Origin of the sequence: Pseudorhodoferax sp. Leaf267, from assembly GCF_001422405.1 — a bacterium.
GTDB lineage: Bacteria > Pseudomonadota > Gammaproteobacteria > Burkholderiales > Burkholderiaceae_C > Pseudorhodoferax.
This window is the reverse complement of sequence record NZ_LMMV01000026.1, coordinates 1-109,304: the sequence shown is the minus strand read 5'-3', so window position 1 is coordinate 109,304 and position 109,304 is coordinate 1. Positions and strand designations below refer to the sequence as shown.

Genomic DNA, 109,304 nt, shown 5'->3' with positions numbered 1-109,304 from the left:
CCGGCCCGGCTGGTCCACCGGTGCGCCAGCCGGTTGCCGGGGTTTTCGATGCACCGGTACAGCGCATGCGAGGCCAGCAGCACGAGCGGCACCAGGCACAGCGCGGCAACCCCGAAGCGCAGCGCCGGTGTCAGGCCCATGAACCACGGCTGCAGCACCAGCGTGCCCAGCACGAGTTTGAGCAGAGGCATGTGGACCAGGTAGATGCTGAAGGAGATGCGCCCCATCCAGGCCATGGCGCGCGTGCTGAACCAGCGGCACAGCGCGCTGGCCGGGTGCGACAGCACGAACATGACCACGATGATGCCGAGCGCCGAGCGCACGCCGGCCACCGACAGGCACAGCAGCAGCGCCACGAGGTCCCTGTGCAGGTCCTGCGGCCGCGCCCCCGGCCGCGCATGCAGCGCGAAGATGCGGTAGGCGATGCAGCCCACCAGGAAGAAGTGCAGCCGGTAGGTCAGGAGGGCGGGCTGGTGGAAATGCGCCCAGCGGCCGGCCTGCTGGTAGTCGCCCAGCAGGCCCGGGCTGACATAGGCCAGGCCCGCGCTCACGCAGCAGACCCACAGCGGCCAGCGCCGGTACAGGACGGCCACCAGCGGGAACAGCAGGTAGAACTGAAACTCGAGCGACAGGCTCCAGTCCGGCAGCTCGGTGGTGGTGGCCTGGGCGGCGTTCAGGCCGAACAGCATGCTGTAGTGCCAGGCGGCACCGGCCCAGCCGTAGGCTGCGTCGGCCGCGCCATGCGCCATGGCGTCGCCCACGGCAGCACGGCCCTGCAAGGCCTGCGCGATCAGCGCCGTCCAGTCCGCCAGGCTGCCCCGGAACAGCCACACCAGGGTCAGCAGGAAGGCGTACAGCGGCCAGATGCGCATCACGCGGCGGATCCAGAACGACACCATGCCCTGGCGCGGCCCCTGTGTCTGCGTGAGCCGCTCGTAGGTGGACGCGATCAGGAAGCCCGAGAGCACCATGAACAGGTCGACCGCGACCGAGGGGTTGGCGACGGCCACGAGCCGCAGGCCGGTGGACATCGCCAGATGGGCGAGCACGACCCACCAGGCCAGCACGGCACGCAAACCGTCCACCGCATCGACACGCATGCCAGTCCTTTACAAAGCCGGCCCCAGTGGCGGCCGGGCGCTGCGGTGTCGCGGCACAGGTGCGCGAACCGCCTGGAGCGCGCGATTGTGGCTCAGCCGTCCGCGCGCACCATGTCGGCCGCCTTCTCCGCGATCATGACCACGGTCGCGTTCAGGCCGCCGGCCACGATGGTGGGCATCACCGAGGCATCGACCACGCGCAGGCCCTGCAGGCCGTGCACGCGCAGGCGGTGGTCCACCACGTCCAGCGGGCCCGGGCCCATGCGGCAGCTGCCCACGGGGTGGTAGGCGGTGTCGGCGTGGTCACGCAGGAAGGTCTCCAGCGGCAGGTCGCCGAAGGCGCGGGCCGAGCGGCCGTCCTCGCGCCCGCCCAGCACGGCCAGTGCGGGCTGGGCCACGATCTGGCGCGCGATGCGAAAGCCGCGCTGCAGCCGCTCCATGTCCTCGCGCTCGCCCAGGAAGTTGGGGTCGACCCGCGGCGGCGCCTGCGGATCCTTGCCGTCCAGCCGCACGCGGCCGCGGCTGTGCGGCCGCAGCACGCTGACATGCACCGAATAGCCATGGCCCAGCACGGTGCGCCGGCCGTGGTCCACGAGCTTGCCGATCACGAAGAACAGCTGCAGGTCGGGCCGCGGCTCGCCGGCCTGGCTGCGGATGAAGCCGCCGGCTTCGGCCAGGTTGCTGGTCAGCAGGCCGCGGCGCCGGCGCTGCCAGTCGAGCACGCCACGCGCTGCGCGCCACAGCCCTCCGGGCGAGACGCCCAGCGTGTCGCGCGCACGCGGCGCATGCTGCACCAGCACCGCATCCACATGGTCGTGCAAGTGCAGGCCCACGCCCGGCAGGTCGTGCCGCGGCGCCACGCCCTCGCCCACCAGATGCGCCTGCGGCCCGATGCCGGACAGCATCAGCAGCTGCGGCGACTGCAGCGCGCCCGCGCTGAGCAGCACCTCGCGGCGCGCCTTGAGCTGCTTGACCAGGCCGTCCTGGTAGTACTCGATGCCCACGGCGCGCCGGCCCGCGAGCAGGATGCGCACCACCGTCGCTCCCGTCACCACGAACAGGTTGGGCCGGCCCAGGTGCGGCGTGAGGTAAGCGCGCGCCGCGCTGCAGCGCTCGCCGCCTTGCTGCGTGACCTGGTACAGGCCCACGCCCTCCTGCTCGGGGCCGTTGAAGTCGGCGTTGGCCGGGTAGCCGGCCTGCATCGCGGCCTGCACGAAGGCCTGGCTGCAGGGGCTGGGCTCGGCCAGGTCCATGACGCGCAGCGGCCCGTCGCCCCCATGCAGCGCATCGGCGCCGCGTGCATTGCCCTCGGCGCGTCGGAAGTACGGCAGCACCTCGTCGAACGACCAACCCGGGTTGCCCTGGGCCGCCCAGTCGTCGTAGTCGCCGCGGTGGCCGCGCGCGTAGACCATGGCGTTGATCGCGCTGCTGCCGCCCAGCACCCGGCCGCGCGGCTGGTAGCCGCAGCGCCCGTTCAGCCCGGGCTGGGGCACGGTGGCGAACTTCCAGTTGGCCGCGCCCGTGCGGGCCAGCAGGGCCACGCCGGCCGGGCAAGCGATGAGCGCGCTGCGGGCCGGCGGCCCGGCCTCCAGCAGCGCCACCTGCACGGCCGGGTCCTCGCTGAGCCGCCCGGCCAGCACGCAGCCCGCCGAGCCGGCGCCGATGATGAGGTAGTCGAATGTGCTCACGACCGGACTTTATGATGCGCCGAGCGCCCGCTGCCACGCTGCAGCGCCCGGCACCGCGTTTCGATCGTCACAGGAGCTTTCCCAGCATGAGCAACAGCATCACCACCGTCGGCATCATCGGCGCCGGCACCATGGGCAACGGCATTGCGCAGGCCTGCGCCACCAGCGGCATCGATGTCGTCATGGTCGACATCTCGGAGGCGGCCGTCGCCAAGGGCGTGGCCACCGTGGCCGGCAGCCTGGACCGGCTGATCAAGAAGGACAAGATCACCGCGGCCGACAAGGACGCCGCGCTGGCGCGCATCAAGACCAGCACCGACTATGCCGACCTGGCCAGTGCGCAACTCGTGATCGAGGCGGCGACCGAGAACTACGAGCTCAAGCTCAAGATTCTCAAGCAGGCCGAGGCCGTGCTGCCGCCCGAGGTGCTGCTCGCATCCAACACCTCGTCGATCAGCATCACCAAGATGGCCGCCGCCACGAGCAGGCCCGACAAGTTCATCGGCATGCACTTCTTCAACCCCGTGCCCATGATGGCGCTGGTGGAGATCATCCGCGGCCTGCAGACCAGCGATGAGACCCACGCCACCGTGCACGCGCTGGCCACCGCGCTGGGCAAGTCGCCCATCACGGTGAAGAACGCGCCGGGCTTCGTGGTCAACCGCATCCTGGTGCCCATGATCAACGAGGCCCTGTTCGTGCTGGCCGAGGGCATCGCCACGGCCGAGGACATCGACGCCGGCATGAAGCTGGGCTGCAACCAGCCCATCGGCCCGCTGGCGCTGGCCGACATGATCGGCCTGGACGTGTGCCTGGCCGTCATGAACGTCTACCTGGAAGAGTACGGCGACAGCAAGTACCGCCCCTGCCCGCTGCTCAAGGAAATGGTGGCCGCCGGCCGCCTGGGCCGCAAGACCGGCCGCGGCGTCTACACCTACTGAGCCACGCACCCAGGACCACCGGAATGACGGAGACCACGACACCCCCCGAAGGCCGCATCGTCTGCGAGCAGCGCGGCCACGTCTTCCTGATCGGCATCGACCGCCCGGCCAAGCGCAACGGCTTCACGCCCACCATGCAGCGCCAGCTGGCCGAGGCCTACACCTGGCTGGACGACCGGCCCGAGCTGCGCGTGGGCGTGCTGCACGCCATCGGCGCGCACTTCACGGCGGGGCTGGACCTGCCGAGCTTCGCGCCGCTGATGCAGCGCGGCGAAAAAGCCATCCCGGTCGGCCTGGTCGACCCGGTCGACCTGGGCATGCCGCAATACCGCCGCCGCGCCAAGCCCATGGTGGTGGCGGTGCAGGGCATCACGTACACGCTGGGCATCGAGCTGATGCTGGCGGCCGACATCGTGGTGGCGGCCGACGACTGCCGCTTCTCGCAGCTCGAAGTGCAGCGCGGCATCATGGCCACGGGCGGCGCCACGCTGCGCATGGCCGAGCGCGCCGGCAGCGGCAACGCGCTGCTGCACCTGCTGACGGCCGACGTGTTCGATGCCGCCGAGGCGCTGCGGCTGAACTTCGTGCAGAAGGTGGTGCCGGCCGGCAGCCAGCTGGACGAGGCGCTGCGCATCGCCGGGGCCATCGCGGCGCAGGCCCCGCTGGCCGTGGTCGCCACGCGGCTGAACGTGCGCAAGACGGTGGAGGAAGGCGTGGCGGCAGCGGTGGGCGACTTCATCGACGTGCAGCGGCAACTGGCCAATAGCGAGGATGCGGCCGAGGGCGTGCGCTCGTTCGTGGAACGGCGCGCGGCGCGGTTCAGCGGGCGCTGACGCTTCAGGGCTGCAAGCGCCCCACGACATCCAGGCCGCCGTCGGCCCGCGGCCTGACCACCACGCCCTCGCCCGACGCCGGGTACACGCCCGTCAGCGCCGTGATGTTGACCTGGTGCGTGACCACCACCAGCACCCCGGGGCCACGCCAGGCCGCCAGCCGGGCACGCGCTGCAGCGGTTTGCGGCGCGTTGCTGGCCGGTTCGCCGAAGAAGGAATTGAAGGCCGGCTCGTCGCGCACCAGGCCGGGAAAGGCCAGCGCCGCCGTGTCGCGCGTGCGGCACCACTGGCTGGTCAGCACGGCGGCCACCGGCACGCCGCGCGCCCGGAACTGCTCGCCCATGCGGCGCGCCTGCGCACGGCCTTGCTCACTGAGATTGCGCTGCGTCGAGCAGTCGTCGAGCTTGAAGTTCGCGGGGTCGCCCACGCCCGGCGCCTCGGCATGCCGGAACAGCACGATGCCGGCAGTGCCCAGGCCCGACCATGCCGATTCCACCGTCTGCGCTGCCGCTGGCAGCTGCGCCGAGACCGCCAGCAATGCGGCAGCCAGAAGATTGCGTCTGTCCATGTGATCCTTTCGCGAGACAGCCACCTCGGGACTGCACCAACGACCATAACGCAGCGGCGTCGACCCTGCGCGCGTGCTGGCATGGCGCTGCTACGCTCGGCCGATCGCGCTGAGGACAGCAGCCCACAAAAGGAGACACCATGCCCAGCACCACCGCACAGAAACGCGCCGCCTTCCGCGCCCTGCACCAGCAAGGCTGCTTCGTGCTGCCCAACCCCTGGGACGCCGGCAGCGCGCGCTACCTGCAGAGCCTGGGCTTCCAGGCCCTGGCCAGCACGAGCTCGGGCCATGCCTGGTCGCACGCGCACCCCGACGGCGCCATGGACCGCGACGCCGTGCTGGCGCACCTGCGCGCCATCGTGGCCGCGACCGACCTGCCCGTGAACGCCGACTTCGAGGATGGCTACGGCAACCGGCCCGAGGACGTGGCGGCCAGCGTGCGCCTTGCCGTCGCCACCGGCGTGGCCGGCCTGTCCATCGAAGATGGCACGGGCGACCCCGCCGACCCGCAGTACCCGCTGGAGGTGGCCGTGGCACGCCTGGCCGCGGCGCGTGCCGCCATCGACGCCGAGGGTGGTGACACGCTGCTGGTCGGCCGCGCCGAGAACTTCATCGTCGGCCGGCCCGACCTGGACGACGCCATTGCGCGCCTGCAGGCCTACGCCCAGGCCGGCGCCGACTGCCTGTACGCCCCGGGCATCCGCACGCGCGAGCAGATCGCCGCCGTGGTCGCGGCCGTGGCGCCCAAGCCCGTGAACCTGCTGGTGGGCGGCGTCAGCGACCTGACGATGGCCGACATCGCGGCGCTGGGCGTGCGCCGCGTCAGCGTGGGCGGCGGCATGGCGCGCGCGGCCTGGGGCGGCTTCATGCGCGCGGCGCGCACGCTGGCGCAGGACGGGCGCTTCGATGGCTTCGAGGGCGCGGCGACGGGCGGTGAACTCAACGCGCTGTTCAAGGCCTGAGCGCTGCCGGGTTCGGCGCGCGCGGGTCAGGCGGCTCGGACGGGGTCTTCGAACAGCAGGCCCATCACGACCTCATCGACGTAGTGGTCCTCGTGGGCCCGCTTGTAGAACGCGCGCAGCGTGCCCTCGTGCACGAAGCCCAGGCGCTCGTAGAAGCGCAGCGCCAGCGTGTTGTCGCTTTCGGCGAACAGCTCGACACGGCGCACGCCCTCAGACTGCAGCCGCGCGAACGCGTCCAGCAGCATCGCGCGCCCCACGCCCTGCCCATGGCGCGCCTGGTCGACCGCCAGGGTGCCCAGCAGCACCACATGCCGCACGCGGCCCGGGTAGCGCGTCGCGCGGTAGAAGCCTGCGATGGCGCCATCGACCTGCCACACATGGAAATTTCCACTGGCCAGCAACTCCGCATAGACGTCGGCGAACGACGTGAGCGGCATGGGCTCATAGGTCAGGAACGGCACCACCTCCGCATGCGAATAGATGGCGTAGACGGCTTCGATGTCGCGAGGTTCGGCAAGGCGGCGCATGGTGGGCATTGTGGGGTCGGACGGCCGTGCGTCGCCCATGGTCCCACCCGTTAAGTTAATCCATCGAGATACCGGTCTTCGCCGCCACGGCCTTCCAGCGCGCCACCTCGGCCTCGGTGTGCTTGGCCAGCGCCGCGCCGGTGTACTGCTCGGGCGGCAGCATCTGGATCGCCTGCTCGGCCATCTTGTCGGTGAAGGCCTTGTCGGTCATCACCTTCAGGTAGGCGGCCTGCACCTTGTCCAGCACCGGCTGCGGCGTGCCCTTGGGCGCGTAGATGCCGTACCAGGTCGAGGCCTCGAAGCCGGGCAGCACGGTCTCGGCCAGCGTGGGCACGTCCTTCAACTGGGGCAGTCGCACCTTGGACGTGACGGCCAGCGGGCGCACCTTGGCGTCGCGGATCTGCGGCAGCGCGGTGTTGGTCTGGTCGAACATGGCGTCGACCTGGCCGCCGATCACGTCGATGAGCGCCGGGCCGGCGCCCTTGTACGGCACCTGCGATACCTTGATGCCGGCCGAGGCCGCGAACAGCGCGGCGATGAGGTGCGAGCTGGAGCCGATGCCGGCGTTGCTGATGAACATCTTGTCGGCGTTGGCCTTGCCGTATTCCACCAGGGCCTTGATGTCCTTGGCCGGGTGCTCCTTGCGCACCATGAGCACCAGCGGCGTGTCGGGGAAGCGGAACACGGGCGCGAAGTCCTTCACCGGGTCGTAGCCGAGCTTCTTGTACAGCGCGGGCGCCGCGCCCATGTAGCCCATGTGGCCGACCAGCATGGTGTAGCCGTCGGGCGTGGCGCGCGCCGCCTTGGCCGTGCCCACGGTGCCGCCGGCGCCGGGCGCGTTCTCGATGATGATGGGGCCGCCGATCTCGCGCGCCACGCGGTCGGCGATGTGGCGCGCCATGGCGTCCGTGGGGCCGCCGGCTGCGAACGGCACGATCCAGGTGACGGGCCGGGCCGGGTAGGTTTGCGCGAAGGCGCTGCCGGCGGCGAATGCGAGCGCCAGCGCGCCGAGTTTCCAGGTCTTGGTCATGGGAAATCCTTGAAGTGTGGACAGGGGCGGCGCGCGCTCAGCAAGCAGCGGACAGGGCGATGGCGCGGTCGACCATCTGTGGAGCCAGGCCCAGGTAGTTGGCCGGGTCCGTCAGGCGGTCGATCGTGGCGCGGTCGAAGTGCTTCGTGACCTCGGGCAGTGCGGCCAGGGCCTCGGCCAGCGTGCCGCCCTGCTCGTTGACGGTGCGGCAGGCGTCGTAGACCACGTCGTGCGCCTGCTGGCGGCCGATGTGTGGAGCCATGCCCATCATCACGGCCTCGGCCACGATCAGGCCCTTGGTGATGCCGAGGTTGTGCGCCATGCGCGCCTCGTCCACGATCAGCCCGCCCAGCGCAAACTTGGCCTGGTGCAGCGCGCCCGAGCTCAGGATGAAGCTCTCCGGAATCGCGATCCACTCCGCATGCCAGGGGCCGGTGGCGCGCTCGAAGTCCTGCACCATCGCGTCCACCATCAGCCCCGCGTGCTGGCGCACGGCCTTGCTGGCGGCCAGCATGAGCTCGCTGGAGATCGGGTTGCGCTTTTGCGGCATGGTGCTGCTGGCACCGCGGCCCTTGACGAAGGGCTCGTAGACCTCGGCGAACTCGGTGGACGCCATGATCATGATGTCGAGCGCGATCTTGCCCAGCGAGCCCGTCACCAGCGCCAGCAGGTTCACAGCCTCGGCGAAGCCGTCGCGCGCCACATGCCAGGTGGTGGCCGGCACGCCCAGGCCCAGCTCCTCGGCCATGGCCTGCTGCACCTCGAAGCCCTTGTCCCCCAGCGAGGCCAGCGTGCCGGCGGCACCCGCGAACTCGACCAGCGCCACGCGCGGCCGCAGCTCGGCGATGCGCTGCTGGTGCCGGTCGAACATGGCCAGCCAGATCGCGACCTTGTAGCCGAAGGTGACGGGCAGCGCCTGCTGCAGGTGCGTGCGGCCGGCCATGGGCGTGTCGCGGTGCTTCTTGGCCAGTGCGGCCAGGATGGCGCGCAGCTCGCGGATATCGGCGTCGATGCTGTCCAGCGCATCGCGCACCTGCAGCGCGACAGCCGTGTCCATGATGTCCTGTGTGGTCGCGCCCCAGTGCACGTAGCGGCCGGACTCGCCGCACATGGCGACGAGCTGGTGCACCAGCGGCAAGATGGGGTAGCCCACGATGTCGGTCTCCTCGCGCATGTGGTCGAAGTCGATGCGCTCGAGCTTCGATTCGCGCGCGATGACGTCGGCCGCCTCGCGCGGGATCACGCCGCAGCGCGCCTCGGCGCGGGCCAGCGCGACCTCGGCATCGATGTAGCGCTGGATCAAGGCCGTGTCGGCGAAAATCGCGCGCATCTTCTGCGTGCCGAAGGCGTCGCGAAACAGGATGGAATCGACAACTGTGCTGGCCATCGGAAGCGAGGGGATCGGCATGCGGACCTTTCGTGTGGAAGAGGACGAAAATTTATATGTTCGGACATATTGAATTTATATGTTCGAACATAACCACGCCATGGGGTTTACCCTGACATATGACGACGCCCACCGACACCGCTGCGCCCAAGGCCAACTTCACCAACATCGCCCGCCATCTGCAGGAGGCCATCGCCACCGGCCACTTCACCGTGGGCGCGCTGCTGCCCACCGAGCTGGAGCTGTGCAAGCACTACGGCACCAGCCGCCACACGGTGCGCGCCGCACTGGCCGAGCTGCAGGCGCTGGGCCTGGTGTCGCGGCGCAAGAACGTGGGCACGCGCGTGGTGTCGGCCAGGCCGCGCGCGGGCTTTCGCCCATCACTGGCCTCGGTGGACGATCTCGTGCAGTTCGGTGCCGAACACCTGCGCGTGGTGCAGACCATCGCGCAGGCGAAGGTCGAGGGGGCGCTGGCCAGGGAGCTGGGTTGCGCGGATGGCGCGGTGTGGCTGCGCATCTCCAGCCTGCGGCTGGTGGCCGATGGCGCCGGTGTGCCGATCGGATGGACGGACGTCTACATCGACCCGGCCTATGCCGACATCGGCGAGATGGCGCGCGCCAACCCCGATGCGCTGATCAGCAGCTTGATCGAGGAACGCTACCAGCGGCAGATCGCCGAGATCGCGCAGGACGTGCGCGCGTCCACCATCGATGACGCAGCCATGGCCCAGGCGCTCAAGCTGCCGGCCGGCGCGTCCGCGCTCAGGATCGTGCGACAGTATTTCGACGCGCAAGGCGAGATGTTCGAGGCGTCCGTCTCGGTGCACCCGGCGGACCGGTTCTCGGTGTCGATGCGGCTGCGCCGCTCGCCCGCCTGAGGGCCGCCCGGCCGCTCAGTCCAGCGGCTTGATGTCCAGCTCTTTCGCCAGCCGCACCCAGCGCGCCTCGTCGTCCTCGACCTGGCGCTGCATGGCCTGCGGCCCGGGCGGGGCGACCTCCATGGCCATGCCGACCAGGCGCTCGCGCACGTCGGGCATCTGCAGCACCTGGGCCATGGCGCCGGCCAGCTTGTCGACGATGGGCTGCGGCAGCTTCGCCGGGCCCATGACGCCGAACCACTGCTCGTAGTCCATGCCGGGCACGCCAAGCTCGGCGAAGGTGGGCACGTCCGGGAAGTCGGCGTTGCGCTGCGCGCCGGTGACGGCCAGCGCGCGCAGCTTGCCCGACTTCAGGTGCGGGCCGGCGCTGGCCAGCGTGGTGATCATGGTCTCGACCTGGCCGCTCATGAGGTCGACCAGCGCGGGCGACGAGCCGCGGTAGGGCACGCTCACGAACTGCAGGCCGGTGCGCGCGCGGAACAGGTCGACCACCACGCTGCCCGTGCCGGCGATCGCCATGGTCATCTTGCCGGGCTGCGCTCTGGCATGGGCCAGCGCCTCGCGCGCGGTCCTGGGCGCAAAGCCGGGGGTGGCCAGCCAGAAGGCCGGCGAGCGGCCGACCAGCGAGACGGGGGTGAAGTCCTTTACCGCGTCGTAGGGCATCTTCTTCGTGTAGATCGGAATGCTGGTGTGGAACACGTCGACCAGCACCAGGGTGTAGCCGTCGGGCGCGGCCTTGGCGACCGCGTCGGCGCCGATGACGCCGCCGGCCCCGCCCTTGTTCTCCACGACCACGCTCTGCCGCAGCAGCGGCCCCAGCTTGTCGGCGATCTGCCGGCCGATGCCGTCGGAGCTGCCGCCGGCCGGGAACGGGATCACGAGCCGGATCGGCTTGTTCGGGTAGTCGGTCTGGGCCTGGGCCGGTGCGGTGCCGGTGGCCAGGGCCAGCACGGCGAGCGCCGCGCCCATGCGCGACAGCGCGCGGCGGCGCAGCGGGGGGATGGGGGCGCGCAGCGCGGCCGATGGGGGCACGGGGGTCATGTGGTGGTTTCTCCTCGCCGGCGATCGTGCCAGACCGCGCCGGTGCCGCCCCTCGGGCAAAACGCTAAACCGCGGCCTGCTCGATGTCCTCGATGGCGGCGGCCATCCAGTCCTTGCGCAGGCTCTCGGGCGCGGGCAGCGGGCCGGGCGCGACGAGCCAGCGGCCGTCGTCCTGGCGCTGCAGGGCCGCGCCGGTGTCGGCCCACAGCAGCCAGGCCAGCCAGGCGGTGGTGGCCGGCGTGACGGCCTCGGCCGTGGGGGCCTCCAGCGGCCAGACCAGGGCCTGGCGGTCGCGCACGAGCAGCCGGCCTTCGTGGATCTCGGCCGCGCCGGCCAGGGCTTCGTCCAGCACCGCAAGCGGCGGGCGGCCCTTGCCCTGGTCGGCGAACCAGCGGCCCCAGGCGGCCAGCTCGGTGCCGATGGCGATGGTGCGCGCGGTCTCGGCCTGCATCAGGTCGGCGTGGTCCATGCTGCGCCAGTCGATCGGCGGCGGGCGGCAGCCGGCCACGCCCGCGGCGCGCAGGAAGCCGTCGTAGCGCACAGCGTAGTCGGGCCGCACGAAGCCGGCGCAGGCGATGCCGATCTGCGTCACGCGCCCGGCCAGCAGCTGGTCCTGCTGGACCATGAGCTTTTCGCGCAGCAGGATGTCGCGCTCGCCGCGCAGGCCGGCCAGCTCCAACGCGTTCTTGAGGTCGGCGCGCAGGCTTTCAAGGTCCCAGGGCTTGGTGATGTAGCGGTAGATCTCGCCGGAGTTGATGGCCTCGATGGCCTCGCCGAGTTCCGAATAGGCCGTGGTCAGCATGCGCACGATGCTGGGGTGGTGGTCGCGCGCATGGCGCAGCAGCTCGTTGCCGTGGGCGCCGGGCATGCGCTGGTCGGACACGAGCACGGCGATCTCGTCGCCATGGGCCTGCAGCACGGCCTTGCCGGCTTCGACGGAGGAAGCGGTGAGCACCGGCGCGAGTGGACTGACCAGGCGCTCGAAGTACTTCAGCGCCATGGCCTCGTCGTCCACGTACAGGATCTTCTCGGGTCGTTTGTTCATGCCTTGGCGTCCTCGATGCTTTGGAAGTTCAGCGAAACGCTGGTGCCCTGTCCGGGCTCGGAACTGATCTCGATGCTGCCGCCGATGGATTGCATGACGCGGCTGCAGAACAGCAGGCCCATGCCGTGCCCGCCGGCACTGGCCCGCGTGGTGACGGGCTCCACCGTCAGCCGCGAAAGGATGTCGGGCGGGATGCCCGGGCCGTTGTCGGTGAAGCGGATCCAGGGCTGCGTGGGCAGCCCCGGCAGCGCGCCGCGGCCGTACTCCAGGCGCAGCTGCGGCGCGCTCTGGCCGTGCAGGGCCTGCAAGGCGTTCTTGGTCAGCGAGCACAGGACGAGGTACAGCAGGTCGCGCCGGCCCGGCAGGCTGAAGTCCTCGTGCTGGCGCAGCACGACCCAGTCGTGCTCCTCGCCGTCGAAGGGGTACTCGGCCAGCAGCGACTTGAGCAGTGCACCCGCTTGCACCGTGCGGTCCTTGCCGCCGGGGTAGGCATTGCGCGCCGACTGCACGAACGTGCTGACCAGCGACTGGCAGTACAGCGCGCGGCGTTCGGCCGAATCGATGGCGGCCATGACCTCGCCCGGACGGTGTTCGCGGAAGACGGCCCGGCCGTTGCCCGACTCCAGCGCCTGGTAGCGGTCGCGCAGCGCGCCCATGTAGCCGCGCACGGTGCCCAGCGGGGTGTTGAGCTCGTGCGCGAGGAAGCCCAGCGTCTCGCGCATGGCCATGGCCCGGCTCTCGTGCAGCGCGCGCTCGCGCTCGCGAAAGCGGTACAGCGTCAGCGCGTCGCGCAGGGCCTGGCGCGCCGCCGGCTCGTCCAGCGGCTTCTCGAGGATGCGAAACACCTGGCCTTCGTTCACGGCGGCGACCGCCATGTCCTTGTCGGCGTAGGCGGTGGACAGCAGCGGCACGACATGGCGGTGCTCGCGCTGCACGGCGCGCAGCAGGTCCAGGCCGTTGCGCCGCGGCATGCGGTAGTCGGTCACGAGCACGGCGATCTCGTGGCCGCGCGCACGCAGCAGCGCCAGCGCCTCGTCGACACCGGCGACGGCCTCGATGCGGAACTCGCTCTCGAAGGTGCGGCAGAACCATTTGCGCGACAGCGCCTCGTCGTCCACCAGCAGCACGGTGCAAGCTTCGGAATCCAGGGTCGGGGTGAACATTTAGGCCAGGTCTCCTTGTGGTTGTGGCCGGGCTTGTGTGGTGGCCGTGGCCAGCGCCAGGTCGAAGCTGAACTCGGTCCAGGCCCCCTCCTCGCTCTCCACCGCCAGCAGGCCGCCATGGCGCTGCACGATGGCATAGCACACGGCCAGGCCCAGGCCCAGGCCCTGGCCGACTTCGCGCGTGGTGAAGAAGGGCTCGAACACGCGGCTCAGGTTGGCCGGCGGGATGCCGGTGCCGTTGTCGCGCACGCGCACCTGCAACCGGCCGTCCACATGGGCGACGTGGATGCGGATCTGCCGCGCGCGTCCGGGCTCGGCCTGCGCGGCCTTGTGCAGCGCCAGGCCCGCGTTGCCGAGCAGGTTCACGAGCACGCCGATGATGGCCGGCTCGTCGCCCAGCACATGCGTGTCCATCGGCAGCTCGGTCGTGATCTCCACGCCCTTGAGCTCGAAGCCGGTCAGCCGCAGCGCGGACTGCATAGCCTTCTCGAACAGGAAGATGCGGTTGCCGTCGCCACCGGGCTTCTGGTAGGCGAAGGTCTTCAGGTCCGTGACGATGCTCTGCACGCGCTGCATGCCTTCCTTGGCATCGGTGAGGCTTTCCTTGAGGTCCGCGCTGACGGCCACGGCCTTGTCCATCAGCGCCATGTTGAGCGCCATCATGCTGTAGTTCACCGGGTTGTTGACCTCGTGCAGCAGCCCGGCCGACAGCGTGCCCAGCGCCGCCATCTTTTCCTGCTGCATCATGTGGCCCTTGATCTGGGCCAGCGCCTGGTTGGTGCTCTGCAGCGAGGCGTTCTTCTCGGCCACCTCGCGCTGCAGCGCGAACAGCTTGAGCCGCGCGCGCTCGTTGAAGACCGTGCACACGGCGGACGCGATCGCCGAGAACAGCAGGAAGATGGTGTTGCCGATCAGCGCGCCATGCGGCACGGGGCTGTGGTCATGCAGCAGCCCGGCGACGAAATAGCCCAGGCAGGTGAAGGTGCCCAGCCCCAGGGACTGCACCAGCCCGATCGGCAGCACGATGCCGGCCGCGTACAGCGCCAGGCTCAGGCCGAACACGTAGGGCGAGCGCGCACCCTCGGTGAAATAGATCATGCCCACGATCATGATCTGCGGCAGCACCAGCCAGGTCAGCGTGAGGCCGCGCGCGTAGTCGCGCGCCGGCCGCGTGTACAGCAGCGCCAGCAGCACGCAGAGCAGCACCGTCGTGAGCCCGCGCGCGATGCCCAGCGGCAGCGCGTACTGCGGGTAGAAGGCCAGGTCCAGCCCCACGCCGCCGGGCACCAGCACGCACGCGACGATGCAGCCGGCGCGGCTGTAGGCCAGGCGGAAATTCGCCAGCTCGGCGTCGTAGTCGGCGCGCAGCGCGCTCATCGCCCACCCCGGCCCTGCGGGCTGTGGCGCAGCGCCCCGTCGGGCAGTCGGGTCGCGCGCATGGCTCAGCCTCCGGCCGGCGCGGTCAGCAGTTGCATGAACACGTTCACGCCGGTGGCGTCGGTCCACAGCCGCTGGATGCTGGCACCCAGTGGCGCGATGGCGCGCATGCCGGCCTCGTCGCGGTAGATCAGGTGCCACTCCAGCAGGTGCTCCATCACGTGCCGGTCCGGGTTGCGGCCGTGCACGTTGGTGACCAGCACGCCGCCGCCAGGACGCGTGCGCCCGACGAAGTATTCGAGCAGCCGGTTGCAGACCTTGTCGGACAGGTAGTCGAACAGCCCGGCGCAGTAGACGAAGTCGAACTGCGCGTCCAGCAGGCGGCGCGCGCCGGAGCCGCGCTTGAGCAGATTGTGCACCGACTCGTGGACCAGCTCCACCTGCACCTGCGTGCCGCGCCTGGCGCAGGCCTGGTCGATCATGCTGCGCGTGTAGGCCAGCGTCTCCTCGCTGAAGTCCATCAGCGTGAAGACGAAGCGCTCGGGCGTGGGGTGGCTGGCGATCAGGCGCTGGATTTCGATGGCCGGACCGCAGCCGACGTTGAGCACGCGCACCGGCCCGTCATGGCCGGGCGCATCGGTCAGCGCGGACAGCGTGTCCACCAGGATGTCGATGCGGTTGCGGTGCGCGCGCGCCACCGCGGCCTCCAGGAAGAAGGCGTTGATGATCTGGAAGTAGGTGCTCGCGCCTTCGCGCGGGTCGCCCAGCATCTGGTTGACCATCTCGTAGTCGCCGGCATAGCCCAAGGGCTTGGCGAAGGCGCGGTAGACGAAGGGCGCGCGCAGGATCAACGGATGGATGGCGGTCTGGGCAAAGGCGCGGTGGCCCGGCTGCAGTTCCTCGGGCACGCCGCGCGCCACGTCCTCGAGCCGGTCGATGCAGCCGCGCACGCGCTGGATCAGCGGCGAGGCGATTTCGAAGAAGACATCGTCGCGCAGCCGGCCCTCGGCGTTCTTGGGCAGGGCCGCGGCCATGTCGGCCTGGTCCACCCAGCGCGACACGTCGGACAGGAAGGTGCGCATCTGGCTCACCGCCACCTGGTAGTCCTGGCCGATGTTGAAGCGCGCGTCCCAGTCCTCCACGAAGGCCTGGGCCTGCAGCGCATACGAGGCCGGCCCGTGGCCCATGACGGAAAGCTCGTCCCACTCGTCGGTCAGCGTCACCGACACCACGGCCATCAGGCCCGTGTTCAGCAGGCTCACCACCACCGCCTTGCCGCGGTAGACGGCGCGCTCGCCCGAACGCACGGTGAGCTCGCTGAGCACCTCGCTGACCTGGACGATCGAATAGGGGTTGTAGACCTCCATGACGAGCGAGCGGCGCTGGTAGTTGGTCAGCACGCCGCGCACGATCTCGCCCTGGCTGTTGCGGAAGGTGACAACGGCGTCGATCGAGCGGGGGGACAGCACGGTGCGAACCTCGGAGCGCTCAGCGCGCACGGATGCGGCGTGCGTCCTCACCCCGCACCATGGCACTTCTTGAATTTCTTCCCGCTGCCGCAGGGGCACAGGTCATTGCGGCCCGGCGCGGCGGCGTCGCGGCGCACCTGCACCACGCGCGGGCCCAGGGTGCGGCCCATCTGGCGCAGGTCGTAGACGGCCCAGACGGCTTCGCCGAAGGCTTCGAGCCGGGCGGAGGACATGCTGGGCGGACCGTCTTGGCCGTCTTCGGTCTCGAAGGCCGACACCTCGGCCGGGCCCTCGTCGTCCTCGCACAGGTCGGCCAGCGCCGCCATGGCTTCCTCCAGCCAGCGGGCGGCTTCCTTGTCGCGCGCCGGGGCGGTCCATTCGTCGGGCCAGGTTTCGACGGCGAGCATGAAGCCCAGCGCCCAGACCTGGGCAAAGGCCGGCAGCTCGGGGTCGGCGTCCGCTTCGTCCACGCCGGCCTGGCCCAGGGCCTGGGCCCGCTCGTCGGCCGGCATGGCGGCGATGGCGCCGCGCACGTCCAGCACCTGCGGGCAATAGGCGCGCTCGTCGTCCAGGCTGTCGACCTCGGCGTCCAGGCCGGCCGCGATCTCCTGCCAGCGCTGCCCCCACAGCCGCTCGAAGCGCTGCTGCCGGGCCGCGTCGGCGAACAGCGTGCTCAGGCTGTCTTCGGAGTCCAGCAGCACGGGCCAGTATTCGGCTGGCAGGATGGGGCTGCGGCAGCACACCAGCGCGGCCATGAAGCCCTCGCAGAACTCCCACTGCGGCACCTGGGGGCTGCGCTCGCGCAAGCCGTCCAGCAGCGCGTCGAGCTCGTCGAAATCTGCAGGCTGCAGCGGCGACGCCACTGGCATCGGAGCGGCGGCTGCACGGGTGGTCGGGGGGGAGTTGGAAGACATCTGGAAACCAATGGAAAAGCGTGCATACAGAAAATTTCAAGTATGCAAAGTGCAAACACGCTCAAATTTGAATACCGCGCAACGAATTGCGACAGGTGAACGAATCAAGCATCAAGTTTGCCAGCGCTCAAGCGCCAATCACCGGCATTAAGTCCAGAGCCGCCGAAGCTTTGGTAACAAAAGGTTGCCAAATGTCAACGCCATGGGCCGCCATTCGCTTGCGCGTGGCCAGCACTGCCTTGTCCTTGGTCGCCAGCAGCGCGCCATGGGCCAGGGCCAGGTCGAGAAAGGGCTGGTCGTCCGGGTCGGTGCAGCGCACGGGCGCGGCCGGCACAGGCGCGGCCATCCGGCTCGCCGCGTCGAACGCGGCCAGCACCGCATCCGGCGCCAGCGCCCGCGCGCACAGGGACGAGGCGACCCGCGGATAGGCCAGCACGCGTGCCAGCTCCTCGCGCATGCCGGGCAGCACGCGCCAGCACAGCCGGCCGTCGGCCAGCGCCGCGCGCAGCGGCTGCACGGAGGGATCGTCGAAGACCAGCAGGTCCAGCACCACGTTGGTGTCGATCACCACGGCGCGTGGGCTGGCCGCGTGCATGGCGTCAGCGGGCCGGCGCTGCGGGCGGGTTGCGCGCCGAGCCGGCCACCATGTCGAAGCGGAACAGCCGGCACTCGATCGGGCCGTTCCACATCGGCACGCGGCGCGATTCCTTCAGCCGCATCTTGCCGGGCAGCTTGAGGTCGGGCGTGAGCATCCAGGCCGTCCAGCCGGCGTAGTGCTTCTTCCAGTGCGTGGCCAGGCGCGGGAAGAAATCGGCCGCGCCGTCGTCGGTCTGCGCGGCCTCGCGGCGGCCGGCGACACCGGCGACCTCGATGCGCTCGCCGTAAGGCGGGTTCAGCAGCATCACGCCGCTGGCCACAGGCGGCATGCGCTGCAGCGCGTCGCCACCGCGGAACTGGGTGACGGCCGCGACGCCGGCACGTTCGGCATTGCGCTCGGCGAAGTCGACCATGCGGTGGGCCACGTCGCTGCCGAAGACCTCGGTGGTCGGCGCGTGTTCGGCAGCCTGGGCCTGCTCCTTGAGGCCGGCCCAGACATGGGGCTGGAACGGCAGCATCTTCTCGAAAGCGAAGCGGCGCCGGCTGCCGGCCGCGATGCCGCAGGCGATCTGCGCGGCCTCGATGGCAATGGTGCCGCTGCCGCAGCAGGGGTCGTACAGGGGCGTGCTCGCGTCCCAGCCGCTGGCCGCGAGCATGGCGGCGGCCAGCGTCTCCTTGAGGGGGGCGTCGCCCTTGTCCTCGCGCCAGCCGCGCTTGAAGAGCGGCTCGCCCGAGGTGTCGATGTACAGCGTGGCGTGCTCGGTGGTCAGGTGCACGTAGATGCGCACGTCGGGCCAGCGCGTGTCCACGTCGGGCCGTTCGCCGCGCTTGGCGCGGAAGCGGTCGGCGATCGCGTCCTTGACCTTGAGCGCAGCGAAGTTCAGCGAGGTGAGCGGGCTGTGCTGCGCCGTGACCTCGACCTTGAAGCTTTGTTTCGGCGTGAACCAGATTTCCCAGGCCACGTTGCTGGCCGCGTCGTACAGGTTCTGCTCGTTGCGGTATTGGGTGTGCGACAGCTCGATCAGCACGCGCTGCGCCAGGCGGCTGTGCAGGTTGAGCAGCTGCGCGTCGCGCCAGGAGGCGCGCATCAGTACGCCGCCACGCAGCACGCGCAAGTCTTCGCCTTGCAGGCCGGTCAGCGCGTGGGCCTCTTCGGCCAGGAAATCCTCCACGCCGGCGGCGCAGGGCAAAAACAGTCGGAGCTGTTGCATGGGTGGTCTCCGGCCCCGGCGGGGCGGCTACAGGGCTTTGCGCAGATTCGTGGGAGCGATGCGCAGGGCTTCGCGGTACTTGGCGACGGTGCGCCGTGCGCATTCGATGCCCTGCTCCTTGAGCATCTCGGACAGCTGGCTGTCCGACAGCGGCTTCTTGGCATCCTCGGCGCTGACGAACTGCTTGATCAGCGCGCGCACGGCCGTGCTGGAGGCGTTGCCGCCGGTCTCGGTGCCCAGCGAGGAGCCGAAAAAATACTTGAGCTCGAAGGTGCCGAACGGCGTGGCCATGTACTTGGCCGTGGTCACGCGGCTGATGGTGGACTCGTGCAGGCCCAGTTCGTCGGCGATCTCGCGCAGCACCAGCGGGCGCATGGCCAGCGCGCCGTGCGTGAAGAAGTTCTTCTGCCGCTCCACGATGGCGTTGGACACGCGCAGGATGGTGTCGAAGCGCTGCTGGATGTTCTTGATGAACCAGCGCGCCTCCTGCAGGCGCTGCTGCAGCGCGGCGGTGTTGGACGCCTCGCGCCCGCCGCCCTTGTGCTGCTTGAGCGCGTTGGCATAGATGTCGTGCACGCGCAGCCGCGGCATCACGTCGGTGTTCAGCGTGACCTTGAACCGCGCCTGGTTGCCGCGGCCCACCTTGACCACGATGACGTCCGGGATGACGACATTGCGCTCCACGTCCACGAACTTGCGGCCCGGCTTGGGCTCCAGCCGCGTGATCAGCGCCAGCGCGGCCTTGACGCCGGCCTCGTTGTCGCCGCACAGGTGCATCAGGCGCTTGAGGTCGCGCCGGGCCAGCAGGTCCATGGGCTGGCGGCACATGCGCAGCGCCGTGCGGCGCAGCTGCGGCGTGACGGCCGCCTCGGGCAGGGCCTGGACCTGCAGCGCCAGGCATTCGCCCAGGTCGCGCGCGCCCACGCCGACCGGCTCCAGGCTTTGCAGCAGACGCAGCGCCACCGTGAAGCGGTGCACCAGCTCTTCGAGCAGTTCGGGGTCGTCGCCGGCGAAGCCCTGCGCCAGCTCCTGCAGCGGGTCTTCCAGGTAGCCGTCGTCGTTCAGCGATTCGATCAGGAAGCGCAGCGCGGCCGTGTCCTCCTCGGACAGGCGCAGCGCCAGGGCCTGGCGGTGCAGGAAGCTGGCCAGCGACTCCTGGCTGCGCGCGAGCTCGGTGGCGTCGGCATCGCCCTCGTCGCCCAGGTTGTTCTTGCGCGCGGGCGCGTCGCCGCCCCATTCGCCGTCGTCGGGCGCGACATCGTGCGTGCCGTCGCCTTCCCAGTCATGGGCGTCGTCCTGCCCGGTCAGCGGCGATTCGGTGTCGTTGCGGTTGTCGGCACCGGTCTCGGCGGCGTAGTCCTGCCCGGCCGGGCCCATGGATTCGGCGTCGCGGTCCTCGTCGCGCACTGGCGCGTCGGACTGGGCCAGGCCGAAATCCTCACGCGGCGCCTCTTCCATCGAGTTTTCGAGGAAGGGGTTCTCGTCCAGCATCTGCTCGACTTCCTGGGCCAGCTCCAGCGTGGACAGCTGCAGCAGACGGATCGACTGCTGCAGCTGGGGCGTCAGCGCCAGGTGCTGGGAGACGCGGAGGGACAGGCCTTGCTTCATTGTCCTTCTGGCTTACATGCGGAAGTGCTCGCCCAGGTAGACCCGGCGCACTTCGGCGTTGTTGACGATCTCGGACGGCGTGCCCTTGGCGAGCACGGTGCCGTCGGACAGGATGTAGGCGTGGTCGCAGATGCCCAGCGTCTCGCGCACGTTGTGGTCGGTGATCAGCACACCGATGCCACGCTCCTTCAGGAAGCTCACGATGCGCTGGATCTCGATCACGGCGATCGGGTCGATGCCGGCGAAGGGCTCGTCCAGCAGGATGAAGCGCGGCTGCGTGGCCAGCGCGCGCGCGATCTCCACGCGCCTGCGCTCGCCGCCGGACAGCGCCAGCGCCGACGAGGCGCGCAGGTGCTCCACGCGCAGGTCGGTCAAGAGGCCGGTGAGGCGCTCCTCGATCTCGGCGCCGCTGTAGGCCTTGCCTTCGGGCGAGCGCTGCAGCTCGAGCACCGCGCGCACGTTCTCCTCGACCGTGAGCTTGCGGAAGATGGACGCTTCCTGCGGCAGATAGGACAGGCCCAGCCGCGAACGGCGGTGGATCGGCATGTGCTCGACCGGCTGGCCGTCGATCGCAATGGCGCCGGCATCGGCCCGCACCAGGCCGACCATCATGTAGAACGAGGTGGTCTTGCCCGCGCCGTTGGGGCCGAGCAGGCCCACGACCTCGCCCTTGTTGACGGTCAGCGAGACGTCCTTGACGACCTTGCGGCTGCCATAGGACTTCTGCAGATGGCGGGCGACCAGGCTGCTGCCGCTCGCGTCCAGCGTGCTGTCGGGCGCCGCCACGCTACTTCTTCCCCCCGTCCAGCTGCGGGCTGGAACGCAGGGGCTGGGTCGGTGCCGACGGCGCAGCCGGCGCGCTGGCTGACGGCTGCGGCGTGAGCACGGCGCGCACGCGTCCGGAGCTGCCCGGGCTGGTGCCGGGCTTGGCGGCATCGACCGTGAACACCTCGGTCACGTTGTCGTAGACGATGACGCCGCCGGTGACTTCGTCGTTGAGCTTCGTGCCCAGGTAGCGGCGCAGCACGGCGCGGCGGATGAAGGTGACTTTGTCGGCCCGGCCGTCGTATTCGACGACTTCGCCCTCGCCTTCCATGAACTCGTCCACGCCTTCGCGCTTCTGGCGGAAGAAGGCCCGCTCGCCCGGCGCCGCCGTGGCGACGCCGAACTGGTAGCCCTGGGCGTCCTTGCGGATTTCCACGCGGGCGCCACGCATCACGATGGTGCCCTTGGTCATGACGACCTGGCCCGTGAAGACGTTGATCTGCTTCAGGTCGTCATAGCGCATGGCATCGGCTTCGATGTTCATGGGCTTGTCGCGGTCCGCCCGCTCGGCCTGGGCCAGGCTGGCGGCAAGGCTGAGGGCGGCACAGACGAGGAGTTTGGCGTAAGGGTTATTCATAAAAGGCACGAATCTTGCTCGGCCATTGTAGCGGCGCGATTGGGCCGCAAAAATGACAAGGCCCGCACACGCGGGCCTTTGTTTTGCGCAAGCGCCGATCAGGACTTGTTCTTGCCGCGCTGTTCGGCCACCAGTTGGTCGGTCACCACCAGGGCCCGGTCCATGGACTGGGCCAGCGTGCCGTCGGTGTAGTAGCGGCCGTTGATCCCCAGGGCCGGCACGCCGGCCAGCTTGTAGGCGTCCTGCAGCTGGGTCGCCTTGCGCACCTTGGTGCTGACGCCGAACGAGTTGTAGGTGTCCGTGAACTTGGCCTGGTCGACGCCGGGCTGCTTGGCGGCCCAGGCGAGCACGGTCTCGTCGCGGTTCAACTGCTGCTTCTCGACGTGGATCGCGTAGAAGGCCTTGCGGTGCAGGCTTTCCACCAGGTTCAGGGCCTCCAGCGTGTAGTAGAGCTTCTGCAGCGGCACGAAGTCGTTGCGGAAGGCGACCGGCGATCGGCGGAAGGCCACGTCCTTGGGCAGCTTCTTGACCCAGTCCTCCAGCCGCGGCTCGAAGGCATTGCAGTGCGGGCAGGCATACCAGAAGAACTCGACCACCTCGATCTTGCCGGGCGCCGATTCGACGGCGGCGGGCTTGTCCAGCACCAGGTAATCGGTCCCGGCCTTGGCCGACCCGCCACCGGCCTGCGCCAGCGCCAGGGGGGCCTGGGTCAGGCCCAGTGCCGATACCGCCAGACCGCTGGTCCAGGCTTTCGAGAACTCACGACGTTTCATTGGTTTCACTCCTTGGCGGGGTCAGACCTGCGCGGCCTGACAAAAGTTTCAGCGCTGGACGCGCACCAGGGCCGTGTCGGCGCCCGTGCTGCTCAGCCGGTCCTTGGTGCGCTCGGCCTCTTCGCGGTCCCGGTAGGGGCCCATGCGCACGCGGTAGACGGTGCGGCCGGCCTGTTCGCGCTCGGTCACGCGGGCTTCCATGCCCATCATGGCCAGGCGGGCACGCTGGGTTTCGGCGTCCTCGGGCGTGCGGAAGGCCCCGGCCTGCACGAAATAGTCGAAGGGATCGGCTGCCGCCGTAGCGGTCGCGGGTGCCGCGGCCACGGTGGGAGCCGCCACCGGGCCGGGCTTGCCGGCAGCGCGTGCCCGGGCCAGGTCGCCCAGCGGATCGGCCGATGGCGCGGGGCGGGCGGCCGGGGCCGGCACGGCGGCCGTGGCGGCAGGCGCCTGGGCCTCGGGCGGCGCCACGATGGACGGGCCGGCTGGCGCCGCGGGTGCCATGGGGCGTGCCGGGTTGCGGCCATGCAGCGGCGCGTTCGGGTCCCAGTTCTGGTTCTTCTTGTTCTCGGCCGCGTCATGGTCGGCCGTGCGGCCCTGCGTCTTGCCGCTCATGAACGGGATCGGCACCTTGGTCACGTAGACCGCCACGGCCAGAGCCGCGACCAGGCCCACGACCACGCCGACGATGAAGCCGATGATCGTGCCGCCCAGTTGGCTGCGCGGGCTGCCCGCCTTGCTCTTGCCGCCGGCCGAGGGCCGCTTGCGTTGTTCCGTTTGCTTCATCTGTCTACATTTTCTCGGGGGCACTCACCCCCAGCATGGCCAGTCCGTTGCAGAGCACCTGCGCGGTCGCAGCGACCAGGGCCAGGCGGGCGGCCTTGACGGCCTCGTCGTCGACCAGGATGCGCTCGGCATCGTAATAGCTGTGGTAGCTGGCCGCGAGTTCGCGCAGGTAAAAGGTGACATCGTGCGGTGCGAACTCGGTGGCGGCGCTGGCCAGCATGTCCGGGTAGCGCGCCAGCAGCAGCATCAGGGCCTGGGCCTGCGGGCTGTCCAGCGGCGACAGGTCCACGTCCTTCAAGCTGGCACGGTCGCCGCCCCAGGCCGTGAGCACCGAGCAGATGCGCGCATGGGCGTACTGCACGTAGTAGACCGGGTTGTCGTTGCTCTTCTCGATCGCCAGGTCGACATCGAAGGTGTATTCGGTGTCGGGTTTGCGCGAGAGCAGGAAGAAGCGCACGGCGTCCTTGCTGGTCCACTCGATCAGGTCGCGCAGCGTCACGTAGCTGCCGGCGCGCTTGGAGATCTTGACCTCCACACCGGCGCGCATCACGCGCACCATGGTGTGCAGCACGTAGTCGGGGTAGCCCGGCGGGATGCCGACATCGGCCGCCTGCAGTCCGGCGCGCACGCGCGCGATGGTGCCGTGGTGGTCCGTGCCCTGGATGTTCACGACCTTGGTGAAGCCGCGCTGCCACTTGGCGATGTGGTAGGCCACGTCGGGCACGAAGTAGGTGAAGCCGCCCTCGGACTTGCGCATCACGCGGTCCTTGTCGTCGCCGTAGTCGGTGGACTTGAGCCACAGCGCGCCGTCCTGCTCATAGGTCTTGCCGGAGGCCTGCATGCGGGCCACGGCATCGTCGACCTTGCCGCTGGTGTAGAGGCTGGACTCCAGGTAGAAGTTGTCGAAGTGCACCTGGAAGGCCTTCAGGTCCAGGTCCTGCTCGCGGCGCAGATAGGCCACGGCGAACTCGCGGATCGCGTCCAGGTCGTTCACATCGCCGTTGGCCGTGACTTCGCGGTCGTCGGCCTTGACAGATTTCTTGGCGAGGAAGTCGGCGGCGATGTCGGCGATGTACTCGCCGTTGTAGGCCGCGGCCTTCTCGCCGCTGGGCCATTCGGCATCACCCGGCTTGAAGCCGAGCGCGCGCAACTGCGTGGAGCTGGCCAGCGTGGCGATCTGCACGCCGGCATCGTTGTAATAGAACTCGCGGTACACGTCCCAGCCCTGGGACTGGAACAGGTTGCAGATGGCATCGCCCAGCGCCGCCTGGCGGCCGTGGCCCACGTGCAGCGGGCCGGTGGGGTTGGCCGAGACGAATTCGACCAGCAGCTTGCGGCCGTTGGCGCTCTGCACGCCGAACTGCGCGCCAAGCTGCAGCACTTCGCGCACGACCTGCTGCTTGGCAGCGGCTTTCAGCTTGAGGTTCAGGAAGCCCGGGCCGGCGATGTCGATGGACTCGACCCATTGCGCGGCGGCGGGCTGGGCCAGCAAGGCCGTGCGCAGCTGCTCACCGAGCTGGCGCGGGTTGAGCTTGAGGGGCTTGGCCAGTTGCATGGCCGCGGTGCAGGCGAAGTCGCCATGGGCGGCGACCTTGGGCGTCTCGAAGGCCGCGCGGGAACCGGCGCCGGGCGACACCTGTTCGAGCGCTGCGCCCAATGCAGAGAGCAATTCTTGTTTGACGGAGAACATCCAGGGATTTTAGGTGGGGCCCCGGGTGGGGGCTCAGCGTGGTCCGATGGGCAGGGCGGCGTAGAGCATGGCGCCTGGCTCGGGAGCGGTCGGGCGCTCTGATTGGGCGATGGCCAGCAGCCAGTGGCCACGCACGGCATGTTCCTGCCCGCCCTGCAGCCAGGGCAGCGGCGCGGCATCGTGCAGGCGCTCGGCCAGCAGCGCGTCGGGCAGCGCCACGGGACGCTCCTCGAACGTCTGCACACGCAGACCCTCGCCCACCGGCGCGCCCTCAGCCTCGCGCAGCGCGCAGACCCAGCGCGACAGATGGCAAAGATGCGGGCGCATGCGCGCGCTCATGGGCGTGGGCTCGCGCAGCAGGCGCTGGTAGGCGTCTTCTTCGAGTACCCAGGCGTCGCGCAGGCCGTACAGCGTGAGATAGCGCGGGCCCGTCTGCGGCCAATGCGCGCCATAGCGCCGTGCCCACAGCATGCCGGGCACGGTGAGCCGCTCGGGCACGTGCTCCTCGGCATGCCAGGCGTTGTACTCAGCGTCGAGCTCGGGCGTGACGCCGTTCCACAGCGCCAGCAGGGCTGTCGCTTCAGGCATCGCCCACCTCCGGGTACAGCAGCACCTTGCTGGCCTGCTTGCCATGCGCGAGCGCAAAGCCTTCTTTCGCCTGCGACAGCGGCAGCACATGGCTGACCATGGGGCGCAGCACTGCGTCCATCTCGGCCAGCAGCGCGAGCGCCAGCGGCCAGTCGGACTCGGGCGGGCGGAATGAGCCGCGCAGCTGCTGCTGGTTGCGCACCAGTGGCGTGAGGTCCAGCGCCAGCGGCCGGGCGTGGATGCCGGTCACGACCACGATGCCGTTGCGGCGCAGCAGGGCCAGCGCCTCGGTGATGGTCTCGGGCACGCCCGTGGCCTCGAACACGACGTCGAACGGCGCGCCATCGGTGTGCGGGCGCGTGCCCTCGGCCAGGGTCTGGCCTTGCACATCGACCAGCGCGTCGAAGCCCATGGCGCGCAGCGCATCGAAGCGCACCGCGTCGTCGAAGCCGCTGACGACCACCTGGGCAGCGCCCGCGCGCCGCGCCAGCGCCGCAATGCCCTGGCCGATGGTGCCTGGCCCCATGACCAGCACGCGCAGGCCGGTGACATCGCCCGCGATGCGCAGGGCCTGCATGGAGATCGTGAGCGGCTCGGTCAGCGCAGCCAATTCGTCGCTGAGGCCGTCCGGCACGGGCACGCAGTTGCGCCGCGGCACGCGCACCCATGCCGCGAAGGCGCCGTCGCGCGTCATGCCGATGCCACGGCGGCGCTCGCAGGCGTCGTGCCGGTTCTCGCTGCAGGCGGTGCAGACGCCGCAGGTGACCGAGGGCCGCACCACCACGCGCTGGCCGGCCTGCGTGACGCCGACGAATTCATGGCCGATGGTGACCGGGATGCTGGGCGCGATGAAGGCGTAGCTGGGCGTCCAGTCGTCCACGTGCAGGTCGCTGCCGCAGATGCCGGTGGCGCGCACTTGCACCAGTACCTCGCCGTCGGCCGGCACGGGGGTTGGCACGTCCACCAGTTCGAGTCCGGCGGCGGCGCGGGTTTTTTGCAGGGCTTGCATGGTCGTTTCAGTCGACGGTGATGCCGACCTTCTGGATGATCGCGCCCCACTTCTTGCCCTCGGCTCCGATGAAGGTCTTGAAGCTGTCGGCTGTACCGCCGCCGATGATGAGGCCCTGCTTGGCGAAGGCCTCGCGCACGCCGGCATCCTGCATCACGGCGTTCACATCAGCGTTGATGCGCGCCACGACCTCAGGCGGCGTGCCGCTGGCCGTGAACAAACCGTTCCACGCCAGCGCCTCGAAGCCCGGGTAGCCCTGCTCGGCGACGGTCGGCACATCGGCCATGCCCTCCATGCGCTTGAGGCTGGTGGCGGCCAGCAACCGGATGCGGCCACTCTGCATCAGCGGCAGCAGCGCGGGCGCCACGGTGAACAAGCCATGCGTCTCGCCCGAGGCCAGCGACAGCCCGGCCGGCGGCGAGCCGGCGAACGGCACGTGCACCGCGTCGAACCCCGCCGTGTTGCGGAACAGCTCCATCGTGAGGTGCGAGGAGCTGCCGGCACCCACCGACGCGTAGCTGACCTTGCCTGCCTGCTGCTTGGCCCAGGCCACGTACTCGGGCAGCGTCCTGGCCGGGTTGTCGGCCGGCACGGCCAGCACGTTGGGCTGCGAGGACGTGAGCACGATGGGCAGCAGCTCGCGCGCCGGGTCATAGCTCATCTTCTTGTACATGTACGGCCCGAACGCGATAGGGCCGTTGAAGCCGATGCCCAGCGTCAGGCCGTCGGCAGGCGCCTTGGCCACCACGCCCATGCCCAGCATGCCGCCGGCACCGGGCTTGTTGTCCACCACGATGGGCTGCTTCCAGCGCTCGCGCAGCTTGTCGCCCAGCGTGCGGGCGATGAAGTCCAGCGAGCTGCCGGCCGGCGCGGGCACGACGATCTTGACGGGCTTGGACGGCCAGCTTTGCGCGGAGGCGGCCAGCGCCAGGCCGCAGCCGAGCAAAAAGGTGACGAGTCGTTTCATGGGGGAATGTCTCCGGGTTGGGATGGCACGGATTCTGGCGGTGGCACCGCGATAGGCCAAACACCGATCGCGTATGGTCGCCATACTCACGAGGTATGGGGGAGACGCATCCATGGAACTGAGGCACCTGCGTTATTTCATCGCCGTGGCCGAGACCGGCAACCTGAGCCGCGCGGCCGAAAAGCTGTTCATCGCGCAGCCGCCGCTGTCGGTGCAGATCCGCCAGCTCGAAGACGAGATGGGCACACCACTGTTCGTGCGCCACCCCAAGGGCGTGCGGCTCACGGCGGCCGGCGAGGCGCTGATGCCCCAGGCCCGCGCGCTGCTGGACCGCGCCGGCCATTTGAAGGAGACGCTGCATGGCGACGGCACGGCCGGCCTGCTGTCGCTGGGCTACGTGCCCTCGGCCAGCAGCACAGTGCTGCCCGACCTGGTGCGGCTGCTGCGCGCCACGCACCCGGGCCTGCGCATCGAGCTGCGCGAGATGATCAGCAGCGAGCAGGCCGAGGCGCTGGTGATGGGCCACCTGGACGCGGGCATCGCGCGCACGCTGGCGCGCCATCCGCGGCTGGTGGCGCCGGCGCAGATGGCCGACCCGTTCTGCCTGGCCGCGCCCGCACAGCCCGATGCGGCGCGCACGCCCATCGACCTGCGCAAGCTGGCCGAGCAGGACTTCGTGGGCTTCACGCGCCACCGCGGGCCCGCCTACTTCGACCAGTCCATTCACCTGTGCGCGCAGGCCGGCTTCAGCCCGCGCATCCGCTACGAGGCGAGCACCGTGCACGGCGTGCTCGACCTCGTGGCCGCGGGCCTGGGCCATGCGCTGGTGCCGCAGTCCACCGTGCTGCTGGCGCGGCCCGGCGTGACGTTCCGTCGCATCCGCCGGCCGGCGCAGGACCAAGCGCTCGCGCTGCTGCGTCGCAAGGGCGATGCACGGCCGCTGCCGCTGCTGCTGGACCAGGCCATGGCCACGATCCTGGCGCGGCTCACGCAGCGCATCGCGAACGAACTGTGACCGACTCGTCATCCACACATGGGCTGCGGCGTTTAGAGTGCATCGGCTGTCGCCCGACATGCTCCCCGTTCAACACATTCCAAGGACACCTATGTTGAAAACCGCCTCCCTGATCCTCGCCGCCGCCTTCGCCCTGTCCATGGGCACCGCCCATGCGGCCGACGACGCCAAGCCCGGCTCCAAGCTGGGCGCCTGCAGCAAGGAAGCCGCCGCCAAGGGCCTCAAGGGCGATGAGCGCAAGCAGTACCTGTCGGACTGCAACAAGGGCATCACGCCCGCCGCCGCAGCAGCCGACGCACCGGCCAAGTCGGGCTCCAAGCTCGGCGCCTGCAGCAAGGAGGCCGCCGCCAAGGGCCTGAAGGGCGACGAGCGCAACAAGTACCTGTCGGACTGCAACAAGGGCATGGCCGCCGCGGCCGACAAACCGGGCTCCAAGCTGGGCGCCTGCAGCAAGGAAGCCGCAGCCAAGGGCCTGAAGGGCGAGGAGCGCAACAAGTACCTGTCGGACTGCAACAAGGCCTGAACCGCACGCCACCCACCCCGACACAACGGCCCCGCAAGGGGCCGTTTGCGTTGCTACTTGCCGAAGCCGCGCGCCAGGAACACGGCCAACAGCGCCACGATCGGGACAAGGTGCGCCTGCACCATCACGGTCTTGCGCGTGCGGCGCACCTCGTCCTCGGCCGGCAGCGCGCCGCTCGCCCGCAAGGCCTTGCGCCAGCGCAGGAAGGTCAGCGTGGGCTTGATCGACATCAGCCCGATCACCACGAACAGCGTGACCTTGCCGTGCAGCAGCGGGTTGGTCCAGTACCAGCCCAGGCCCTTGGCGCCCCAGTAGCTGCGCGCCAGCCCGGTGGCCAGCACGACGATGGAGGCGATGCCGTAGAGCATGTCCACGCGCGCCAGCCGCTCGACGATGCGCGCGTTCATCCATTCCACGCGGCACAGTGCGGCCTCGCTGGCCAGGAAGGTCACCATCGTGAAGATGGCCAGCCAGTGCACGTAGGCGAGCAGGGTTTCAAGCAGCATGTTTGTCCTTCGTGGTGGTGCCGGCCTGGCCGCTCCAGAACACGGGCCGGCCGTAGTGGTGTTTCAGATGGTCGATCCACAGGCGCACGCGCAAGGGCATGTGCTTGCGTTGCGGGAAGACGGCGTAGATGCCGCTGGGCGCGGCGGCGAAGTCCTCCAGCACGGCCACGAGCCGGCCGCTGGCCAGCTCGGCCTCAACCTCCCAGGTGCTGCGCCAGGCGATGCCGTAGCCGGCCAGGCACCAGTCGTGCAGCACCTGGCCGTCCGAACAGTCCAGCGGGCCGCCGGGCTTCAGGTGGATGAGCTCGCGGCCGCCACCGGCCGCCGGCACCTGGAACGCCCAGCCCCGCGTCTGCGAGGCGTCCGACGACAGCACCAGGCAGTCGAAGCGCGCCAGGTCGGCCGGCCGCTGCGGCGTGCCGTGGCGCTTGAGGAATTGCGGCGTGGCCACGCACAGCCGCCGGTTGTCGGCCAGTCGCACGCTGACGAGCGAGGAGTCCGGCAGGTCGCCCACGCGCACGGCGCAGTCGAAGCCCTCGGCTGCCAGGTCGACCACGCGGTCGGACAGGTTCAGCGAGATGCTCACGTCCTGGTGCAATTCGCGGAACCAGGGCACCAGTGGCGCGACATGGCGCCGGCCGAAGCCGGCCGGCGCCGTCACGCGCAGGTGGCCCGTCGCCTTGACGCCCCCGGCGCTGACGCTGGCCTCCGATTGGGCCAGGTCGGCGAGCAGGCGCTGGCAGTCCTCCAGGAAGGCGCTGCCCTCGTGCGTGAGCGTGATGCGCCGCGTCGTGCGCGCCAGCAGGCGCACGCCCAGCCGCGACTCCAGTGCGTCGAGCCGGCGCCCCATGACGGCCGGCGCCACGCCCTCGGCCTTGGCGGCGGCGGTGAGGCTGCCGCGCGCCGCCACCGCCACGAAGGATTCCAGCTGCGTGAGTCTGTCCATGCCGCGCGATTATGCGGAGCGCCGGCCTCGCTGCGGCCCGCCGCCGCGGCGCTGCCGAACGCAGCGGCGGCGCCGAGCGAGATCACTCCACCGTGGCGCCCGACGCTTTCACCGCCACGCCCCATTTGCGGATCTCGCTGGCGATGAAGCGATCGAACTCCGGCCCCGTGGTGGGCGCCGGTTCCGAGCCGCGGTCACGGATGAACTTCACCATGCTCTCGCTGCGCAGGATGTCCACGACCTCGTGGTTGAGCCGCGCGACGATCTCGGCAGGCGTGCCGGTCGGCGCCATCAGGCCCAGCCAGCCCACGGCCTCGAAGTCCTTCAGGGCCGCGATGCCGCTCTCGCGCACCGTGGGCACGTCGGGCAGCTGGCTGGAGCGCGTGGCCGAGGTCACGGCCAGCGGCAACGCGCGGCCCGCCTGGATGTTGCCGAGCGCGGCCGTGACCGAGTCCACCATCAGCGGCACCTGGTTGCCCACGAAGTCGGCCTGGGCCGGGCCGCTGCCGCGGTAGGGGATGTGCGTGATGAATACGCCGGCCTGGGCCTTGAACATTTCGCCCGACAGGTGCTGCGAGCCGCCGATGCCGGCGCTGGCGTAGTTGAGCCGGCCCGGCGCGGCCTTGGCCTGGGCCACGAGCTCGCCCATGGTCTTGATGCCGGAGGCCGGGTGGGCCAGGAACACCAGCGGCACCTTGGCCACCAGCGAGATGCCGACCAGGTCCTTGGCCGGGTCGTAGCCGAGCTTCTTGTACAGCGTCTGGTTCACGGCCATGGCGCTGCCGGCGATCAGCAGCGTGCTGCCGTCCGGCGCGGCGCGCGCCACCATCTCGGTGCCGATGTTGCTGCCGGCGCCGGCCTTGTTGTCCACGACCACGGGCTGGCCCAGGCGCTTGGCCAGCTGCTCGGCCAGCGCGCGCGCGAAGATGTCGCTGGCCTGGCCGGGCGGGAACGGCACGACCAGGCGGATCGGCTTGTCGGGCCAGGCGGCGTGGGCCAGCGGCGCGAGCGTGACGAGGCTGGCGAGCGCGATGCCGGCCAGCAGCCGGCGGCGGGCGAACGGGAAGCGCATGGCTTGTCTCCAGTCGTTGTTCTTGGCAAAAAAAGAAGGGCGCAGGAGCCTTGCAGCCCCTGCGCCTCGGTGACCCGGTCAGGCCAGGTGCTTGCCCAGGATGCCGGCCAGTTCGAACATGGTCGCGCTGGGCTTGCCGAACACGGCCTGCAGCTTGGCGTCGGCCTTGATGCTGCGCTTGTCCGCCGGGTCCTGCAGGCCCTGGGCCTTGATGTAGTCCCAGATCTTCTTGGTGGCCTCGGTGCGCAGCACGTTGTCGGTGCCGATCACGGCGGCCAGGGCGGCGCTGGGCTTGAGGCCGCCGCCGGCCGCTGCCTTGCGCGGGGCCGCCTTCTTCGCGACCGCTGGCTTGGCCGCGGCCTTGGTGGCAGCCTTCTTGGCCGGCGCCTTGGCGGCCGGCGCACTGGCCGCCGTCTTGCGCGGCGGGAACTTGCTGGTGCGCGGCTCGAACTCGAAGGTCACCTTGCCCTCGTCCTTGTTCCAGGCCAGGAAGGCCTTGAACGCGCGCCGCGTGCGCATGCTGACGAACTTGTCCAGGAGGTCGGTCTTGCCCGTGGCCAGCAGCTTCTCGACCTGGGCGCGCTCCACGGGCTGCTGCAGGATGATCTTGCCGGTCTTGAAGTCGCACGTGGGCACGGCCTGGGCCAGCGTGGGCACGGACTTCTCGCAGACGTAGTTGGCGCCGTGCTCGAACACCGGGGCACCGCACTTGGGGCACTTGCCCAGCGATGCCTGGCCCGAGAAGTCCACGATCTCACCGGTCTCGCCCGCATCCTTGTCGTCGCCGAAGTCGAACTCCAGCTTCCAGTTGTTCTCTTCCTCGTTGAACTTCAGGACGATCTCGGACGTGAACGGCCAGCCGGCCTTGGAGCGGAAGCCCTCGATCGGGCCGATGTGCTTGTCGCGCAGCAGCGCCTCGGCCTCGGCCACCTCGAAGGTGCGGCCGGCCGGCGACTTGCCGAACGAAAAGCCGCACGGCGCCGCGCCAGCCTTGCCGGTGCAGGTGTAGCGCCGGTAGTTCTCCTTGACCACGCCGCCGCAGTTGGGGCAGGGCGAGGCCAGGGTCGCGTAGTCGCCGGGCACGGTGTCGCGGTCGTATTCCTTGGCCTTCTTGACGATGTGCTCGGTCATCTGCGCGATCTCGCGCATGAAGGCGTCGCGGCTCAGCGCGCCCTTCTCCATCTGGGCCAGCTTGTATTCCCACTCACCCGTGAGCTCGGCCTTGGAGAGTTCTTCCACGCCCAGGCCGCGCAGCAGCGTCATGAGCTGGAACGCCTTGGCCGTGGGGATCAGCTCGCGGCCTTCGCGCAGCATGTATTTCTCGTTCAGCAGGCCTTCGATGATGGCCGCACGCGTCGCGGGCGTGCCCAGGCCCTTTTCCTGCATGGCCTCGCGCAGCTCGTCATCGTCGATGGTCTTGCCTGCCCCTTCCATGGCGCCCAGCAGCGTGGCTTCGCTGTAGCGCGCGGGGGGCCGGGTCTTCAGGGCCTTGACGTCGGCGGATTCCACGCGCACGAGCTCGCCAGGCTTCACGGGCACCAGGTTCTTGCCGTCCTTCTCGTCGTCCTCGGTCGTGGCTTCCTTGCCATAGATGGCCATCCAGCCCGGCTTGACCAGCACCTTGCCGTCGGAGCGGAAGCTGTATTTCTTGGCTTCATGCTCGACGGTGCTGATGCGCGTCGTGACCTGGAACTCGGCGCTCGGGAAGAACACCGACAGGAAGCGGCGCACCACGAAGTCATAGAGCTTCTGCTCGGCGTCCGACAGGCCGCTGGGCGCCTGCAGCGTGGGGATGATGGCGAAGTGGTCTGACACCTTGGCGTTGTCGAACACGCGCTTGCTGGGCTTGACGTAGTTGCCGTCGATGGCCTGCTGCGCGAACGGGGCCAGATGCTTCATGCCGCTTGCGGCCAGCATCTTCATCGTGTCCTTGACGACCGGCAGGTAGTCCTCGGGCAGCGCGCGCGAGTCGGTCCGCGGGTAGGTCAGGGCCTTGTGGCGCTCGTACAGGCTTTGCGCCAGTGCCAGCGTGGTCTTGGCCGAGAAGCCGAAGCGGCTGTTGGCCTCGCGCTGCAGCGAAGTCAGATCGAACAGCAGGCCGCTAGCCTGGGTGGTGGGCTTGCTCTCTTCGGTGACGGTGGCGCGCTTGCCGCGCGCCGCCTCGGCGATGGCCTGGGCGTCGCGTGCGTTCCAGACGCGGTCGGCGCGCTGCTCGGGGTCGGGCTCGCCGTTGGCCAGCAAGGGTGCGTTGGCCTTCTTCCAGCTGGTGTCGAAGTACTTGCCCGGGTAGGCGCCGGCCTCGGCCTGGAACACGCCATGGATTTCCCAGTAGTCGCGGCTCACGAACTTGCGGATCTGCTCTTCGCGCTCGACCACCACCGACAGCGTGGGCGTCTGCACGCGGCCCACTGTGGTCAAGAAGAAGCCGCCGTCGCGCGAGTTGAAGGCCGTCATGGCCCGCGTGCCGTTGATGCCGACCAGCCAGTCGGCCTCGGAGCGCGAACGCGCGGCGTCGGCCAGGCCCTGCATCTGCGCCTCGCTGCGCAGCTTGCCGAAGCCATCGCGGATGGCCTGCGGCGTCATGGACTGCAGCCACAGGCGCTTGACGGGCTTGTTCAGCGGCTTGGCACCGCCGGCGTACTGCTCGATCAGGCGGAAGATCAGCTCGCCTTCGCGCCCCGCGTCGCAGGCGTTCACGAGGGCGGTGACGTCCTTGCGCTTGGCCTGCTTGACGACGGCGTTGAGCCGCGACTTGGTCTTGTCCACGGGCTTGAGGTCGAAGTACGGCGGGATCACGGGAAGGTGCGCGAAGCTCCACTTGCCGCGCTTGACGTCGAACTCTTCGGGCGCCTGGATCTCCACCAGGTGGCCGACCGCGCTAGTCACCACGTACTGGTCGTTCTCGAAATGGTCTTCGTGCTTTTCGAACTTGCCGGCCCCCGGCGTCAGCGCGCGCACGATGTCCTGCGCAACCGACGGCTTCTCGGCAATCACCAAGGTCTTGGTCATAGAAACTTCGCTATTCCTTCAATGTCGTCCGGGAACATTTCCCCGGCCTCGGCCAGTACGACGCGGCCGTCGCGGCCGCGCACCACCGTCACCGGCAGGCCCTGGGGCTTGGGCATGGTCCGCGCCACGTCGGGCGTGAGCATGCCAGCGGGGAAGCTGTATTTTTTTTGCCGAATGTAATTCAACGCCGCCTGCGGCTCGCGGTCGATGGACAGGGCCAGCACGGACAGGCCGTGCGCGCGCTGCGCCTGCCACAGCGCCTCGATGTGCGGGCTCTGCACGGCGCAGAACGGGCACCAGCTGGCCCACCAGTACACCACCAGCAGCTTGCCGTCGGCGCTCGCGGGCAGGAAGCGGCTGCCGTCCAGCAGCGCGACCTCGGCCAGCGGCAGCCGCGCGCCGACCGCAGGCAGGGCTGCCGCTCGGGCCGTGGCCGCGAACGGCCATGCCGCGGCCACAGCGGCGCTGGAGATCAGGCTTCGGCGGGACACAGGCATGGGACGGCTCCTACAATTCGCGGCTTTCCCGCGTGCGTGTACGCGCGCAGGTGCTTTTTCTAAACTAACAGAGTTTCGTTGTGGCCTCAAAAACCGCCCGCGCGCCCAGCCGCCCCGAACGCCGCATCCAGACCCGCCGCTCCGGCGTGCATGGCAAGGGCGTGTTCGCCGTGCAGGACATCGCCGAGGGCGAGACCATCATCGAATACGTGGGCGAGATCGTGAGCTGGCAGGAGGCGCAGGACCGCCATCCGCACGACCCGGCCGACCCGAACCACACCTTCTACTTCCACATCGACGCCGACCGCGTGATCGATGCGAAGTACGGCGGCAATTCCTCGCGCTGGATCAACCACGCCTGCGAGCCCAACTGCGTCGCCGACGAGCAGGACGGCCGCGTGTTCATCAAGGCGCTGCGCGACATCGCGGCCGGCGAAGAGCTGAACTACGACTACGGCCTGATCATCGAAGAGCGCTACACGAAGAAGCTCAAGGCCGAGTACCCCTGCTGGTGCGGCGCCAAGAGCTGCCGCGGCACCTTGCTCGCGCCCAAGCGCGGCTGGAAGAAATGATCCGCTGGCCGGCCGAGGACATCTGGGAAGCGGTCGCCCCGCTGCTGCCCGGCTTCACAGTCGAAGTGCTACCCGAGATCGATTCGACCAACAGCGAGCTCATGCGCCGCATCCGTGCGCAGCGCGCCGAGCCGACGCTGCTGGTGGCCGAACGCCAGACGGCCGCGCGCGGCCGCATGGGCAAGCCCTGGCAGGGCGAGCGCGGCGCCTCGCTGAGCTTTTCGCTGGCCATGCCGCTGGCGCCCGCCGAGTGGGCCGGCCTGTCGCTGGCCGTGGGCGTGACGGTGGCGCGCAGCCTGCACCCCGACCTGCGGCTCAAGTGGCCCAACGACCTGTGGCTGGCCGACCGCAAGCTGGGCGGCATCCTGATCGAGACCGCAGCGCTGCAGGACCAGCGCCACGTGGTGATCGGCATCGGCTTGAACATCCTGCCGCGCAGCGGCGAGGGCCTGTCCACGCCGCCGGCCTCGCTGTCCGAGCTGCGGCCCGACTGCGACGCCCCGCAGGCGCTGCGCGACATCGCCGCGCCGCTGGTGCGCGCCGTGCAACGCTTCGAGCACGCGGGCTTCGCGCCGTTCCGCCTGGCCTTCGACGACCTGGACCTGCTGCGGCATCGCCCGCTGCGCCTGTCCGACGGCACGGCCGGCACCGGCGATGGCGTGGACGATGACGGCGCGCTGCGCGTGCAGACGGCTACCGGCCTGCAGCGCGTGACCAGTGCCGAGGTCAGCGTGCGACCCGTGGAGCCTTCCGGCGGCTGACATGCTGGTGCGCACCGCAGCCCTCGTCCTGCTGGCGGCCAACGCCGTGTACTTCGGGTGGTCACAGGGTTTGCTGGCGCCGCTGGGCCTGGGGCCCGACACCGGCAGCGAACCGCAGCGCCTGGCCCAGCAGATCCGGCCCGAGGCCTTGCGCGTGGCGCAGACGTCCTCGGCCGCCGCGCCTGCGGAGCCGGCGTCCACGGCCGCCGGCCCCACCACGGAACCAGCCTGCCTGCGCGCCGGCCCGTTCGATGCCGCCCAGGCCGACACCTTGCGCCAGGCCCTGGCCGGCGCCGACCTGCCCGAGGGCAGCTGGGCGCTGGACGCCACGGCCACGCCCACGCGCTGGATCGTCTACATGGGCAAGTACGCGGACGCCGATGCGCTGGAGAAGAAGCGCGCCGAGCTGCGCGCGCTGCGCGTGGAAACGGCCCCGGTCCGGCCGGCCGCGCTGGCACCCGGCCTGTCGCTGGGTGTGTTCACCACGGCCGCGGGCGCGCAGGAGCACCTGGCCCAGCTGACGCGGCGCGGCGTGCGCACCGCGCGCGTGGTGCCCGAGACGCCAGAACAGGCCGTCACCCAGCTGCGCCTGCCCCATGCCGACGAAGCCTTGCGCGCGCGCGTGCAGCCCCTGGCCGGCAAGCCGCTCACCCCTTGTTGAAAGGACTTCCCATGCCCCGTCTGCAGTTGTACTTCGCCCCTGGCGCCTGCTCCTTCGTGCCGCACTGTCTGCTGGAGGCCAGCGGCGCCGAGTTCGAGCCGCGCCTGGTCAAGCTGCACAAGCGCGAGAACGACGAGGCGCCGTTCCGCGCCGTGAACCCGCGCGGCCAGGTGCCGGTGCTGGTGCATGGGGAGCAGACGATCACGCAGATCCTGGCCATCGTCGGCTACCTGGACGCGTTGTTTCCCGAACACCGGTTCCTGCCCGGCGAGCCGCTGGCGCGCGCCCGCGCCATGGAGCTGCTGGCGTGGATGAACAACACCGTGCACCCGACCTTCACGCACGTGTTCATGCCGTTCAAGTACAGCGACGACGCCGACGTGCAGGCCCAGCTCAAGAGCTTCAACGCCGGCCAGTACCGCAAGCTGCTTCAGGAGCTGCAGGACACCGTCGCCCAGGCCGGCGCCGCCACGGGTGGCTGGCTGGGCGGCGCGGCCTTCGGCCCGCTGGACGCCTATGCGCTGACGCTGACGCGCTGGGGCACGATCGCCGGCATCGACCCGGAGGGCCTGCCCCTGCTGTGGGCCTATGTGCAGCGCGTGGCGCAGGAGCCGGCCGTGGCCCGCGCCATGCAGCGCGAGCGCCTGCAGCTCAACCTGTACACGCCGCCGCTGGCCTGATCAGCGCAGGGCCTGGCGGTTCGCCGCCAGCTCGCGCGCGATGTGCTGCGCGAAGTCCTGCGCGCTGCCGCTGCCGGGCAGGTTGCTGACGGCCAGCAGCCGCTCGCGCAGGGCCGGCTGTGCCAGCACGATGTGGACCTCGGCATTGAGCCGCCCGATGACGTCGGCCGGCGTGTGGGCCGGCGCGAACAGGCCGAACAGCGAGGTGAGATTCGCCGATGCGAAGCCGGCCTCGGCCAGTGTGGGCACCTCGGGCAGCACGTCCAGCCGCTGTGGCGCGCCGACGGCCAGCGCGTGCAGCAGGCCCTGGCGCACGTACTGCAGCTGCAGCGCTGCGACGTTGCTCGACAGCACCTCGAACTGCCCACCGAGCGCTTCGTTGAGCTGCTGGCCGCCGCCCTTGTAAGGCACGTGCGTGATGCGCATGCCGCTGGCGCTGCGCACGCGCTCGAGCACGAGGTGGCCGGTCGTGCCGTGGCCCGAGCTGGCCCAGCGCACATGCCGGCGCCCGGCCTCCTGCACCAGCTCGCCCATGCTGCGCGCCGCCAGCGCCGGCGTGCCGAGCACGAGCACGGGCGTGGCCATCACGGCGGCCACGGGCGCGATGTCCTGCAACGGGTCGTAGGGCACGGGGCCCAGCACGGGCTGCAACGTGAGCGGCGTGATGGCCGAGAAGCACAGCGTGTGGCCATCGGCCGGCGCGCGGGCCAGCACGTCCATGGCCAGGCTGCCGCCTGCGCCCGCGCGGTTCTCGACGAGGACGGGCTGGCCCAGCCGCTCGGCCAGCCGTTGCGCCAGCGCGCGCGAGATGTCGTCGCTGACGCCGCCCGTCGCGTAGGCCACGAGCAGGCGCACGGGGCGCACGGGCCAGGGCCTGGCATCTGCGGCGAAGGCCGGCGCGGCCATCAGCGCCAGCAGCGCGCGCCGGTCCATCATGCACACGCCGCCTGGCGCCGCCCCTGCGCGGCCGCCAGCTTGCGCACCAGCGCGACGAAGGTGGCGGTGGGCCCGGTGCTGTCGGCCTGGCGCCACGCCAGCGTCAGGGGCGCGTCCAGCACCACCTCGGGCGCCAGCGGCCGGTAGACGATGGCGTGCGGGTGCGCGCCGCGCATGGAGGCGGGCACGACCGAGATGCCGACGCCGGCCGCCACGAGGTTCAGGTTGGTCATCATGCGGTCGACCTCGGCCGCCACGCTGACCTGCACCTGCTGCTGCGCGCACAGCGCCAGCAGGTTGGCGTACAGGCCCGGCGCGCCCGGGCGGCGCACGAGGATCAGCGCCTGGCCCTGCAGGTCGGCCAATGCCACGCCGCCGCGCGTGCGGGCCAGCGCATGGTCGCGCGGCAGGGCGACGACGGCGGGCTCCTGCAGCAATGTTTCCAGCACCACGCCGTGCGGGCGCGACACCGGCACGCGCAGGAAGCCGCAGTGCAGCCGCGAGGCGGCCACGGCCTCGGTGATGTCGGCCGCGTTGTTCTCGCTCACGACGAGCTGGATGCCCGGGTAGCGGCTGCGGCAGGCGCGCAGGGTCTCGGGTGTGAAGGCGTGGGCTGCGGCCGAGCTCGTGAAGCCCACGGCCAGCAGGCCGCGCTTGCCCTCGGCCAGCGCCGCCATGCGCTCCTGCATGGCCGCGAAGTCTGCGAGCAGGCGCTGGGCCTCGGCCTGGAACATCGTGCCCGCGTCGGTCAGCCGCACGCCCTTGGGGTGGCGCTGGAACAGCACGCAGCCCAGCTCAGTCTCCAGCGCCTTGATCTGCTGGCTGAGCGGCGGCTGCTGCATCCCCAGCTGCTCGGCCGCGCGCGTGATGTGCCCGGCCTCGGCCACGGCGAGGAAGTAGCGAAGTTGGCGCAGGTCCATATCCAAATCATATCGACTGCAGATTCGCCGCGTGTTTGCTATCTGCTGGTGCAATCCCTAGCATCCGCGCTCCACCGAACGACCACGGAGACATCCATGCAGGCCCCGCGTTTCTTCCCCCTGGCCGCCGCTGCGGCCGCCTTCCTTTCGCTGGCCGCCTGCGGCGGTGGCGGCGACGACGACATCAAAGAGGCCGCCCCCACGGCCACGGCCTGCCCGGCCGCCGTGCCCAGCACGGCGCGCTGCCTGCAGGGACAGGACTCGGCCGGCGCGCACTACCTGATCGCGATGCCGCAGAGCTGGAACGGCACGCTGGTGCTGCATGCGCACGGCGGCCCCAGTCTGGAGGCGCCGACCCAGGAGCGCGCCGTCGAAGACCTCACGCGCTGGGCCATCGCGGTCAAGGCCGGCTATGCCTGGGCCGGTTCCACCTTCCGCCAGGGCGGCGTGGAGGTGCGCGCCGCGGCCGAAGACACGGAGCGGCTGCGCAGGATCTTCCGCAAGCATGTGGAAAAGCCGCGCCGCACCATCCTGCACGGGCAGTCCTGGGGCGCAGGCGTGGCGGCCAAGGCAGCCGAGATGTTCACGGCCGAGACCGTGGGCACGCAGCCCTACGACGCCGTGCTGCTGACCAGCGGCGTGCTGGCGGGCGGCACGCGCTCCTACGACTTCCGGCTCGATCTGCGCGCGGTCTACCAGTACCTGTGCAACAACCACCCACGGCCGACCGAGCCGCAGTACCCGCTGGCCATCGGGCTGCCGGCCGACTCCACGATGACGCAGGCCGACCTGAGCGCGCGCACGGCCGAGTGCCTGGGCCTGAACCGCACGGCCGCCCAGCGCACGCCCGAGCAGCAGGCCAAGGTGCAGACCATCGAGCGCGTGGTGCGCATCCCGGCCAGCTCGATCCAGGCGCACCTGAACTGGGGCACCTTCCACTTCCAGGACGTGGTGGCCAGGCGCACGGGCGGGGCCAGCCCCTTCGGCAACATCGGCGCGCAGTACACCGGCTCGGCCGACGACGCGGCGCTGAACGCCGGGGTGCAGCGCTTGCGCGCCGACCCGCAGGCCGTGCAGCGCTTCGGCGCCGACACCGACCCGACCGGCCGCATCCCGGTGCCCGTGCTGAGCACCAAGTGGATCAGCGACCCGACGGCCTTCGTCGAGCTGGACGCGTATTTCAAGGAGGTCATGGTGCGCGGCGGTGCCGGCGACCGCTTCGTGCAGACCTTCACCACGCAGGGCACACACAGCTACATCAGCGACCCGACCTACCCCACGCTGCTGGCCGCGCTGCTGCAGTGGGTGGATGCGGGCGTCAAGCCCACGCCGGCCGGCATCGCCCAGCAATGCCCCAGCTACGAGGCCGCGTTCGGCGCCGGCTGCAGCTTCGCGCCCGACTACGTGCCGGCGTCGCTGGACACGCGCGTCACGGTGCGCGAGCGCCCTTGACCAGCCCGCTGAAACGCACGTTGACGCGCGTGCCCGGTGGCAGCCGCCCCGGGTGCGTGTCCTCCAGCGTGACGGCGGCCTGGTGCTGGCCCGCGATCTCCAGCACGATGGGCAGGCCCAGGCCCGAGCCGTCGGCATCGGTGCCGAGCGCGCGGTAGAAGGGCTGGAACACCAGTTCGCGCTCGGTCGCTGCAATGCCCGGGCCCGAGTCCTCCACCTGCAGCAGCAGGACCTGACCATACGGGTCGGCCAGCACGCGCGCCGTGACCACGCCGGGCCTGCCGGGCTGCGACGGTGTGTAGTTGATGGCGTTGTCGACCAGGTTGCGCACCAGCTCCTTGAGCAAGGTGGGGTTGCCGTCCAGCAGCACGCCGGGCGCGCCGGGCATGGCGCCGTCGTAGCCCAGGTCCAGGTGGCGCTCCATGGCGCGCGGCAGGGCCTCCTGCACCACGTCCATCACCAGGCGTGGCAGGTCGCAGGGCTGTCGCGTGATCGGCACGCCGCCGTTCTCGGCGCGCGCCAGGGCCAGCAGCTGGTTCACGGTGTGCGTGGCGCGCATGCTGGAGCGGCGGATCTGCTGCAGCGACTGCTTGAGCTCGTCCGTGCCCGCGCCCTCGCGCTGCGCCAGGTCGGCCTGCATGCGCAGCCCGGCCAGTGGCGTCTTGAGCTGGTGCGCGGCGTCGGCCAGGAAGCGCTTTTGCGTGGCGATGGAGTCCTTCAGCCGCGTCAGCAGGTCGTTGACCGAGGACACCAGCGGCGCCACTTCCAGCGGCACGGCGCGCTCGTCCAGCGGCGACAGGTCGTCAGGCTTGCGCGCGCGGATGCGCTGCTCCAGTTGCGACAGCGGCTTGATGCCGCGCACCAGCGCCAGCCAGACCAGCAGCACGGCCAGCGGCAGGATCACGAACTGCGGCAGCATCACGCCCTTGATGATCTCGGCGGCCAGCACCGAGCGCTTCTCGCGTGTCTCGGCGACCTGCACCAGCGCCTGCTGCGTGCCGGCCGCGTCCAGCGCCACCCACACGTAGGCCACGCGCACGTCCAGCCCGCGCAGCTCGGCGTCGCGCAGGCGCACCTCGCCGGGCGGGGGCCGCGCGTCGTCCTGCGGCCGGGGCAGGTCGCGGTCGCCGCCGATCAGTTCGCCGCGGCCATCCAGCACCTGGTAGACGACCTGATCGGCGTCGTCGGCGCGCAGGATCTCGCGCGCCGGCTGGGGCAGGCTGAACTGCGCGAGCCCGGGCTGCGGCGCGGCCACCAGCTCGGCCAGCGCGCGCACGTTGTACTCGAGCGCGCGGTCGAACGGGTTGCCGGCGATGCCTTGCGCGACCAGCCAGGTCAGGGCCAGGCTCACCGGCCACAGCAGCAGCAGCGGCGTGAGCATCCAGTCCAGGATCTCGCCGAACAGCGACCGCTGCTCGCGCTGGAAAATCTTCACGCGTTGATCTTTTCCAGGCAGTAGCCCAGGCCACGCACGGTGGCGATGCGGATCGGGCCCTTTTCGATTTTCTTGCGCAGCCGGTGGATGTAGACCTCGATGGCGTTGGTGGACACCTCTTCGCCCCATTCGCACAGGCGTTCGACGAGCTGGTCCTTGCTGACCAGGCGGCCGGCGCGCTGCAGCAGCACCTCCAGCAGGCCCAGTTCGCGCGCCGACAGCTCGACCATGCGGCCGTCGATGGTGGCCACGCGGCCGGCCTGGTCGTATTCCAGTGGGCCGTGGCGGATGGCGCTGCTGGTGCCGCCCATGCCGCGCCGCGTCAGCGCGCGCACGCGGGCTTCGAGCTCCTGCAACGAGAACGGCTTGGCCATGTAATCGTCGGCGCCGTAGTCCAGGCCCTTGACGCGCTCCTCGATGCTGTCGGCCGCCGTGAGGATCAGCACCGGCAGGCTAGAGCCGCGGCCACGCAAGGCCTTGAGCACCTCCAGGCCGTGCAGCTTGGGCAGGCCCAGGTCCAGGATCAGCAGGTCGAACTGGCTGCTGGTGCGCAGCGCGGCGTCGGCCTCGGTGCCGTTGGCCACATGGTCCACCGCCGCGCCCGAGCTGCGCAGCGCGCGCAGCAGGCCGTCGGCCAGGACCTGATCGTCTTCGGCAATCAGAATGCGCATGTCAGGTCTCCAAGGGGGTTGGCGGGCGGGGGATTCTAGGAGCCAGCATAGGCTTCTAGGCCCAGGGCCACGACGGTCGCCACGTCCGCCCCGACAGACTCGCGGAACTCGGCCTCGGCCTGCACGATGGCGCCACGGAAAGCCTGCTGCCAGGCCAGGCCATCGGCCGTGAACAGCACGCGCCGCACGCGCGCGTCGTACGGGTCGGCCTCACGCGTGACCAGGCCCCAGGCCTCGCACTGCGCGATCAGGTCGCCCATGGCCTGCTTGCTCATGCCGGCGCGCGCCGCCAGCTCAGTCGGCCGTGTGCCGGTCGCGTCCAGGTGCCGCGTGATGTGCACGTGGGCGGCGCTGACCTGGGCCCGCGCCGCCAGGTTGGACAGGGCCAGCGGCACCTGCACGTCATGCGCCATGAGCTCCAGCACGCGCGCATCGAAGCGGCGCAAGGCATCGCCCATCAGCCGTCCCAGGTGGGTGGTGCGCCAGGCATCGGCAGATTGGGATTCCATGGCGGCAAATAGTAAGCCAAACTGACCAAAAATCGAGGGCTCGCGAATCAATACCTGGCTTAAACTACTGTTCAAGCATCCAGACATCGGCACTACGACATCTGGTGGCCACCACCCAAGTCATTGATTCCAAGGAGATTTTCATGGACGCACCCGTCAAGAACGCCGCAGCCCAAAGCGAGAAGACCAAGGCCCTGCAGGCCGCGCTGGCCCAGATCGAAAAGCAGTTCGGCAAGGGCACCATCATGCGCCTGGGCGAAGGCGAGGTGATCGAGGACATCCAGGTCGTCTCTACCGGCTCGCTGGGGCTGGACATCGCGCTCGGCGTCGGCGGCCTGCCGCGCGGCCGCGTGGTCGAGATCTATGGCCCGGAATCGTCGGGCAAGACCACGCTCACGCTGCAGGTCATCGCCGAAATGCAGCGGCTGGCCGGCACCTGTGCCTTCGTGGACGCCGAGCATGCGCTGGACATCCAGTACGCCCAGAAGCTGGGCGTGAACCTGCAGGAACTGCTGATCAGCCAGCCCGACACCGGCGAGCAGGCGCTGGAAATCGTCGACTCGCTGGTGCGCTCGGGCGCCGTGGACCTGATCGTGGTCGACTCGGTCGCCGCGCTGACGCCCAAGGCCGAGCTCGAAGGCGAAATGGGCGATTCGCTGCCCGGCCTGCAGGCCCGTTTGATGAGCCAGGCACTGCGCAAGCTCACGGCCACGATCAAGAAGACCAACTGCATGGTCATCTTCATCAACCAGATCCGCATGAAGATCGGCGTGATGTTCGGCAGCCCCGAGACCACCACCGGCGGCAACGCGCTGAAGTTCTACGCCTCGGTGCGCATCGACATCCGCCGCACCGGCACCATCAAGAAGGGCGACGTGGCCATCGGCAACGAGACCAAGGTCAAGGTGGTCAAGAACAAGGTGGCGCCGCCGTTCAAGACGGCCGAGTTCGACATCCTGTTCGGCGAGGGCATCAGCCGCGAGGGCGAGATCATCGACATGGGCGTGGAAGCGCGCATCGTCGACAAGTCCGGCGCCTGGTACGCCTACAACGGCGAGAAGATCGGCCAGGGCCGCGACAACGCGCGCGAATTCCTGCGCGAGAACCGAGACCTGGCGCACGAGATCGAGAACAAGGTGCGTGAAAGCCTGGGCATCGCCCTGCTGCCGCCCAAGCTGACCGCCGAAGCGGCGTGATCCCCGGCGCGCGCCCCACGCTGTCGCTCAAGGGCCGTGCGCTGCGCTACCTGAGCCAGCGCGAGCACTCGCGCCAGGAACTCGAACGCAAGCTGGCGCGCCACACCGACCAGCCCGAGGAACTGGCCCGTGCGCTCGACGAGCTGCAGACCAAGGGCTTCATCAGCGAAGCCCGGGTCGTCGAATCGGTGCTGCACCAGCGGGCCGCCCAGTTCGGCGCGCTGCGGCTGCGCCAGGAGCTGCAGCACAAGGGCGTGGCGCCCGCGGCCATTGCCGAAGCCGTCGCCAGCCTGAAGGACACCGAGCTCGAACGCGCCACGGCGCTGTGGCGCCGCCGCTTCGAGCCGCCGGCCGATGCCAGGGAGCGGGCGCGGCAGACCCGCTTCCTGCTCGCGCGCGGATTCAGCGGGGCCGTGGTGGCACGCGTGCTGAAGGGAACGGCCGACGATTGAACGGCCGGCCAGTGCGCGACAGGCGCGCTGGCCAAATTCGGGCACCATCACCACGCCCTCGCCGACCCTGTTGCCCCGCATGCCTTCTTCCCCCGCGCACGCCCTGCGCGCCCTCGTCTTCGCCTTCGGCCTGAGCCAGTTCTTCCGCGGCTGCCTGGCCGTGATCGCGCCCGAGCTGCAACGCGACCTCGGGTTGTCGGCCGCCGGCTTCGGCAGCCTGTCGTCCTGCTTCTTCCTGGCCTGCGCGCTGGCGCAGATCCCGGTCGGCATTGCGTTCGACCGCTACGGCGTGGGCCGGCCCACGCGTTGGCTGCTGGCGCTGGGCGTGGTCTCGGCGGTGCTGTTCGTGCTGGCGCCGAACGGCGTCACGGCCATGCTGGCGCAGGCCGGGCTGGGCGCCGCCTGCGCGCCGGTGTTCATGGGGCTCATGCACTACGCAGGCGCGCATCTGCCGGCCGAACGCTATGTGCCCTTCGTCGGCCGCGCGAATGCCATCGGCATGGTCGGCGCGCTGTGCGCCACCGCGCCGCTCGGCTGGCTGGCCCAGCGCGTAGGCTGGCGCCTGGCGCTCTCGGTGTCGGTGGTCTGCATGGCCATGGCCTGCTGGGGCGTGTGGCGCCATGTGCGTGACGCCGGGCCGGCGGCCGCCAGCCGCGAACCGCCCGCGGCCATGCTGCGGGTCAGCCTGCGACTGCTGGTGCGGCCGGTGCTGTGGACGCTGATCCCGCTGTGCATCGCCATGGCGGCCGGCACGGCCTTTCGCAACGCCTGGGGCGGCCCCTACCTGGCCGACATGTTCGGGCTGGACACGCAGACGCGCGGCCTGGTGCTGACCTTGCTGAGCGTGGCCGGCTTCGCCACGGCGCTGCTGCTGCCGGTGCTGGTGCGCCGCAGTTCGTTGCGCCGCGCCGTGCTGGGGTGGGGCCTCGTCTCCATGGCCGGCGCCGCCCTGCTGGCGCTGTGGCCGGGTGGCGGCGCACTGGCGCTGCACATGCTGCCGCTGGCCGTGCTGGCGACCTTCGGCATGGTGCACCCACTGGTCATGACGCATGGGCGCGAACTGCTGCCGGCGACGCTGCGGGGCCGCGGCCTGGGTGTGCTGAACACCTTCGTGTTCCTGGGCGCCGCCCTGGCGTCCTGGGCCTTCGGCCTGATCGCCGATGCCGGGCACCAGGCCGGCTGGACGCTGGAGCAGACATGGTCGGGCATCTTCGTGTGCGCAGGCGTGCTGATGCTGGGCGGCCTGCTGGCCTATGTGTTCAGCCCGGCGCCGGGCTCTGCGCAGCTGCGGCAGTGAGCGCCAACGGGGCTCAGAGCCCCAGCATCAGCTTGAGGTTCTGCACCGCGGCGCCGCTGGCGCCCTTGCCCAGGTTGTCCAGCCGCGCGATGACGACCGCATGGCGGTGGTCTTCGTTCGGGAACACGCGGATCTCGAGCTGGTTCGTGTCGTTCAGCGCAGTGGGCTCCAGCTTGCCGTCGTCGGTGGGCGGCAGCACTTTCACGAACTGATCGGGCGTGTTGCTCTTGGCATAGTGCGCAGCCAGGGCGTCGTGCAGGTCGCTAGCACGCGGCTTGCCCGACAGGTCGTCCAGATGCAGCGGCAACTGCACCAGCATGCCCTGGCGGAAATTGCCGACCGAGGGGATGAACACGGGGCGCTTGGCGAGGCCCGTGTAGCGCATGATCTCGGGGATGTGCTTGTGCTTGAGGCCTAGCGCGTAGGTCTCGAACAGCGGCGCCTCGTTCTTTTCGTAGGCTTCGATCATGGTGCGGCCGCCACCGGAGTAGCCGCTGACCGAGGGCAGCGCGATCGGGAAGTCGGCCGGCAGCAGGCCCGCGTCGACCAGCGGGCGGACCATGGCGATGGCGCCGGTGGCGTAGCAGCCCGGATTGGCGACCCGGTCGGCCTTGGCAACCGCCTCGGCATGGCCGGCCACCAGTTCAGGAAAGCCGAACACCCAGGCCGGGTTCACGCGGTGCGCCGTCGAGGCGTCGATGATCTTGGGCTTCTTGCCCGCCAACTGGTCGATCAACGCCACCGACTCGATCGCGGCGTCGTCATGCAGGCACAGCACGACCAGATCCACGCCGGCCATCAGCTCGCGTTTCGCACCGACATCCTTGCGCAACTCGGGCGCGATGCTCACAAGTTCGATCTGCGGCATGGTCTGCAGACGCTCGCGGATTTGCAGCCCGGTGGTGCCGGCTTCGCCATCGATGAAGACCTTGGCCATGGTGTTTCGCTCTCGTGGTGGTACGTAGTGCCCGCACATAATTGGTGCAGCGCACCATGATACAGTCCGCGACTGTCTGCCACCCGGTTGTCAAGCCGCCGTCGTCCGCAGACAACACCGCAGAGCCCAGATCTCACCCCTCCCCGTCTCCAACTTTCTTCCGAGAGATTCCCTCATGAAGATTCACGAATACCAAGGCAAGGAAATCCTTGCCAAGTTCGGCGTACCGGTGCCTCGCGGCATTCCGGCCTACACGGTGCAGGAGGCGGTCGAGGCCGCCCAGAAACTCGGTGGCCCGGTCTGGGTGGTCAAGGCCCAGATCCACGCGGGTGGCCGCGGCAAGGGCGGTGGTGTCAAGGTGGCCAAGAGCGTCGACGACGTCAAGCGCATCGCGGGCGAGATCCTGGGCATGCAGCTCAAGACGCACCAGACCGGCCCCGAGGGCCAGAAGGTCCGCCGCCTCTATATTGAAGACGGCGCCGACATCCACAAGGAGTACTACGTCTCAGCCGTGACCGACCGCGCGACGCAGAAGATCGCCTTCATCGCGTCCAGCGAAGGCGGCATGGACATTGAGGAAGTGGCCCACTCCTCGCCCGAGAAGATCATCACGGTCTACGCTGACCCCAAGGAAGGCCTGACCGACGCGCAAGCCAAGGAAATTGCCGACGGCATCGGCATGCCGGCCGATTCGACCGCGCAGACCGTCGACATCCTGAAGAAGCTCTACACCTGCTACATGGAAACGGACGCCTCGCTGGTCGAGATCAATCCGCTGAACCGTGACAGCAAGGGCAAGGTCATGGCGCTGGACGCCAAGTTCAACTTCGACAGCAACGCGCTGTTCCGCCACCCCGAGATCGTCGCCCTGCGCGACCTGGACGAGGAAGACGCGGCCGAAGTGGAAGCCTCCAAGTTCGATCTGGCCTACATCAGCCTGGACGGCAACATCGGCTGCCTGGTAAACGGCGCCGGCCTGGCCATGGCCACCATGGACACCATCAAGCTGTTCGGCGGCGAGCCGGCCAACTTCCTGGACGTGGGCGGCGGAGCCACCCCCGAGAAGGTGACCGAAGCCTTCAAGATCATGCTGAAGAACAAGAACGTCGAGGCCATCCTCGTCAACATCTTCGGCGGCATCATGAAGTGCGACACCATCGCCACCGGCGTGATCGCAGCCTGCAAGGCCGTGAACCTGCAGGTGCCGCTGGTCGTGCGCATGAAGGGCACGAACGAAGTCGAAGGCAAGAAGATGCTGGCCGATTCGGGTCTGCCGATCATCAGCGCCGACACCATGGCGGAAGCGGCCCAGAAGGTCGTGGCAGCTACCAAGAAAGCCTAAGGAACCGTCATGTCGATCTACATCAACAAAGACACCAAAGTCATCACCCAGGGCATCACCGGCAAGACCGGCCAGTTCCACACGGAAAAGTGCCAGGAATACGCGAACGGCAAGAACGCCTTCGTAGCCGGTGTGAACCCGAAGAAGGCCGGCGAGTCGATCTTCAACATCCCGATCTACGCCTCCGTCAAGGAAGCCGCTTCGCAGACCGGCGCCACCGTGTCGGTGATCTACGTGCCGCCTCCGGGCGCCGCCGCCGCGATCTGGGAAGCCGTCGAGGCCGACCTGGACATGGCGATCTGCATCACTGAGGGCATCCCGGTCCGGGACATGCTGGAAGTGCGCAACAAGATGAAGGCCAAGGAAGCCGCTGGCGGCAAGAAGACGCTGCTGCTGGGCCCGAACTGCCCCGGCTTGATCACGCCCGACGAGATCAAGATCGGCATCATGCCCGGCCACATCCACCGCAAGGGCCGCATCGGCGTGGTCTCGCGCTCCGGCACGCTGACCTATGAAGCCGTGGCCCAGCTGACCGAAATCGGCCTGGGCCAGTCCAGCGCCGTCGGCATCGGTGGCGACCCGATCAACGGCCTGAAGCACATCGACGTGATGCAGGCTTTCAACGACGATCCCGACACCGACGCCGTGATCATGATCGGCGAGATCGGTGGCCCGGACGAGGCGGACGCCGCCCGCTGGTGCAAGGCCAACATGAAGAAGCCGGTGGTCGGCTTCATCGCCGGCGTCACCGCGCCTCCCGGCAAGCGCATGGGCCATGCCGGCGCGCTGATCTCTGGTGGCGCCGACACGGCGGACGCCAAGCTGGCCATCATGGAAGAGTCCGGCTTCACCGTGACGCGCAACTTCTCCGAGCTGGCCAAGCTGCTCAAGACCAAGCTGTAAGAGCGGGTACGCAGTTCCACGCACTGCAGGCCGGCAGATCGCCGGCTAGACTGCACTGACAAACAAGAAAGCGCCCTGACCGGGCGCTTTCGCATTCATAACAGTCGGAGTCGTCATGCTTGCTGGTCTCGATCTTTCTTCTGCCACGTTCTGGAGCGCGCTCGGCTCCATCCTGCTGGCCAACGTCGTCCTGTCGGGCGACAACGCCGTGGTCATCGCCATGGCCGCGCGCACGCTCAAGCCCGAGCAGCGTGGCAAGGCGATCTTCTTCGGCAGCGCCGCAGCCATCGTCATGCGGATTTTGCTGACCCTGGTCGCGATCCGGTTGCTGGGCATGCCCTTCCTGAAGATCGTCGGCGGCTGCCTGCTGGGCTATATCGGCGTGGACTTGCTGATGGGTGAAGACGAGGGCGGCGGCGACGGGCAGGAAGTCACCGGCATGATGGCGGCGATCCGCACTATCCTCGTCGCCGATCTGGTCATGAGCCTGGACAACGTGCTGGCCGTCGCCGCCGCCGCCAAAGGCAATATGCCGCTGCTGGTGATCGGGCTGGTGGTCAGCATTCCGTTGATCGTGTTCGGCGCCAGCTTGCTGACCAAGGTCATGGAGCGATTCCCCATCATCATCACGATCGGAGCCGCACTGCTCGGCTTCCTGGCCGGCGAGATGCTGCTGACCGATCCGGCCGTGGCCAACTACGTGGGCGCCGTCAGCGAGACCACGGTGCAGGCGGCCGGCGTTGCGGGTGCCGTTTTGGTGGTCGCGATCGGCAACTGGCTACAGAAGCGGGCCAGCCGATCCTGAGGCGCGCCAGCACGCCTGTGGCAGGAATGGCGCACCTGGCGCTCGGCCCAGGCTTGAAACCGCAGATATTTTCAGGCTGGCCGCCTATTTGATCGCTGCGCGTAACAGAATGTCGGCTCCGCATCGCATTCCGGCTGTCCATTCGCGTGGGCCTGTGGACGCGGTGCTTGGCATGCGAGTTCCGACAATGAAAGGCGGCAGTGCGGAAACAGGGGCATCTTCAACGCGCGTCGGGCCGCACGGCCATGGCGCAGGCTGCGCGTAGCCGCAGCGGTTGATGCCGGCACCGCGCGCCCACGAGATGAATTACGAGTTCTGCGCGCAGACCCACGCCGGTTTGCTGCGAAAAAACAATGAGGACGCTGTCACTGTCGATGCGGCGGTCGGCCTGAGCGTGCTGGCCGACGGCATGGGCGGCTACAACGCCGGCGAAGTGGCCAGCAGCATGGCGGCCAGCATCATCCGCGCGGAACTCGGGCGCTGGCTGAGGGCCTCGGGCGCGGAAGCCCCGTCCAAAGAGGTGCGCAAGGCGATCGACGCCAGTGTCGGCCACGCCAATTTGGCCGTCTTCAACGCCGCGCGCCACAACCCCAGCTACGCGGGCATGGGCACAACGCTCGTGGTTGCCGTGTTCCGCGACGCCCGGCTGTTCCTGGGCCACATCGGCGACTCGCGCTGCTACCGCCTGCGGCAGGAGTTGGTGCAGATCACGAAGGACCATTCGCTGCTGCAGGAACAGCTGGACGCGGGGCTGATCACGCCGGCGCAGGCGGCGTTCTCGACGCAGCGCAACCTGGTCACGCGTGCCCTGGGCATCGAGGACAGCGTGCTGCTGGAGCTCAATGAATTTGCGGTGGAGTCCGAAGACATCTACCTGCTGTGCTCGGATGGCCTGTCCGACATGGTGGACGACGCCAGCATCGCCAGCATCGTGCGGGCCGCCGGCTCGCTGGACGACAAGGCGCGCCAACTGGTGGACGTGGCCAACGCCCGCGGTGGCCGCGATAACATCACCGTGCTACTCGTGCAAGCCCAATCCGACACCCGCAGGCCCAGCCTCATGGCCAGGCTGTTGCGCAACTAGGCACTGACAAAGAGATCCATGACCAGATTCAGGAGCGGACCATGCCGAAGCTGATCGTTTCGATCGATGGTGTCGTCATCAAGGAAGTGCAGCTGACCAAGGACCGTACGACATTGGGCCGGCGCCCGTACAACGACGTCGTGATCGACAACCTGGCCGTCAGCGGCGAACACGCAGCCGTGCTGCTGTCGGGCACGGAGGTGCAGCTGGAAGACCTCAACAGCACGAATGGCACCTATGTCAACAGCCGCGCCATCCGCAAGCAGTCGCTGCGCCACAACGACATGGTCGAGATCGGCAAGTACAAGATCAAGTTCCTGAACGAACTGCAGGACACGGCCCAGGACCGCGCCACGGCAGCGCGCGGGCCTGTCACGACACCGCGTGCCGCCGAGGCGCCGGTCCCCCAGAGGCGGGCCTTCGACCCGGTCGCGCCTGTGGCGCAGCCGGAGGCCACCGCCCCGGCATCGATCCGCGTCATCTCCGGCGCGGCAGCTGGCCGGGAGGTCACGCTCGTGAAAGTCGTGACGACCCTGGGCAAGCCGGGCGTGGCCGTGGCCGCCATCACGCGCAAGCCGCAAGGCTATGTGGTCGTGCATGTCGAGGGCGGGGAATTCCCGCTGCTCAACGGTGCGGCGGTCAGCACGACGCCGATGGGCCTAAAAAATGGCGACATTCTTCAGCTAGCCGGCACGCAGATGCAATTCATCTACACGGGCTGAGCCGCTTCGGGCAGGCGCTCCGGTCGCAAAGCGACACGCAAAACTCGCCCGCCTGCGCTCGAATCCGTCAAAATAGTTGCGACAGGCCTGCCCCGAACGTGTAGCCTGATGTAACGGCTGCCCTTCCCATCCACGTCCGGGCGGCACCGATTTCACAACCGACCAAGGAAACGGATGAAACTGCGTGTGCTGGGCTGTTCCGGGGCGATCGCCAAGGACTGTCGCACCACTTCGTTTCTGGTCGATTCCGCGGTGCTGATCGACGCGGGGACAGGTGTCGGTGACCTCACGCTGGAAGAAATGCGCGGCATCGACCACGTGTTCCTAACCCATTCGCATCTGGACCACATCGCGGCCCTGCCGCTGATGGTCGACGCCATCGCCTCCCAACGCCGCAGTCCGATCTGCATCCATGCCTTGTCAGGCACCATCGCAGCGCTCAAGGCCCATGTGTTCAACAACGTGATCTGGCCGGATTTCAGCCGCATCCCGTCGCAGGCCGCGCCTTTCATCAGCTTCCACGAAATCGCCATCGGCCAGGTCGTACAGGTCGGCGGGACGTCGGTCGAAGCCATGCCTGCCGTCCACACGGTGCCGGCCTGCGGCTACGCGGTGTCCGCGGGCGGGCCATGCTGGGTGTTCACGGGCGATACCGAGCGCAACCCGGCGTTCTGGAAGCGGCTGGAAACCATGGACGTCGCCATGCTGGTCATCGAGACCGCGTTCAGCAACCGGGAGCAGGACTTGGCGCGGCGCAGCCTGCACCTGTCACCGATGGCGCTGGCCGACGAGCTCGGCCACCTGGCACCGCAGCGCAAGCTGCCGATCTACATCACGCACACCAAGCCGTCCGAGACGGTGCTGATCATGGCCGAGATCGAAGAATTCGACCGCAACGCCAGCGCGGCCGGCCAGCCGGGCCACGACATCCGCTGGCTGGAAGCGGGCCAGGAATTCGAGATCTGATCAGGGCGCCGGTGGCGCTACCTTGAAGTCGATCGAAAACAGATACCAGAGGATCAGGGTCGGGATCACCACAGGCAGCGACATCGCCAGGAATAGCACCAGGGCGAGCACGAACGCCGACACATCCTGCCACCACTGCCGCAGCACGATGCGCAGGTCGACGTTCCAGAAGTACTCCTTGTCCTTCATCGCGCCCTCCGGTGTAGGTCGATACAGGGTGCCGGCCAGTTTAGCCCTGCCCCCCGCAAAAAACCTTGTGCGCGCTGGCGTATGCAAGTGACGCCTGACTTTTATCTGCTAACCTGCACTTTCCATTGCCACTATCGAACAAGGGGGATTCCATGTCCAAAACCACCGCATCCAGCGTCGAATCGCAAGAACAACTGGTCAGCGACATCAAATCCGTGATCTCCGACGCCGAGGAGATGCTCAGCGCGACGGCCGACCAGGCTGGCGAGAAGGTCACCAACCTGCGCGCCCGCATCAAGGCCCGTCTGCATGATGCCAAGCTGCGCCTGGTCGACGCGGAAGAAGCCCTGCTGGTCAAGACCAAGGCCGCCGCCCGCGCCACCGACGACTACGTGCACGAATCGCCTTGGACCGCCATCGGCGTCGCCGCGGCTGTCGGCGTGCTGCTGGGCCTGGCCCTCGGCGGCGGCGCACGGCGTTGATCCGGCATGCGCCCACAAGGGCGCTGACAAAGACCCCACATGGCTAGTGCCGGCCGCACGGGCCCGATCGCGGCCCTGAAACGCGTCGCCGAGACGCTGCTCACCATGGGCCAGACCAGGTTGCAGCTGCTGGGCAACGAGATCCAGATCGAAAAGCACCGCGCGCTGCAGCAGCTGCTGCGCACGCTGCTGGCTGTCGTGTTCGCGTCCCTGGCCCTGGTGGTCGGCATCGGCTTGCTGTTGGTGCTGATGTGGGACCAGCGCGTCGCGGTGCTGGCCGTGCTGTTCTTGGTGTTCGTGGCCTTTGCCGCCTGGCTGGCCTGGTCCGTCAAGCAGGGCGCCGACACCGAAGACCACCCATTCGCGGCCAGCCTGGCCGAATTGCAGGCCGACCTGCGCCAACTGAAAGCCGCTTCCAGCGATGGCCCGCCGCAAGAGCCTCGCTGAACTGCAGCGCGAGCGCGGCCGCCTGCTCGAACGCATCGCCGGACAGCGCGAAACGCTGGCAGTGCAGTGCGTGCCGGTGCTGCACCTGCTGCAGTTTGGCGAGCGCATCGCGCAGACCGTGCAATCGGCCAAGAGCTTCGTGCAGAAGCACCCCTGGGCCATGGGTTCGGTTGCCGCGGTGCTGGCCCTGCGCCGGCCCCGCAAGCTGGGGCGCTGGGCGCGCCGCGGCCTGTTCCTGTGGCGCAGCTGGCGCACGGCGCGCACCGTATTCGCGTCTGTCCAGCGTCAGCTGGACCAGATGGGCTAAGTCTCCAGATACCGCTGCAGATAGCGCCCGGTGTGGCTGCGCGCATCGGCCGCGATCTGCTCCGGCGTACCCGCGGCGACCACGGTGCCGCCGCCGGCCCCACCCTCCGGGCCCATGTCGATGAGCCAGTCGGCCGTCTTGATGACGTCCAGGTTGTGCTCGATCACGACGATGGTGTTGCCTGCATCGCGCAGCTGGTGCAACACCTGCAGCAGCAGATCGATGTCGGCGAAATGCAGCCCTGTCGTCGGCTCGTCCAGGATGTACAGCGTGCGCCCGGTATCGCGCTTGGACAGCTCCAGCGCCAGCTTCACGCGCTGCGCTTCGCCGCCGGACAGGGTCGTCGCCGCCTGGCCGAGCTTGACGTAGGAGAGCCCGACGTCCAGCAGCGTCTTGAGCTTGCGCGCGATGTTCGGCACGGCCTGCAGGAAGTCGTGCGCCGCCTCCACCGTCAGCTCCAAGATCTGCGCAATGTTGCGGCCCTTGTAGAGCACCTCCAGCGTCTCGCGGTTGTAGCGCTGGCCGTGGCAGACATCGCAGGGCACGTAGACATCGGGCAGGAAGTGCATCTCAACCTTGACCATGCCGTCGCCCTGACAGGCCTCGCAGCGCCCGCCCGCCACGTTGAAGCTGAAGCGGCCCGGCCCGTAGCCGCGCTCGCGCGCCATCGGCACCTCGGCCATCAGCTCACGGATCGGCGTGAACAATCCGGTGTAGGTGGCCGGGTTGCTGCGCGGCGTGCGGCCGATCGGCGACTGATCGACGTTGATGACCTTGTCGAAGTACTCCAGGCCCAGGATCTCGTCATGCGGCGCGGGCTCGTCGTGCGCGCGGTAGATGTGGCGCGCGGCCGCGGTGTACAGGGTGTCGTTGACCAGCGTCGACTTGCCCGACCCGGACACCCCGGTCACGCAGGTCAGCAGGCCCACGGGCACGTCCACGTCCACACCCTTGAGGTTGTGCCCGCGCGCGCCGCGCACGCTCAGCATCTGCAGCCGCGCCGGCGCCTTGGCGTCCGCATCCGTCACCGGCAGCCACGGCGTGCGGCGCGGTGGCACGGCGATCTGCAGCGTCTGCGACAGGTACTGGCCGGTCAACGAACGCGTGTTGGCCTTCACGGCTTCGTAGTCGCCCTGGGCCACGACCTGGCCGCCGTGCACGCCCGCGCCCGGCCCCATGTCGATGATGTGGTCGGCCGCGCGCATCATGTCTTCGTCGTGTTCGACGACCAGCACGCTGTTGCCGATGTCGCGCAAGTGCTTCAGGGTGTCGATGAGCCGGTCGTTGTCGCGCTGGTGCAGGCCGATGCTGGGCTCGTCCAGCACGTACATCACCCCCGTCAGGCCCGAGCCGATCTGCGAGGCCAGGCGGATGCGCTGCGACTCGCCGCCCGACAGGGTTTCCGCGCTGCGGTCCAGGCTCAGATAGTTCAGCCCCACATCATTCAGGAACTTGAGCCGCAGGCCGATCTCGCGCACCACCTTGGAGGCGATCTCGGCCTTGGCGCCATGCATCTGCAGCCCGTCGAAGTAGGCCAAGCTCTCGCGCAGCGTGGTGCTGCTGATCTGGTAGATCGCGCGCGCCTGCGCGCCTTCGCCGATCTTCACGTGCCGGGCCTCGCGACGCAGCCGCGAGCCATGACAGTCCGGGCAGGCCTGGGTGCTGCGGTAGCGCGCGAGATCCTCGCGCACCACGGCCGAATCGGTCTCGCGGTAGCGCCGCTGCATGTTGGGGATCACGCCTTCGAACGGATGTTTCTTGCTCAGCTTCTTGCCCTGGAAGTTGCCGGACTCCATGACGTAGCTGAACTTGATCTCTTCCTCGCCGGAGCCGTGCAGCACGGCCTGCTGCACCTCGGCCGGAAGAGCCTCGAACGGCGTCTCGACGTTGAACTTGTAGTGCTTGGCCAAGCTTTCGAGCAGCGCGAAGTAGTAGCCGTTGCGCCGGTCCCAGCCCTTGATCGCGCCACTGGCCAGGCTCAGCGTGGGGAAGCCCACGACGCGCATGGGATCGAAGAACTCCTGCGCGCCCAGGCCGTCGCAGCTCGGGCAGGCGCCCACGGGCGAATTGAACGAGAACAGCCGCGGCTCCAGCTCGCTGATCGAGTAGCTGCAGACCGGGCACGAGAACTTGGCGTTGAACAGGTGCTCGCGTGGCGTGCCCGGCGTACCGTCGGCGTTCGCGGCGGCGTCCATCTCCAGCGCGATGGCCCGGCCCTCGGCCAGACGCAGGGCCGCCTCGAAGCTCTCGGCCAACCGCTGGCGCAGGCCGCTGGCCTCGGCCTCGCGCCGCACCTTGAGCCGGTCGATCACCACGTCGATGTCGTGCTTTTCGGTCTTCTTGAGCTTGGGCAGGTTGTCGAATTCGTAGGACTGGCCATCCACGCGAAAACGCACATAGCCCTGGGCCTGCAGGTCGGCGAAAACCTCGGTGAACTCGCCCTTGCGCTCGCGCGCGATGGGCGCCAGCACCATGAGGCGCATGTCCTCGGGCAGCGCCAGCACCGTGTCGACCATCTGCGTGACGGTCTGCGCCGACAGCGGCAGGTCGTGGTCGGGGCAATACGGCGTGCCGGCGCGCGCGAACAGCAGGCGCAGGTAGTCGTGGATCTCGGTCACCGTGCCCACGGTCGAGCGCGGGTTGTGGCTGGTGGCCTTTTGCTCGATCGAGATGGCCGGCGACAGGCCCTCGATCATGTCCACATCGGGCTTGTCCATGAGCTGCAGGAACTGCCGCGCATAGGTGGACAGACTCTCCACATAGCGGCGCTGCCCCTCGGCGTACAGCGTGTCGAAGGCCAGCGAGGATTTGCCCGAGCCGGACAGCCCGGTGATCACCACGAGCTGGTTGCGCGGGATGTCCAGGTCGATGTTCTTGAGGTTGTGCGTGCGCGCCCCGCGGACGCTGATGCGCTGCTGCTGCAGCGCCGTCGCGAGGTAGGAGCCGTCCGTGGGATTGTTCAAGATGCGCGCTCGGGAAAACCCGACATGATACGGGGCACCGCATGAATCCGCAGCGCAGCCGCTCGCGGCGCAGCCAGAGCATGCGGCACAATTGGCGCCCTTTTCCTCTCTCCGATCGGCAGCACACCATGGCATCCGTCAACAAAGTCATCATCGTCGGCAACCTGGGCCGTGACCCCGAAGTGCGCAGCTTCCCCAGTGGGGACCGGGTGGCCAATGTCACGGTCGCCACCACCGAGACCTGGAAGGACAAACAGACCGGCGAGCGCCGCGAAGCCACTGAATGGCACCGCCTTGTGTTTCGCGGCCGGCTGGTCGACATCGTTGAGCAGTACCTGCGCAAGGGTTCTCAGGTCTACATCGAAGGCTCGATCCGCAGCCGCAAGTACAACGACGCGTCAGGCGCTGAGAAGTCGATCACCGAAATCAACGTCAACGAGATGACCATGCTGGGCAGCCGCCAGGGCATGGGTGGTCCCGGCCCATCCAGTGGTGGCGGCGATGATGACGGTGGCTACGAGGCGCCCCGCCGCCCGGCACCCGCCAGCCGCCCCGCAGCCGCCGCACCGCGCGCACCGGCTGCGGCGCCCAAGGCGTCGAGCGGTTTCGACGACATGGACGACGACATTCCGTTCTGATCGTCAGGTACGACCCACCTCACCACAAGGGGGTACTGGCCGCCAGGCTGGCACCCCCTTGTCACGTCTGGGTACAGGCTCAGGGCGTGGCTGCCGCGATGACGCCACCGCCCAGGCAGACCTCACCGTCGTACAGCACGGCCGACTGCCCCGGCGTCACGGCCCACTGCGCGCCGTCGAACGACAGCGCGAACGCGCCGTTCGCGCCTTCTGCCAGGCGGCATGGCGCGTCGGCCTGGCGGTAGCGGGTCTTGCTGGCGTAATCGGCCGGCTCCGGCGCTGCACCGGCGACCCAGCTCGCGTTGTCCGCATCCAGGGCATGCGACAGCAGCCAGGGATGCTCATGGCCCTGCACCACCCACAAGGTGTTGGCGGCGATGTCCTTGCGCGCGACGAACCAGGGCGCATGCTCGCCACCGCCGCGCGGCGCGCCTTTCTCCTTGATCCCGCCGATGCCCAGGCCCTGGCGCTGGCCCAGCGTGTAGAAGCTCAGGCCCTGGTGCTCGCCCAGCACGCGGCCACGCTCGTCCTTGATCGGGCCGGGCTCCTTGGCGATGTAGCGGTTCAGGAACTCGCGGAACGGGCGCTCGCCGATGAAGCAGATACCGGTCGAGTCCTTCTTCTTCGCGTTGGGCAGCGCGATCTCGGCGGCGACGCGGCGCACCTCGGTCTTGTGCAGCTCGCCCACGGGGAACAGCGTCCTGGACAGCTGCGCCTGCGTCAGCCGGTGCAGGAAGTAGCTCTGGTCCTTGGACGGGTCCAGGCCCTTGAGCAACTCGAAACGGCCGTCGCGCTCGCGCACGCGGGCGTAGTGCCCGGTAGCGATCTTCTCGGCGCCCAGCCGCATGGCGTGGTCCAGGAAGGCCTTGAACTTGATCTCGGCATTGCACAGCACGTCGGGGTTGGGCGTGCGGCCGGCCTGGTACTCGCGCAGGAATTCGGCGAACACGCGGTCCTTGTAGTCGGCCGCGAAGTTGACATGCTCGATCTCGATGCCTAGCACGTCGGCCACGGCCGCGGCATCCACGAAGTCGATGTTCGACGAGCAGTATTCGCTGTCGTCGTCGTCTTCCCAGTTCTTCATGAAGATGCCCACGACGTCGTAGCCCTGCTGCTTGAGCAGGTACGCGCTCACCGCGGAATCGACCCCGCCACTCAATCCGACCACGACACGCTGCTTGCCCATGCGGCGATTCTAGAAAGCGGCCGCCGGCGGCGGGCGCTGCCGCGCCAAAGGCCCTGGCAGGCGCCGGTCAGCCGGCCAGTACCGACGGGTCGGTGAACACCAGGTCCAACGGGTAGCGCCGGCCGGCCAGGTAGTCCTCCATGCAACGCAGCAGCAGCGGGCTGCGGTGGCGGTCGGCACTGGCGCGCACTTCGTCCGGCGTCAGCCACAGGGTGCGCACGATGCCCTGGTCCAGCGCGCGGTCGGCCTCGGGCGCGCCCACGGCGCCGCAGAACGCGAAGCGCAGGTAGGTCACGTCCTCTCCCGTCGCCTCGCGCACGAAGCGCGCCAGGTAGACACCGACCAGCGCCGTGGGCTGGAACGGATGCGCCGTCTCCTCCAGCGTCTCGCGCACGCAGCCTGCAAGCGGCGACTCGCCCGGGTCCAGGTGGCCGGCCGGGTTGTTCAGCCGCAGGCCCTCGGGCGTTTCCTCCTCGACCAGCAGGAAGCGGCCTTCGCGCTCGATGACGGCAGCGACGGTGACACTCGGTTTCCAGCGTGTTGGCATGGCACGGATGATAGGGTTCGGTGTGTTGCCGGCCGTCGGCGCCTAGGCCGAGGCCTCGCGCGAAGGCGCGGGAGCCGCATCGGCGTTGACCTGCGGCACCGACACGTACAGCAGCCAGCCGTTGTCGAAGGAGGTCTCGTCGACCTTGAACAGGCGGCCATCCCACATGTCGACCACGAAGCTGCGGTACGGGCGGCTGCGCCGCTTGGCATCGGCCATGCGCAGCCAGGCCTCGATGTCGTCGGCGTCGATGCGCGGCCCGCGGCGCCGGGCGTGGCAGTGGCGCATCACGTCGCCGAAGCTGTGTGCGACGGGCGGCGACGCATGCAGCGCAATGAAGGTCGCGTTGGCCAGCACCAGCCGGTCGGCCGGGTCGTACAGGGCCACGGCGGCCGCGCCGCTGTCCAGCTTGGCCAGCAGGCCCGCAAGCGCACGCGGGTCGCGCGTCAGCAGCCCCAGGGCGCCGGGCTCGTCCACGCGCGAGGGCGGCTGCGCCTCGCCAGCCGTGCTGACGCGGTCGCGCCCCTCGTGCTTGGCGCGGTACAGCATCTGGTCGGCCAGGCGCATCCAGGCCTCGTGGCTGGCCAGGTCGCGGCTCAGGCCGGCCACGCCGAAACTCACGGTAACCACTTCGCCATCCAGCAGGGGCTGCTGGTGCAGGCGCAGGCGCAGGCGCTCCATGGCCACAGCCGCGGCCTGCGGATCGGTCTGCGGCATCACGATGCCGAACTCCTCGCCGCCGTAACGGCCCGGCACGTCGATGTCACGCAAGCTTGCACGCACCAGGTCGGACAGGCGCCGGATGACCTGGTCGCCCGCCGCGTGGCCGTAGCTGTCGTTGATGCGCTTGAAATGGTCGATGTCGATCAGCACCAGCGTGGCCACCTGCCCGGTGCGCACGAAGCGCGCGAACTCGTCTTTCACGCGCTGCTCCCAATAACGGCGGTTGTACAGGCCCGACAGGCCGTCGTGCTGGCTCAGGTGGGCCAGCTCTTCGCGCTGCTGGTTGAGCTTGCGCAGCGTGCGGTGGGTCGTGTAGCTGACGCTGAGCGGGTGCAGCACCAGCAAGGGCAGGCAGGCCAGCACGGTTTGCATCGCGCTGGCCGGCTGCCAGTAGACGCCGAACAACAGCAGGCCGGCGAGCACGCCCACGGCCTGCGTGGCCAAGCCGCGCAACATCTGGCGCGAGCCGCCGACGATCATGCTGTCCATGGCCATCAAGGCCACGATCAGCACGCTGGGCAACACGTTGAAACCGATCGCGGCGACCCACAGGCCGCCGGCGAAATGGTCGATCAACAGGTTGGAGCGCTCGCGCTGCTGCGGGTCGGGCGCACGGCGCGCGAGCTGCCAGGCCAGATGGGGCCACAGAAACCCATGCACGACCGGGCCAACCCAGAACCACCACGGCGCACTGCGTTCGTGGAGCACGGAGGCCACGGCGAGAAAGCCCAGCGCCAGCCCGATGACCCGCGGCCAGAAGATCGCCCGCGCGAACGCCGTCGAGTGAACAGGCGTCGCATCGGGGGGCACCATCGGCGTCTTCGGCATGCAGATCCTCACACCATTTGCGGTCCATCTTATCTGTCCGCAATCTGCCCGTTTGCGTAGGGAAGTCAGGTAAGCTCGCGGCCCATCGGAGACAACGAGGGAAGGAAATCGCCATGTCGATGGCAGGACCGCCGAAGGCACCGTGCAGTGCCGGCCGGCGCACCAGCACGACAACCGATGGCGCACGCGACAGACCCATCTGAGAACGCAGACGCACAGCCCGGCACGGCGCGCGCCCCGCGGCACCTGCGCGCAGCCCCTGCGTTTGCCCCACGCAACACGGCCAGCTTCCGAGGAGACTTTTCATGACAACCAGTTCCACCCAGCCTGCGCAGCGCATCGGCGTGCCGCGGGAGATCTTTCCCGGCGAAAAGCGCGTGGCCACGGTGCCCGACGTCGTCGAGAAGCTGATCAAGCTCGGCTTTCAGGTGGCGGTGCAAGCCGGTGCCGGCGAAGCCGCCAACTTCAGCGACGACGCTTACCGGGCGGCCGGGGCCGAGATCATCGAGGGCGCGCCCGCGCTCTGGGCGGCCTCCGACATCGTGTTCAAGGTGCGCCCGCCCAGCCCCGACGAAGTGGCCCTGATGCGCGAGGGCGCCACGCTGATCGACTTCATCTGGCCCGCGCAGAACCCCGATCTGATGCAGCAGCTGGCGGCCCGCAAGGCCACGGCGCTGGCCATCGACTGCCTGCCGCGCACGCTCTCGCGCGCCCAGAAGATGGACGCATTGACCTCCATGGCTGGCGTATCCGGCTACCGCGCCGTGATCGAGGCGGCCAACGCCTTTGGCCGCTACTTCAACGGCCAGATCACGGCCGCGGGCAAGGTGCCACCTGCCAAGGTGTTCATCGCCGGCGCCGGCGTGGCGGGCCTGTCGGCCATCGGCACGGCGGCCAACCTGGGCGCCATCGTGCGCGCCAACGACACGCGCGCCGAGGTGGCCGACCAGGTCACCTCGCTCGGCGGTGAGTTCGTGAAGGTGGACTACGAGGAAGAAGGCTCGGGCGGCGGTGGCTATGCCAAGGTGATGAGCGAGGGCTTCCAGGCCGCGCAGCGTGCGATGTACGCCAAGCAGGCCCAGGATGCCGACATCATCATCACCACCGCGCTGATCCCCGGCAAGCCTGCGCCCAAGCTCATCACGGCCGAGATGGTGCAGAGCATGAAGCCCGGCAGCGTGATCGTGGACATGGCGGCCGAGCAGGGCGGCAACTGCGAGCTGACGGTGCCCGGCGAAGCCGTGGTGCGCCACGGCGTGACCATCGTGGGCTACACCGACCTGGCCTCGCGCCTGGCCAAGCAGGCCTCCACGCTGTACGCCACCAATTTGCTGCGCCTGACCGAGGAGCTGTGCAAGGCCAAGGATGGCGTGGCCGTGGTGAATATGGAAGACGACGCCATCCGCGGCCTCACCGTGGTCAAGGACGGTGCCATCACCTGGCCCGCGCCGCCGATCGCCCAGGCCCCCAAGCCGCCCGCCAAGCCCGCTGCCCCCGCCGTGGCCCAGAAGAAGGGCGGCCACGGCCATGGCAGCAGCGGCCCGCTGCCGGCCAGGACGCTGGCGATCATCTTCGCGGTGGCCGCCGTGGCCTTCTGGCTCATCGGCACCGCGGCGCCGGCCGCCTTCCTGAGCCATCTGACGGTGTTCGTGCTGGCCTGCTTCATCGGCTACATGGTGGTGTGGAACGTGACGCCCGCGCTGCACACGCCGCTGATGAGCGTGACGAATGCGATCTCCAGCATCATCGCCATCGGCGCGCTGGTCCAGATCGCACCACCGGACGGCGCGGCGGGAGGCCGGCCCGACGACCTGATCCGCTGGCTGGCCTTCGCCGCGCTGGTGCTCACGGCCGTCAACATGTTCGGCGGCTTTGCCGTCACGCGCCGCATGCTCGCCATGTTCCAGAAATAAGAAGAGCGAGAAGAGAACACCATGTCCCAAAGTCTCGCCACCGTCGCCTACCTGGGCGCCGCCATCCTGTTCATCCTGAGCCTGGGGGGCCTGTCCAACCCGGAGACCTCGCGCCGCGGCAACCTGTTCGGCATGGTCGGCATGGCGCTGGCTGTGCTGGCCACCATCTTCGGGCCGCGCGTGAGCGCCGGCGGTGTCGCCTGGATCGTCGTCGCGCTCGTGATCGGGGGCGGCATCGGCCTGTACGCCGCCAAGGTCGTCAAGATGACCCAGATGCCCGAACTGGTCGCGCTCATGCACAGCCTGGTGGGCCTGGCGGCCTGCCTCGTGGGGTTCGCCAGCTATGTCGACACCTCGATCCAGTTGCAAGGCGCCGAGAAGGTCATCCACGAGGTGGAGATCTATGTCGGCATCCTGATCGGTGCCGTCACCTTCGCCGGCTCGCTGATCGCCTTCGGCAAGCTCAACGGCAAGATCGGCGGCAAGCCGCTGCTGCTGCCTGCGCGCCACTGGCTCAACCTGGCCGCGCTGCTGCTGGTGGTCTGGCTGGGCCGTGTCTTCATCCATGCCGACACCGTGGGCGCCGGCATGCTGCCGCTGCTGGTCATGACGGTGATCGCGCTCGCCTTCGGCGTGCACATGGTGATGGCCATCGGCGGTGCCGACATGCCCGTGGTGGTCTCCATGCTCAACAGCTATTCGGGCTGGGCTGCCGCGGCCACCGGCTTCATGCTCTCCAACGACCTGCTGATCGTCACCGGCGCGCTGGTGGGCTCCTCGGGCGCCATCCTGTCCTACATCATGTGCCAGGCCATGAACCGCAACTTCATCAGCGTGATCGCAGGCGGCTTCGGCTCCGGCGCACCGGCCAAGAAGGGCGGCGACGCCGCGGCGGCCGAGCCGCAGGGCGAGGTCACGCCCATCAGCGCCACGGAGACCGCCGAGCTGCTGCGCGAGGCCAAGAGCGTGGTCATCGTGCCCGGCTACGGCATGGCCGTGGCCCAGGCGCAGCACACCGTGAACGAGATCACGCGCACGCTGCGCGACAAGGGCGTGAACGTGCGCTTCGCCATCCACCCCGTGGCCGGCCGCATGCCGGGCCACATGAACGTGCTGCTGGCCGAGGCACGCGTGCCCTACGACATCGTGATGGAGATGGACGAGGTCAACGAGGACTTCCCCGAGACGGATGTCGCCATGGTCATCGGCGCCAACGACATCGTGAATCCGGCCGCGCAGGACGACCCGGCCAGCCCCATCGCGGGCATGCCGGTGCTGGAGGTGTGGAAGGCCCGGCAGTCCATCGTGATGAAGCGCTCCATGGCCTCGGGCTATGCCGGCGTGGACAACCCACTCTTCTACAAGGAGAACAACCGCATGTTGTTCGGCGACGCGAAGAAGATGCTGGACGAGGTGCTGACAGCGCTGAAGGCCTGATCGCCGGCCGGCCCCACCCTGCAGGACGTGAGGGCCCCGGCCATGGAACGGCCACGGCGTTGCCCCCTGCCGACCTAGGGACAACGCTCTCGGTGCGCCCTGTGCGCACGGCCACAATGCCCGCGTTCGACGCAGACTTAGAAGGAGACCCCATGACCGAACGCATCTGGCTCAACAGCTATCCGCAGGGCGTACCGGCCGATGTCGATGCCTCGGTCTATCCCTCGCTGGTGGCCCTGCTCGAGGAGAGCTTCACCAAGTTCGCCGACCGTCCGGCCTTCCACTTCATGGGCCGCGACGTCAGCTACGCGCAGACCGACCTGCTCAGCCGCAAGCTGGCCGCGTATCTGCAAAGCCTGGGCCTGGCGCGCGGCGACCGCGTGGCGATCATGATGCCCAACGTGCCGCAGTACCCCGTGGCCGTTGCCGCGATCCTGCGCGCCGGCTATGTGGTCGTGAACGTGAACCCGCTGTACACGCCGCGCGAGCTGGAAGGCCAGCTGCGCGACTCGGGCTCCAAGGCCATCGTCATCATCGAGAACTTCGCGACCACGCTGGCGCAGTGCATCGCGGCGACACCGGTCAAGCATGTGGTGCTGTGCGCGATGGGCGACCAGCTGGGCCTGCTCAAGGGGCTGCTCGTGAACTACGTGGTGCGCAACGTGAAGAAGCTCGTGCCGCCGTACGAACTGCCCGGCGCAGTGCGCTTCAACGACGCCATCGCCAAGGGCGCGAACGCCAGCTTCACCAAGCCCGCGATCGGCCCGGACGACATCGCCGTGCTGCAGTACACGGGCGGCACGACCGGGGTGGCCAAGGGCGCCGTGCTGCTGCACCGGAACATCATCGCCAACGTGCTGCAATCCGAGGCCTGGAACCAGCCCGCGATCCGCGGCGTGCCCCAGGGCGAGACCTACACCAGCGTCGGCGCGTTGCCGCTCTACCACATCTTCGCGTTCACGGTCAGCATGATGCTGGGCATGCGCGGGGGCGGCAAGCTGGTCCTGATCCCCAACCCGCGCGACCTGCCGGCCACGCTCAAGCAGCTGTCCACGCAGCGCATCCACAACTTCCCGGCGGTCAACACCCTGTTCAACGGGCTGGCCAACCACCCGGACTTCGGCACCGTGGACTGGAGCCACCTGCGCCTGTCGGTGGGCGGCGGCATGGCCGTGCAGAGTGCGGTCGCCAAGCTTTGGCTGGACAAGACCGGCTGCTCGATCTGCGAGGGCTACGGCCTGTCGGAGACCTCACCCTCGGCCAGCTGCAACCCGACCGACAGCAAGGAATACACGGGCTCCATCGGCGTGCCGCTGCCCAACACCTGGTTCAAGCTGGTCGACGACGACGGCAACGAAGTGCCGCCCGGCCAGCCCGGCGAGATCGCGATCAAGGGCCCGCAGGTGATGGCCGGCTACTGGCAGCGCCCCGACGAGACGGCCAAGGTCATGACGGAGGATGGCTACTTCAAGACCGGCGACATCGGCACCATGGACGCGCGCGGCTTCTTCCGCATCATCGACCGCAAGAAGGACATGATCCTGGTGAGCGGCTTCAACGTCTACCCGAACGAGATCGAGGACGTGGTCTCGCAACTGGACGGTGTGCTCGAGTGCGCCTGCGTGGGCGTGGCCGACGACAAGACCGGCGAGGCGGTCAAGCTGGTGCTGGTGCGCAAGTCGCCCGACCTGACCGAGGCCGCCGTGCGCGCCTACTGCAAGACCCACCTCACGGGCTACAAGCAGCCCAAGCTCGTCGAATTCCGCAACGACCTACCCAAGACGCCCGTGGGCAAGATCCTGCGCCGCGAGCTGCGCGACAAGACCTGATGCGCACCGCCATCGTCGGTGCGATGCAGGAAGAGCTGGCCGCCGTGCTGGCCCTGATGGCCGACGAGCAGCGCACCATGGTTGGCGGGCGCGCGTTCTGGACCGGCCATCTGCATGGCCAGGACGTTGTGGCCGTGCTGGCCCGCATCGGCAAGGTAGCGGCCGCCACGACGGCGACGCTGCTGGTCGAGCGCTTCGCGGTGGACCGTATCGTGTTCACGGGCGTTGCCGGCGGGCTGGGGCCGCAGGTGCGCGTGGGCGATGTCGTGGTCGCCAGCGCGTTCCTGCAGCACGACATGGACGCATCGCCGCTGTTCCCGCTCCACGAGGTGCCGCTGTATGGCCAGAGCCGTTTTGCGGCCGATGCCGACCTGCGTGCGGCACTCGTGCGTGCGGCGCGCCAGGCCTTGCCGCAGGCCGCCGTGCATGAGGGCCTGGTGGTCAGCGGCGACCGCTTCGTCAGCAGCGCTGCCGAGTCGCGCGCGCTGCAGGTCGCCTTGCCCGATGCGATGGCCGTGGAGATGGAGGGCGCGGCCTTCGCGCAGGTCTGCCACGATTTCGGCGTGCCGTTCGCAGCCGTGCGCACCATCTCCGACCGCGCCGACGACGCCGCGCATGGCGACTTCCTGCAGTTCGTGCGCACCGTGGCCAGCCCGCACTCGGCGGCCATCGTCGAGGCGCTGCTGCGCGCTACTTGAGCCAGCCGCGCTTGCGGAAGTACCACATGGGCACGAGTGCGCTGGCCAGCATCAGGCCGATGGCATAGGGGTAGCCCAGCTGCCAGTCCAGCTCGGGCATGAACTTGAAGTTCATGCCGTAGATGCTGGCGATCAAGGTCGGCGGCAGCAGCGCGACGCTGGCCACCGAGAAGATCTTGATGATCTTGTTCTGGTTGATGTTGATGAAGCCGACCGTGGCGTCCATCAGGAAGTTGATTTTGTCGAACAGGAAGGCCGTGTGGTTGTCCAGCGATTCGATGTCGCGCAGGATCTGCCGCGCCTCCTCGAACTGCTCGGCGTTGAGCATGCGGCTGCGCATCATGAAGCTGACCGCGCGGCGCGTGTCCATCACGTTGCGGCGGATGCGGCCGTTCAAGTCCTCATGCCGCGCGATCGCGCCCAGCACTTCGCCGGCCAGGTTGTCGGTCACGTCGCCAGCCAGTACCTGGGTGCTGACCTTCTCCAGTTCGACGTAGATGCCTTCGAGCGTGTCGGCCGAGTACTCGGCGTCGGCGTCGAACAGCTTGAGCAGCACTTCCTTGGCGTCTTCGAGCAAGCCCGGCGCCCGGCGCGCGCGCATGCGCAGCAGGCGGAACACGGGTACGTCCTCGTCGTGGATGGAGAACAGCACGCCGCGGCTCTTGAGCTCGGTGTTGTGCTGGTTCAGGATGAAGGCCACGCGCACCGAACGCGGGTCGTCCTCGTCGGCGATCAAAAAGTCGCTGCGGATGTGCAGCTCGCCGTTGTCCTCTTCGTAAAAGCGCGCCGACTCCTCGATGTCCTCGTCCATCGCGTCTTCGGGAATGGACAGGCCGTAGTACTGCTTGATCCAGCGCTTCTCTTCGAGCGTGGGCGACTCCAGGTCGACCCAGATCGGCTGGAACTGCGACAGCTCCTCGAGCGACTCGATTTCTTCCTGGACCAAGCGTCCGTTGGCCAGGGAAAAGATATTCAACATGAGGACCCCTGTGTGGTGTTCTAGGTCTGGAGGCGAAGCGGGTGGGGCGCTTTCGACCCCGGCACAGGGCGTCGAAAGCTACCGACTAGGGTAGGGATCCATGGGGGGTTTCTCGGTGACGAAAAGCCGCAAATTATGGCACCGCGCCCCGCCCCGACGCCTGCCACGACCGTTGGTCGCCCTGGGCTGTGGGCTTGCGCCGCCAGCTTGCAATTCAGGGGCATCGCGCGCATAGTGAATCGGCCATCAACGTGAAACTGCAAGAAGGAGGCTCCATGAATTTGACGATCAGCGGTCACCACCTGGAAGTAACACCAGCACTGCGGAGTTATGTCATCAACAAGCTGGATCGCATCACGCGGCATTTCGATCAGGTGGTCGATGTCAAGGTCCTGCTGACAGTGGAAAAGCAGAAGGAAAAGCAGAACCGCCAACGCGCTGAGTGCAACATCCACGTCAAGGGCAACGACATGTTTGCGGAGAGTGCACACGCTGATCTGTACGCGGCCGTCGACGAGCTGGTCGACAAGCTGGACCGCCAGGTGGTCCGCCACAAGGACCGCATCCAGAACCATCACCACGAGGCGCCCAAGCGCCTGATGTAAGGTCTGTGCGCGAACGCGACGGCGTGTCGCGTGCGTCCGACAAAAAACCGGCCGCCTGCCTAGGCGGCTTTTTGTTTGCTGCGGTGCAATGTGCCGACGTGCATAATCCGCCTTCCCTATGAACCGCCTCGCGTCCATCCTGCCTGCTGCTCAGGTCCTCGTGAGCGTCGATGCCACGAGCAAGAAACGTGCTTTCGAGGAAGCCGGCTTGCTGTTCGAGAACCTGCACGGCCTGTCGCGCGCGCTGGTGACCGACAGCCTGTTCGCCCGCGAACGCCTGGGCTCGACGGGACTGGGTCATGGCGTTGCGATTCCGCATGGCCGCATCAAGGGTTTGAAGTCGCCCATGGCAGCCGTGGTGCAACTGCTGCAGCCCATCGGCTTCGATGCGCCGGACGAGCAACCCGTCAAGCTTTTGATCTTCCTCCTGGTACCCGAAGCGGCGACGCAGAAGCATCTGGAAATCCTGTCCGAGATTGCCGAACTGCTCAGCGATGCGCCCTTGCGCGAGAAGATGAAGAGCACGGCCGACGCTGCAGAGCTCCACCAACTGATTGCCACCTGGCAATCTGCGCAGCCCGCCTGAGCATGCACCGGCCGGTGGTCGCTTGCCGTAGCGTCGCCCCACCTGTGCTGCGTTCCCGATGAAGCACAACGTCGTCAGTGCCGACGTCCTGTTCGAAGAATTCCGCACGCTGCTGCGCTGGGAATGGGTGGCCGGGCTCGGCGCGTCCGAGCGCCGCTTCGACGAGATCGCCGTGCGCGCGGCGCGCTCGGGCGCCGACCTCGTCGGCTATCTGAACTACATCCACCCCTACCGCGTGCAGATCCTGGGTGAGCGCGAGATCGCCTACCTGACCAAGGAGACGCCGGAAGACTGCGCGCGCCGCATCGCGCGCATCGTCACGCTGGAGCCGCCGGTGCTGATCCTTGCCGACGGACAGACCGCGCCCGAGGCGCTGCTGTCCATGTGCGAGCGCGCGCAGATCCCGATGTTCGCGACGGCTGAGTCGTCGGCCTTCGTGATCGACGTGCTGCGCGCTTACCTGTCCAAGCATTTCGCCGAGCGCACGTCCATGCACGGGGTGTTCATGGACATCCTGGGCCTGGGCGTGATGATCACGGGCGAGTCGGGCCTGGGCAAGAGCGAGCTGGGACTGGAGCTGATCTCACGCGGCAACGGCCTGGTCGCGGACGACGCGGTCGACCTGTACCGCATCAACCAGACCACGATCGAAGGCCGCTGCCCCGAGCTGCTGCAGAACCTCCTGGAGGTGCGCGGCATCGGCCTGCTGGACATTCGCGGCATCTTTGGCGAGACCGCCGTGCGCCGCAAGATGCGGCTGCGCATGATCGTTCACCTGGTGCGGCGCGAGACACTGGAGCGCGAGTACGAGCGGCTGCCCTATGAGCCGCTGACGCAGGATGTGCTGGGCGTGGCCGTGCGCAAGGTCATCATCCAGGTGGTGGCCGGGCGCAACATTGCCGTGCTCGTGGAAGCGGCCGTGCGCAACGCCATCTTGCAATTGCGCGGTGTCGACACCTACCAGGAATTCGTCGAGCGCCACCGCAAGGCGATGGAACAGGACTGACGCGCGCGGGCGCTGCTCAGGCCTTGCCGGCCTGCTTGCTGCAATCGGCGCACAGGCCGTACAGCGACATGGCGTGGTCCTGCACTGTCCAGCCCTTGGCTTTGGCCACGATCTGTTGGCGCTTCTCGATCTCGGCGTCGAAGAATTCGTCCACCTTGCCGCAGGACGTGCACACGAAATGGTCGTGGTGGCGGCCTTCGTTGAGCTCGTAGACGGCCTTGCCGGACTCGAAATGGCTGCGCGACAGGATGCCGGCCTGCTCGAACTGCGTCAGCACGCGGTACACGGTGGCCAGGCCGATGTCCGAGCGCTCCAGCAGCAGCACGCGGAACACGTCTTCGGCCGTCATGTGGCGCAACTCACCCTTCTGGAAGATCTCCATGATCTTCAGCCGCGGCAGGGTCGCCTTCAGGCCGGTGCTCTTGAGTTCGTCGATATTGCCCATGCGCGCTCGCGTGTCGTGGTGGCGGCCATCCCGCCCGACAAGGAGGGCGCCGCTACAATCGCGCGATCATAGCGCCGCCCTGAACACATGCCCGTTTCCCGCTCCATTCCTCTGCCATTGGGCCTGCTCCTGGTCGTCAGCGCGGCTCTGACGGGGTGCAGCACGGTGACCGAGGCCACGCGCAAGGCGGCCAGCAGCATCGTTCCCTACAAGATCGAGATCGTGCAGGGCAACTTCGTGTCCAAGGAACAGGTCGAGGCCCTGAAGCCCGGCATGACGCGCCAGCAGGTGCGCGAAGTGCTGGGTACGCCCCTGCTGCAAAGCGTGTTCCACGCCGACCGCTGGGATTACGTGTTCACGATGAAGCGCCAGGGCCTGGACGTGCAGGCCCGCCAGCTGACCGTCTACTTCAAGGCGGACGTGATGGAGCGCGCCGAGGGCGACCCCATGCCCAGCGAGTCGGAGTTCGTGGCCCTGCTGGGCAGCGCCAAGCAATCCAAGTCCGTGCCCGTGCTCGAGGCCAGCGAAGACAGCCTGAAACCTTTCGCGCCGCCGCCAGCGGCCACGGCAGCGACACCGGCTTCGCCGGCCGCCACCGCGCCGCTGCCCACGAGCTACCCGCCGCTCGAAATCCCGCTCCGCTGAGCGTGCACTGCGGTGGCGGCCGCACCTGCATGATTCCTACTGCCATCGCCATGACCACTTCCTCTTCTCCCAGCCCGCGTTCGCATGCCGTGGCCATCGCCGGCGCGTCCGGCCGCATGGGCCGCACCCTGATCGAGGCTGTGCTGGCTTCGGGTGATTGCACGCTGGCCGGCGCGCTGGACCTGGCCGGCAGCCCGGGCGTGGGTAGCGACGCCGCCGCCTTTCTGGGTCGGCCCAGCCAGGTGGCCATCACCGCCGACGTGGACCAGGGTGTGCGCGACGCCAGCGTGCTGATCGACTTCACGCGGCCCGAAGGCACGATGGAACATCTGCGGGCCTGCCGTGCACGCGGCGTGGCGCTGGTCATCGGCACCACGGGCTTCAGCGACGCGCAGAGAGCCGAGATCGCCGCCGCCGCGGCCGAGATCGCGATCGTGATGGCGCCCAACATGAGCGTGGGCGTCAACGTCACGCTCAAGTTGCTGGAGCTGGCGGCCAAAGCCATGCCCACGGGCTACGACATCGAGATCGTCGAGACGCACCACCGCCACAAGATCGACGCGCCCTCGGGCACGGCGCTCAAGATGGGCGAAGTCATCGCCGAAGCCATGGGGCGTGACCTGAAGCAGTGCGCCGTCTATGCGCGCGAGGGCGTGACGGGCGAGCGCGATCCCTCGACCATCGGCTTCCAGTCCCTGCGCGGAGGCGACGTGGTCGGCGACCACACCGTGCTGTTCGCCGGCACCGGCGAACGCATCGAGATCACGCACAAGGCCACCAGCCGCATGAACTACGCGATCGGCAGCCTGCGCGCCGTGCGCTTCCTGGCCGGCCAGCGCAAGGGGCTGTTCAGCATGTTCGACGTGCTGGGCCTGAACGCCTGAGCCAGCCGGCATGAACGCCGTGGATCTGCTCACCGCGGGCGACGCGGTCAGCCGGCTGGTGGCCTGGCTGCTGTTGGCGATGTCGATCGCAAGCTGGGTCGTGATCCTGTACAAGACCTGGCTGCTGCGCCGCGCAGGGGCCGACGTGGCACGCGGCACGGCCGCGTTCTGGCAGTCGGCCTCGCTCGACACGGCCAGCCAGCGCGTGGCGGCCTTCGACCGCTCCGCCCTGCTGCTGCCGCTGATCCAGGCCACGCAGGATCAGCCGCCCGGCACCCTGGCCGGTGCTGGCGAGCGCCACCAGCAGCTGACGCGGCTGCTGCGCGACGCGCTGCACCACGGCACGCTGCGCCTGCAGTTCGGCCAGGTGCTGCTGGCCACCGTGGGCTCGACCGCCCCCTTCGTCGGCCTGCTGGGCACGGTCTGGGGCATCTACCACGCGTTGACCACCATCGCGGCGGCAGGCCAGATCACGATCACGCAGGTCGCAGGCCCCGTCGGCGAGGCGCTGATCATGACCGCCGCCGGCCTGGCCGTGGCCATCCCGGCCGTGCTGGCCTACAACTGGTTCGGCCGCAGCATCGCGCGCATCGAGGCCGAGCTCGATGGCTTCGCGCGCGATCTGCGTGAGCTGCTGGCGCCCCAGGCCACGGCAGACTGAAGCCCGCGCCATGGCATTCGGCCAACTCGAACGCGGCAAGGGCGCCAAGCCCATGAGCGACATCAACGTGACGCCGCTGGTGGACGTGATGCTGGTGCTGCTGGTGATCTTCATCATCACGGCGCCGCTGCTGGCCAGCTCCATCCGGCTCGACCTGCCGCGCAGCGACGCGGCCCAGGCCGGCACACCGCCGCGCTTCGTCAGCGTCGTCGTCACGCCGTCCGGCCAGATCCACCTGGACGACCGCGCGGTCACGCCGCAGGAGCTGAGCCAGGAACTGGCCCAACGCGCCGAACAGGACCCGGACACCGAAGTGCAGCTGCGCGCCGACGCCACCGTGCCCTATGGCCGCGTGGTCGAAGTCATGGGCCTGGCGCAGCAGGCCGGCCTGAACCGCATCGGCTTCGTGGCCGAGCCCGCCACACCGCGCTGAGCGCCTGGGTACGCGCGCGCCACGCCCGCGCGCCGCGGGGGTCCGCCTAAAATCCCGGCATCCGGCCCCGTCGCCGCATCCCTCGTTCCGCCGCTCGCCCAACGCCCCCATGCAAGACAAGTACAACCACCTCGAAGTCGAACCGGCCGCCCAGCAGCACTGGACGGCGCGCGACGCCTACCGCGTGAGCGAAGACCAGGACAAGAAGAAGTTCTACGCCTGCTCCATGCTGCCCTACCCCAGCGGCAAGCTGCACATGGGCCACGTGCGCAACTACACGATCAACGACATGCTCACGCGCTACCTGCGCATGAACGGCCACAACGTGCTGATGCCCATGGGATGGGATGCCTTCGGCCTGCCGGCCGAGAACGCCGCGCTGAAGAACGGCGTGCCGCCCGCGCAGTGGACCTACGACAACATCGCCTACATGAAGAAGCAGATGCAGGCGATGGGGCTGGCCATCGACTGGTCGCGCGAAGTCGCCACCTGCGACCCCAGCTACTACAAGTGGAACCAGTGGCTGTTCCTCAAGATGCTCGAGAAGGGCATCGCCTACCGCAAGACCCAGGTCGTGAACTGGGACCCGGTGGACCAGACCGTGCTCGCCAACGAGCAGGTGATCGACGGCAAGGGCTGGCGCACCGGCGCCGTGGTGGAGAAGCGCGAGATCCCGGGCTACTACCTGAAGATCACCGACTACGCCGAGGAGCTGCTGGACAGCGTGCAGAACAAGCTGCCCGGCTGGCCCGAGCGCGTGAAGCTGATGCAGGAGAACTGGATCGGCAAGAGCGAAGGCGTGCGCTTTGCGTTCACGCATGACATCCGCGATGCGCAGGGCGAGCTGATCGGCGACGGCCGCATGTACGTGTTCACCACGCGCGCCGACACCATCATGGGCGTGACCTTCTGCGCCGTGGCGCCCGAGCATCCGCTGGCCACGCACGCGGCCGCCTCCAACCCGGCGCTGGCCGCCTTCATCGAGCAATGCAAGAAAGGCGGCACGACCGAGGCCGAACTGGCGCTGCGCGAGAAGGAAGGCATGCCGACCGGCCTGACGGTCACGCACCCCATCAACGGCATGGACATCCCGCTGTGGGTGGGCAACTACGTGCTGATGGGCTATGGCGACGGCGCCGTGATGGGCGTGCCCGCGCACGACGAGCGCGACTTCGCGTTCGCGCTCAAGTACGACCTGGAGATCACCCAGGTCGTGCACGTGGACGGCGAGCACTACGACTACCACCACTGGCACGACTGGTACGGCGACAAGCATCGCGGCGTGACCATCAACTCCGACATCTTCAGCGGCCTGGAGTACCGCGACGCCGTGGACGCCGTGGCGCGCACGCTGGCCGAAAAGGGCCTGGGCGAGAAGAAGGTGACCTGGCGCCTGCGCGACTGGGGCGTGAGCCGTCAGCGCTACTGGGGCACGCCCATCCCCATCATCCACTGCGACGAACACGGCGCCGTTCCGGTGCCCGAGAAGGACCTTCCCGTGGTGCTGCCGCAGGACTGCGTGCCGGACGGCAGCGGCAACCCGCTGGTCAAGCACGCTGGCTTCCATGCCGGCGTGGTCTGCCCGGTCTGTGGCAAGGCCGCGCGGCGCGAGACCGACACCATGGACACCTTCGTGGACTCGTCCTGGTACTTCATGCGCTACTGCGACCCCCAGCTCGACCAGGCCATGGTCGGCGAGGGCACGGCCTACTGGATGCGGGACCAGGCGCTGCCCACCGGCGGCAGCGGCATGGACCAGTACATCGGCGGCATCGAGCACGCCATCCTGCATCTGCTGTACGCACGCTTCTGGACCAAGGTCATGCGCGACCTGGGCCTGGTCAGCATCGATGAGCCCTTCACCAGGCTGCTGACGCAGGGCATGGTGCTCAACCACATCTACACCCGCAAGACGGACAAGGGCGGCATCGAATATTTCTGGCCGGCCGACGTCGAGAACCAGTACGACGAAGGCGGCAAGATCGTCGGCGCCATGCTCAGGAAGGACGGCCTGCCCGTGACCTACGAAGGCGTGGGCACCATGAGCAAGAGCAAGAACAACGGCGTCGATCCGCAGGTGCTCATCGAGAAATACGGCGCGGACACGGCCCGGCTCTACACCATGTTCACGGCCCCGCCCGAGGCCACGCTGGAGTGGAACGACGCCGCCGTCGAAGGCAGCTACCGCTTCCTCAAGCGCGTCTGGAACTTCGGCGTGAAGCTGGCCGGCAGCGACTTCACGGCCGCCCTGGCCAGCGTGGCCGGCGCGCGCAGCCTGGCCGACGTGACGTTTGCCAAGGAAGTGAAGGCGCTGCGGCTCGAAGTGCACAGCGTGCTCAAGCAGGTCGACTACGACTACCAGCGCATGCAGTACAACACCGTGGTCTCAGGCGCCATGAAGCTGCTGAACGCGCTGGAGAACTTCAAGGCGCAACAGGCCGATGGCGCCCAGATCGCGCTGGCTGAGGGCTTCGGCATCCTGCTGCGCTGCCTGTACCCGGCCACGCCGCACATCGCGCATGCGCTGTGGGCCGCGCTGGGCTTCGATGCGCGCTTCGGCGAGCTGACCGATGCGCCCTGGCCGCAGGTCGATGCCAGCGCGCTGGAGCAGGACGAGGTCGAGCTCATGCTGCAGATCAACGGCAAGCTGCGCGGCTCCATCCGCGTGCCGGCCGGTGCCGACAAGGCCACCATCGAGGCCGCGGCCCTGGCCCATGAGATGTTCACCAAGTTTGCCGAGGGCGCCAAGCCCAAGAAGGTGATCGTGGTGCCGGGTCGCCTGGTCAACCTGGTGCTGTGATGGCCCACCGCCGTACCCTGCTCACCGGCGCCCTGGCCTTGCCGCTGGCCGCCTGCGGCTTCAAGCTGCGTGCGCCACCGGATTTCGCGTTCACCTCGATCTACATCGCCATGCCCGAGGCTTCGCCGCTGGGCAACGAGCTGCGCCGCAACCTGAACGGCACGGGCCGCGTGGAGGTCATCACCGACCCGGCGCGCGCGCTGCAGGCCCAGGTGCGGCTGGAGCCTACGCTGGACCAGCGCGAGCGCGTGGTGGCTGGCCTGAACTCGTCAGGCCAGGTGCGTGAGCTGCAACTGCGGCTGCGCTTCCGGTTCCGCCTGCGCACGCCGCAGGGCACGGAGCCCATCCCCGAGGTGGAGATCCTGCAGCAGCGCGACATGAGCTTCAACGAATCCGTTGTGCTGTCCAAGGACGCCGAAGAAGCCTTGCTCTACCGCAACATGCAATCGGACATCGTGCAGCAGATCATGCGGCGCCTGGCGGCGGTCAAGACGCTCTAGCGCAGGATGCGGGCCATGGAGCTCGACCGCACCGACCTGCGCCTGCTGGAGCTGCTGCAGCACGACGGCCGTGCCACGGTGCAGGCCTTGTCGGAAGCCGTGCACCTGTCGGCCCGCGCCACGCTGAACCGCGTGCGCAAGCTCGAATCCCAAGGGCTGATCAGTGGCTACCGCGCCGTGCTGAACCGCGGCGCCGTGGGCCCGGCCATCGCCTTCTTCGCCGAGATCGCGCTCAAAGACCAGCGCCAGGCCGCGTCACGCCGCTTCGAGACCCGCATGCTGAACACGCCCGAAGTCGTGGCCTGCTATCTCCTGAGCGGGCGCTACGACTACCTGGTGCGCATCGCCTGCCAGGACCTGGCGCAGTACCAGCGCCTGATCGAAGGGTGGCTGGAAGACGCGGGCCTGGGCATCGAGAAGATCGTGACCAACACCGAGCTGCAGACGGTCAAGGAATTCGGCGGCTTTCCACTGGCCTGAGCGCACTTCCGATTCGGAAGTGCCAGGCCCGCACCACGGCCGCCCGCGGCAGCCGCCACCTGCGTTTTTCACCACGCGCGCCGCCCTCCTTTCCTAGACTGGAACCACAAAGGAGCCTGCCATGGACCGCCATCCCAACACCCTGTCGCACGCGTTGATCGAGGCCGAGGGCCGCGTCTGCGCACCCAATTACCAGCCGCTGCCGGTCGTCGTCGAGCGCGCGCTCAACTGCCATGTCTGGGACGTGGACGGCAAGCGCTACCTGGACATGATGGGCGCTTACTCGGCCGTCAGCCACGGCCACCTGCACCCGCGCATCGTCGCTGCCGCCACGCGCCAGTTGCAGCGCGTGGCCGTCACCTCGCGCGCCTACCACGGCGACACGCTGGCGCCGTTCCTGGCCAAGCTGTGCGCACTGGCCGGCTTCGAGCAGGCACTGCCGATGAACACGGGCGCCGAGGCGGTCGAGACCGCCATCAAGGCGGCGCGCCGCTGGGGCCACCAGATCAAGGGCATCGCCGACGGGCAGGCCGAGATCCTGGTGGCACGGCAGAACTTCCATGGCCGCACGACCACCGTGATCAGCGCGTCCAGCGAACCGTCCTACCGCGCCGGCTTCGGCCCGTTCACGCCGGGCTTTCGCTGGTTCGACTTCGGCGACATCGCCAGCGTGCGCGCCGCCACGACCGCCAACACCTGTGCCGTCCTGGTCGAACCCGTCCAGGGCGAGGCCGGCGTCGTGCTGCCGCCACCTGGGTTCTTCGCCGCGCTGCGCGCCTGGTGCGATGCACACCAGGTGCTGCTGATCGCCGACGAGGTGCAGTCCGGCCTGGGCCGCACCGGGCGCTGGTTCGCGTTCGAACACGAAGGCATCCGGCCCGACGGCCTGGTGCTGGGCAAGGCGCTCGGCGGTGGCCTGCTGCCGGTCAGCGCCTTCCTGGCCGACCGCGCCGTGATGCAGGTGTTCAACCCGGGCAGCCATGGCTCCACCTTCGGCGGCAATGCGCTGGCGGCGGCCGTCGGCCTGGAGGCGCTGCAGGTCATGGAGGACGAGCAGCTGGTCGCGCGCTCGGCCACCCTGGGCGCGCATCTGCTGGCCCGGCTGCGGGGCGTGCAAGCGCAGTCGCAGGGCCTGGTCCGCGCCGTGCGCGGCCGCGGCCTGTGGGTGGGCGTCGACCTGGACCCGGCACGCGCCAGCGCGCGCGACGTGGTCGAGCGCATGGCGCACGCGGGCGTGCTGTCCAAGGAGACCCACGAGACCGTGATCCGCTTCGCGCCGCCGCTGACCATCACGCGCGAACTCATCGACGAAGGTGTGGACCTGTTCGCGCAGGTCCTGGCGGCATTGCCCGCCCCCCGGGCCGGCTGACGCGCACCCGTACACTCGCCGCCATGCAACTGGCGCCGGCCTCCCTGACGCAACACCTGCAGCGCGGCCTGCGCCCGCTCTACACCCTGCACGGCGACGAGCCGTTGCTGCTGCAGGAGGCCGCCGACGCGATCCGCGCCGCCGCGCGGGCCCAGGGCTACACCGAGCGCAGCGTGTTCACGGTCGCCGGTGCGCACTTCGACTGGAGCGGCGTGGTGGCTGCCGGCGGCGCGCTGAGCCTGTTCGCCGACAAGCAGATCCTGGACATCCGCATCCCGTCCGGCAAACCCGGCAAGGACGGCAGCGCCGCGCTGCAGCGCCTGGCCGAAGAGGCCCAGGGCAACGACAGCACGCTGGTGCTCGTCAGCCTGCCGCGGCTGGACCGCGCGACCAGGACCGGCGCCTGGTTCGCCGCGCTGGAGAACGCTGGTGCGTCGGTCCAGATCGACCCTGTTGAACGTGCCGCACTGCCGGCCTGGATCGCGCAGCGCCTGAAGGCCCAGGGCCAGCAGGTCGCGCCTGGCGAAGACGGGCAGCGCGCGCTTCAGATGTTCACCGACCGCGTCGAGGGCAACCTGCTGGCCGCGCACCAGGAGATCAGCAAGCTGGCGCTGCTGCACCCGCCTGGCGAGCTGTCAGCCGATCAGATCGACAGCGCCGTGCTCAACGTGGCGCGTTACGACGTCTTCAAGCTGTCCGAAGCCGTGCTCGGCGGCCAGGCCCTGCGCACCCAGCGCATGCTGGCCGGCCTGCAGGCCGAGGGCGAGGCCGCCGTGCTGGTGCACTACACGCTGGCCGAAGACATCCGCGCGCTCAAGCGCGTGCGCGACGCGATGGACGCCGGCCGGCCGCTGCCGATGGCGCTGCGCGAGCAGCGCGTCTGGGGCCCGCGCGAAAAGCTGTTCGAGCGCGTGCTGCCGCGGCTCACGGCGCCGCGCCTGGCGCGGCTGCTGTACGCCGCGCACCAGGTGGACGGCATCGTCAAGGGCTTGAAACAACCCGACTGGCCGGCCGACGGCTGGCAGGCGCTGCAGCAGCTGGCGGCCATGCTGGGCCGGGCCTGCAACGCGGCGCCGCCCGCACGCGCGGCGCGGGGCTGAAGCTCAGAGCAGGCGCTTGCGCACCTGCAGCACCACCAGCTCCGCCAGCACCACCACCGCGAAGGTGACCAGCAGCACCAGGGCCACGCGGTTCCAGTGGAACAGGTCGATGGCGGTGTTCAGCACCACGCCGATGCCGCCTGCGCCCACCAGGCCCAGCACGCCGGATTCGCGCACGTTGATGTCCCAGCGCAGCAGCGCCACCGACCAGAACGCCGGCTTGATCTGCGGCCAGTAGCCGTACAGCAGCTGCGCCAGCCGCGACGCGCCCGCCGCCTGCAGCGCCTCGATGGGGCCGCGCGGCATCTGCTCCAGCGCCTCGCCCACGAGCTTGCCGACGAAGCCGACCGAGCGCAGCGCAATCGCCAGCATGCCGGCCAGCGGCCCCGGCCCGAAGATGGCCACGAACAGCAGCGCCCAGACCAGCGAATTGACCGAGCGGCTGGCCACCAGCAGCACCCGCGCGATGAGGTTCAGCGTGCGGCTGCGCACCACGTTGGGCGCCACCATCACGCCCAGCGGCAGCGCCAGCACCAGCGACAGCAGCGTGCCCAGCGTGGCCATGTGCAACGTCTCCATGAGCGCGCTGTGCACATCGGTGCGGTAGTGGCCCCAGTCCACCGGCCACATGCGGCCCAGCATGTCGGCCATCTGCTCGGGCGCGTCGTAGAGGAACTCGGGGATCACCTCGATGTGGCGGGCCGACTGCACGATGGCCAGCACCATGCAGAACCACAGCGCGTAGCGCAGCAGGCGCTGGCCGGGGCTGAAGCGTTGCCACTCAGGGCCTGCGGCGAGCTCAGACATCCATGGCCTTTCGCGCCGCGTTCACGACCACCTCGCCGACCACGATGATCGCGATCACGGTGGCCAGGATGGTCGCGACGAAGCTGTATTCGTAACGCAGGAAGGCCGCGAACAGCGCGCCGCCGATGCCGCCCGCGCCCACGATGCCGACCATGGTGGAGTTGCGCAAATTCGAATCGAGCTGGTAGGTGGCAAAGCCCACGAAGCGCGGCGCCACCTGGGGCAGCACGCCGAACAGCACCACGCCCATGAAGGACGCGCCGGTGGCGCGCATGGCCTCGATGGGCTTGGGCGAGATCTCCTCGATGGCGTCGGCGAACAGCTTGCCGACGAAGCCCACGGTGGCCACCACCAGCGCCAGGATGCCAGCCAGCGGGCCGAAGCCCACGGCCTTCACGAACAGGATGGCGCTGATCACCGGGTGCAGCGCGCGGCAGGCCGCGATCAGCGTGCGGCCGGCCAGCCGCAACGGCTTGGGCGAGAGGTTGGACGCGGCCAGCAGGCCCACGGGAAGGCTCAGCAGCAGGCCGACCACAGTCGCCAGCACGGCGATCTGCAGGGTCTCCTTGATGCCCTGCCACAGCTCGTCCATCTTGTTGAGTTCGGGCGGGAACATGCGGCCGATGAAGCGCGCGCCCTGCTCCCAGCCGGCGGCCAGGCGCTCGGCCGACACGTCCAGGCTGGCCAGCGACCAGGCCACGTAGGCCAGCGTGGCGGCCAGCACCGCTTTCTCCAGGCCGCTCCAGCGGAAGGCCGCGTTCATTCCAGCCAGTCCTTGCCGCCGTAGATGGCATGCAGGTGCCCGTCGTTCAGCCCCTCGGGCGGGCCGTCGTAGACCACCTTGCCGCCCGTCATGCCGACGATGCGGTCGGAGTAGCGGCGCGCCAGCTCCACGTCGTGGATGTTGACCATGACCGGGATGTTGCGCTGGCGGCCCTGCTCGCGCAGCAGCTGGATGATTTCGACCGAGGTCTTGGGGTCCAGCGACGAGGTGGGCTCGTCGGCCAGCAGCACCGAGGGCCGCTGCATCAGCGCGCGTGCAATGCCCACGCGCTGGCGCTGGCCGCCGCTCAGCGCGTCCACGCGCCGGTTGGCGAAATCCGCCAGGCCCACGGTGGCCAGCAGCTCCATGCCGTAGGCCAGGTCTTCGGCGTCGAAGCGGCGGCGCCAGGCGCGCCAGGCCGACAGGTAGCCGAGCCGGCCGGTCAGCAGGTTTTCCATCACCGTCAGGCGCTCCACCAGGTTGTATTCCTGGAAAACCATGCCGATGTGGCGGCGCGCGCGGCGCAGCTCGGCCCCGCGCAGCTGCGCCATGTCCACCTGCGCGCCGTCGAACTCCAGCAGTATGCGGCCGGCCGTGGGGTCCACCAGCCGGTTGATGCAGCGGATCAGCGTGGACTTGCCGGTGCCCGACGGGCCGATGATGCTGGTCAGCCCCGTGCCCGCGATCACCAGGTCAATGGACTTGAGCACCGGCTGGCCCGCCCGGTATTCCTTGACCAGGCCCTGGATCTGCATGGCGCCGGGTGTCGCGAGAGCGTGCATGGGTGGCTTACTTCTTGGCGGCGGCCTTGTCGAAGGCCTCGCGCGTGAACGACTCGCCGGCCGAGGCGGCCACGGTGCGCACCAGCTCCCAGTCTTTCTTGTAGGTGATGGGCAGGAAGCGGTCGCCGCCCAGGCCCTTGGCCATCTCGGCCGGGATCTTGTAGTCGTAGAAGCACTGCTTGATCTTGGCCTGCAGCGCCGGCTCCAGGTTGTGGGCGTAGGCGTAGGCGTCGGTCGGGAACTTGCCGCTGGTGTAGAGCACGCGGAAGTCGTCGGCTTTCACCACGCCACGGTCGGTCATGTGCTGCAGCACGTCGCTGGCCACGGGCGCGGCGTCGTAGTCACCGGTCTTCACACCCAGGATGGACTGGTCGTGCTTGCCCGAATAGACCACCTTGTAGTCCTTGTCGGGCGTGAGGCCCAGCTCGGGGAACAGCGCGCGCGGCGCCAGGTTGCCGGAGTTGGACGACGGCGAGGTGTGGGCGATGCGCTTGCCCTTGAGGTCGTCCAGCTTCTGGTAGCCGCTTTCCTTGCGCACGATCATCTGGAGGTTCATGCCGACCGAGCCCTGGTCGTTGCCACGGATCGCGAACGGCACGGCGCCCGACAGGTTCACCGCAAAGTTCACCGGCCCGGGCGAGAACGCCGCGATGTGCAGCCGGCCCGAGCGCATGGCCTCGATCTGCGCCGCGTTGGACTGCACAGGGAAGAACACCACCTTGCGGTCCACGCAGCTGCCCAGGTGCGCCATGAAGGGGCGGAACAGCTTCTCGTAGATGGCGGGGTCTTCCACCGGTGTGAAGGCGAACACCAGCGTGCTGGGGTTGCGCAGGCGCTTGGGGTCGGTGGGCGTGTCGGCCACGAGGTCGCGGTCGGCGTCGCAGAACTGGGCGTCCAGGTCGCCGCGGTGCGCGCAGGCCTCCTGAGCGAAGGCGCCGCTGGCGGCGAGCAGGGCGGCACCGGCGAAGGCGCTGCGCAGAAGGGTGGATGGGCGCATGGGGTGTCTCCTGAAGGCGTTCCCGAAAGAGGGTGCGGCGACTATAGAAAGCCGCCCACGGCGCCTGGCCTGTATCCTTTCGGGCTGCCTTCAGGAAGCTTTCAGATGCCTTTCAGACCGCCCCGGACTTACCCTGGCCCCCGCGCGGCGCGCTGCCGATGAGGGTGCTGCTCGTCGAGGACGAGGCCGAACTCGGCACCAGCCTGGCCCGCGTGCTGGAGCGCCGTGGCCTGCAGGTGCAGCACCGCATGGCGGGCGCAGAAGCACTGCAAGCGTTGGAGCACGAACGCTTCGACGTCGCGGTGCTGGACATCGGCCTGCCCGGCATGGACGGCCTGCAGCTGCTGCAGCGCCTGCGCGACCGCGGCCACACGCTGCCGGTGCTGCTGCTCACCGCGCGCGGCGGCGTGGGCGACCGCGTGGCCGGCCTGAACGCCGGTGCCGACGACTACCTGGCCAAGCCCTTCGATCCGGACGAGCTGGAAGCCCGCCTGCGCGCGCTGGCCCGCCGCGCCGGCGTGGCGGACGAGCCGCGCTGCGGCGAGCTGCGGCTGGACCGCGCCACCGGCGCCTTCTACTGGCGCAGCGCGGCGCTGGAGCTCACGCCGCGCGAGAGCGCGCTGCTGGCCGCGCTGATGGAGCGCCCCGGCCGGGCCGTGACGCGTGCCCGCCTGACGGGCCTGGCCTTCGGCGCCGACCCGCCCAGCCAGCCCGATGCCGTGGAAGTGGTCGTGCACCGGCTGCGCAAGAAGCTGGTCGAAACCGGCGTGCAGATCACCACCTTGCGCGGCCTGGGCTACCTGGTGCAGGAAGTCCGTGCGCCCTGAGGCCGGCTCGCTGCGGCGGCGCCTGCTGCTGTGGCTGTCGCTGCCGGTGGTGGCCTTCATCGCCATCGACGCGTATGCCTCCTACCGCGCAGCGCTGGCGACGGCGCAGCTGGCCTTCGACCGGCTGCTCGTCACCTCCGCCCATGCGCTGGGCGACCTGATCCGGCTGGAAGGCGGCGAGCTGCAGATCACGCTGCCGCATGCGGCGCTGGAGCTGTACGACGGCGAGGCCGACATCACCGGCCGCGGCGAGGGCACGCGCAGCCGCATGGTCTACCGCGTGGGCTTTCTGAATGGCGAGTACCTGGCCGGCGAGCCCAGCGTCACGCCTTACGCCGGCATCGCGCCCGTGCACCCGCGCTACGGCGTGCGGCTGGCGCTGTACGACACGCAGCTCTCGCAGCAGGCACTGCGCATGGCCGCGCTGTGGCAACCCGTGGAGTCGCACGAGGGCCTGCGCTACGTGGTGATCCAGGTCGGCGAGCCCTCGGCCTACCGCGCGCAGCTGGCGCAAAGCATCCTGTGGCAGACGCTGGGCCGCCAGGCGCTGCTGCTGGTGCTGCTGCTGGGCCTGGTGTGGACCGTGTCCACCGTGGCGCTGCGGCCGCTGCGCGAACTGGCGCGCCGCCTGGAACGGCGCATTGCTGCCGACCTGGCGCCGCTGGCCCTGCCGCAGGCGCCGCAGGAGCTGCGGCCCGTCGTGGGCGCCTTCAACGGCCTGCTGCAGCGTGTGGGCGAGGCGCAGGCGCTGCAGCAGCGCTTCGTGGCCGACGCCTCGCACCAGCTGCGCACGCCGCTGTCGGTGCTGCAGCTGCATGCGCATGCCGGCCTGCGCGGCGACATGCCCGCGCGCGAGGCGCTGGAGCAGATCGCCAGCACCACGCAGCGCACCGGCCGCGTGGTGCAGCAGCTGCTGACCTGGAACCGGGCGCGCGCCAGCCTGCCACGGGACCAGCTGGCCGACGTGGATCTGCGCGACGTGCTGGAGGAGGTGGCGGTGGAGCTGTCACCGCTGATCGCCGCGCGCCACCAGTCGTTCCAGCTCGACGCCGCGCCCTGCCCCTGGCACGGCCCGGTCTGGATGGTGCAGGAGATCGTGGCCAACCTGCTGCACAACGCCATGCGCTACACGTCCGATGGTGGCGCCCTGAGCCTGGCGCTGGTGCAGGGCGAAGGCCGGGTCGAGATCCGCGTGCAGGACGACGGCCCCGGGCTGTCGGCCCAGATGGAGCGCGACCTGTTCGTGCCCTTCGTCACCAGCGACACCGCCGGGCGCGGCGCCGGTCTGGGACTGGCCATCTGCCGCGACCTGGCGGCCGCCTGCCAGGGCCACCTGCGGGTGCGCAACCAGGTCGTGGACGGCCAGGTGCGCGGGCTGCAGGCCACCCTGTTACTGCCGGCGGACACGGGCCATTCAACTGCGTCAGAATCGCCCCCATGAACGCGCTGAATGTTGCCGAATACACGCAAACGCTGGGCCTGCAAGCCCGGCAGGCGTCCGCCGCCATGGCCCGGGCCGATGCCGCCACCAAGAACCGCGCGCTGCGCACGCTGGCGCGGCTGCTGCGCGAGAACACCGCGGCGCTGCAGGTGGACAACGCCCAGGACATCGAGCGCGCCACGGCTGCCGGCCTCGCCGCCCCGATGGTCGACCGGCTCAAGCTCAGCCCCAAGGTGCTGCAGACGGTGGCCGAAGGCTGCGAGCAGCTGGCCGCCATGCCCGACCTGATCGGCGAGATCAGCGGCATGCAGCAGCAGCCCAGCGGCATCCGCGTGGGCCAGATGCGCGTGCCGCTCGGCGTGTTCGCGATGATCTTCGAGAGCCGGCCCAACGTGACCATCGAGGCCGCCAGCCTGTCGATCAAGAGCGGCAACGCCTGCATCCTGCGCGGCGGCTCCGAGGCCATCGAGTCGAACAAGGCGCTGGCCAAGCTCGTGCAGCAGGCGCTCGAAGAGGCCGGCCTGCCGGCCGAGGCGGTGCAGCTCGTGCAGACCACCGACCGCGAGGCCGTGGGCCAGCTCATCGCCATGCCCGAGCATGTGGACGTGGTGATCCCGCGCGGCGGCAAGGGCCTGATCGAGCGCATCAGCCGCGAGGCCAAGGTGCCCGTCATCAAGCACCTGGACGGCAACTGCCATGTCTATGTGGACGACCCCTGCGACATCGCCATGGCCGTGACCGTGGCCGACAACGCCAAGACCAACAAGTACAGCCCCTGCAACGCGGCCGAGGGCCTGCTGGTGGCACGCGGCGTGGCAGCCGACTTCCTGCCGAAGATCGGCGCCGTCTACGCGGCCAAGGGCGTGGAGATGCGCTGCGATGCCGAGGCCGCGGCCATCCTCTCGGCCGTCACGGGCGCCAAGGTCGTGGCGGCCACCGAGCAGGACTGGTTCGAGGAATACCTTGCGCCCATCGTCAGCGTCAAGGTGGTCGACGGGCTGGACGCGGCCATCGCCCACATCAACCACTACAGCAGCCACCACACCGACGCCATCCTCACGCGCGACCACGTGCACGCCCAGCGCTTCCTGCGCGAGGTGGACTCGGCCAGCGTGATGGTCAACGCCAGCACGCGCTTCGCCGACGGCTTCGAATACGGCCTGGGCGCCGAGATCGGCATCAGCACCGACAAGTTCCATGCGCGCGGCCCGGTCGGGCTGCTGGGGCTGACCTCGCTCAAGTACGTGGTGCTCGGCAACGGGGAAGTGCGGAACTGACCGGCTCGGTCGGCACACCATGAGAGTCATCATCCTGGGCGCCGGCCGTGTCGGCGAGAGCGTGGTCGACAGCCTGGTGTCCGAGAAGAACGACATCACCGTCATCGACACCGATGCGGTGCGCCTGCGCGCGCTGGGCGAGCGCTACGACCTGCGCGGCGTGGTCGGCAGCGGCGTGGAGCCGGCCGTGCTGGAAGAGGCCGGCGCGCGCGATGCCGACATGCTGATCGCCTGCTCGGCGCTGGACGAGACCAACCTGGTCTGCTGCAAGGTGGCGCACCGGCTGTTCAACGTGCCCACGCGCATCGCCCGCGTGCGCTCGCAGGCCTTTCGCCATGGCAGCGAGCTCATGGACAAGGACGGCTTCGCCGTCGACCGCGTGATCTGCCCAGAGGAATCGCTCACGCGCTACATCTTCAAGCTCATCGAGTATCCCGAGGCGCTGCAGGTGCGCGAGTTCGCCGGCGGCCTGGCCTGCCTGGTCTCGGTGCGGGCCGTGGCCGGCGCGCCGCTGGTGGCGCACAGCATCGGCGAGCTGCGCGAGTGCGTGCCCGACGTGGCCATGCGCGTGGTGGCGATCTACCGCCGTTTCGAGGACGAGCCCGACCGCTTCATCGCCTGCGACGGCCCCACGCGCGTGGAGCCCGGCGACGAGGTCTTCGTGCTGGCCGCACGCGAGGACATCCCCAAGGTGCTCACCGCGCTGCACCGCGACGAGCACAAGGGCCAGGGCCGGCCCACGCGCAAGGTCGAGCGCATCATGATCGCCGGCGGCGGCCGCGTGGGCGCGCGGCTGGCGCAGGAGCTGGCCGAGGCGCAGGCCGGCTTTCACGTCAAGATCATCGAGCACGGCGCCGAGCGCTGCGTGCAGCTGGCCGGCAAGCTGCCGCACGCGGTGCTGGTGCTGCATGGCGACGCCACCGACGAGAACCTGCTTGAAGAGGAAGGCATCGAGACGATCGACCTGTTCCTGGCGCTGACCAACGACGACGAGAACAACATCATGTCCAGCCTGCTGGCCAAGCGGCTGGGCGCCAAGCGCGTGCTGGCGCTGATCAACCGGCGCAGCTATGCCGAGCTGATGCACGGCACGCAGATCGACATCGCGCTGTCGCCGGCGCAGGCCATGATCGGCGAGCTGCTGGCCCATGTGCGCCAGGGCGACGTGCAGGCCGTGCACAGCCTGCGCCGCGGCGTGGCCGAGGGGCTCGAGATCGTGGCGCGCGGCGACCGCAAGACCTCGCGCGTGGTCGGCCGCGCGGTGCGCGATCTCAAGCTGCCGGCGCAGGCGCACTTCGGCTTGATCGTGCGCGGCTTGCCGGACGCGCTGGCGATCGCAGAAGCCGGCGATGGCGAGGCGCCGCTGCCCGAGGTGCCGCACGTCATCATCCCGCGCGGCGACACGGTGATCGAGAGCAACGACCACGTCATCATCTTCGTGCCGCACAAGCGGCTGATCCGCGACGTGGAAAAGGCGTTCCGCGTCAGCGCCGCCTTCTTCTAGCCGGCGCGATGCGAGACATCTTTCCCGTCCTGCGCGTGCTGGGCGCCATGCTGATGTTCCTGGCACTGTCCATGGCGCTGCCGCTGCTGGTCTCCTGGCATTGGCAGGACGGCATCACCGACGCCTACATCCGGTCCATGGCCCTGACCGCTGCGGTCGGGGGCCTGCTGTGGGCCAGCATGCAGCGTTGGCGACGTGAGCTGCAGCCACGCCACGGCGTGATGCTGGTCTCGCTGACCTGGGTGGTGCTGCCGCTGTTCGCGGCCATTCCACTGAAGTTCGGCTTCATGCTGATGGACCAGCCGCTCAGCTTCACGCATGCCTACTTCGAGGCGGTCTCGGGCCTCACCACCACGGGCGGCACGGTGCTGACCAAGCTGGACACGCTGCCACTGTCCATCAACCTGTGGCGCACCTTCCTGCAGTGGGTGGGCGGAATGGGCATCCTGGTGCTGGCCGTGGCGGTGCTGCCGCTGCTGGGCGTGGGCGGCAGCCAGCTGTTCAAGGCCGAGGCCGCCGGCCCGCTCAAGGACAACAAGCTCACGCCGCGCATGGCGCAGACGGCCAAGGGGTTGTGGGGCGTCTACGCCACGCTGTCCACCGCCTGCGGCCTGGCCTTCTGGGCGCTGGGCATGCCGCCGATGGAGGCGTTGATGCACATGTTCGCCACCGTGAGCCTGGGCGGGCTGTCCTCGCACGACGCGAGCTTCGGCTACTTCCAGTCGCCCCTGCTGGAGATGACGGCCGTGCTGTTCATGCTGTTCGCCAGCTGCAACTTCGCGCTGTATTTCTCGGCCGTGCGCAAGGGCCATTGGGGCGTGGCCTGGCGCGATCCGGAACTGCGCGCCACGCTCGGCGTGCTGATCGGCGGCGGGCTGTTCGCGGCCTGGTTCCTGTGGTTCAAGGACGTCTACGCGCCGCTGGACGCGCTGCGCCACGGCATCTTCCACGTGGTCTCGGTGGCCACGACCACGGGCTTCATCACGCAGGACTACCTGCTGTGGCCGGTGTTCCTGCCGATCTTCATGCTGCTGCTGTCGGGCATTGCGACGAGCGCCGGCTCCACGGGCGGCGGCATCAAGATGGTGCGCGTGCTGATCCTGCTGCAGCAGGCCCGGCGCGAGATGCGGCGGCTGGCCCACCCGCGCGCCATCCAGCCCGTGAAGCTGGGCCATGCCGTGGTCGACACGCCCGTGATCTTCGCGGTGCTGGCCTTCATGCTGGTCTATGGCGCAACCATCATCACGCTCTCGATGGTGCTGATGCTGACCGACCTGGACCCGGTGACCGCGTTCAGCGCCATCATCGCCAGCGTGAACTGCATGGGGCCGGGCCTGGGCGCCGTGGGGCCGGCGTCCTCGTTCGCGGTGCTGACGGATTTTCAGATCTGGGTCTGCACCGTGGCCATGCTGATGGGCCGGCTGGAGATGCTGAGCTTCATGGCCTTGCTGACGCCGTCGTTCTGGAGGCGTTGATCGGCTCGGCCTGCCAGCGCCCGAACCAGATCGCACCCGCGATGATGGCCGCGTAGAGCGCCAGGCTCAGCGCCACCACCGCATAGAAGCCACTGGCCGGCGCCTGCAGCAATGCCACGCAGACCCAGCCGCCGATGGCCACCACGACCAGCCGCGCCATGCTGCCCAACAGCGGCCACAGCATGCGGCCCGCGCCCTGCGAGGCGAAGAACAGCGCCAGCCCCAGGCCGAACAGGCCGTAGCAGCCGCCCACGATGCGCAGGTAGGTGGCGCCCAGCGCGCGGATCTCGGCATCGCTGGTGAACAGGTTCATCCACAGGGCGGGCGCGATGGCCACCGCGAGGCCGATGGCGCCCGTGATGGCGGCCACCAGCGCGCCGCCCATCCAGGTCACGCGCAGGGCGCGCGCGGCCTGGCCCGCGCCCATGTTGGTGGCGACCAGCGTGGTCAAGGCCGTGCCGAAGCCGAACGCGATCGGCACCAGGATGTATTCGAGCCGCGCCGCCACGCCGTAGCCAGCCAGCGCCGCCGTGCCGTAGGTGCCGACGACCGCCGTGGCCACCGCGATCGAGGTGTTGCTGATGACCGGGCTCAGCGAGGCCGGCAGGCCCACGCGCAGGATGCCCTGCAGCAGGCTTTGCCTGAAGCGCCAGGGCACGGCCTGCAGGCGCACCGCGCCATGGCGGCGCAGCAGGTAGGCCACCAGCACCGCCGCGGTACCCGCGTTGACGGTCAGCGTGCTCCAGGCGGCGCCGGCGATGCCGAGCGCGGGCACCGGCCCCCAGCCGAACACCAGCAGCGGGCACAGCGCGAGGTGCACCAGCGTGGCCGCCAGCAGGCCCAGCGAAGGCAGCAGCATGTTGCCGCTGCCACGCACGATGCCGGCCAGCACGTTGATGGCCCAGATGGCGATGGCGCCGCCGAAGATCACGTTGGAATAGGCCAGCGCCGCGTCCAGCGCCGCACCGCGCCCGCCCATGGCGCCGTAAACCGTGGGGCCGAAACCCAGCAGCACGAGCGTGAACAGCGCCGCCGCCACGGCCGCGACCAGCAGCGCATGCTGGGCGAGCCGGCTCGCATCGTCACCGCGGCCCGCGCCCAGCGCCCGCGCCACGGCAGCCGTCGTGGCGCCGCCGATGCCGCCACCCGACATCTGCATCATGAGCATGGACAGCGGCAGCACCAGCGCCACCCCGGCCAGCGCGTCCGGCCCCAGCAGGCCCAGGATGTAGCCGTCGTAGCCGATCATGATGGTCATCGCGAACAGGCCGATGACGTTGGGCGTGGCCAGGCGCAGCAGCGTTGGCAGCAGCGGCGCGTGCAGCATCTGCAGCGTGCGCGCGTTCGGCGCGGCCTGGGGCGCGGGGCCTGCAGGCATGGGGGCGACGGCGGCGTTCATGGCGCTCGCGCTCAGCGCTTCACTTCGGCCAGGTACACGCCGGGCTGGGCAGACAGGCCCTGCTTGACCTGGCGCGTGATCTCGTCGCCCAGCACCTCCTCGGCGCCGCTTTCCAGGGCGTCGTAGGCCTGGCGCACGATGGACTCGGGCGTGGATTTCGGGAAGTCGATGCCGCGCGTGAGGTCGGTGTCGACGAAGCCCATGTGCAGGCCCAGCACCTGCGTGCCCTGGCCGCGCAGTTCGTGGCGCAGGCCATTGGTCAGCGACCAGACGGCCGACTTGCTGCTGGCGTACATGGCCAGCCCCGGCGTGCTGATCCAGCTGGCGACCGAGAGCACGTTCAGCACGGCGCCACCGCCGTTGGCCTTGAGCACGGGCGCGAAGGCGCGGCTCAGGAGCATCGGGCCGATCACGTTGGTCTCGAACTGCGCGCGCACGTCGTCCAGGCTGCTGTCCAGCACACCGCCGAAGAGGGCCACGCCCGCGTTGTTGACCAGCAGCGTCACATCGCCACAGCGCTGCGCGGCCGCGGCCACGTCGCCGGCGCTGGTCACGTCGAGCTTGATCGCTTCCACGCCCGGCAGCGTGATGCTGGCCGGATCGCGCGCGCCGGCGTAGACCTTGCGCGCGCCACGGGCCAGCGCCTCGCGTGCGAAGGCCAGGCCGATGCCGCGGTTGGCGCCGGTGATGAGGACGGTGGCGTTGTCGAGTTGCATGGTGTGCTCCTGGTTGGAATGATGCTCGTCATATTTCGGTACGCGCGAAGGGGCAGGCGTGTTCGAGACGGCGGGATTCAGTGCAGCGCGGCGCTGTCGTACCGCGCGAGCAGCAGGCGGCGCGCGTCGGCCAGCAACGCGCGGCCCTCGGCGTTGTCGCCCAGCGCACGCGCCAGTTGCAGCGTGCCGACCAGCTGGCCGGCCACGGCGCCCGCGTCGGCCGCAGCCGAAGCCGGCAGCGCCTGGCGCACGGCGTTGATCAGCGAACGCACGCGATGGGCGGCAGCATCGGCCACCTCGGGCGCCTGGCGCGGCATCTCGGAAGCGAGGGCGGCCACCGGGCAGCCCCGCTCCGGCGCGGCCAGGTGCGCGTCCGACAGGTACTGCTCCACCAGCGCGCGGATCGGGCTGGCGCCGCGTGCCTGGCGCAACGCCAGGCCCTGGGCCACGCGCGCCGCGCTGTCCTGCCCGGCGCGCTCGAGGGCCTCGCACAGCAGCGCGTCACGCGATGCGAAATGCGCGTAGAAGCCGCCGTGCGTGAGGCCCGACTGCTTCATGATGTCCGCCACGCCCACGCCCCAGAAACCGGCCTCGCGAATCACGCGCGCGGCGTTCTCCACGATGCGCTCGTGCGTGATCTGCTTGCGACTCGGTGGGGACTCCATGGCCGAACGGTAGCACACAATATGAAGGTCGTCATATGCGATGCAAATCGCGGCGTTGGCTGGCTTGCTTTTCCGGGCGGAACACCCAATATCCCTAAAATTCACTCAATTAATCGTCAAGGGCCTCCTGCATGGTTCCGCATCTCGTCACGGCCCTGAATGGCCCCATCAACGAACTCGAACAGCGCATCCTGGACTCCACGCCGGCGATCGAACGCTGGTTCCGCCTCGAGTGGATGGAGCACACGCCGCCGTTCTATTGCTCGGTGGACATCCGCAACGCCGGTTTCAAGCTCGCGCCGGTAGACACCAACCTGTACCCCGGCGGCTGGAACAACCTGACCCCCGCCATGCTGCCGCTGGCCGTGCAGTCGGCCATGGCCGCGATCGAGAAGATCTGCCCTGAGGCCAAGAACCTGCTGCTGATCCCCGAGAACCACACGCGCAACACCTTCTACCTGGCCAATGTCGCGCAGCTGCAGCGCATCTTCCACATGGCCGGGCTGAACGTGCGCATCGGCTCGGTCGACCCGGACATCAAGGAGCCCAAGACCATCGACCTGCCCGGCGGCGAGCAGATCACGCTGGAGCCGGTGGTGCGCAACAAGCGGCGCCTGGGGCTCAAGAACTTCGACCCCTGCACCATCCTCATGAACAACGACCTGTCCGCAGGCGCGCCCGGCATCCTGGAGGAGCTGCACGAGCAGTACCTGCTGCCGCCGCTGCACGCGGGCTGGTCGGTGCGGCGCAAGAGCCGGCATTTCCAGAGCTACGAGGAGGTGTCCAAGCGCTTCGGCAAGCTGCTGGGCATCGACCCCTGGCTGATCAACCCGATGTTCAGCAAGTGCGGCGAGGTCAACTTCGCCGAGGGCCAGGGCCTGGACTGCCTGCAGACCAATGCCGACGCACTGCTCTCCAAGATCCGGCGCAAGTACAAGGAATACGGCATCAACGAGAAGCCCTTCGTCGTCGTGAAGGCCGACAACGGCACCTACGGCATGGGCATCATGACCGTGCGCGATGCGTCTGACCTGGACGAACTCAACCGCAAGACGCGCAACAAGATGGCGGTGGCCAAGGACGGCCAGCCCGTGCACGACGTGATCATCCAGGAGGGCGTGCTGACCGCCGAGCGCATGCATGACGCGGTGGCCGAGCCGGTGGTCTACATGATGGACCGTTACGTGGTCGGCGGTTTCTACCGCGTGCATGCCGACCGTGGGGTGGACGAGAACCTGAACGCGCCGGGCTCACGCTTCGTGCCGCTGGCGTTCGCCGAGAGTACGCACTTACCGCAGCCCGGCGTCAAGCCGGGCGCCAGCGCGCCCAACCGCTTCTACATGTATGGCGTGATCGGCCGGCTGGCCATGGTGGCCGCCAGCTACGAGCTCGAAGCGACCGACCCGGACGCCGAAGTCTATTGAGCCAGCGGAGCAGCCAGTTGCTGCGTCGCAACATCCCCCCCGGCCGCTGCAACTTTCCGGCTTGCGCCGCCAGGGGCCGCGCGCACAATGGCCGTCCCACCAAAAGCTGCCCCAGCCGCCCCCGTGGGCGTATCGGGGCCTGGCAGTGCAAAGTTCCAAAACCCCTCTCGCCGCCCTCACCCTGGGCGCCATCGGCGTCGTCTACGGCGACATCGGCACCAGCGTCCTGTACGCGGTCAAAGAAGTCTTCCACACCGGGCATGTGCCGTTCACGTTCGACAACGTGTACGGCGTGCTGTCCATCCTGTTCTGGACGCTGACGGTCATCGTCTCGCTCAAGTACGTGGTGCTGGTGCTGCGCGCCGACAACGCGGGCGAAGGCGGCCTGGTGGCCATGCTGGCGCTGGCCTCGCAGTCGGTGAAGGACAAGCCGCAGCTGCGCCAGGTGTTGCTGCTGGTCGGCATTTTCGGCACCTGCCTGTTCTATGGCGACGGCGTGATCACGCCGGCGATCTCCGTGCTGTCGGCCGTCGAAGGGCTGGAAGTGGTCTCGCCGGCCTTCCGCAAGGCCGTGATCCCGCTGACGCTGGTCGTGCTGTTCGCGCTGTTTGCAGTGCAGAAACGCGGCACCAGCGGCATCGGCAAGTTCTTCGGGCCCATCACGCTGGTCTGGTTCATCGCCATCGCGCTGCTGGGCGTGGCCCAGATCGTGGAGCATCCCGAGATCCTGTGGGCCCTGAGCCCGCACCACGCGCTGCGCTTCATCTGGCTGAACCCGGGCACGACCTTCATCATCCTGGGCGCGGTCGTGCTGTCCGTGACCGGCGCCGAGGCGCTCTACGCCGACCTGGGCCACTTCGGCAAGCGCCCGATCCGGCTGGCCTGGTTCGCGATCGCGATGCCGTGCCTGACGCTGAACTACTTCGGCCAGGGCGCGCTGCTGCTCAAGGACCCGGAGGCCGTGAAGAACCCGTTCTTCATGATGGCGCCCGAATGGGCGCTGCTGCCCATGGTGGTGCTGGCCACGCTGGCCGCCGTGATCGCCTCGCAGGCGCTGATCACGGGCGCGTTCTCGGTCACCAAGCAGGTGATCCAGCTGGGCTACCTGCCGCGGCTGCAGGTGCAGCACACGAGCGTGAAGGCGGCCGGGCAGATCTACATGCCGTTCGTGAACTGGGGCCTGTTCATCGCCATCGCCATGGCCGTGGTCATGTTCAAGTCGTCCAGCAACCTGGCGGCAGCCTACGGCATTGCGGTGTGCACGGACATGCTGATCACCACCATCCTGACCTTCTTCGTGATCCGCCACGGCTGGAAATACCCGCTGTGGCTGTGCGTGCTGGCCACCGGGTTCTTCTTCGTCGTCGACTTCGCCTTCTGGGCCTCCAACCTCATGAAGCTGTTCGAGGGCGGCTGGTTCCCGCTCTTGATCGGCGGCGCCATGTTCACGCTGATGGTGACCTGGCACGAAGGCCGCCGCCTGCTGAACCAGGCGCTGCGCGCCGACGCGATCGACCTGCCGAGCTTCCTGGATTCGGTGTTCGTGAGCCCGCCGGCGCGCGTGGACGGCACGGCCATCTTCATGACCGCCACGCCCGGCAGCGTCCCCAATGCGCTGCTGCACAACCTCAAGCACAACAAGGTGCTGCACGAGCAGAACCTGTTCGTCACCGTGCGCAGCCACGAGGTCCCGTGGATCGGCATGGACAAGCGCCTGCAGATCGAGTCGCTCGGCCACGACTGCTGGCAGGTGGTCATCCACTACGGCTTCAAGAACGACCCCGACGTGCCGCGCGCACTGCAGGCCATGCGCGCACGCGGCTGCGAGATGGAGAGCATGACGACCAGCTACTTCCTGTCGCGCGACACCGTGATCCCCACCATCGGCAGCGGCATGGCGCCCTGGCGCGAAAAGCTGTTCGCACAGATGCACCTGAACGCCAGCGCCGCGGCCGACTTCCTCAAGCTGCCGAGCAATGCGGTGGTGGAGCTGGGCTCGAAGATCGAGATCTGAGCGCGCACCCTGCAACGACAAAGCCCGCGTCGTTCGACGCGGGCTTTGTGCGTTCAGGGCCGACTGCGCGGCCCACGAGGATCAGACGCCGCCGCTGCGGCCCGGGCGCTGTGCGCGCAGGGCCTCGGCGTGCACGGCCTCGCGTGTCAGCACGCCCGGCGTAGCCACATAGCCGATGTCGGCGCCTTCGCCGCGCGGCGCCAGTTGCTGGTTGCGCGCGGCCTGCACCACTTCGTTGTGCACGTCCTGCCGGCTGCGCGTGCTGGCCACGGCTGCATAGCCGATGTCTGCGCCCTCGCCGCGCTGCGCCAGCTGGCCGCTGCGCTGCGCCTGCACGTACGCGTTGTGCACGTCGGCGCGCGTCACGCCGCTCTTCGATGCGACCGGTGCGGGCGGCACGTAGCCGACTTCACCGCTGATGTTGTCGGCAAAGCTGGGCGCGGCGGCAAAGCCGGCAGCAGCCACCAGGGCCGAGAGGAGAAGCTTCGTGTTCATGTCGCGCTCCTTCAGACTTCGCCGCCGAGGAAGCGGCTGTTCTTCACGGCGTAGCGCGCTTCAGCACGCACCTGCTCACGCGTCAGCGTGCTCTTGCTCGGCGTCACGGCACCCACGTCGTAACCCTCACCCGTGGCCGGCAGCGTGAAGCTGCGCACGGCCTGACGTGCCTCGTCCTGCACGGTGGCGCGGCTCAGGCCGCTGGCCGATGCGACGGGGGCGGGCGGCACATAGCCGACCTCACCGCTGATGTTGTCGGCGGCAAAGCCGGGGGCTGCGGCGAAGGCGGCGGCAGCGACCAGGGCGGTGGCGAAAAACTTCGTGTTCATGGTGTTCATCCTTGCAATGGGCCAATCGATCCGAGCACCGGGACATCCCGGCGGTCGCTTCGATGAACCGCGTTGCGTGTGGCTCATCGATGGGATGAACTGTAGGCGCCGGGTCGCACAATAAAAACCGTGAAGGGGGCAATGCTGCGTTTCCGATCGGACAACAGTGCGGGGCCGTGTTTCCCTCAGTCTGAGGATGACATGCACGGCGCACGGGCGCTGTTCATGGCTGTGCTGGCGCGTCGGCGCGCAGGGGCAGTGCATCGACCTCGAAGACCACCGGCAGGCCCAGCGCGCGTGCACGCGCAACGTCCATGTCCGCGCCGCGCGAAGCACCTGCGATGCGCAGCACGGCATCGCAGCGCGCGAGCAGGCGGTGCGCGACCGGGTACTGGTAGGCATCGAACACCGCATCGCCATGCTCGCGCCCGCCGGCCGCATGGATGATGGGCAGCGCGACCCACTCGCCCACCATCGGCACGTGGCCGCGCGCGTAGATCGGCAGCGCAAAACTCTCCAGCCGCGCGCGGTTGGCAGCGATCTTGTCGGGGTCGCCACCGGTGCCGGACATGTAGGGGCCTGCGATCAGCACGAGCAGGGATTTCGAGGCGCTTTCCAAGGTGGGATGGGTCATGGCGTTTGTGTGTAGTTTCGTGCAACTTCGTGCAATCATAGAAGCCATGCCGTGCCGATGCAAGCCCGGGCCGGTGCACGCGAGAATCCCGCACTCCACATTGCCGTCAAGCCCTGACACACCATGCTGACCGTCCAGCGCAAGAAGCTCATCCTCACGCGCCTCGCCGCGCAAGGCCAGATCGTCGCCAAGAATCTCGCGCAGGAACTGGGCACCTCGGAGGACACGATCCGCCGCGACCTGCGCGAGCTGGCCCAGGCCGGCCAGTTGCAGCGCGTGCACGGCGGCGCGCTGCCTGCGTCCGCGGCCATGGGCGACCTGCGCGTGCGCGAGCAGGTGTCGCCGCAGGACAAGGCCGTGCTGGGCCGCCATGGCGCGGGCCTGGTGCAGCCGGGGCAGGTGGTGATCCTGGACGGCGGCACGACCGCCATCCAGGTCGCGCGGCATCTCGACCCGGCGCTGCGCGCCACCTTCGTCACGCACAGCCCCAACGTGGCCGTCGAGTTGGCCGCGCATCCGCGGCTGGAGATCATCATGCTGGGCGGCCGGCTGTTCCGCCATTCCATGGTCAACGTGGGTGCAGCCGTGATCGACGGCGCCGCACGCCTGCGCGCCGACCTGTACTTCATGGGCGTGACGGGCGTGCACCCCGAGGCCGGGCTCAGCACCGGCGATGCCGAGGAGGCCGCGGTCAAGCGCGCGCTGCACGAGCGAGCGGCCGACACCGTGGTGCTGGCTTCGGCCGAGAAGCTGATGGCCGCGTCGCCCTTTGTGGTGGCGCCGCTGCAGGCGCTCGGCACGCTGGTCGTGCCGCGCGACACGGCGGCCCGCACGCTGCGTGCCTTGCGCGCGGCTGGCGTGGTGGTGCAAAAGGCCGGCTGACGGCTCAGCGCTGGCGCATGGGCATGCGATCGACCTCGGCGAAGACGGCCTTGAGGTCCACCGCTGCGCCTTCGGTCATCTTCACGCCGCCGTCCTTGCCCACGAGGATGAACGTGGGCGGCCCGGCGGGGTCGAGCTTCAGACCGTCGAGCAGCGCGCGCGTCTGCGCCGGGCTCAGGGCCTCGTCGTTGCGGCTGCCGGCGCCCGCCACGACGGTGTAGAGCACCATCTCGCGGTCCAGGAAGGCCTCACGGGTGACGGTCTCGTTCAACGCGGCGCGCAGGCGGCGCAACAGGGCGTCGTCGGCCTGGGGCACGACGACGACCACCGGCCGGGACTTCCAGCGTTCGGCGGCCAGCGGGTTGTCGGCGGCGGCAGCCGCCAGCGGCACGATGGCCAAGCACAGACAGGCGGTGCCGTGCAACAGCACATGGCGCAAGGCGGCGAAAGGGTTCATGGCGCTCTCCAGTGCGGCGCGGCGCAATGCGCCACGCACCGGGGCATCCTGCGCCTCGCCCTGGCCGCGCCATGCAGGACGACACCGCCAAGCGGCGCCAGCGTGTTCGCGCGCCGCCGGCACCTGCCGCGATGGCCGGGCGGCGGGCGATCAGGCCGGTGCGTCGTCGCGGTAGAAGGCCTCGACCGTGCCCTTGAGCTTGATCAACAGCGGCTTGCCCTTGCGGTCCAGCGTCTTGCCGGCGGCGACCTTGATCCAGCGCTCGCTCAGGCAGTACTCCTCCACGTCATGGCGTTCGGTGCCGTTGAAGCGGATGCCGATGTCGTGCTGGAACACCGCCGCCACATGGTGCGGGCTGCGCGGGTCGACGGACAGATGGTCGGGGAGCGGGGGGCGGGGTTGGGTTTCTTGGCTCATGGGGCGTGATTAAACCGCGTTCGTTTCACACCAAGACGCGCCGCAAGGCCCGGATGCGCTGCCACACCTGTGCCGGCGTGCCTGCCACGCCCATCATGCGCATGCAGCGCTCCAGCCATCCCGTGCGCGCCTGCATGCGGTCGATGGCGCGCTGCAGGTCGCGTCGGATGGTCTCGCCGTATGCGCCCTCGGCCTTGGCGATGGCCTGGCGCAGCAGCGGCAGCGTGGGCTTCATCATGGCCAGGTCGATCAGGTCGCGACTGAACACACCGTCGTCGGGCCAGCGGTCGGAATTGGCCAGCAGCTTGCCCGTCGCCATGTCCAGCGGCGTGAGCGTGGGCACGCCGCACTGCGCGTCGTTCCTGCCCGGAGCGTCGAGCACGATGCGCGCCTCGAACACGATCTCGAACTTGATGGGCTGATCGTCCGCGACGATGCGCGTGCGGATGCCGTACTGGTCGGCGCGCAGTTCGCCCGCCTGCACGAGGGCTGGCGCACCGGCGCGCGTCACGGCGGCCATGCCGTCCGCACCCGTGAGCGCATGGCGCAGTTGGCGGTACGCCGCAAGGTCCGACACCAGGAAATCGATGTCGACCGACTCGCGATACTCGCCGTAGCGCAGCGCCATCGCGGTGCCGCCACCGAACAGGCAATGGCGTTCGCGCAGCAAGTCGCCGTCAAGCGCCTGCAGCACCTGCGCGACGCGGCGATGGTGCGGGCGCTCAAACAACGGCAGCGCCTCCGGGCGCATCGCCCAATGCAAGCCGCAGGGCATCGATCAGATCCTGCTCAGCCGTCGTCAGCGCCTGCGCGTCGACATGCCGCCAGTTGCGCTCGTAGATGCCAAGTGCCTCGCGCGGTGTGAGCTCCTGAGCACCCTGCACTTGCCAGGCCAGTTGCCGCAGCCAGGGATAGTCCGCGATGCGCACACGGGCTGGCAACCAACCGGGGCGCGGCGCAGTGGCCGCGGTGCCGGGCTCGTCCTCCGGCTCGACCACCAGAGCGAGCCCCAGCACCACCAGCACCTGCATGGTGGCGCCCATGGTGACGGCGGGCTCACCCTTTTCGATGCGGTGCAGCGTGGGGCGGGAGATGCCGGCGGCCTCGGCCGCGGCCACGGCGCTGATGCCCAGCGCCTTGCGCCGCTGGCGCACCGCACCGCCAAGGGCGGACAGCGCCTCGGCGGACTGCGGTGTGATCTGCGGGGCAGCAGCAGGCATTTAAGTTTCTCATTTTTGACATTTTTGGAGATTTGTCAACAATGAGAAACGTTTTTGCTCACAGCCGCAACAACACCTTCTCGCCCGTCGCCTGCTTGCCGTACACGCCGATGGCCTCCAGCGTCAGCGCCTCGGCCAGCGTGACCTCGCGCGTGTAGCGGCTGGCGAAGGTGGTCTTGAGCTCGCTGGCCACGCGGGCCTTGAGCTCCTGCACGCGGTGCGGGCCGACCTTCTGCATGAACGGGAACAGCAGCCAACCGCCCACGCCCCAGGCCATGCCGAAGCCGCGTGCCAGCTCGATGGGGCCACGGTCCAGGCTGCCGTAGACGTAGACCTGCTTGTGCGTGGTCGATCCGTACCGGCTGTATTCCTTGGCCTTGCGCGAAGATGCCGTCTCGATGGCAACCAGGATCTGGCCGGCCAGCGGGCCGCCGCCCACGGCGTCGAAGCCCAGCGTGGCACCGGTGGCCGCCACCGCCTCGGTCAGTTCCGCCATGAAGTCGGGCGACTGGCTGTCGACCACGTACTGCGCGCCCTGGCTGCGCAGCAGCGCCACCTGCTCGGGCTTGCGCACGATGTTGACGAGCGGCACGCCGTCCTTCAGGCAGATGCGGTTCAGCATCTGGCCCAGGTTGGACGCAGCGGCCGTGTGCACGAGCGCCGTATGACCCTCGCGTTGCATGGTCTCGACCATGCCCAGCGCGGTGAGCGGGTTGACGAAGCACGACGCGCCATCTGCCGCCGTGGCGCCCTCGGGCAGCGGCAGGCACTGGGCGGCGGGCAGCGCGCGGTATTCGGCATACATGGCGCCGCCCAGGATGGCGACCTTCTTGCCCAGCAGCGCCTGGGCTGCGGCAGCGGGGCCAGCGGCCACCACGGTGCCGGCGCCCTCGTTGCCCACGGGCAGCGACTGGCCCATGCGCGGCGCCAGCGCGGCCATGGCCGCGGCCGGCACGCTGGCCGTGACGACGGGACGCTCGGCCGTGCCCGACACCTTGGCCGTGCGCATGTCGGCGCCGCCGAACAGCAGGCCCAGGTCGGACGGGTTCAGCGGCGCGGCCTCCATGCGCACGACGACGTCATCGTCGTGCGTGGGCTCGGGCATCGGCACTTCGGCCAGGGACAACTCGAGCGTGGCATCGGGGCGGATCAGGGAACGCAGCTGCAAAGGCATGGGCAAGGTCTCCGGTTGTCGTGATGGGATCGTCGGCGCGGGCGAGTATAGGAACGGCCTCTCCATCGCGCTGAGCGCCTCGTCACAACCCCATGGCAACGACGCCCATCGGCGGCCTCAGGCGAACTGCGCCTTGTCCAGGCCGAAGGCCATGTCGCCAGAGCCGGGCGTGGTGCTAAAGGCCACGTTGAGCCGGTTCCAGGCGTTGATGCCCATGATGTTGTGCGTGAGCGCGACGAGCTCCTCCTCGGAGAACTGCGCACGTGCCGCCTCGTACGCCGCGTCGGGCACGCCGTGCGCCGGCAGCTGCGTGAGCACCTCGGTCCAGGCCAGGGCGGCGCGCTCGCGTTCGTTGAACAGCGCCGACTCGCGCCAGATCGCGACATGGTGCAGGCGCAGCTCGCCCTCGCCGTGGATCTTGGCCTGCTTGATGTGCATGTCCAGGCAGAACGCGCAGCCGTTGAGCTGCGAGGCGCGGATCTCCAGCAGGTGCAGCAGCGGGCCTTCGAGGCCGCCCTTGGCGGCGAGCATGCTGTACTCGACGAGCTTCTTGAAGAGCTCGGGGGATTGCTGCATGGCGTTCAGACGTTGGGTCACGGTGGTTCCTTTCGGGTGGATGAAGCGGGCTCTCCTCATCAAGACGTGCCGGGTGCCGGGTTTGTGACAGCTGGTGGTTCGAAAGTCGTTGCGATCGAGGGTGGGACCTTACCGATCCGTGGCCGAGGCACCCGTTCTGGCCACAACGCCCAGCGGCACAATCCCCGGCCATGCGTTTCCTCAAAGACCTGAGCCTGCCCGCCTTCACGGCCGGCTTCGTCGCCGTGCTGGTCGGCTTCACGAGCTCGGTGGCCATCGTGTTCCAGGCTGCGCTGGCCTTCGGCGCCACGCCCGAGCTCATCAGTTCGTGGATGTGGGCGCTGGGCCTGGGCATGGGGCTGTGCACCGCCGTCCCGTCGCTGATCCTGCGCATGCCGGTGATGATTGCCTGGAGCACGCCAGGCGCGGCCGTGCTGGCGACGGCCGGCGCGGGCTACGGCATGGGCGAGGCCGTGGGCGCCTTCATGCTCAGCGCCGCCGCCATCGCGCTGGCCGGCATGACGGGCTGGTTCGAGCGCGTGATGAACCGCATCCCCATGGCCATCGCCTCGGCGCTGCTGGCCGGCGTGCTGGCGCGCTTCGGGCTGGAGGCATTTTTGGCCGCCAAGACCGCGCTGGGCCTGGTGCTGCTGATGTTGGGCGTGTACCTGCTGGGCCGCCGGCTGCTGCCGCGCTATGCCGTGCCGCTGACGCTGCTGGCGGCCATCGTCTACTGCGCCCTGCGCGGCGAGCTGGCCTGGTCCGGCGTGCACTTCGCCATCGCCATGCCGGTGTTCACGATGCCCAGCTTCAGCTGGCAGGCCGCCGTGAGCCTGGCCGTGCCGCTGTTCGTGGTGACCATGGCCTCGCAGAACCTGCCGGGCGTGGCGGCGATCCGTGCGTCGGGCTACACGCGCATGCCGATCTCGCCGCTGATCACCATGAGCGGGCTGGCCACGCTGGTGCTGGCCCCCTTCGGTGCGTTCGCGCTGAACCTGTCGGCCATCACGGCGGCGATCTGCATGGGCCGCGAGGCGCATGAAGACCCGGACAAGCGCTACACGGCTGCCGTGAGCTGCGGCCTGCTGTACGTGCTGATCGGCAGCTTCGGCGCCACGGTGACGGGGCTGCTGACGGCCTTCCCGCGCGAGCTGGTGGCGGCCATCGCCGGGCTGGCGCTGCTGGGTACGATCGGCAACGGCCTGGCCATGGCGATGCAGGACGTGCAGCACCGCGAGGCGGCGCTGATCACCTTTCTCGTCACGCTGAGCGGCGTGGCAATAGCCGGCATCGGCTCGGCGTTTTGGGGCGTGGTGGCCGGTGCCGCGGCGCTGGTTGTGCAACAGTACGGGGCTTCCCGAAAGCCAAACGCATGAACATCCTCTTCGTCGTCGATCCGCTGGACAGCTTCAAGATCTACAAGGACACCACCTTCTCGATGATGCGCGAGGCGCAGCGCCGCGGCCACCGCATCTGGTCCTGCGAGCCGCGCCACATCAGCTGGCGCACGGGCGGCCAGGTGCAGGCCCAGGTCCTGGCCATCACGCTGACCGGCGACGCCGACGCCTGGTACCGCATCGACGAGACGCCGCTGCGCGCTCTGGCCGAGTTCGACGCCGTGCTGATGCGCAAGGACCCGCCGTTCGACAGCGAATTCTTCTACGCCACGCATCTGCTGGAGCAGGCCGAGCGCGAAGGCGCCAAGGTCTTTAACAAGCCGGCCGCGCTGCGCGACCACCCCGAAAAGCTGGCCATCATGGAGTTCGCGCAGTACACCAGCCCCACGCTGGTCACGCGCAGCGCCGCCGAGGTGCGTGCCTTTCACGCCGAGCACCAGGACATCATCCTGAAGCCGCTGGACGGCATGGGCGGCATGGGCATCTTCCGCGTCAAGGCCGACGGGCTGAACCTGGGCTCCATCGTCGAGACGCTGAACAAGGACGGTGCCGAGACCATCATGGTGCAACGCTTCGTGCCCGAGATCGTGCAGGGCGACAAGCGCATCCTGGTGATCGGCGGCAAGCCGGTGCCGTTCTCGCTGGCGCGCATCCCGCAGGGCAGCGAGGTCCGCGGCAACCTGGCGGCCGGCGGCAAGGGCGTGGCCCAGCCGCTCACCGCACGCGACCGCGAGATCGCCGAGGCGCTGGGCCCGGTGCTGGCGGCGCGCGGCCTGCTCCTGGTGGGGCTGGACGCGATCGGCGACTGCCTGACCGAGGTCAACGTGACGAGCCCGACCTGCTTTCAGGAGATCACCGAGCAGGCCGGGTTCGACGTGCCGGCGATGTTCGTGGATGCGCTGGAGGCGGCGCTGGCGGGCTGAAGCAGAGCGACGCTACCGCGCGCCCGCCGCCGGCCCGGACTTCGCGCGCAGCGATTCATAGAGCTGCGCCGGGCCGAGCAAGACCTCCTTCAGGCCGGCACGCACACGCTCGGACCCCAGGGCCTGCGTGCTCATGCTCTGGTGCGCGTCGAACGCATCCATGATCGCGTGCATCAATGCGTTGCTCAGGTCGGGCGAGTTCGCGAACTGCTCCTTGCTGTTGCTGGCGGCCTGCTGCACCAGGGTCTCGTTCTCCAGGAGCTTGCCCTTGAGCACGCCGTTCACGTAGACCAACTGGTCGTCGTCCGTCAGCTCGCCTTCGAACAGGCCATTCACCTTCTCGATGATCTCGACCAGGTACGCCGCCTGCTTCTCCTGCACGCTGCCGCTGCCCACGGCGTCCATGGGCGGCAATTTGTAGCTTCCGTCGGCGCTCAGCCCCATNGATCTCGACCAGGTACGCCGCCTGCTTCTCCTGCACGCTGCCGCTGCCCACGGCGTCCATGGGCGGCAATTTGTAGCTTCCGTCGGCGCTCAGCCCCATCGGTTGCTTGCCGCGGCTCTTCAAGGTGTGGTGGGTCAGCACCACCTTGGACAGGTCCACCGTGTCGCGCTCACGGCCGAAATCCAGTAGCGGGATCAGGCGCTTGTAGAACAGAAAACGCTTCTCGATGGCGGTGTTCCCGTAGTCGAAGATCTGGCTCAGGAAGGCATACAGGCGCACGTAAGCGCCTATGTCGTTCTTGAACAGCAGCAGAGCCTCCAACTTGACCTTGGCGGCGTGGGCCGCCTTGGCGTCCTGCTTCTCTTCGGCATCTGACTTGTCCTGCTGCGCGGCCCTGTAGCGCCGCAGCAATCGGTCGGCCACAGGTGCAATCGCKGCATCGAGCTGCTGCTGCGTGCCGTTCGGGTCCAGGTCCACCTGGGCCACGCGGTCGACCTCGAACGCGTCGTAGCAGCCAGCGGCATCGAGCTTRGCSCGCAGGTCGTAGACCTGGTGCGGGTCGGTCACGGCCTGCAGCTCGGCCGTCTCGTAGTAGGTCTTGAAGGCCTTGAGGATGTCGGCCGGCTCGTTGACGAAGTCCAGCANCGCAGGTCGTAGACCTGGTGCGGGTCGGTCACGGCCTGCAGCTCGGCCGTCTCGTAGTAGGTCTTGAAGGCCTTGAGGATGTCGGCCGGCTCGTTGACGAAGTCCAGCACGTARGTCGTGTCCTTGCCGGGGTGGGCRCGGTTCAGGCGCGACAGCGTCTGCACCGCCTGGATGCCGYCCAGCATCTTGTCCACGTACATGCCGCACAGCAGCGGCTGGTCGAAGCCGGTCTGGAACTTGTTGGCCACCAGCAGCAGGTGGTGGTCCGGCCCCTTGAACACCTCGCGGATGTCGCGCCCGCGCAGGCCCGGGTTCAGGGCCTCGCTGGTCTCGGACACGGCATCGGGAAAGCTCTCGGCGTCGATCACTTCGCCCGAGAACGCCACCAGCACCCAGCGGGTAGTGCTGGCTGGCGATGTAGGCGCGGATGGCCTTGTGCCAGCGCACGGCCTCTTTGCGGCTGGCCACGACCACCATGGCCTTGGCCCGGCCTGGTCTCGGACACGGCATCGGGAAAGCTCTCGGCGTCGATCACTTCGCCCGAGAACGCCACCAGCACACCCAGCGGGTAGTGCTGGCTGGCGATGTAGGCGCGGATGGCCTTGTGCCAGCGCACGGCCTCTTTGCGGCTGGCCACGACCACCATGGCCTTGGCCCGGCCTTCCAGCAGCGGCTGCACGTTCTCGCGGTAGTGCTCCACCACGGCCTGCACCTTGCTCGCGATGTTGTAGGGATGCAGCCGCACCCACTGCATCAGCCCCTTCATCGCCGTGCTGCGCTCGACCTGCTTGTCGTCCCCCTCCTGGCCGTCGTGGGCCAGCTTGAACGCGAGCTTGAAGCTGGTGTAGTTCTTCAGCACGTCGAGGATGAATCCTTCCTCGATGGCCTGCCGCATCGAATAAACGTGGAAGGGCTGCGGCAGCCCGTCCGCGTCCTTGCGGCCGAACAGCTCCAGCGTCTTGGCCTTGGGCGTGGCGGTGAAGGCCACATAGGTCAGGCCGTTCACACTGGCGCGCGCCTCCATCTGCGCGGCCAGCAGCGCCTCGGTGTCCACCTCGCCGCCGTCCTGCNTGGCGGTGAAGGCCACATAGGTCAGGCCGTTCACACTGGCGCGCGCCTCCATCTGCGCGGCCAGCAGCGCCTCGGTGTCCACCTCGCCGCCGTCCTGCAGCTCGGCCCATTCCTGCGCGCTCAGCAAAGCCTTGAGCTTGGCCGCGGCCTCGCCGGTCTGCGAGCTGTGGGCCTCGTCGGCGATCACCGCGAAGCGCTTGCCCTCGGTGGCGGCCAGCTCCTGCACCGCCTGCAACGCGAACGGAAAGGTCTGGATGACGCAGACGATGATCTTCTTGCCGGCCTTCAATGCCTTGCCGAGCTGGGCGCTCTTGCTGCCATGCTCGTGGGTGATGGTGGCCACCACGCCCGTGGTGCGCTCGAAGTCGAAGATGGCCTCCTGCAGCTGCGCATCCAGCACCGTGCGGTCGCTGACCACCAGCACGCTGTCGAACAGCTTTTCGTGCCGCGCGTCGTGCAGGTCGGCCAGGAAGTGCGCCGTCCAGGCGATGGAGTTGGTCTTGCCCGAGCCGGCGGAGTGCTGGACGAGATAACGCTCGCCCGGCCCCTTGTCGAGCACGTCGGCCACCAGCGCGCGCGTGGCATCGAGCTGGTGGTAGCGCGGGAAGATCACCGCCTGCGGCTGCTTCTTGTCGTTGCGCTTGCAGATCAGGTAGCGGTGCAGGATGTCCAGCCAGCTCTCGCGCGCCCACACCTCTTACCACAGGTAGGCGGTGGCAAAGCCGGCCGGGTTCGGCGCGTTGCCGGCACCACCCGCATTGCCGCGGTTGAAGGGCAGAAACTGCGTCGCCGCGCCGGCCAGCCGCGTGGTCATCATCACCTCGCTCTGGCTCCCGGCGAGGTGCACCAGCGCGCCGCCCGGAAAGCCGAGCAAGGGCTCCGGCACGCCGCCCTTGGCCGTCTTGGGCGCAGGGTGGCGGTCGAATCGGTACTGGTCCACCGCGTCCTGCACGCTTTGCGTGNAAGCCGAGCAAGGGCTCCGGCACGCCGCCCTTGGCCGTCTTGGGCGCAGGGTGGCGGTCGAATCGGTACTGGTCCACCGCGTCCTGCACGCTTTGCGTGAAGTTGCTCTTGAGCTCTGCCGTCGCCACGGCCACGCCGTTGAGGAACAGCACCAGGTCCAGCTCGTCGCCTGGRTTGTTGGGCGAGTGCGCCACCTGCCGCACCACGCGCAGCCGGTTGGCGGCGTAGCGCGCCTGCGTGGCCGGGTTGAGGGCCAGCGCCGGCTTGAACTGGGCCAGGGYCAAAGGCTCGCGCAGSCCCAGCATCTCCACGCCSCGGCGCAGCACATCCAGCGTGCCGCGTTCGTTGAGGTTCTTGCGCACGCGCTCGGCCAGCACCTGGGGCAGCGCAGCGCCATGGGTCTTAGTCAGGCGCTGCCAGTGGTCGGGCTGCGTCCTCTCCACCCAGGCCAGCAGGTCGGGCAGGAAGAGGCCTTTGGCCCGGTCGAACAACGCGGCATCGCCGTCCGCATGCAGCCAGCCATGGGCCGCGAGGTGGGCGCAGATCTTGCGTTCGAAATGGTGTTCCTGGTGCAGGTTCATGGGCTCAACTTCCTCAGCCGGTCCCGCACGAGGCCGGCGCGTTCCGGCTCGGCGATCAGGCCCGGCAGCACGTTCGCAAAATCAGGGTGGGCCAGCAGGCGCGCGAACGCGGTGGCGACGGCCTGTTGCAGCTCGGCCGGGGCGCCGGCCATCTCCTCGCCGAGTTCCTCGCGCCCATCGACGATGTTGAGCRCATCCTCCAGGTCGTGGCTGCTCAGGAAATCGCCACCGCCGCGGCTGGCGAATGCTTCCAGCTTGGTTGCCACGAAGGCCACCGCGCTCACCAACCGGATCGTGATGCCGTCGCCTAGATCGACGGGCTCTGCACTCTGCACGGCATAGGGATACCAGCGGTTGGAAAAGCCCAGCACCTCTGGCTGCACGGGCATCAGGTCGAACAGCACGCCCGACGCCTTGTGCACCCAGCGGCAGATCACATCGCTGCCGGCGTCCTGCACGAAGCCGCGCTGCGCGACCTGTTGCTCGATGCGACGGAACAGGGCCCGGTCGGCATTCACCACGGCATCCACGTCGCGGGTGGCGCGTACGCTGTCTGCCAGTAGGTCGGTCACCACAGGCCCGCCACGGCCCCGTCCACGAACACCACCTGCTYGCGCAGATCGCCCAGTGCCTCGGCCACGCGGCGCAGATCCGGCAGGTTGGGGTCATCGGCCCGCATCGGCATCGCCCGGGGCGAACTGCATGAGCTCGGCTTGCATCAGCTCCGCCGCCAGCGTGCGCTCGCGCGCGCGCCCGGTGCGCAACGCATCGAGCAGCGCCAGCAGGCGGTGCAGCGCCGGGTCGGCCAATGCCGCCTGCGGCGCGGTGCGGTACAGCGGGGAAAGCGTGGGCCCCTTGGCGCTGCCGGCGGGGTGCGCCCATACCGGCGCTTCACCAGCGGCGG

Annotated in this window: 109 protein-coding genes and 3 pseudogenes (1 of these 112 running past the window's edge); 50 read left to right on the top strand and 62 right to left on the bottom strand. The window is 69.1% G+C overall.

What is annotated here, in order from left to right:
* Together ASF43_RS27780 and ASF43_RS27775 are read right to left on the bottom strand one after the other, a co-directional pair.
* Positions 1-1,100: the 5' portion of an acyltransferase gene (locus ASF43_RS27780; protein ID WP_056188942.1), read on the bottom strand. It extends 52 nt beyond the left edge of the window; only the first 1,100 of its 1,152 coding nucleotides appear in the window; it begins with the start codon at positions 1,098-1,100; the stop codon falls past the left edge of the window.
* A 92-nt stretch (positions 1,101-1,192) separates the two neighbouring features.
* Entirely contained in the window at positions 1,193-2,788 is a 1,596-nt protein-coding gene (locus ASF43_RS27775) for a GMC family oxidoreductase (RefSeq protein WP_056188939.1), read from the bottom strand.
* On the opposite strand from ASF43_RS27775, the gene ASF43_RS27770 reads away from it, so the two are divergent.
* Positions 2,779-3,729: a 3-hydroxybutyryl-CoA dehydrogenase gene (locus ASF43_RS27770; RefSeq protein ID WP_369803354.1), complete on the top strand. Its 951-nt coding sequence runs from the start codon at positions 2,779-2,781 to the stop codon at positions 3,727-3,729. The genes ASF43_RS27775 and ASF43_RS27770 overlap by 10 nt on opposite strands.
* 23 nt (positions 3,730-3,752) lie before the next feature.
* Positions 3,753-4,562 carry a crotonase/enoyl-CoA hydratase family protein gene (locus ASF43_RS27765; RefSeq protein WP_056188933.1) on the top strand — a complete coding sequence of 270 codons (810 nt, stop codon included), beginning with the start codon at positions 3,753-3,755 and terminating at the stop codon, positions 4,560-4,562.
* Positions 4,563-4,566: 4 nt separating this feature from the next.
* Here ASF43_RS27765 and ASF43_RS27760 read toward each other — a convergent pair whose 3' ends face one another.
* On the bottom strand, positions 4,567-5,130 hold the full coding sequence (locus ASF43_RS27760) for a histidine phosphatase family protein (protein ID WP_056188930.1): 564 nt from the start codon (positions 5,128-5,130) through the stop codon (positions 4,567-4,569).
* 140 nt (positions 5,131-5,270) lie between these two features.
* Here ASF43_RS27760 and ASF43_RS27755 point away from each other — a divergent pair, with 140 nt between their 5' ends.
* Positions 5,271-6,092 carry an oxaloacetate decarboxylase gene (locus ASF43_RS27755; protein WP_056188927.1) on the top strand — a complete coding sequence of 274 codons (822 nt, stop codon included), beginning with the start codon at positions 5,271-5,273 and terminating at the stop codon, positions 6,090-6,092.
* Positions 6,093-6,118: 26 nt separating this feature from the next.
* Here ASF43_RS27755 and ASF43_RS27750 read toward each other — a convergent pair whose 3' ends face one another.
* The 3 genes from ASF43_RS27750 to ASF43_RS27740 are packed head-to-tail and all read right to left on the bottom strand — an operon-like array spanning position 6,119 to position 9,036.
* Positions 6,119-6,619, bottom strand: a complete 501-nt coding sequence (locus ASF43_RS27750; RefSeq protein ID WP_056189260.1) for a GNAT family N-acetyltransferase — start codon at positions 6,617-6,619, stop codon at positions 6,119-6,121.
* Between the two features lie 55 nt (positions 6,620-6,674).
* Positions 6,675-7,649, bottom strand: coding sequence for a tripartite tricarboxylate transporter substrate binding protein BugD (locus tag ASF43_RS27745; protein ID WP_056188925.1), 975 nt, complete (start codon positions 7,647-7,649; stop codon positions 6,675-6,677).
* Positions 7,650-7,686: 37 nt separating this feature from the next.
* Positions 7,687-9,036: an adenylosuccinate lyase family protein gene (locus ASF43_RS27740; protein WP_369803353.1), complete on the bottom strand. Its 1,350-nt coding sequence runs from the start codon at positions 9,034-9,036 to the stop codon at positions 7,687-7,689.
* A gap of 119 nt (positions 9,037-9,155) precedes the next feature.
* On the opposite strand from ASF43_RS27740, the gene ASF43_RS27735 reads away from it, so the two are divergent.
* Positions 9,156-9,914, top strand: a complete 759-nt coding sequence (locus ASF43_RS27735) for a GntR family transcriptional regulator (RefSeq protein ID WP_056188919.1) — start codon at positions 9,156-9,158, stop codon at positions 9,912-9,914.
* A 15-nt stretch (positions 9,915-9,929) separates the two neighbouring features.
* Here ASF43_RS27735 and ASF43_RS27730 read toward each other — a convergent pair whose 3' ends face one another.
* The 17 genes from ASF43_RS27730 to ASF43_RS27650 all read right to left on the bottom strand — a co-directional run bounded on the left by ASF43_RS27730 (position 9,930) and on the right by ASF43_RS27650 (position 27,551).
* Positions 9,930-10,955, bottom strand: coding sequence for a tripartite tricarboxylate transporter substrate binding protein (locus ASF43_RS27730; protein ID WP_056188915.1), 1,026 nt, complete (start codon positions 10,953-10,955; stop codon positions 9,930-9,932).
* A gap of 64 nt (positions 10,956-11,019) precedes the next feature.
* Positions 11,020-12,000, bottom strand: a complete 981-nt coding sequence (locus tag ASF43_RS27725) for a response regulator (protein WP_056188912.1) — start codon at positions 11,998-12,000, stop codon at positions 11,020-11,022.
* Positions 11,997-13,163 (bottom strand): hybrid sensor histidine kinase/response regulator, encoded by a 1,167-nt coding sequence (locus ASF43_RS27720; RefSeq protein ID WP_056188909.1) that lies wholly within the window; start codon positions 13,161-13,163, stop codon positions 11,997-11,999. Before ASF43_RS27720 ends, ASF43_RS27725 begins: the two co-directional genes overlap by 4 nt.
* Positions 13,164-14,540 carry a sensor histidine kinase gene (locus ASF43_RS27715; RefSeq protein ID WP_056188905.1) on the bottom strand — a complete coding sequence of 459 codons (1,377 nt, stop codon included), beginning with the start codon at positions 14,538-14,540 and terminating at the stop codon, positions 13,164-13,166. It lies immediately after the preceding gene.
* Positions 14,541-14,605: 65 nt separating this feature from the next.
* A complete protein-coding gene (locus tag ASF43_RS27710; protein ID WP_056189255.1) occupies positions 14,606-16,009 on the bottom strand; it encodes a class I SAM-dependent methyltransferase in 1,404 nt (467 codons plus the stop codon).
* 47 nt (positions 16,010-16,056) lie between these two features.
* The gene (locus ASF43_RS27705; RefSeq protein WP_156373553.1) at positions 16,057-16,878 is read right to left on the bottom strand and encodes a UPF0149 family protein; all 822 of its coding nucleotides are present in this window, start codon (positions 16,876-16,878) and stop codon (positions 16,057-16,059) included.
* 172 nt (positions 16,879-17,050) lie between these two features.
* Positions 17,051-17,518 (bottom strand): putative toxin-antitoxin system toxin component, PIN family, encoded by a 468-nt coding sequence (locus ASF43_RS27700; protein ID WP_082498214.1) that lies wholly within the window; start codon positions 17,516-17,518, stop codon positions 17,051-17,053.
* Between the two features lie 4 nt (positions 17,519-17,522).
* The gene (locus tag ASF43_RS27695; protein WP_056188899.1) at positions 17,523-18,731 is read right to left on the bottom strand and encodes a class I SAM-dependent RNA methyltransferase; all 1,209 of its coding nucleotides are present in this window, start codon (positions 18,729-18,731) and stop codon (positions 17,523-17,525) included.
* Between the two features lie 27 nt (positions 18,732-18,758).
* Positions 18,759-20,339 carry an RNA polymerase factor sigma-54 gene (locus ASF43_RS27690; protein ID WP_056188896.1) on the bottom strand — a complete coding sequence of 527 codons (1,581 nt, stop codon included), beginning with the start codon at positions 20,337-20,339 and terminating at the stop codon, positions 18,759-18,761.
* Positions 20,340-20,351: 12 nt separating this feature from the next.
* The gene (lptB, locus tag ASF43_RS27685) at positions 20,352-21,125 is read right to left on the bottom strand and encodes an LPS export ABC transporter ATP-binding protein (RefSeq protein ID WP_056188894.1); all 774 of its coding nucleotides are present in this window, start codon (positions 21,123-21,125) and stop codon (positions 20,352-20,354) included.
* Between the two features lies 1 nt (position 21,126).
* A complete protein-coding gene (gene lptA, locus ASF43_RS27680; protein WP_056188892.1) occupies positions 21,127-21,741 on the bottom strand; it encodes a lipopolysaccharide transport periplasmic protein LptA in 615 nt (204 codons plus the stop codon).
* Positions 21,742-21,839: 98 nt separating this feature from the next.
* A complete protein-coding gene (locus ASF43_RS27675; RefSeq protein ID WP_056188889.1) occupies positions 21,840-22,514 on the bottom strand; it encodes a thiol:disulfide interchange protein DsbA/DsbL in 675 nt (224 codons plus the stop codon).
* A 48-nt stretch (positions 22,515-22,562) separates the two neighbouring features.
* On the bottom strand, positions 22,563-23,297 hold the full coding sequence (locus ASF43_RS27670; RefSeq protein ID WP_082498213.1) for an SPOR domain-containing protein: 735 nt from the start codon (positions 23,295-23,297) through the stop codon (positions 22,563-22,565).
* Positions 23,298-23,301: 4 nt separating this feature from the next.
* Positions 23,302-24,987: an arginine--tRNA ligase gene (gene argS, locus ASF43_RS27665; RefSeq protein WP_056188887.1), complete on the bottom strand. Its 1,686-nt coding sequence runs from the start codon at positions 24,985-24,987 to the stop codon at positions 23,302-23,304.
* 33 nt (positions 24,988-25,020) lie between these two features.
* Positions 25,021-25,575: a DUF4286 family protein gene (locus ASF43_RS27660; RefSeq protein ID WP_056188884.1), complete on the bottom strand. Its 555-nt coding sequence runs from the start codon at positions 25,573-25,575 to the stop codon at positions 25,021-25,023.
* A complete protein-coding gene (locus ASF43_RS27655; RefSeq protein WP_056188880.1) occupies positions 25,568-26,584 on the bottom strand; it encodes a zinc-binding dehydrogenase in 1,017 nt (338 codons plus the stop codon). Before ASF43_RS27655 ends, ASF43_RS27660 begins: the two co-directional genes overlap by 8 nt.
* Positions 26,585-26,591: 7 nt before the next feature.
* Positions 26,592-27,551, bottom strand: coding sequence for a tripartite tricarboxylate transporter substrate binding protein (locus tag ASF43_RS27650; RefSeq protein WP_056188877.1), 960 nt, complete (start codon positions 27,549-27,551; stop codon positions 26,592-26,594).
* A 112-nt stretch (positions 27,552-27,663) separates the two neighbouring features.
* Between ASF43_RS27650 and ASF43_RS27645 the strand changes: the two genes are divergently transcribed.
* Entirely contained in the window at positions 27,664-28,566 is a 903-nt protein-coding gene (locus tag ASF43_RS27645; RefSeq protein ID WP_056188874.1) for a LysR family transcriptional regulator, read from the top strand.
* Between the two features lie 94 nt (positions 28,567-28,660).
* Positions 28,661-29,089 (top strand): PsiF family protein, encoded by a 429-nt coding sequence (locus tag ASF43_RS27640; protein WP_200932627.1) that lies wholly within the window; start codon positions 28,661-28,663, stop codon positions 29,087-29,089.
* 53 nt (positions 29,090-29,142) lie between these two features.
* Here the strand turns inward: ASF43_RS27640 and ASF43_RS27635 are convergent, their stop codons facing one another.
* The 5 genes from ASF43_RS27635 to ASF43_RS27615 all read right to left on the bottom strand — a co-directional run bounded on the left by ASF43_RS27635 (position 29,143) and on the right by ASF43_RS27615 (position 35,119).
* Complete coding sequence (locus ASF43_RS27635) at positions 29,143-29,595, bottom strand: DUF2214 family protein (RefSeq protein ID WP_056188868.1); 453 nt, start codon at positions 29,593-29,595, stop codon at positions 29,143-29,145.
* Positions 29,585-30,541 (bottom strand): LysR family transcriptional regulator, encoded by a 957-nt coding sequence (locus tag ASF43_RS27630; protein ID WP_056188867.1) that lies wholly within the window; start codon positions 30,539-30,541, stop codon positions 29,585-29,587. The genes ASF43_RS27635 and ASF43_RS27630 overlap by 11 nt, the downstream gene beginning before the upstream one ends.
* An 82-nt stretch (positions 30,542-30,623) precedes the next feature.
* Positions 30,624-31,613 (bottom strand): tripartite tricarboxylate transporter substrate binding protein, encoded by a 990-nt coding sequence (locus tag ASF43_RS27625; RefSeq protein ID WP_056188861.1) that lies wholly within the window; start codon positions 31,611-31,613, stop codon positions 30,624-30,626.
* 78 nt (positions 31,614-31,691) lie between these two features.
* The gene (locus ASF43_RS27620) at positions 31,692-34,622 is read right to left on the bottom strand and encodes a DNA topoisomerase III (RefSeq protein WP_056188859.1); all 2,931 of its coding nucleotides are present in this window, start codon (positions 34,620-34,622) and stop codon (positions 31,692-31,694) included.
* Complete coding sequence (locus ASF43_RS27615) at positions 34,619-35,119, bottom strand: TlpA disulfide reductase family protein (protein ID WP_056188856.1); 501 nt, start codon at positions 35,117-35,119, stop codon at positions 34,619-34,621. Before ASF43_RS27615 ends, ASF43_RS27620 begins: the two co-directional genes overlap by 4 nt.
* A gap of 80 nt (positions 35,120-35,199) precedes the next feature.
* Here ASF43_RS27615 and ASF43_RS27610 point away from each other — a divergent pair, with 80 nt between their 5' ends.
* Genes ASF43_RS27610 through ASF43_RS27595 form a run of 4 tightly spaced genes read left to right on the top strand, consistent with a single transcriptional unit; the run spans position 35,200 to position 37,793 of the window.
* Entirely contained in the window at positions 35,200-35,691 is a 492-nt protein-coding gene (locus ASF43_RS27610; RefSeq protein ID WP_056188853.1) for an SET domain-containing protein, read from the top strand.
* Positions 35,688-36,452, top strand: a complete 765-nt coding sequence (locus ASF43_RS27605; protein WP_056188851.1) for a biotin--[acetyl-CoA-carboxylase] ligase — start codon at positions 35,688-35,690, stop codon at positions 36,450-36,452. The genes ASF43_RS27610 and ASF43_RS27605 overlap by 4 nt, the downstream gene beginning before the upstream one ends.
* A gap of 1 nt (position 36,453) precedes the next feature.
* Complete coding sequence (locus ASF43_RS27600) at positions 36,454-37,113, top strand: SPOR domain-containing protein (protein WP_369803352.1); 660 nt, start codon at positions 36,454-36,456, stop codon at positions 37,111-37,113.
* An 11-nt stretch (positions 37,114-37,124) separates the two neighbouring features.
* Positions 37,125-37,793 (top strand): glutathione S-transferase family protein, encoded by a 669-nt coding sequence (locus ASF43_RS27595; protein ID WP_056188849.1) that lies wholly within the window; start codon positions 37,125-37,127, stop codon positions 37,791-37,793.
* Here ASF43_RS27595 and ASF43_RS27590 read toward each other — a convergent pair whose 3' ends face one another.
* Both ASF43_RS27590 and ASF43_RS27585 read right to left on the bottom strand, forming a co-directional pair.
* Complete coding sequence (locus ASF43_RS27590) at positions 37,794-38,729, bottom strand: tripartite tricarboxylate transporter substrate binding protein (RefSeq protein WP_056188846.1); 936 nt, start codon at positions 38,727-38,729, stop codon at positions 37,794-37,796.
* On the bottom strand, positions 38,726-39,649 hold the full coding sequence (locus ASF43_RS27585) for a LysR family transcriptional regulator (protein WP_056188844.1): 924 nt from the start codon (positions 39,647-39,649) through the stop codon (positions 38,726-38,728). The genes ASF43_RS27590 and ASF43_RS27585 overlap by 4 nt, the downstream gene beginning before the upstream one ends.
* A gap of 96 nt (positions 39,650-39,745) precedes the next feature.
* On the opposite strand from ASF43_RS27585, the gene ASF43_RS27580 reads away from it, so the two are divergent.
* Positions 39,746-41,101 carry a hypothetical protein gene (locus ASF43_RS27580; protein WP_056188840.1) on the top strand — a complete coding sequence of 452 codons (1,356 nt, stop codon included), beginning with the start codon at positions 39,746-39,748 and terminating at the stop codon, positions 41,099-41,101.
* On the opposite strand, the gene ASF43_RS27575 is transcribed toward ASF43_RS27580, so the two are convergent.
* The 3 genes from ASF43_RS27575 to ASF43_RS27565 are packed head-to-tail and all read right to left on the bottom strand — an operon-like array spanning position 41,079 to position 43,716.
* Positions 41,079-42,536: a sensor histidine kinase gene (locus ASF43_RS27575; protein ID WP_056188838.1), complete on the bottom strand. Its 1,458-nt coding sequence runs from the start codon at positions 42,534-42,536 to the stop codon at positions 41,079-41,081. The genes ASF43_RS27580 and ASF43_RS27575 overlap by 23 nt on opposite strands.
* On the bottom strand, positions 42,533-43,207 hold the full coding sequence (locus ASF43_RS27570; protein ID WP_056188836.1) for a response regulator transcription factor: 675 nt from the start codon (positions 43,205-43,207) through the stop codon (positions 42,533-42,535). Before ASF43_RS27570 ends, ASF43_RS27575 begins: the two co-directional genes overlap by 4 nt.
* Before the next feature lie 35 nt (positions 43,208-43,242).
* The gene (locus ASF43_RS27565; RefSeq protein ID WP_056188833.1) at positions 43,243-43,716 is read right to left on the bottom strand and encodes a MarR family winged helix-turn-helix transcriptional regulator; all 474 of its coding nucleotides are present in this window, start codon (positions 43,714-43,716) and stop codon (positions 43,243-43,245) included.
* 143 nt (positions 43,717-43,859) lie between these two features.
* Between ASF43_RS27565 and recA the strand changes: the two genes are divergently transcribed.
* From recA to ASF43_RS27550, 3 genes are all read left to right on the top strand, one after another.
* On the top strand, positions 43,860-44,912 hold the full coding sequence (recA, locus tag ASF43_RS27560; RefSeq protein ID WP_056189248.1) for a recombinase RecA: 1,053 nt from the start codon (positions 43,860-43,862) through the stop codon (positions 44,910-44,912).
* Positions 44,912-45,364 (top strand): recombination regulator RecX, encoded by a 453-nt coding sequence (gene recX, locus ASF43_RS27555; protein ID WP_156373556.1) that lies wholly within the window; start codon positions 44,912-44,914, stop codon positions 45,362-45,364. The genes recA and recX overlap by 1 nt, the downstream gene beginning before the upstream one ends.
* 79 nt (positions 45,365-45,443) lie before the next feature.
* The gene (locus ASF43_RS27550) at positions 45,444-46,661 is read left to right on the top strand and encodes an MFS transporter (RefSeq protein WP_056188830.1); all 1,218 of its coding nucleotides are present in this window, start codon (positions 45,444-45,446) and stop codon (positions 46,659-46,661) included.
* A 13-nt stretch (positions 46,662-46,674) separates the two neighbouring features.
* Here ASF43_RS27550 and argC read toward each other — a convergent pair whose 3' ends face one another.
* A complete protein-coding gene (gene argC, locus ASF43_RS27545; RefSeq protein ID WP_056188827.1) occupies positions 46,675-47,598 on the bottom strand; it encodes an N-acetyl-gamma-glutamyl-phosphate reductase in 924 nt (307 codons plus the stop codon).
* A gap of 175 nt (positions 47,599-47,773) precedes the next feature.
* Between argC and sucC the strand changes: the two genes are divergently transcribed.
* The 6 genes from sucC (at position 47,774) to ASF43_RS27515 (ending at position 53,420) form a co-directional block, all read left to right on the top strand.
* Positions 47,774-48,940, top strand: a complete 1,167-nt coding sequence (gene sucC / locus ASF43_RS27540; RefSeq protein ID WP_056188824.1) for an ADP-forming succinate--CoA ligase subunit beta — start codon at positions 47,774-47,776, stop codon at positions 48,938-48,940.
* A 9-nt stretch (positions 48,941-48,949) separates the two neighbouring features.
* Positions 48,950-49,843 (top strand): succinate--CoA ligase subunit alpha, encoded by an 894-nt coding sequence (sucD, locus tag ASF43_RS27535; RefSeq protein ID WP_056188822.1) that lies wholly within the window; start codon positions 48,950-48,952, stop codon positions 49,841-49,843.
* Between the two features lie 115 nt (positions 49,844-49,958).
* The gene (locus ASF43_RS27530; RefSeq protein ID WP_056188819.1) at positions 49,959-50,648 is read left to right on the top strand and encodes a TerC family protein; all 690 of its coding nucleotides are present in this window, start codon (positions 49,959-49,961) and stop codon (positions 50,646-50,648) included.
* 301 nt (positions 50,649-50,949) lie between these two features.
* Positions 50,950-51,732, top strand: coding sequence for a Stp1/IreP family PP2C-type Ser/Thr phosphatase (locus ASF43_RS27525; protein WP_056189242.1), 783 nt, complete (start codon positions 50,950-50,952; stop codon positions 51,730-51,732).
* A 41-nt stretch (positions 51,733-51,773) separates the two neighbouring features.
* Complete coding sequence (locus ASF43_RS27520; protein WP_056188815.1) at positions 51,774-52,454, top strand: FHA domain-containing protein; 681 nt, start codon at positions 51,774-51,776, stop codon at positions 52,452-52,454.
* A gap of 174 nt (positions 52,455-52,628) precedes the next feature.
* Positions 52,629-53,420, top strand: a complete 792-nt coding sequence (locus tag ASF43_RS27515) for a 3',5'-cyclic-nucleotide phosphodiesterase (protein WP_056188812.1) — start codon at positions 52,629-52,631, stop codon at positions 53,418-53,420.
* Here the strand turns inward: ASF43_RS27515 and ASF43_RS27510 are convergent, their stop codons facing one another.
* Entirely contained in the window at positions 53,421-53,609 is a 189-nt protein-coding gene (locus ASF43_RS27510) for a hypothetical protein (RefSeq protein ID WP_056188809.1), read from the bottom strand.
* A 152-nt stretch (positions 53,610-53,761) separates the two neighbouring features.
* On the opposite strand from ASF43_RS27510, the gene ASF43_RS32130 reads away from it, so the two are divergent.
* Genes ASF43_RS32130 through ASF43_RS27495 form a run of 3 tightly spaced genes read left to right on the top strand, consistent with a single transcriptional unit; the run spans position 53,762 to position 54,845 of the window.
* Positions 53,762-54,091 carry a YqjD family protein gene (locus ASF43_RS32130; protein WP_056188806.1) on the top strand — a complete coding sequence of 110 codons (330 nt, stop codon included), beginning with the start codon at positions 53,762-53,764 and terminating at the stop codon, positions 54,089-54,091.
* Positions 54,092-54,130: 39 nt separating this feature from the next.
* Entirely contained in the window at positions 54,131-54,538 is a 408-nt protein-coding gene (locus ASF43_RS27500) for a phage holin family protein (protein WP_056188803.1), read from the top strand.
* Complete coding sequence (locus ASF43_RS27495; protein ID WP_056188799.1) at positions 54,513-54,845, top strand: YqjK-like family protein; 333 nt, start codon at positions 54,513-54,515, stop codon at positions 54,843-54,845. Before ASF43_RS27500 ends, ASF43_RS27495 begins: the two co-directional genes overlap by 26 nt.
* On the opposite strand, the gene uvrA is transcribed toward ASF43_RS27495, so the two are convergent.
* Entirely contained in the window at positions 54,842-57,808 is a 2,967-nt protein-coding gene (gene uvrA / locus ASF43_RS27490; RefSeq protein WP_056188797.1) for an excinuclease ABC subunit UvrA, read from the bottom strand. The genes ASF43_RS27495 and uvrA overlap by 4 nt on opposite strands.
* A gap of 128 nt (positions 57,809-57,936) precedes the next feature.
* On the opposite strand from uvrA, the gene ssb reads away from it, so the two are divergent.
* The gene (gene ssb / locus ASF43_RS27485; protein WP_056189239.1) at positions 57,937-58,446 is read left to right on the top strand and encodes a single-stranded DNA-binding protein; all 510 of its coding nucleotides are present in this window, start codon (positions 57,937-57,939) and stop codon (positions 58,444-58,446) included.
* A 79-nt stretch (positions 58,447-58,525) separates the two neighbouring features.
* On the opposite strand, the gene mnmA is transcribed toward ssb, so the two are convergent.
* The 3 genes from mnmA to ASF43_RS27470 form a co-directional block, all read right to left on the bottom strand.
* Complete coding sequence (gene mnmA / locus ASF43_RS27480) at positions 58,526-59,632, bottom strand: tRNA 2-thiouridine(34) synthase MnmA (RefSeq protein ID WP_056188794.1); 1,107 nt, start codon at positions 59,630-59,632, stop codon at positions 58,526-58,528.
* A gap of 67 nt (positions 59,633-59,699) precedes the next feature.
* Positions 59,700-60,179, bottom strand: coding sequence for an NUDIX hydrolase (locus ASF43_RS27475; RefSeq protein ID WP_056188792.1), 480 nt, complete (start codon positions 60,177-60,179; stop codon positions 59,700-59,702).
* Between the two features lie 42 nt (positions 60,180-60,221).
* Positions 60,222-61,730 carry a diguanylate cyclase gene (locus tag ASF43_RS27470; protein WP_156373552.1) on the bottom strand — a complete coding sequence of 503 codons (1,509 nt, stop codon included), beginning with the start codon at positions 61,728-61,730 and terminating at the stop codon, positions 60,222-60,224.
* Positions 61,731-62,035: 305 nt separating this feature from the next.
* On the opposite strand from ASF43_RS27470, the gene ASF43_RS27465 reads away from it, so the two are divergent.
* The 4 genes from ASF43_RS27465 (at position 62,036) to ASF43_RS27450 (ending at position 67,607) form a co-directional block, all read left to right on the top strand.
* On the top strand, positions 62,036-63,643 hold the full coding sequence (locus tag ASF43_RS27465; protein ID WP_056188788.1) for a Re/Si-specific NAD(P)(+) transhydrogenase subunit alpha: 1,608 nt from the start codon (positions 62,036-62,038) through the stop codon (positions 63,641-63,643).
* A 21-nt stretch (positions 63,644-63,664) separates the two neighbouring features.
* On the top strand, positions 63,665-65,080 hold the full coding sequence (gene pntB, locus ASF43_RS27460; protein WP_056188785.1) for a Re/Si-specific NAD(P)(+) transhydrogenase subunit beta: 1,416 nt from the start codon (positions 63,665-63,667) through the stop codon (positions 65,078-65,080).
* Positions 65,081-65,232: 152 nt separating this feature from the next.
* Entirely contained in the window at positions 65,233-66,909 is a 1,677-nt protein-coding gene (locus ASF43_RS27455; RefSeq protein WP_056188782.1) for a long-chain-fatty-acid--CoA ligase, read from the top strand.
* On the top strand, positions 66,909-67,607 hold the full coding sequence (locus ASF43_RS27450; protein ID WP_056188779.1) for a 5'-methylthioadenosine/adenosylhomocysteine nucleosidase: 699 nt from the start codon (positions 66,909-66,911) through the stop codon (positions 67,605-67,607). Before ASF43_RS27455 ends, ASF43_RS27450 begins: the two co-directional genes overlap by 1 nt.
* On the opposite strand, the gene corA is transcribed toward ASF43_RS27450, so the two are convergent.
* Entirely contained in the window at positions 67,600-68,586 is a 987-nt protein-coding gene (corA, locus tag ASF43_RS27445; RefSeq protein WP_056188774.1) for a magnesium/cobalt transporter CorA, read from the bottom strand. The two genes, ASF43_RS27450 and corA, sit on opposite strands and share 8 nt — an antisense overlap.
* A gap of 275 nt (positions 68,587-68,861) precedes the next feature.
* Here corA and hpf point away from each other — a divergent pair, with 275 nt between their 5' ends.
* From hpf to hprK, 3 genes are all read left to right on the top strand, one after another.
* Positions 68,862-69,191 (top strand): ribosome hibernation-promoting factor, HPF/YfiA family, encoded by a 330-nt coding sequence (hpf, locus tag ASF43_RS27440; RefSeq protein ID WP_056188771.1) that lies wholly within the window; start codon positions 68,862-68,864, stop codon positions 69,189-69,191.
* Between the two features lie 118 nt (positions 69,192-69,309).
* Entirely contained in the window at positions 69,310-69,777 is a 468-nt protein-coding gene (locus ASF43_RS27435) for a PTS sugar transporter subunit IIA (RefSeq protein ID WP_056188768.1), read from the top strand.
* Positions 69,778-69,835: 58 nt separating this feature from the next.
* Positions 69,836-70,783, top strand: coding sequence for an HPr(Ser) kinase/phosphatase (gene hprK, locus ASF43_RS27430; RefSeq protein WP_056188765.1), 948 nt, complete (start codon positions 69,836-69,838; stop codon positions 70,781-70,783).
* Between the two features lie 16 nt (positions 70,784-70,799).
* On the opposite strand, the gene fur is transcribed toward hprK, so the two are convergent.
* The gene (fur, locus tag ASF43_RS27425; RefSeq protein WP_056188761.1) at positions 70,800-71,228 is read right to left on the bottom strand and encodes a ferric iron uptake transcriptional regulator; all 429 of its coding nucleotides are present in this window, start codon (positions 71,226-71,228) and stop codon (positions 70,800-70,802) included.
* A gap of 87 nt (positions 71,229-71,315) precedes the next feature.
* On the opposite strand from fur, the gene ASF43_RS27420 reads away from it, so the two are divergent.
* The 9 genes from ASF43_RS27420 (at position 71,316) to holA (ending at position 80,100) form a co-directional block, all read left to right on the top strand.
* Complete coding sequence (locus ASF43_RS27420) at positions 71,316-71,873, top strand: outer membrane protein assembly factor BamE (protein WP_056188760.1); 558 nt, start codon at positions 71,316-71,318, stop codon at positions 71,871-71,873.
* 50 nt (positions 71,874-71,923) lie between these two features.
* Positions 71,924-72,757: a 4-hydroxy-tetrahydrodipicolinate reductase gene (gene dapB, locus ASF43_RS27415; RefSeq protein ID WP_235578391.1), complete on the top strand. Its 834-nt coding sequence runs from the start codon at positions 71,924-71,926 to the stop codon at positions 72,755-72,757.
* A 10-nt stretch (positions 72,758-72,767) separates the two neighbouring features.
* The gene (locus ASF43_RS27410) at positions 72,768-73,418 is read left to right on the top strand and encodes a MotA/TolQ/ExbB proton channel family protein (RefSeq protein WP_056188757.1); all 651 of its coding nucleotides are present in this window, start codon (positions 72,768-72,770) and stop codon (positions 73,416-73,418) included.
* A 10-nt stretch (positions 73,419-73,428) separates the two neighbouring features.
* The gene (locus tag ASF43_RS27405; RefSeq protein ID WP_056188755.1) at positions 73,429-73,851 is read left to right on the top strand and encodes a biopolymer transporter ExbD; all 423 of its coding nucleotides are present in this window, start codon (positions 73,429-73,431) and stop codon (positions 73,849-73,851) included.
* A 109-nt stretch (positions 73,852-73,960) separates the two neighbouring features.
* The gene (leuS, locus tag ASF43_RS27400) at positions 73,961-76,651 is read left to right on the top strand and encodes a leucine--tRNA ligase (RefSeq protein WP_056188750.1); all 2,691 of its coding nucleotides are present in this window, start codon (positions 73,961-73,963) and stop codon (positions 76,649-76,651) included.
* Positions 76,651-77,151, top strand: coding sequence for an LPS assembly lipoprotein LptE (gene lptE, locus ASF43_RS27395; protein ID WP_056188748.1), 501 nt, complete (start codon positions 76,651-76,653; stop codon positions 77,149-77,151). Before leuS ends, lptE begins: the two co-directional genes overlap by 1 nt.
* Positions 77,152-77,166: 15 nt before the next feature.
* On the top strand, positions 77,167-77,631 hold the full coding sequence (locus tag ASF43_RS27390; RefSeq protein ID WP_162241863.1) for an Lrp/AsnC family transcriptional regulator: 465 nt from the start codon (positions 77,167-77,169) through the stop codon (positions 77,629-77,631).
* 121 nt (positions 77,632-77,752) lie between these two features.
* Positions 77,753-79,000 carry an ornithine--oxo-acid transaminase gene (rocD, locus tag ASF43_RS27385; RefSeq protein ID WP_056188742.1) on the top strand — a complete coding sequence of 416 codons (1,248 nt, stop codon included), beginning with the start codon at positions 77,753-77,755 and terminating at the stop codon, positions 78,998-79,000.
* A gap of 23 nt (positions 79,001-79,023) precedes the next feature.
* Positions 79,024-80,100 carry a DNA polymerase III subunit delta gene (holA, locus tag ASF43_RS27380; RefSeq protein ID WP_056188739.1) on the top strand — a complete coding sequence of 359 codons (1,077 nt, stop codon included), beginning with the start codon at positions 79,024-79,026 and terminating at the stop codon, positions 80,098-80,100.
* Positions 80,101-80,103: 3 nt separating this feature from the next.
* On the opposite strand, the gene phnE (ASF43_RS27375) is transcribed toward holA, so the two are convergent.
* The 4 genes from phnE (ASF43_RS27375) to phnD are packed head-to-tail and all read right to left on the bottom strand — an operon-like array spanning position 80,104 to position 83,449.
* On the bottom strand, positions 80,104-80,907 hold the full coding sequence (gene phnE, locus ASF43_RS27375) for a phosphonate ABC transporter, permease protein PhnE (RefSeq protein ID WP_056188737.1): 804 nt from the start codon (positions 80,905-80,907) through the stop codon (positions 80,104-80,106).
* Positions 80,900-81,670, bottom strand: coding sequence for a phosphonate ABC transporter, permease protein PhnE (phnE, locus tag ASF43_RS27370; RefSeq protein ID WP_056188735.1), 771 nt, complete (start codon positions 81,668-81,670; stop codon positions 80,900-80,902). The genes phnE (ASF43_RS27375) and phnE (ASF43_RS27370) overlap by 8 nt, the downstream gene beginning before the upstream one ends.
* Positions 81,667-82,452: a phosphonate ABC transporter ATP-binding protein gene (gene phnC / locus ASF43_RS27365; protein WP_056188731.1), complete on the bottom strand. Its 786-nt coding sequence runs from the start codon at positions 82,450-82,452 to the stop codon at positions 81,667-81,669. The genes phnE (ASF43_RS27370) and phnC overlap by 4 nt, the downstream gene beginning before the upstream one ends.
* A gap of 7 nt (positions 82,453-82,459) precedes the next feature.
* Positions 82,460-83,449, bottom strand: coding sequence for a phosphate/phosphite/phosphonate ABC transporter substrate-binding protein (phnD, locus tag ASF43_RS27360; RefSeq protein WP_056188720.1), 990 nt, complete (start codon positions 83,447-83,449; stop codon positions 82,460-82,462).
* Between the two features lie 158 nt (positions 83,450-83,607).
* Between phnD and ASF43_RS27355 the strand changes: the two genes are divergently transcribed.
* From ASF43_RS27355 to ASF43_RS27335, 5 genes are read left to right on the top strand one after another with little or no spacing between them, the layout of a single operon-like run.
* Complete coding sequence (locus tag ASF43_RS27355) at positions 83,608-84,276, top strand: response regulator transcription factor (protein ID WP_056188717.1); 669 nt, start codon at positions 83,608-83,610, stop codon at positions 84,274-84,276.
* Positions 84,266-85,717 (top strand): sensor histidine kinase, encoded by a 1,452-nt coding sequence (locus tag ASF43_RS27350; RefSeq protein WP_056188714.1) that lies wholly within the window; start codon positions 84,266-84,268, stop codon positions 85,715-85,717. Before ASF43_RS27355 ends, ASF43_RS27350 begins: the two co-directional genes overlap by 11 nt.
* On the top strand, positions 85,714-86,994 hold the full coding sequence (locus ASF43_RS27345) for a glutamate-5-semialdehyde dehydrogenase (protein ID WP_056188710.1): 1,281 nt from the start codon (positions 85,714-85,716) through the stop codon (positions 86,992-86,994). Before ASF43_RS27350 ends, ASF43_RS27345 begins: the two co-directional genes overlap by 4 nt.
* A gap of 19 nt (positions 86,995-87,013) precedes the next feature.
* The gene (trkA, locus tag ASF43_RS27340; protein WP_056188708.1) at positions 87,014-88,498 is read left to right on the top strand and encodes a Trk system potassium transporter TrkA; all 1,485 of its coding nucleotides are present in this window, start codon (positions 87,014-87,016) and stop codon (positions 88,496-88,498) included.
* Between the two features lie 8 nt (positions 88,499-88,506).
* On the top strand, positions 88,507-89,973 hold the full coding sequence (locus tag ASF43_RS27335) for a TrkH family potassium uptake protein (RefSeq protein ID WP_056188705.1): 1,467 nt from the start codon (positions 88,507-88,509) through the stop codon (positions 89,971-89,973).
* Here the strand turns inward: ASF43_RS27335 and ASF43_RS27330 are convergent.
* The 3 genes from ASF43_RS27330 to ASF43_RS27320 all read right to left on the bottom strand — a co-directional run bounded on the left by ASF43_RS27330 (position 89,936) and on the right by ASF43_RS27320 (position 92,753).
* Positions 89,936-91,351 (bottom strand): MATE family efflux transporter, encoded by a 1,416-nt coding sequence (locus tag ASF43_RS27330; RefSeq protein WP_056188702.1) that lies wholly within the window; start codon positions 91,349-91,351, stop codon positions 89,936-89,938. The genes ASF43_RS27335 and ASF43_RS27330 overlap by 38 nt on opposite strands.
* A 32-nt stretch (positions 91,352-91,383) precedes the next feature.
* Complete coding sequence (locus ASF43_RS27325) at positions 91,384-92,088, bottom strand: SDR family oxidoreductase (protein WP_056188699.1); 705 nt, start codon at positions 92,086-92,088, stop codon at positions 91,384-91,386.
* A 77-nt stretch (positions 92,089-92,165) separates the two neighbouring features.
* Positions 92,166-92,753 (bottom strand): TetR/AcrR family transcriptional regulator, encoded by a 588-nt coding sequence (locus ASF43_RS27320; RefSeq protein ID WP_056188696.1) that lies wholly within the window; start codon positions 92,751-92,753, stop codon positions 92,166-92,168.
* A gap of 131 nt (positions 92,754-92,884) precedes the next feature.
* Here ASF43_RS27320 and gshA point away from each other — a divergent pair, with 131 nt between their 5' ends.
* Together gshA and ASF43_RS27310 are read left to right on the top strand one after the other, a co-directional pair.
* Positions 92,885-94,177 carry a glutamate--cysteine ligase gene (gene gshA, locus ASF43_RS27315; RefSeq protein WP_056188693.1) on the top strand — a complete coding sequence of 431 codons (1,293 nt, stop codon included), beginning with the start codon at positions 92,885-92,887 and terminating at the stop codon, positions 94,175-94,177.
* Between the two features lie 145 nt (positions 94,178-94,322).
* Positions 94,323-96,191, top strand: coding sequence for a potassium transporter Kup (locus tag ASF43_RS27310; protein WP_056188691.1), 1,869 nt, complete (start codon positions 94,323-94,325; stop codon positions 96,189-96,191).
* Between the two features lie 81 nt (positions 96,192-96,272).
* Here the strand turns inward: ASF43_RS27310 and ASF43_RS27305 are convergent, their stop codons facing one another.
* From ASF43_RS27305 to ASF43_RS27295, 3 genes are all read right to left on the bottom strand, one after another.
* Complete coding sequence (locus ASF43_RS27305) at positions 96,273-96,686, bottom strand: DUF4148 domain-containing protein (protein ID WP_056188689.1); 414 nt, start codon at positions 96,684-96,686, stop codon at positions 96,273-96,275.
* A gap of 11 nt (positions 96,687-96,697) precedes the next feature.
* Complete coding sequence (locus ASF43_RS27300) at positions 96,698-97,015, bottom strand: hypothetical protein (protein ID WP_156373550.1); 318 nt, start codon at positions 97,013-97,015, stop codon at positions 96,698-96,700.
* A 223-nt stretch (positions 97,016-97,238) separates the two neighbouring features.
* A complete protein-coding gene (locus ASF43_RS27295; protein ID WP_056188683.1) occupies positions 97,239-97,649 on the bottom strand; it encodes a hypothetical protein in 411 nt (136 codons plus the stop codon).
* A gap of 123 nt (positions 97,650-97,772) precedes the next feature.
* Here ASF43_RS27295 and ASF43_RS27290 point away from each other — a divergent pair, with 123 nt between their 5' ends.
* Positions 97,773-98,531: a DeoR/GlpR family DNA-binding transcription regulator gene (locus ASF43_RS27290; RefSeq protein ID WP_056188681.1), complete on the top strand. Its 759-nt coding sequence runs from the start codon at positions 97,773-97,775 to the stop codon at positions 98,529-98,531.
* A gap of 4 nt (positions 98,532-98,535) precedes the next feature.
* Here ASF43_RS27290 and ASF43_RS27285 read toward each other — a convergent pair whose 3' ends face one another.
* The 6 genes from ASF43_RS27285 to ASF43_RS27260 all read right to left on the bottom strand — a co-directional run bounded on the left by ASF43_RS27285 (position 98,536) and on the right by ASF43_RS27260 (position 102,396).
* Complete coding sequence (locus tag ASF43_RS27285) at positions 98,536-98,988, bottom strand: DUF4174 domain-containing protein (RefSeq protein WP_082498223.1); 453 nt, start codon at positions 98,986-98,988, stop codon at positions 98,536-98,538.
* Positions 98,989-99,138: 150 nt separating this feature from the next.
* Positions 99,139-99,405, bottom strand: a complete 267-nt coding sequence (locus ASF43_RS27280) for a DUF3297 family protein (RefSeq protein ID WP_056188678.1) — start codon at positions 99,403-99,405, stop codon at positions 99,139-99,141.
* Positions 99,406-99,430: 25 nt separating this feature from the next.
* Positions 99,431-100,135 (bottom strand): nucleotidyl transferase AbiEii/AbiGii toxin family protein, encoded by a 705-nt coding sequence (locus ASF43_RS27275; RefSeq protein ID WP_056189227.1) that lies wholly within the window; start codon positions 100,133-100,135, stop codon positions 99,431-99,433.
* Positions 100,128-100,625 (bottom strand): helix-turn-helix domain-containing protein, encoded by a 498-nt coding sequence (locus ASF43_RS27270; protein WP_056188676.1) that lies wholly within the window; start codon positions 100,623-100,625, stop codon positions 100,128-100,130. The genes ASF43_RS27275 and ASF43_RS27270 overlap by 8 nt, the downstream gene beginning before the upstream one ends.
* A gap of 58 nt (positions 100,626-100,683) precedes the next feature.
* On the bottom strand, positions 100,684-101,799 hold the full coding sequence (locus ASF43_RS27265) for a zinc-binding dehydrogenase (protein ID WP_056188673.1): 1,116 nt from the start codon (positions 101,797-101,799) through the stop codon (positions 100,684-100,686).
* Between the two features lie 117 nt (positions 101,800-101,916).
* The gene (locus ASF43_RS27260; RefSeq protein WP_056188670.1) at positions 101,917-102,396 is read right to left on the bottom strand and encodes a carboxymuconolactone decarboxylase family protein; all 480 of its coding nucleotides are present in this window, start codon (positions 102,394-102,396) and stop codon (positions 101,917-101,919) included.
* Positions 102,397-102,566: 170 nt separating this feature from the next.
* On the opposite strand from ASF43_RS27260, the gene ASF43_RS27255 reads away from it, so the two are divergent.
* Both ASF43_RS27255 and gshB read left to right on the top strand, forming a co-directional pair.
* Positions 102,567-103,751, top strand: coding sequence for a benzoate/H(+) symporter BenE family transporter (locus ASF43_RS27255; protein ID WP_056188667.1), 1,185 nt, complete (start codon positions 102,567-102,569; stop codon positions 103,749-103,751).
* Positions 103,748-104,695, top strand: a complete 948-nt coding sequence (gene gshB, locus ASF43_RS27250; protein ID WP_056188663.1) for a glutathione synthase — start codon at positions 103,748-103,750, stop codon at positions 104,693-104,695. Before ASF43_RS27255 ends, gshB begins: the two co-directional genes overlap by 4 nt.
* Before the next feature lie 12 nt (positions 104,696-104,707).
* Here the strand turns inward: gshB and ASF43_RS32370 are convergent.
* The 5 genes and pseudogenes from ASF43_RS32370 to ASF43_RS31290 all read right to left on the bottom strand — a co-directional run.
* A pseudogene (locus tag ASF43_RS32370) lies at positions 104,708-105,139 on the bottom strand (type I restriction endonuclease subunit R); the annotation flags it as partial.
* A gap of 1,717 nt (positions 105,140-106,856) precedes the next feature.
* A pseudogene (locus ASF43_RS31925) lies at positions 106,857-107,818 on the bottom strand (DEAD/DEAH box helicase family protein); the annotation flags it as partial.
* A 1-nt stretch (position 107,819) separates the two neighbouring features.
* A pseudogene (locus tag ASF43_RS31920) lies at positions 107,820-108,400 on the bottom strand (type I restriction endonuclease); the annotation flags it as partial.
* Complete coding sequence (locus tag ASF43_RS27230) at positions 108,397-108,972, bottom strand: hypothetical protein (protein ID WP_200932626.1); 576 nt, start codon at positions 108,970-108,972, stop codon at positions 108,397-108,399. The gene ASF43_RS27230 and the pseudogene ASF43_RS31920, both read right to left, overlap by 4 nt.
* 93 nt (positions 108,973-109,065) lie before the next feature.
* Positions 109,066-109,304 (bottom strand): hypothetical protein (locus tag ASF43_RS31290; RefSeq protein WP_200932625.1); only part of this gene is annotated, 239 nt, incomplete at its 5' end.

What these genes read in the sequence shown, in the direction of transcription:
- ASF43_RS27530 (WP_056188819.1), top strand. Translation starts at nt 49,959, where the DNA reads ATGCTTGCTGGTCTCGATCTTTCTTCTGCCACGTTCTGGAGCGCGCTC.
- ASF43_RS27335 (WP_056188705.1), top strand. Translation starts at nt 88,507, where the DNA reads ATGCGAGACATCTTTCCCGTCCTGCGCGTGCTGGGCGCCATGCTGATG.
- ASF43_RS27720 (WP_056188909.1), bottom strand. Translation starts at nt 13,163, where the DNA reads ATGTTCACCCCGACCCTGGATTCCGAAGCTTGCACCGTGCTGCTGGTG.
- pntB (WP_056188785.1), top strand. Translation starts at nt 63,665, where the DNA reads ATGTCCCAAAGTCTCGCCACCGTCGCCTACCTGGGCGCCGCCATCCTG.
- phnE (WP_056188735.1), bottom strand. Translation starts at nt 81,670, where the DNA reads ATGAACGCGGCCTTCCGCTGGAGCGGCCTGGAGAAAGCGGTGCTGGCC.
- ASF43_RS27320 (WP_056188696.1), bottom strand. Translation starts at nt 92,753, where the DNA reads ATGGAGTCCCCACCGAGTCGCAAGCAGATCACGCACGAGCGCATCGTG.
- ASF43_RS27675 (WP_056188889.1), bottom strand. Translation starts at nt 22,514, where the DNA reads ATGAAACGTCGTGAGTTCTCGAAAGCCTGGACCAGCGGTCTGGCGGTA.
- ASF43_RS32130 (WP_056188806.1), top strand. Translation starts at nt 53,762, where the DNA reads ATGTCCAAAACCACCGCATCCAGCGTCGAATCGCAAGAACAACTGGTC.
- ASF43_RS27745 (WP_056188925.1), bottom strand. Translation starts at nt 7,649, where the DNA reads ATGACCAAGACCTGGAAACTCGGCGCGCTGGCGCTCGCATTCGCCGCC.
- sucD (WP_056188822.1), top strand. Translation starts at nt 48,950, where the DNA reads ATGTCGATCTACATCAACAAAGACACCAAAGTCATCACCCAGGGCATC.
- ASF43_RS27265 (WP_056188673.1), bottom strand. Translation starts at nt 101,799, where the DNA reads ATGCCTTTGCAGCTGCGTTCCCTGATCCGCCCCGATGCCACGCTCGAG.
- ASF43_RS27280 (WP_056188678.1), bottom strand. Translation starts at nt 99,405, where the DNA reads ATGAGCCAAGAAACCCAACCCCGCCCCCCGCTCCCCGACCATCTGTCC.
- gshA (WP_056188693.1), top strand. Translation starts at nt 92,885, where the DNA reads ATGGTTCCGCATCTCGTCACGGCCCTGAATGGCCCCATCAACGAACTC.
- ASF43_RS27285 (WP_082498223.1), bottom strand. Translation starts at nt 98,988, where the DNA reads ATGAACCCTTTCGCCGCCTTGCGCCATGTGCTGTTGCACGGCACCGCC.
- ASF43_RS27600 (WP_369803352.1), top strand. Translation starts at nt 36,454, where the DNA reads ATGCTGGTGCGCACCGCAGCCCTCGTCCTGCTGGCGGCCAACGCCGTG.
- ASF43_RS27620 (WP_056188859.1), bottom strand. Translation starts at nt 34,622, where the DNA reads ATGACCAAGACCTTGGTGATTGCCGAGAAGCCGTCGGTTGCGCAGGAC.
- gshB (WP_056188663.1), top strand. Translation starts at nt 103,748, where the DNA reads ATGAACATCCTCTTCGTCGTCGATCCGCTGGACAGCTTCAAGATCTAC.
- ASF43_RS27435 (WP_056188768.1), top strand. Translation starts at nt 69,310, where the DNA reads ATGAACCGCCTCGCGTCCATCCTGCCTGCTGCTCAGGTCCTCGTGAGC.
- lptE (WP_056188748.1), top strand. Translation starts at nt 76,651, where the DNA reads ATGGCCCACCGCCGTACCCTGCTCACCGGCGCCCTGGCCTTGCCGCTG.
- ASF43_RS27715 (WP_056188905.1), bottom strand. Translation starts at nt 14,540, where the DNA reads ATGAGCGCGCTGCGCGCCGACTACGACGCCGAGCTGGCGAATTTCCGC.
- ASF43_RS27735 (WP_056188919.1), top strand. Translation starts at nt 9,156, where the DNA reads ATGACGACGCCCACCGACACCGCTGCGCCCAAGGCCAACTTCACCAAC.
- ASF43_RS27645 (WP_056188874.1), top strand. Translation starts at nt 27,664, where the DNA reads ATGGAACTGAGGCACCTGCGTTATTTCATCGCCGTGGCCGAGACCGGC.
- argC (WP_056188827.1), bottom strand. Translation starts at nt 47,598, where the DNA reads ATGGCCAAGGTCTTCATCGATGGCGAAGCCGGCACCACCGGGCTGCAA.
- ASF43_RS27295 (WP_056188683.1), bottom strand. Translation starts at nt 97,649, where the DNA reads ATGACCCATCCCACCTTGGAAAGCGCCTCGAAATCCCTGCTCGTGCTG.
- ASF43_RS27355 (WP_056188717.1), top strand. Translation starts at nt 83,608, where the DNA reads ATGAGGGTGCTGCTCGTCGAGGACGAGGCCGAACTCGGCACCAGCCTG.
- ASF43_RS27570 (WP_056188836.1), bottom strand. Translation starts at nt 43,207, where the DNA reads ATGCGCATTCTGATTGCCGAAGACGATCAGGTCCTGGCCGACGGCCTG.
- ASF43_RS27765 (WP_056188933.1), top strand. Translation starts at nt 3,753, where the DNA reads ATGACGGAGACCACGACACCCCCCGAAGGCCGCATCGTCTGCGAGCAG.
- phnD (WP_056188720.1), bottom strand. Translation starts at nt 83,449, where the DNA reads ATGCGCCCATCCACCCTTCTGCGCAGCGCCTTCGCCGGTGCCGCCCTG.
- ASF43_RS27300 (WP_156373550.1), bottom strand. Translation starts at nt 97,015, where the DNA reads ATGAACACGAAGTTTTTCGCCACCGCCCTGGTCGCTGCCGCCGCCTTC.
- phnE (WP_056188737.1), bottom strand. Translation starts at nt 80,907, where the DNA reads ATGTCTGAGCTCGCCGCAGGCCCTGAGTGGCAACGCTTCAGCCCCGGC.
- ASF43_RS27740 (WP_369803353.1), bottom strand. Translation starts at nt 9,036, where the DNA reads ATGGCCAGCACAGTTGTCGATTCCATCCTGTTTCGCGACGCCTTCGGC.
- ASF43_RS27635 (WP_056188868.1), bottom strand. Translation starts at nt 29,595, where the DNA reads ATGCTGCTTGAAACCCTGCTCGCCTACGTGCACTGGCTGGCCATCTTC.
- sucC (WP_056188824.1), top strand. Translation starts at nt 47,774, where the DNA reads ATGAAGATTCACGAATACCAAGGCAAGGAAATCCTTGCCAAGTTCGGC.
- ASF43_RS27500 (WP_056188803.1), top strand. Translation starts at nt 54,131, where the DNA reads ATGGCTAGTGCCGGCCGCACGGGCCCGATCGCGGCCCTGAAACGCGTC.
- ASF43_RS27585 (WP_056188844.1), bottom strand. Translation starts at nt 39,649, where the DNA reads ATGGACCTGCGCCAACTTCGCTACTTCCTCGCCGTGGCCGAGGCCGGG.
- ASF43_RS27615 (WP_056188856.1), bottom strand. Translation starts at nt 35,119, where the DNA reads ATGCCTGTGTCCCGCCGAAGCCTGATCTCCAGCGCCGCTGTGGCCGCG.
- hpf (WP_056188771.1), top strand. Translation starts at nt 68,862, where the DNA reads ATGAATTTGACGATCAGCGGTCACCACCTGGAAGTAACACCAGCACTG.
- mnmA (WP_056188794.1), bottom strand. Translation starts at nt 59,632, where the DNA reads ATGGGCAAGCAGCGTGTCGTGGTCGGATTGAGTGGCGGGGTCGATTCC.
- ASF43_RS27630 (WP_056188867.1), bottom strand. Translation starts at nt 30,541, where the DNA reads ATGGACAGACTCACGCAGCTGGAATCCTTCGTGGCGGTGGCGGCGCGC.
- ASF43_RS27660 (WP_056188884.1), bottom strand. Translation starts at nt 25,575, where the DNA reads ATGCCTGAAGCGACAGCCCTGCTGGCGCTGTGGAACGGCGTCACGCCC.
- ASF43_RS27590 (WP_056188846.1), bottom strand. Translation starts at nt 38,729, where the DNA reads ATGATGGACCGGCGCGCGCTGCTGGCGCTGATGGCCGCGCCGGCCTTC.
- ASF43_RS27755 (WP_056188927.1), top strand. Translation starts at nt 5,271, where the DNA reads ATGCCCAGCACCACCGCACAGAAACGCGCCGCCTTCCGCGCCCTGCAC.
- ASF43_RS27730 (WP_056188915.1), bottom strand. Translation starts at nt 10,955, where the DNA reads ATGACCCCCGTGCCCCCATCGGCCGCGCTGCGCGCCCCCATCCCCCCG.
- dapB (WP_235578391.1), top strand. Translation starts at nt 71,924, where the DNA reads ATGACCACTTCCTCTTCTCCCAGCCCGCGTTCGCATGCCGTGGCCATC.
- ssb (WP_056189239.1), top strand. Translation starts at nt 57,937, where the DNA reads ATGGCATCCGTCAACAAAGTCATCATCGTCGGCAACCTGGGCCGTGAC.
- ASF43_RS27695 (WP_056188899.1), bottom strand. Translation starts at nt 18,731, where the DNA reads ATGCAACAGCTCCGACTGTTTTTGCCCTGCGCCGCCGGCGTGGAGGAT.
- recA (WP_056189248.1), top strand. Translation starts at nt 43,860, where the DNA reads ATGGACGCACCCGTCAAGAACGCCGCAGCCCAAAGCGAGAAGACCAAG.
- ASF43_RS27655 (WP_056188880.1), bottom strand. Translation starts at nt 26,584, where the DNA reads ATGCAAGCCCTGCAAAAAACCCGCGCCGCCGCCGGACTCGAACTGGTG.
- ASF43_RS27470 (WP_156373552.1), bottom strand. Translation starts at nt 61,730, where the DNA reads ATGCCGAAGACGCCGATGGTGCCCCCCGATGCGACGCCTGTTCACTCG.
- ASF43_RS27495 (WP_056188799.1), top strand. Translation starts at nt 54,513, where the DNA reads ATGGCCCGCCGCAAGAGCCTCGCTGAACTGCAGCGCGAGCGCGGCCGC.
- ASF43_RS27290 (WP_056188681.1), top strand. Translation starts at nt 97,773, where the DNA reads ATGCTGACCGTCCAGCGCAAGAAGCTCATCCTCACGCGCCTCGCCGCG.
- ASF43_RS27520 (WP_056188815.1), top strand. Translation starts at nt 51,774, where the DNA reads ATGCCGAAGCTGATCGTTTCGATCGATGGTGTCGTCATCAAGGAAGTG.
- ASF43_RS27305 (WP_056188689.1), bottom strand. Translation starts at nt 96,686, where the DNA reads ATGAACACGAAGCTTCTCCTCTCGGCCCTGGTGGCTGCTGCCGGCTTT.
- ASF43_RS27330 (WP_056188702.1), bottom strand. Translation starts at nt 91,351, where the DNA reads ATGCCTGCAGGCCCCGCGCCCCAGGCCGCGCCGAACGCGCGCACGCTG.
- ASF43_RS27670 (WP_082498213.1), bottom strand. Translation starts at nt 23,297, where the DNA reads ATGAAGCAAACGGAACAACGCAAGCGGCCCTCGGCCGGCGGCAAGAGC.
- ASF43_RS27750 (WP_056189260.1), bottom strand. Translation starts at nt 6,619, where the DNA reads ATGCGCCGCCTTGCCGAACCTCGCGACATCGAAGCCGTCTACGCCATC.
- holA (WP_056188739.1), top strand. Translation starts at nt 79,024, where the DNA reads ATGCAACTGGCGCCGGCCTCCCTGACGCAACACCTGCAGCGCGGCCTG.
- ASF43_RS27410 (WP_056188757.1), top strand. Translation starts at nt 72,768, where the DNA reads ATGAACGCCGTGGATCTGCTCACCGCGGGCGACGCGGTCAGCCGGCTG.
- hprK (WP_056188765.1), top strand. Translation starts at nt 69,836, where the DNA reads ATGAAGCACAACGTCGTCAGTGCCGACGTCCTGTTCGAAGAATTCCGC.
- ASF43_RS27580 (WP_056188840.1), top strand. Translation starts at nt 39,746, where the DNA reads ATGCAGGCCCCGCGTTTCTTCCCCCTGGCCGCCGCTGCGGCCGCCTTC.
- ASF43_RS27700 (WP_082498214.1), bottom strand. Translation starts at nt 17,518, where the DNA reads ATGCACGCGGCCAGCCCACGCGCCGTGGTGATCGACACCAACGTGGTG.
- argS (WP_056188887.1), bottom strand. Translation starts at nt 24,987, where the DNA reads ATGTTCTCCGTCAAACAAGAATTGCTCTCTGCATTGGGCGCAGCGCTC.
- rocD (WP_056188742.1), top strand. Translation starts at nt 77,753, where the DNA reads ATGGACCGCCATCCCAACACCCTGTCGCACGCGTTGATCGAGGCCGAG.
- ASF43_RS27510 (WP_056188809.1), bottom strand. Translation starts at nt 53,609, where the DNA reads ATGAAGGACAAGGAGTACTTCTGGAACGTCGACCTGCGCATCGTGCTG.
- phnC (WP_056188731.1), bottom strand. Translation starts at nt 82,452, where the DNA reads ATGCACGCTCTCGCGACACCCGGCGCCATGCAGATCCAGGGCCTGGTC.
- ASF43_RS27625 (WP_056188861.1), bottom strand. Translation starts at nt 31,613, where the DNA reads ATGCGCTTCCCGTTCGCCCGCCGCCGGCTGCTGGCCGGCATCGCGCTC.
- ASF43_RS27565 (WP_056188833.1), bottom strand. Translation starts at nt 43,716, where the DNA reads ATGGAATCCCAATCTGCCGATGCCTGGCGCACCACCCACCTGGGACGG.
- ASF43_RS27475 (WP_056188792.1), bottom strand. Translation starts at nt 60,179, where the DNA reads ATGCCAACACGCTGGAAACCGAGTGTCACCGTCGCTGCCGTCATCGAG.
- fur (WP_056188761.1), bottom strand. Translation starts at nt 71,228, where the DNA reads ATGGGCAATATCGACGAACTCAAGAGCACCGGCCTGAAGGCGACCCTG.
- leuS (WP_056188750.1), top strand. Translation starts at nt 73,961, where the DNA reads ATGCAAGACAAGTACAACCACCTCGAAGTCGAACCGGCCGCCCAGCAG.
- ASF43_RS27255 (WP_056188667.1), top strand. Translation starts at nt 102,567, where the DNA reads ATGCGTTTCCTCAAAGACCTGAGCCTGCCCGCCTTCACGGCCGGCTTC.
- ASF43_RS27405 (WP_056188755.1), top strand. Translation starts at nt 73,429, where the DNA reads ATGGCATTCGGCCAACTCGAACGCGGCAAGGGCGCCAAGCCCATGAGC.
- ASF43_RS27390 (WP_162241863.1), top strand. Translation starts at nt 77,167, where the DNA reads ATGGAGCTCGACCGCACCGACCTGCGCCTGCTGGAGCTGCTGCAGCAC.
- ASF43_RS27550 (WP_056188830.1), top strand. Translation starts at nt 45,444, where the DNA reads ATGCCTTCTTCCCCCGCGCACGCCCTGCGCGCCCTCGTCTTCGCCTTC.
- ASF43_RS27270 (WP_056188676.1), bottom strand. Translation starts at nt 100,625, where the DNA reads ATGCCTGCTGCTGCCCCGCAGATCACACCGCAGTCCGCCGAGGCGCTG.
- ASF43_RS27760 (WP_056188930.1), bottom strand. Translation starts at nt 5,130, where the DNA reads ATGGACAGACGCAATCTTCTGGCTGCCGCATTGCTGGCGGTCTCGGCG.
- lptA (WP_056188892.1), bottom strand. Translation starts at nt 21,741, where the DNA reads ATGAATAACCCTTACGCCAAACTCCTCGTCTGTGCCGCCCTCAGCCTT.
- ASF43_RS27770 (WP_369803354.1), top strand. Translation starts at nt 2,779, where the DNA reads ATGTGCTCACGACCGGACTTTATGATGCGCCGAGCGCCCGCTGCCACG.
- corA (WP_056188774.1), bottom strand. Translation starts at nt 68,586, where the DNA reads ATGTTGAATATCTTTTCCCTGGCCAACGGACGCTTGGTCCAGGAAGAA.
- ASF43_RS27450 (WP_056188779.1), top strand. Translation starts at nt 66,909, where the DNA reads ATGCGCACCGCCATCGTCGGTGCGATGCAGGAAGAGCTGGCCGCCGTG.
- ASF43_RS27420 (WP_056188760.1), top strand. Translation starts at nt 71,316, where the DNA reads ATGCCCGTTTCCCGCTCCATTCCTCTGCCATTGGGCCTGCTCCTGGTC.
- ASF43_RS27725 (WP_056188912.1), bottom strand. Translation starts at nt 12,000, where the DNA reads ATGAACAAACGACCCGAGAAGATCCTGTACGTGGACGACGAGGCCATG.
- ASF43_RS27690 (WP_056188896.1), bottom strand. Translation starts at nt 20,339, where the DNA reads ATGAAGCAAGGCCTGTCCCTCCGCGTCTCCCAGCACCTGGCGCTGACG.
- trkA (WP_056188708.1), top strand. Translation starts at nt 87,014, where the DNA reads ATGAGAGTCATCATCCTGGGCGCCGGCCGTGTCGGCGAGAGCGTGGTC.
- ASF43_RS27515 (WP_056188812.1), top strand. Translation starts at nt 52,629, where the DNA reads ATGAAACTGCGTGTGCTGGGCTGTTCCGGGGCGATCGCCAAGGACTGT.
- ASF43_RS27650 (WP_056188877.1), bottom strand. Translation starts at nt 27,551, where the DNA reads ATGAAACGACTCGTCACCTTTTTGCTCGGCTGCGGCCTGGCGCTGGCC.
- ASF43_RS27705 (WP_156373553.1), bottom strand. Translation starts at nt 16,878, where the DNA reads ATGCCAGTGGCGTCGCCGCTGCAGCCTGCAGATTTCGACGAGCTCGAC.
- ASF43_RS27595 (WP_056188849.1), top strand. Translation starts at nt 37,125, where the DNA reads ATGCCCCGTCTGCAGTTGTACTTCGCCCCTGGCGCCTGCTCCTTCGTG.
- ASF43_RS27525 (WP_056189242.1), top strand. Translation starts at nt 50,950, where the DNA reads ATGAATTACGAGTTCTGCGCGCAGACCCACGCCGGTTTGCTGCGAAAA.
- ASF43_RS27345 (WP_056188710.1), top strand. Translation starts at nt 85,714, where the DNA reads ATGAACGCGCTGAATGTTGCCGAATACACGCAAACGCTGGGCCTGCAA.
- ASF43_RS27325 (WP_056188699.1), bottom strand. Translation starts at nt 92,088, where the DNA reads ATGCAACTCGACAACGCCACCGTCCTCATCACCGGCGCCAACCGCGGC.
- ASF43_RS27455 (WP_056188782.1), top strand. Translation starts at nt 65,233, where the DNA reads ATGACCGAACGCATCTGGCTCAACAGCTATCCGCAGGGCGTACCGGCC.
- ASF43_RS27465 (WP_056188788.1), top strand. Translation starts at nt 62,036, where the DNA reads ATGACAACCAGTTCCACCCAGCCTGCGCAGCGCATCGGCGTGCCGCGG.
- ASF43_RS27605 (WP_056188851.1), top strand. Translation starts at nt 35,688, where the DNA reads ATGATCCGCTGGCCGGCCGAGGACATCTGGGAAGCGGTCGCCCCGCTG.